This window comes from Streptomyces sp. NPDC041122 (genome assembly GCF_055592445.1).
In genome coordinates this window covers 1,267,271-1,382,613 of the sequence record NZ_JBVIYQ010000002.1, presented here as the reverse complement: position 1 = coordinate 1,382,613, position 115,343 = coordinate 1,267,271, and the positions used below count along the sequence as shown (strand labels likewise).

The 115,343-nt window shown below is 72.8% G+C and carries 86 protein-coding genes, 1 tRNA gene and 1 pseudogene (2 of these 88 running past the window's edge); 25 read left to right on the top strand and 63 right to left on the bottom strand.

The window, feature by feature from the left end; translation table 11 throughout:
• The 3 genes in view from ACZ6B8_RS12270 to ACZ6B8_RS12260 are tightly spaced (at most 51 nt apart) and all read right to left on the bottom strand, a layout consistent with a single transcriptional unit that may run on beyond the window.
• Window positions 1-4,780, bottom strand: partial view of an SDR family NAD(P)-dependent oxidoreductase gene (locus tag ACZ6B8_RS12270; RefSeq protein WP_471607156.1) — the 5' portion only. It extends 7,544 nt beyond the left edge of the window; the window shows 4,780 of its 12,324 coding nt (coding positions 1-4,780); its start codon is at window positions 4,778-4,780; the stop codon falls past the left edge of the window.
• Window positions 4,781-4,831: 51 nt separating this feature from the next.
• Window positions 4,832-11,488 carry an SDR family NAD(P)-dependent oxidoreductase gene (locus ACZ6B8_RS12265; protein WP_471607155.1) on the bottom strand — a complete coding sequence of 2,219 codons (6,657 nt, stop codon included), beginning with the start codon at window positions 11,486-11,488 and terminating at the stop codon, window positions 4,832-4,834.
• 6 nt (window positions 11,489-11,494) lie between these two features.
• Complete coding sequence (locus tag ACZ6B8_RS12260) at window positions 11,495-20,554, bottom strand: type I polyketide synthase (protein WP_471607154.1); 9,060 nt, start codon at window positions 20,552-20,554, stop codon at window positions 11,495-11,497.
• 254 nt (window positions 20,555-20,808) lie between these two features.
• On the opposite strand from ACZ6B8_RS12260, the gene ACZ6B8_RS12255 reads away from it, so the two are divergent.
• Window positions 20,809-21,600: a thioesterase II family protein gene (locus ACZ6B8_RS12255; protein ID WP_471607153.1), complete on the top strand. Its 792-nt coding sequence runs from the start codon at window positions 20,809-20,811 to the stop codon at window positions 21,598-21,600.
• A 267-nt stretch (window positions 21,601-21,867) separates the two neighbouring features.
• Here the strand turns inward: ACZ6B8_RS12255 and ACZ6B8_RS12250 are convergent, their stop codons facing one another.
• Both ACZ6B8_RS12250 and ACZ6B8_RS12245 read right to left on the bottom strand, forming a co-directional pair.
• Window positions 21,868-22,443: a TetR/AcrR family transcriptional regulator gene (locus ACZ6B8_RS12250; protein ID WP_358707263.1), complete on the bottom strand. Its 576-nt coding sequence runs from the start codon at window positions 22,441-22,443 to the stop codon at window positions 21,868-21,870.
• A gap of 13 nt (window positions 22,444-22,456) precedes the next feature.
• Entirely contained in the window at window positions 22,457-23,989 is a 1,533-nt protein-coding gene (locus tag ACZ6B8_RS12245) for a DHA2 family efflux MFS transporter permease subunit (RefSeq protein ID WP_471072327.1), read from the bottom strand.
• Between the two features lie 217 nt (window positions 23,990-24,206).
• On the opposite strand from ACZ6B8_RS12245, the gene ACZ6B8_RS12240 reads away from it, so the two are divergent.
• The 4 genes from ACZ6B8_RS12240 to ACZ6B8_RS12225 all read left to right on the top strand — a co-directional run bounded on the left by ACZ6B8_RS12240 (window position 24,207) and on the right by ACZ6B8_RS12225 (window position 28,900).
• Complete coding sequence (locus ACZ6B8_RS12240) at window positions 24,207-25,073, top strand: SAM-dependent methyltransferase (RefSeq protein WP_471072330.1); 867 nt, start codon at window positions 24,207-24,209, stop codon at window positions 25,071-25,073.
• A gap of 32 nt (window positions 25,074-25,105) precedes the next feature.
• A complete protein-coding gene (locus ACZ6B8_RS12235) occupies window positions 25,106-25,981 on the top strand; it encodes an alpha/beta fold hydrolase (RefSeq protein ID WP_471607152.1) in 876 nt (291 codons plus the stop codon).
• Window positions 25,982-26,138: 157 nt separating this feature from the next.
• Window positions 26,139-28,550, top strand: a complete 2,412-nt coding sequence (locus ACZ6B8_RS12230; protein WP_471607151.1) for a type I polyketide synthase — start codon at window positions 26,139-26,141, stop codon at window positions 28,548-28,550.
• A 32-nt stretch (window positions 28,551-28,582) separates the two neighbouring features.
• On the top strand, window positions 28,583-28,900 hold the full coding sequence (locus tag ACZ6B8_RS12225) for an acyl carrier protein (protein ID WP_471072339.1): 318 nt from the start codon (window positions 28,583-28,585) through the stop codon (window positions 28,898-28,900).
• Between the two features lie 74 nt (window positions 28,901-28,974).
• Here the strand turns inward: ACZ6B8_RS12225 and ACZ6B8_RS12220 are convergent, their stop codons facing one another.
• Window positions 28,975-29,358 carry a VOC family protein gene (locus ACZ6B8_RS12220; RefSeq protein WP_471072342.1) on the bottom strand — a complete coding sequence of 128 codons (384 nt, stop codon included), beginning with the start codon at window positions 29,356-29,358 and terminating at the stop codon, window positions 28,975-28,977.
• Window positions 29,359-29,472: 114 nt separating this feature from the next.
• Between ACZ6B8_RS12220 and ACZ6B8_RS12215 the strand changes: the two genes are divergently transcribed.
• On the top strand, window positions 29,473-30,105 hold the full coding sequence (locus ACZ6B8_RS12215) for a DUF6629 family protein (RefSeq protein ID WP_471607150.1): 633 nt from the start codon (window positions 29,473-29,475) through the stop codon (window positions 30,103-30,105).
• Between the two features lie 55 nt (window positions 30,106-30,160).
• Window positions 30,161-30,709, top strand: a complete 549-nt coding sequence (locus ACZ6B8_RS12210; protein ID WP_471607149.1) for a cupin domain-containing protein — start codon at window positions 30,161-30,163, stop codon at window positions 30,707-30,709.
• Window positions 30,710-30,740: 31 nt separating this feature from the next.
• Here the strand turns inward: ACZ6B8_RS12210 and ACZ6B8_RS12205 are convergent, their stop codons facing one another.
• From ACZ6B8_RS12205 to ACZ6B8_RS12130, 16 genes are all read right to left on the bottom strand, one after another.
• A complete protein-coding gene (locus tag ACZ6B8_RS12205) occupies window positions 30,741-33,230 on the bottom strand; it encodes a SpoIIE family protein phosphatase (RefSeq protein ID WP_471607148.1) in 2,490 nt (829 codons plus the stop codon).
• Window positions 33,231-33,443: 213 nt separating this feature from the next.
• Window positions 33,444-33,517, bottom strand: a tRNA-Pro gene (locus ACZ6B8_RS12200).
• A 100-nt stretch (window positions 33,518-33,617) separates the two neighbouring features.
• Complete coding sequence (locus ACZ6B8_RS12195) at window positions 33,618-33,830, bottom strand: hypothetical protein (protein WP_471072354.1); 213 nt, start codon at window positions 33,828-33,830, stop codon at window positions 33,618-33,620.
• Window positions 33,827-34,036 (bottom strand): hypothetical protein, encoded by a 210-nt coding sequence (locus tag ACZ6B8_RS12190; RefSeq protein ID WP_471607147.1) that lies wholly within the window; start codon window positions 34,034-34,036, stop codon window positions 33,827-33,829. Before ACZ6B8_RS12190 ends, ACZ6B8_RS12195 begins: the two co-directional genes overlap by 4 nt.
• Window positions 34,037-34,124: 88 nt before the next feature.
• Window positions 34,125-34,733 carry a disulfide bond formation protein B gene (locus ACZ6B8_RS12185; protein ID WP_471607146.1) on the bottom strand — a complete coding sequence of 203 codons (609 nt, stop codon included), beginning with the start codon at window positions 34,731-34,733 and terminating at the stop codon, window positions 34,125-34,127.
• An 11-nt stretch (window positions 34,734-34,744) separates the two neighbouring features.
• On the bottom strand, window positions 34,745-34,903 hold the full coding sequence (locus tag ACZ6B8_RS12180; protein WP_471072362.1) for a DUF5993 family protein: 159 nt from the start codon (window positions 34,901-34,903) through the stop codon (window positions 34,745-34,747).
• Between the two features lie 215 nt (window positions 34,904-35,118).
• Window positions 35,119-36,462: an MFS transporter gene (locus tag ACZ6B8_RS12175; protein WP_471607145.1), complete on the bottom strand. Its 1,344-nt coding sequence runs from the start codon at window positions 36,460-36,462 to the stop codon at window positions 35,119-35,121.
• Window positions 36,463-36,649: 187 nt separating this feature from the next.
• On the bottom strand, window positions 36,650-37,030 hold the full coding sequence (locus ACZ6B8_RS12170; protein WP_471607144.1) for an MmcQ/YjbR family DNA-binding protein: 381 nt from the start codon (window positions 37,028-37,030) through the stop codon (window positions 36,650-36,652).
• A 53-nt stretch (window positions 37,031-37,083) separates the two neighbouring features.
• On the bottom strand, window positions 37,084-38,064 hold the full coding sequence (locus ACZ6B8_RS12165) for an alpha/beta fold hydrolase (RefSeq protein WP_471607143.1): 981 nt from the start codon (window positions 38,062-38,064) through the stop codon (window positions 37,084-37,086).
• Window positions 38,065-38,370: 306 nt separating this feature from the next.
• A complete protein-coding gene (locus ACZ6B8_RS12160; RefSeq protein ID WP_471072374.1) occupies window positions 38,371-38,727 on the bottom strand; it encodes a beta/gamma crystallin domain-containing protein in 357 nt (118 codons plus the stop codon).
• Window positions 38,728-39,017: 290 nt separating this feature from the next.
• Window positions 39,018-39,917 carry a LysR family transcriptional regulator gene (locus ACZ6B8_RS12155; RefSeq protein ID WP_471072377.1) on the bottom strand — a complete coding sequence of 300 codons (900 nt, stop codon included), beginning with the start codon at window positions 39,915-39,917 and terminating at the stop codon, window positions 39,018-39,020.
• A gap of 40 nt (window positions 39,918-39,957) precedes the next feature.
• Window positions 39,958-41,169 (bottom strand): glycine C-acetyltransferase, encoded by a 1,212-nt coding sequence (locus ACZ6B8_RS12150; protein ID WP_471072380.1) that lies wholly within the window; start codon window positions 41,167-41,169, stop codon window positions 39,958-39,960.
• A 74-nt stretch (window positions 41,170-41,243) separates the two neighbouring features.
• Window positions 41,244-42,272 carry an L-threonine 3-dehydrogenase gene (tdh, locus tag ACZ6B8_RS12145; protein WP_471073506.1) on the bottom strand — a complete coding sequence of 343 codons (1,029 nt, stop codon included), beginning with the start codon at window positions 42,270-42,272 and terminating at the stop codon, window positions 41,244-41,246.
• Window positions 42,273-42,416: 144 nt separating this feature from the next.
• Complete coding sequence (locus ACZ6B8_RS12140; protein ID WP_471607142.1) at window positions 42,417-43,601, bottom strand: Gfo/Idh/MocA family protein; 1,185 nt, start codon at window positions 43,599-43,601, stop codon at window positions 42,417-42,419.
• A gap of 198 nt (window positions 43,602-43,799) precedes the next feature.
• Complete coding sequence (locus ACZ6B8_RS12135) at window positions 43,800-46,007, bottom strand: galactose-binding domain-containing protein (RefSeq protein WP_471607141.1); 2,208 nt, start codon at window positions 46,005-46,007, stop codon at window positions 43,800-43,802.
• A 20-nt stretch (window positions 46,008-46,027) separates the two neighbouring features.
• Window positions 46,028-47,455, bottom strand: a complete 1,428-nt coding sequence (locus tag ACZ6B8_RS12130) for a M1 family metallopeptidase (protein ID WP_471607140.1) — start codon at window positions 47,453-47,455, stop codon at window positions 46,028-46,030.
• A 265-nt stretch (window positions 47,456-47,720) separates the two neighbouring features.
• Here ACZ6B8_RS12130 and ACZ6B8_RS12125 point away from each other — a divergent pair, with 265 nt between their 5' ends.
• Both ACZ6B8_RS12125 and ACZ6B8_RS12120 read left to right on the top strand, forming a co-directional pair.
• Window positions 47,721-50,156 (top strand): polysaccharide lyase 8 family protein, encoded by a 2,436-nt coding sequence (locus ACZ6B8_RS12125; RefSeq protein WP_471607139.1) that lies wholly within the window; start codon window positions 47,721-47,723, stop codon window positions 50,154-50,156.
• A 34-nt stretch (window positions 50,157-50,190) separates the two neighbouring features.
• Window positions 50,191-52,071, top strand: coding sequence for a DUF2264 domain-containing protein (locus tag ACZ6B8_RS12120; RefSeq protein WP_471607138.1), 1,881 nt, complete (start codon window positions 50,191-50,193; stop codon window positions 52,069-52,071).
• A gap of 10 nt (window positions 52,072-52,081) precedes the next feature.
• Here the strand turns inward: ACZ6B8_RS12120 and ACZ6B8_RS12115 are convergent, their stop codons facing one another.
• From ACZ6B8_RS12115 to ACZ6B8_RS12095, 5 genes are all read right to left on the bottom strand, one after another.
• Window positions 52,082-52,663 carry a GAF domain-containing protein gene (locus ACZ6B8_RS12115; protein WP_471072398.1) on the bottom strand — a complete coding sequence of 194 codons (582 nt, stop codon included), beginning with the start codon at window positions 52,661-52,663 and terminating at the stop codon, window positions 52,082-52,084.
• Complete coding sequence (locus ACZ6B8_RS12110) at window positions 52,660-53,253, bottom strand: GTP-binding protein (protein ID WP_355814010.1); 594 nt, start codon at window positions 53,251-53,253, stop codon at window positions 52,660-52,662. The genes ACZ6B8_RS12115 and ACZ6B8_RS12110 overlap by 4 nt, the downstream gene beginning before the upstream one ends.
• Window positions 53,231-53,602 (bottom strand): DUF742 domain-containing protein, encoded by a 372-nt coding sequence (locus tag ACZ6B8_RS12105; RefSeq protein ID WP_471072402.1) that lies wholly within the window; start codon window positions 53,600-53,602, stop codon window positions 53,231-53,233. Before ACZ6B8_RS12105 ends, ACZ6B8_RS12110 begins: the two co-directional genes overlap by 23 nt.
• Window positions 53,603-53,604: 2 nt before the next feature.
• Window positions 53,605-54,039: a roadblock/LC7 domain-containing protein gene (locus ACZ6B8_RS12100; RefSeq protein WP_223778127.1), complete on the bottom strand. Its 435-nt coding sequence runs from the start codon at window positions 54,037-54,039 to the stop codon at window positions 53,605-53,607.
• An 81-nt stretch (window positions 54,040-54,120) separates the two neighbouring features.
• Window positions 54,121-56,103: a sensor histidine kinase gene (locus ACZ6B8_RS12095; protein WP_471607137.1), complete on the bottom strand. Its 1,983-nt coding sequence runs from the start codon at window positions 56,101-56,103 to the stop codon at window positions 54,121-54,123.
• A 321-nt stretch (window positions 56,104-56,424) separates the two neighbouring features.
• Between ACZ6B8_RS12095 and ACZ6B8_RS12090 the strand changes: the two genes are divergently transcribed.
• Window positions 56,425-56,943, top strand: coding sequence for a CGNR zinc finger domain-containing protein (locus ACZ6B8_RS12090; protein ID WP_471607136.1), 519 nt, complete (start codon window positions 56,425-56,427; stop codon window positions 56,941-56,943).
• Window positions 56,944-56,992: 49 nt separating this feature from the next.
• Here the strand turns inward: ACZ6B8_RS12090 and ACZ6B8_RS12085 are convergent, their stop codons facing one another.
• The 3 genes from ACZ6B8_RS12085 to ACZ6B8_RS12075 all read right to left on the bottom strand — a co-directional run bounded on the left by ACZ6B8_RS12085 (window position 56,993) and on the right by ACZ6B8_RS12075 (window position 60,608).
• Window positions 56,993-58,237, bottom strand: a complete 1,245-nt coding sequence (locus tag ACZ6B8_RS12085) for an MBL fold metallo-hydrolase (protein WP_471072412.1) — start codon at window positions 58,235-58,237, stop codon at window positions 56,993-56,995.
• A gap of 268 nt (window positions 58,238-58,505) precedes the next feature.
• Window positions 58,506-59,291, bottom strand: a complete 786-nt coding sequence (locus ACZ6B8_RS12080) for an SGNH/GDSL hydrolase family protein (RefSeq protein WP_471607205.1) — start codon at window positions 59,289-59,291, stop codon at window positions 58,506-58,508.
• A gap of 267 nt (window positions 59,292-59,558) precedes the next feature.
• On the bottom strand, window positions 59,559-60,608 hold the full coding sequence (locus ACZ6B8_RS12075) for an aldo/keto reductase (RefSeq protein WP_471607135.1): 1,050 nt from the start codon (window positions 60,606-60,608) through the stop codon (window positions 59,559-59,561).
• A gap of 232 nt (window positions 60,609-60,840) precedes the next feature.
• On the opposite strand from ACZ6B8_RS12075, the gene ACZ6B8_RS12070 reads away from it, so the two are divergent.
• The gene (locus tag ACZ6B8_RS12070) at window positions 60,841-61,647 is read left to right on the top strand and encodes a tyrosine-protein phosphatase (RefSeq protein ID WP_471607134.1); all 807 of its coding nucleotides are present in this window, start codon (window positions 60,841-60,843) and stop codon (window positions 61,645-61,647) included.
• Between the two features lie 10 nt (window positions 61,648-61,657).
• On the opposite strand, the gene ACZ6B8_RS12065 is transcribed toward ACZ6B8_RS12070, so the two are convergent.
• The 18 genes from ACZ6B8_RS12065 to ACZ6B8_RS11980 all read right to left on the bottom strand — a co-directional run bounded on the left by ACZ6B8_RS12065 (window position 61,658) and on the right by ACZ6B8_RS11980 (window position 81,761).
• Window positions 61,658-61,774, bottom strand: coding sequence for a DUF6126 family protein (locus ACZ6B8_RS12065; RefSeq protein WP_355814311.1), 117 nt, complete (start codon window positions 61,772-61,774; stop codon window positions 61,658-61,660).
• 50 nt (window positions 61,775-61,824) lie between these two features.
• Window positions 61,825-62,484 (bottom strand): helix-turn-helix domain-containing protein, encoded by a 660-nt coding sequence (locus ACZ6B8_RS12060; protein ID WP_471072421.1) that lies wholly within the window; start codon window positions 62,482-62,484, stop codon window positions 61,825-61,827.
• 96 nt (window positions 62,485-62,580) lie between these two features.
• Entirely contained in the window at window positions 62,581-64,011 is a 1,431-nt protein-coding gene (locus tag ACZ6B8_RS12055) for an aspartate aminotransferase family protein (RefSeq protein ID WP_471607133.1), read from the bottom strand.
• A complete protein-coding gene (gene dxs, locus ACZ6B8_RS12050; RefSeq protein ID WP_471607132.1) occupies window positions 64,008-65,918 on the bottom strand; it encodes a 1-deoxy-D-xylulose-5-phosphate synthase in 1,911 nt (636 codons plus the stop codon). Before dxs ends, ACZ6B8_RS12055 begins: the two co-directional genes overlap by 4 nt.
• 84 nt (window positions 65,919-66,002) lie before the next feature.
• Window positions 66,003-67,025, bottom strand: coding sequence for an adenosyl-hopene transferase HpnH (gene hpnH / locus ACZ6B8_RS12045; protein WP_471072430.1), 1,023 nt, complete (start codon window positions 67,023-67,025; stop codon window positions 66,003-66,005).
• 5 nt (window positions 67,026-67,030) lie between these two features.
• Window positions 67,031-67,684 carry a phosphorylase family protein gene (locus ACZ6B8_RS12040; RefSeq protein ID WP_471607131.1) on the bottom strand — a complete coding sequence of 218 codons (654 nt, stop codon included), beginning with the start codon at window positions 67,682-67,684 and terminating at the stop codon, window positions 67,031-67,033.
• Window positions 67,684-69,690, bottom strand: a complete 2,007-nt coding sequence (gene shc, locus ACZ6B8_RS12035) for a squalene--hopene cyclase (protein ID WP_471607130.1) — start codon at window positions 69,688-69,690, stop codon at window positions 67,684-67,686. The genes ACZ6B8_RS12040 and shc overlap by 1 nt, the downstream gene beginning before the upstream one ends.
• 132 nt (window positions 69,691-69,822) lie before the next feature.
• On the bottom strand, window positions 69,823-70,956 hold the full coding sequence (locus ACZ6B8_RS12030; RefSeq protein WP_471072439.1) for a polyprenyl synthetase family protein: 1,134 nt from the start codon (window positions 70,954-70,956) through the stop codon (window positions 69,823-69,825).
• Window positions 70,953-72,362, bottom strand: a complete 1,410-nt coding sequence (gene hpnE, locus ACZ6B8_RS12025) for a hydroxysqualene dehydroxylase HpnE (protein WP_471607204.1) — start codon at window positions 72,360-72,362, stop codon at window positions 70,953-70,955. Before hpnE ends, ACZ6B8_RS12030 begins: the two co-directional genes overlap by 4 nt.
• Before the next feature lie 124 nt (window positions 72,363-72,486).
• Window positions 72,487-73,437 carry a presqualene diphosphate synthase HpnD gene (gene hpnD / locus ACZ6B8_RS12020; RefSeq protein ID WP_471607129.1) on the bottom strand — a complete coding sequence of 317 codons (951 nt, stop codon included), beginning with the start codon at window positions 73,435-73,437 and terminating at the stop codon, window positions 72,487-72,489.
• Complete coding sequence (hpnC, locus tag ACZ6B8_RS12015) at window positions 73,434-74,333, bottom strand: squalene synthase HpnC (RefSeq protein WP_471607128.1); 900 nt, start codon at window positions 74,331-74,333, stop codon at window positions 73,434-73,436. The genes hpnD and hpnC overlap by 4 nt, the downstream gene beginning before the upstream one ends.
• Window positions 74,334-74,681: 348 nt before the next feature.
• Window positions 74,682-75,434, bottom strand: coding sequence for an ABC transporter ATP-binding protein (locus ACZ6B8_RS12010; protein ID WP_471073515.1), 753 nt, complete (start codon window positions 75,432-75,434; stop codon window positions 74,682-74,684).
• Between the two features lie 52 nt (window positions 75,435-75,486).
• On the bottom strand, window positions 75,487-76,425 hold the full coding sequence (locus ACZ6B8_RS12005) for an ABC transporter permease (protein WP_362361074.1): 939 nt from the start codon (window positions 76,423-76,425) through the stop codon (window positions 75,487-75,489).
• A gap of 94 nt (window positions 76,426-76,519) precedes the next feature.
• Window positions 76,520-77,392: a glycosyltransferase family 2 protein gene (locus tag ACZ6B8_RS12000; protein ID WP_471607203.1), complete on the bottom strand. Its 873-nt coding sequence runs from the start codon at window positions 77,390-77,392 to the stop codon at window positions 76,520-76,522.
• Window positions 77,393-77,418: 26 nt separating this feature from the next.
• Window positions 77,419-78,198 carry a CDP-alcohol phosphatidyltransferase family protein gene (locus tag ACZ6B8_RS11995; RefSeq protein WP_471072450.1) on the bottom strand — a complete coding sequence of 260 codons (780 nt, stop codon included), beginning with the start codon at window positions 78,196-78,198 and terminating at the stop codon, window positions 77,419-77,421.
• On the bottom strand, window positions 78,176-79,240 hold the full coding sequence (locus ACZ6B8_RS11990) for an iron-containing alcohol dehydrogenase family protein (RefSeq protein ID WP_471072453.1): 1,065 nt from the start codon (window positions 79,238-79,240) through the stop codon (window positions 78,176-78,178). The genes ACZ6B8_RS11995 and ACZ6B8_RS11990 overlap by 23 nt, the downstream gene beginning before the upstream one ends.
• The gene (locus tag ACZ6B8_RS11985; protein WP_471072456.1) at window positions 79,228-79,965 is read right to left on the bottom strand and encodes a phosphocholine cytidylyltransferase family protein; all 738 of its coding nucleotides are present in this window, start codon (window positions 79,963-79,965) and stop codon (window positions 79,228-79,230) included. The genes ACZ6B8_RS11990 and ACZ6B8_RS11985 overlap by 13 nt, the downstream gene beginning before the upstream one ends.
• Entirely contained in the window at window positions 79,962-81,761 is a 1,800-nt protein-coding gene (locus tag ACZ6B8_RS11980) for a DUF5941 domain-containing protein (protein ID WP_471607202.1), read from the bottom strand. Before ACZ6B8_RS11980 ends, ACZ6B8_RS11985 begins: the two co-directional genes overlap by 4 nt.
• Window positions 81,762-82,071: 310 nt before the next feature.
• Here ACZ6B8_RS11980 and galE point away from each other — a divergent pair, with 310 nt between their 5' ends.
• The 8 genes from galE (at window position 82,072) to ACZ6B8_RS11940 (ending at window position 91,170) form a co-directional block, all read left to right on the top strand.
• The gene (galE, locus tag ACZ6B8_RS11975) at window positions 82,072-83,055 is read left to right on the top strand and encodes a UDP-glucose 4-epimerase GalE (protein WP_471072459.1); all 984 of its coding nucleotides are present in this window, start codon (window positions 82,072-82,074) and stop codon (window positions 83,053-83,055) included.
• 177 nt (window positions 83,056-83,232) lie between these two features.
• Window positions 83,233-84,171: a cation diffusion facilitator family transporter gene (locus tag ACZ6B8_RS11970; RefSeq protein ID WP_471073524.1), complete on the top strand. Its 939-nt coding sequence runs from the start codon at window positions 83,233-83,235 to the stop codon at window positions 84,169-84,171.
• A 213-nt stretch (window positions 84,172-84,384) separates the two neighbouring features.
• Window positions 84,385-85,641: a GNAT family N-acetyltransferase gene (locus ACZ6B8_RS11965; protein WP_471607127.1), complete on the top strand. Its 1,257-nt coding sequence runs from the start codon at window positions 84,385-84,387 to the stop codon at window positions 85,639-85,641.
• A gap of 146 nt (window positions 85,642-85,787) precedes the next feature.
• Window positions 85,788-86,381, top strand: a complete 594-nt coding sequence (gene idi / locus ACZ6B8_RS11960) for an isopentenyl-diphosphate Delta-isomerase (protein ID WP_471072465.1) — start codon at window positions 85,788-85,790, stop codon at window positions 86,379-86,381.
• 276 nt (window positions 86,382-86,657) lie between these two features.
• Window positions 86,658-87,557, top strand: a complete 900-nt coding sequence (locus ACZ6B8_RS11955) for a glycoside hydrolase family 16 protein (protein WP_471607126.1) — start codon at window positions 86,658-86,660, stop codon at window positions 87,555-87,557.
• A gap of 95 nt (window positions 87,558-87,652) precedes the next feature.
• A complete protein-coding gene (gndA, locus tag ACZ6B8_RS11950; protein WP_471607125.1) occupies window positions 87,653-89,092 on the top strand; it encodes an NADP-dependent phosphogluconate dehydrogenase in 1,440 nt (479 codons plus the stop codon).
• 360 nt (window positions 89,093-89,452) lie between these two features.
• Complete coding sequence (locus tag ACZ6B8_RS11945; protein WP_471607124.1) at window positions 89,453-89,956, top strand: transglycosylase SLT domain-containing protein; 504 nt, start codon at window positions 89,453-89,455, stop codon at window positions 89,954-89,956.
• A gap of 128 nt (window positions 89,957-90,084) precedes the next feature.
• Window positions 90,085-91,170: an LCP family protein gene (locus tag ACZ6B8_RS11940; RefSeq protein WP_471607201.1), complete on the top strand. Its 1,086-nt coding sequence runs from the start codon at window positions 90,085-90,087 to the stop codon at window positions 91,168-91,170.
• Between the two features lie 7 nt (window positions 91,171-91,177).
• Here ACZ6B8_RS11940 and ACZ6B8_RS11935 read toward each other — a convergent pair whose 3' ends face one another.
• Window positions 91,178-91,666: an ATP-binding protein gene (locus ACZ6B8_RS11935; RefSeq protein ID WP_471607200.1), complete on the bottom strand. Its 489-nt coding sequence runs from the start codon at window positions 91,664-91,666 to the stop codon at window positions 91,178-91,180.
• Between the two features lie 129 nt (window positions 91,667-91,795).
• On the bottom strand, window positions 91,796-92,482 hold the full coding sequence (locus ACZ6B8_RS11930; RefSeq protein ID WP_471072477.1) for an HdeD family acid-resistance protein: 687 nt from the start codon (window positions 92,480-92,482) through the stop codon (window positions 91,796-91,798).
• A gap of 90 nt (window positions 92,483-92,572) precedes the next feature.
• Here ACZ6B8_RS11930 and ACZ6B8_RS11925 point away from each other — a divergent pair, with 90 nt between their 5' ends.
• Entirely contained in the window at window positions 92,573-93,325 is a 753-nt protein-coding gene (locus tag ACZ6B8_RS11925) for an enoyl-CoA hydratase/isomerase family protein (RefSeq protein ID WP_471072480.1), read from the top strand.
• Window positions 93,326-93,358: 33 nt separating this feature from the next.
• Here ACZ6B8_RS11925 and ACZ6B8_RS11920 read toward each other — a convergent pair whose 3' ends face one another.
• Window positions 93,359-94,015, bottom strand: a complete 657-nt coding sequence (locus tag ACZ6B8_RS11920) for a DJ-1/PfpI family protein (protein ID WP_471072483.1) — start codon at window positions 94,013-94,015, stop codon at window positions 93,359-93,361.
• A 7-nt stretch (window positions 94,016-94,022) separates the two neighbouring features.
• Complete coding sequence (locus tag ACZ6B8_RS11915) at window positions 94,023-95,015, bottom strand: GlxA family transcriptional regulator (RefSeq protein ID WP_471072486.1); 993 nt, start codon at window positions 95,013-95,015, stop codon at window positions 94,023-94,025.
• A gap of 158 nt (window positions 95,016-95,173) precedes the next feature.
• Here ACZ6B8_RS11915 and ACZ6B8_RS11910 point away from each other — a divergent pair, with 158 nt between their 5' ends.
• The 3 genes and pseudogenes from ACZ6B8_RS11910 (at window position 95,174) to ACZ6B8_RS11900 (ending at window position 98,874) form a co-directional block, all read left to right on the top strand.
• Window positions 95,174-96,064 (top strand): SCO6745 family protein, encoded by an 891-nt coding sequence (locus tag ACZ6B8_RS11910; protein ID WP_471072489.1) that lies wholly within the window; start codon window positions 95,174-95,176, stop codon window positions 96,062-96,064.
• Between the two features lie 134 nt (window positions 96,065-96,198).
• Window positions 96,199-96,327 (top strand): annotated as a pseudogene (locus tag ACZ6B8_RS11905) (LPFR motif small protein); the annotation flags it as partial.
• Window positions 96,328-96,450: 123 nt separating this feature from the next.
• On the top strand, window positions 96,451-98,874 hold the full coding sequence (locus tag ACZ6B8_RS11900; RefSeq protein ID WP_471607123.1) for a Tex family protein: 2,424 nt from the start codon (window positions 96,451-96,453) through the stop codon (window positions 98,872-98,874).
• 22 nt (window positions 98,875-98,896) lie between these two features.
• Here the strand turns inward: ACZ6B8_RS11900 and ACZ6B8_RS11895 are convergent, their stop codons facing one another.
• From ACZ6B8_RS11895 to ACZ6B8_RS11885, 3 genes are all read right to left on the bottom strand, one after another.
• On the bottom strand, window positions 98,897-100,540 hold the full coding sequence (locus ACZ6B8_RS11895; RefSeq protein WP_471072495.1) for an ABC-F family ATP-binding cassette domain-containing protein: 1,644 nt from the start codon (window positions 100,538-100,540) through the stop codon (window positions 98,897-98,899).
• A 25-nt stretch (window positions 100,541-100,565) separates the two neighbouring features.
• Window positions 100,566-101,801: an epoxide hydrolase family protein gene (locus ACZ6B8_RS11890; RefSeq protein ID WP_471607122.1), complete on the bottom strand. Its 1,236-nt coding sequence runs from the start codon at window positions 101,799-101,801 to the stop codon at window positions 100,566-100,568.
• A gap of 117 nt (window positions 101,802-101,918) precedes the next feature.
• Window positions 101,919-102,947, bottom strand: coding sequence for an oxidoreductase (locus ACZ6B8_RS11885; RefSeq protein ID WP_471607121.1), 1,029 nt, complete (start codon window positions 102,945-102,947; stop codon window positions 101,919-101,921).
• Window positions 102,948-103,013: 66 nt separating this feature from the next.
• Between ACZ6B8_RS11885 and ACZ6B8_RS11880 the strand changes: the two genes are divergently transcribed.
• The gene (locus ACZ6B8_RS11880; RefSeq protein WP_471072500.1) at window positions 103,014-103,967 is read left to right on the top strand and encodes an FAD-dependent oxidoreductase; all 954 of its coding nucleotides are present in this window, start codon (window positions 103,014-103,016) and stop codon (window positions 103,965-103,967) included.
• 9 nt (window positions 103,968-103,976) lie between these two features.
• Here ACZ6B8_RS11880 and ACZ6B8_RS11875 read toward each other — a convergent pair whose 3' ends face one another.
• From ACZ6B8_RS11875 to ACZ6B8_RS11865, 3 genes are all read right to left on the bottom strand, one after another.
• Window positions 103,977-105,656: a BCCT family transporter gene (locus ACZ6B8_RS11875; RefSeq protein ID WP_471072502.1), complete on the bottom strand. Its 1,680-nt coding sequence runs from the start codon at window positions 105,654-105,656 to the stop codon at window positions 103,977-103,979.
• Between the two features lie 134 nt (window positions 105,657-105,790).
• Window positions 105,791-107,113 (bottom strand): M14 family metallopeptidase, encoded by a 1,323-nt coding sequence (locus tag ACZ6B8_RS11870; RefSeq protein ID WP_471072504.1) that lies wholly within the window; start codon window positions 107,111-107,113, stop codon window positions 105,791-105,793.
• Entirely contained in the window at window positions 107,110-109,101 is a 1,992-nt protein-coding gene (locus ACZ6B8_RS11865) for a Xaa-Pro dipeptidyl-peptidase (protein WP_471072506.1), read from the bottom strand. Before ACZ6B8_RS11865 ends, ACZ6B8_RS11870 begins: the two co-directional genes overlap by 4 nt.
• 202 nt (window positions 109,102-109,303) lie before the next feature.
• Between ACZ6B8_RS11865 and ACZ6B8_RS11860 the strand changes: the two genes are divergently transcribed.
• Complete coding sequence (locus ACZ6B8_RS11860; RefSeq protein ID WP_471073533.1) at window positions 109,304-110,818, top strand: M1 family metallopeptidase; 1,515 nt, start codon at window positions 109,304-109,306, stop codon at window positions 110,816-110,818.
• A gap of 45 nt (window positions 110,819-110,863) precedes the next feature.
• On the opposite strand, the gene ACZ6B8_RS11855 is transcribed toward ACZ6B8_RS11860, so the two are convergent.
• From ACZ6B8_RS11855 to ACZ6B8_RS11835, 5 genes are all read right to left on the bottom strand, one after another.
• Complete coding sequence (locus ACZ6B8_RS11855; protein WP_471072508.1) at window positions 110,864-111,757, bottom strand: oxygenase MpaB family protein; 894 nt, start codon at window positions 111,755-111,757, stop codon at window positions 110,864-110,866.
• A 77-nt stretch (window positions 111,758-111,834) separates the two neighbouring features.
• Window positions 111,835-112,671, bottom strand: coding sequence for an alpha/beta fold hydrolase (locus ACZ6B8_RS11850; protein WP_471607120.1), 837 nt, complete (start codon window positions 112,669-112,671; stop codon window positions 111,835-111,837).
• 128 nt (window positions 112,672-112,799) lie between these two features.
• A complete protein-coding gene (locus ACZ6B8_RS11845) occupies window positions 112,800-113,312 on the bottom strand; it encodes a hypothetical protein (protein ID WP_471607119.1) in 513 nt (170 codons plus the stop codon).
• A 67-nt stretch (window positions 113,313-113,379) separates the two neighbouring features.
• Window positions 113,380-113,859, bottom strand: a complete 480-nt coding sequence (locus ACZ6B8_RS11840; RefSeq protein WP_471607118.1) for a macro domain-containing protein — start codon at window positions 113,857-113,859, stop codon at window positions 113,380-113,382.
• A 69-nt stretch (window positions 113,860-113,928) separates the two neighbouring features.
• On the bottom strand, window positions 113,929-115,343 hold the 3' portion of the coding sequence (locus ACZ6B8_RS11835; RefSeq protein ID WP_471607117.1) for an amino acid permease. Its footprint extends 55 nt past the window's final position; only the last 1,415 of its 1,470 coding nucleotides appear in the window; the start codon falls outside the window, past its right edge — the gene reads right to left on this strand; it ends in the stop codon at window positions 113,929-113,931.

The following is a 115,343-nucleotide window of genomic DNA, read 5'->3' as shown; positions in this document are numbered from 1 at the left end:
GTTCGGGGGTCATTCCCGCGATGAGGCTGTCGTCGATGACGCCCGCCGTGTGGATGACGGCGGTGAGCGGGTGCGCGGCGGGAATGCCGGCCAGGAGTCCGGTCAGCGCGTCGGGGTCGGTGACGTCGCAGGCGGCGACGCGTACGTCGACGCCGTCCGCGGCGAGTTCGGCGCGCAGGTCGGCGACGCCTTCGGCGGCCTCGCCCCGGCGGCCCGCGAGGAGCAGGTGGCGGGCGCCGTGCGCGGTGGCCAGGTGGCGGGCGACGGCGCGGCCGAGGCCGCCGGTTCCGCCGGTGATCAGGACGGTGCCCTCGGGGTCGATGCCGTGGGCGGCGGTCCCGGGCCCGGTGGCGTCGCAGTGGTGCGGGGTGACGGCGAGGCGCGGTACGAGCGGGGTGCCCGCGCGCAGGGCGAGTTCGTTCTCGGCATGGGTGACCGCCGCGGCCAGGGTGGCCGGCAGGGCGGTGCGGGAGGCCTTGTCTTGGTCGATGTCCACGAGCAGCACGCGGTCGGGCTGTTCGGCCTGGGCGGCGCGGACCAGGCCCCACAGAGGGGCGGTGGTCAGGTCCGCGGGGCCGTCCTCGGTGCGGGTGGCGACCGCGCCGCTGGTGACGATCACGAGCCGGGCCGCGGCGAGAGCGTCCGCCGCGAACCAGTCGCGCAGCAGACGCAGGGCCTGCCGGGCGTGCTCGTGGACGCGCGCGGGGATGTCCGCGAGCGGGTCGGCGTCCGTGGCCGGGTCCGGTGCGGGAAGGGGGAAGGGGACAAGAACGAGGTCCGGTACGGGTTCGCCCCCGGCAACCGCGGCGGTGAGTGCGGCCAGGTCCGGGTGGCGGGTGGCCGGGCCGAGCCCGGCGTCGTCGGCGCCGATCACGGCCCGGGTGCCGACGGCCGACGCGGTGTCGGTCAGCGGCAGTGGACGCCACTCCAGGTGGTGGAGGGGTGTCGGGGCGGGACGGGTGGAGCGCCAGCGGTCGGCAGTGATCAGCCGCAGGCGCAGGGTGTCCACGGTGGCGACGGGGGCGCCTTCGGGGTCGGTGAGGGTCAGCCGCAGCTGGTCGTCGCCGCGGGGGCTGAGGCGGGCCCGCAGCCGGGTCGCTCCGGTGGCGTGGTGGCGTATGTCGCTGAAGGAGAACGGCAGCCGTACCGGGGCCGCCGCGTCATCCGCGTCACCCTCGCCGCCGCGATAGAGCTCGTCGACGGCGTGCAGGGCGGCGTCGAGCAGTGCGGGGTGCAGGGCGAACGCCTGGGCGTCGGCGCGCTGTTCGTCGGCGAGGACGACGTCGGCGTACAGGTCGTCGCCGTGCCGCCAGGCGGCGTGGACGGCGCGGAAGGCGGGCCCGTAGCGGTAGCCCTGCGTGTCGAGCCGGTCGTACAGCGCGTCGACGTCGAGCGGGGCGGCGCCGGCGGGCGGCCAGTCCGGAGTCTCCCTGGAAGCCGGCGCGGGGACCGCGTCGATCGCCGGCTCGGCTCCCGGGGTGAGGGTGCCCGTGGCGTGGCGGCGCCACCCGTGGGCCCCCGCGTCGCCGCTGTCCTGGCCGAGGTCGGCGTCGTCGACGGGGCGGGTGTGGACGGTGAGCGTCCGGCGTCCGGCCTCGTCCGGTGCGGCGAGGGCGAGTTGGACGTGCACGCCGTCGGAACCGGCTCCGGGGCCCGCCTCGTCGAGCAGCAGCGGGCTCTCCAGGGTGAGGTCCTCGACCGTGTCGCAGTCGGCGTACCGCCCCGCGAGCAGGGCGAGTTCGACGAAGGCGGTGGCGGGCAGCGGTACGCCGCCGGCGATGGCGTGGTCGGCGAGCCACGGGTGCGTACGCAGGGAGAGGCGCCCGGCGAGCAGCAGGCCGCCGTCGGCCTGCCGGATGGCGGCGGGCAGCAGCGGGTGGCCGGTGTCGTGGACGTCGGCGGCGCGGGCGGGGGCGGTGGTGTCGGGGGCGGAGCGCCAGTACCGCCGGCGCTGGAACCGGTAGGTCGGCAGGGGCAGTTGACGCGTTTCGTCCGGGAACAGGGGCGTGAAGTCGGCGGTGTGACCGTCGGTGTGCAACGCGGCGACGGCGCTCAGGAGCGTGCGGGTCTCGTCGTGCCCGGCGCGCAGCACGGCGGTGACGGCCGGCGCCGCCTCCTCGCCCTCGGCGCCGTCCACCGCGCCCGGAAGGCAGTCCTGGACCATGGTGGTGAGGACCGGGTCGGGCCCCAACTCCAGGTATCGGGCCACACCTTGGCCGTCGAGCGTGCGGAGCCCGTCGTGGAAGCGCACGGGCCTGCGGACGTGCCGGACCCAGTACTCGGGGTCGGTCAGGAGCTCCTGTCCCGCCTGCTCGCCGGTGAGGTTGGAGACGACGGGCAGTTTCGGCGGGTGGCACGTCACGGTGCGGACCACGGACCGGAAGTCGTCGAGCATCGGCTCGATGAGCGGGGAGTGGAAGGCGTGGCTGACGTTGAGGCGCTTGGTCTTGAGCCCGCGACCGCGCAGGGTCCGCTCGACGTCGGCGACGGCGGCGGCCTCCCCGGAGAGGACGACGGCGGTGGGGCCGTTGACGGCGGCGAGCGACAGACGCTCCTCCCCCGCGAGTCGCGGCAGCACGTCCTCCTCGGCGGCCTGGACGGCGAGCATGGCGCCGCCGGAGGGCAGCGCCTGCATGAGCCGTCCGCGGGCGGCCACCAGCTTGCAGGCGTCCGGCAGCGTGAAGACCCCGGCCACGTGCGCGGCGGCGATCTCGCCGACGGAGTGCCCCGTGAGGTGCGTGGGAGTGATCCCGAAGGCGGTGACCTGGCGGTACAGGGCGACTTCGAGGGCGAACAGGGCGGCCTGGGTCATGCCGGTCCCGTGCAGCGCGGCTGCCTCCGCACTGCCCTCGGGTGCGAACAGGACGGGCCGCAGCGGTTGTTCGAGGAGCGGGTCCAGGTGCGCGCAGATCTCGTCGAGCGCCTGGGCGAAGATCTCGGACTCCGCGTACAACTGGGCGCCCATGCCCGGACGTTGGCTTCCTTGACCGGTGAAGAGGAAGGCGGTGCCGCCGGGCCTCGCCGGTCCCGCCGCGCGGGTCAGGGCGGGGTGGGAACGATCCGCCGCGAGCGCGGTCAGGGCGGCGGCGCGCTCGGCGCCGTCGGCGCCGAGGACCACGGCGCGGTGCTCGAAGAGGGTGCGGTGCAGCAGCGTCGCGCCGACGTCGGCCGTGGCGCTGTCGGGGTGGGCCGCGAGGTGCCCGGCCAGGGCGTCGGCCTGGGCGCGCAGCGCGGCGGGGGTGCGGGCGGACAGGACCCAGGGCAGGTGCGGCCGTGCGTCCCCGCCGTGCGGGACGGCGGCCTGTACGGAGCCCGCGTCCGGTGCGGCGCCGACCCGCACGGCAGGCCGCTGCTCCCCCTCGCCCCCGCCCGCCGCCTCCGCCGTCCCCTCGGCGTCGTCGGAGGGGGCCTCCTCGATGATGAGATGCGCGTTGGTCCCGGAGATCCCGAACGAGGAGACGCCCGCACGGCGCACCCTGCCGTCCCGGGGCCACTCCACCGGCCGGGTGAGCAGCCGTACCGCGCCCGACTCCCAGTCGGCGTGCGGGGTGGGCTCGTCGGCGTACAGAGTGGCGGGCAGCGTCCTGTGCCGCAGCGCCTGAACCATTTTGATCAGTCCGGCTGCGCCCGCCGCGCCCTGGGTGTGGCCGATGTTGGACTTCACCGAACCGAGCCACAGCGGCCGGCCCTCGTGCCGCTCCTGCCCGTAGGTGGCGAGCAGCGCGTCGGCCTCGATGGGGTCGCCGAGCCGCGTCCCGGTGCCGTGCGCCTCGACCGCGTCCACCTCCGCGGGCGAGAGCCGTGCCGCGGCGAGGGCGGCGCGGATGACGCGCTGCTGGGCGGGGCCGTTGGGGGCGGTCAGTCCGTTGCTGGCGCCGTCCTGGTTGACGGCGGAGCCGCGGATGACGGCGAGCACGCGGTGGCCGGCCCGGCGGGCGTCGGAGAGGCGTTCCAGTACGAGGAGTCCGGCGCCCTCGGAGAAGGCGGTGCCGTCGGCGGCGGCCGCGAACGGCTTGCAGCGGCCGTCGGCGGCGAGGCCTCGCTGGCGCGAGAACTCGGTGAACACGTACGGGTTGGTCATCACCGTGACGCCGCCGGCGAGCGCCAGGTCGCACTCCCGCTGCCGCAGCGCGTGGGCGGCGAGGTGCACGGCGACCAGCGACGACGAGCAGGCCGTGTCGATCGTCACGGCCGGGCCCTCGAGGCCGAAGGTGTAGGCGAGCCGGCCCGAGAGGACGCTGGGCGCGCTGCCGGTGACGAGGTGTCCCTCGGCGGCCGGGTCGATGTGCGGGGTGCCGAAGCCGGGCAGCGCGGCGCCCGCGTACACGCCGGTGCGGCTGCCCTGGAGGGAGTGCGGGTCGATGCCCGCGCGTTCCAGCGCCTCCCAGGCGCACTCCAGGAGAAGCCGCTGCTGCGGGTCGAGGACCGCGGCCTCGCGCGGGCTGATGCCGAAGAACTCGGGGTCGAACAGGTCGGCGTCGTGGAGGAAGCCGCCCTCGCGGGCGTAGCTCGTGCCCGGGTGGTCGGGGTCGGCGTGGAAGAGCCGGTCCAGGTCCCAGCCCCGGTTGTCGGGGAAGGGGCCCAGGGCGTGACCGCCGTCGGCGACGAGGTCCCACAGGTCTTCGGGGGTGCGGACACCGCCGGGGTAGCGGCAGGCCGTCTCGACCACGGCCACGGGTTCCTGGCCGCGTTCCTCGGCCTCGCGCAGCCGTTGCCGGGTGGCGTGCAGGTCCGCGGAGACACGCTTGAGGTAGTCGACCAGTTTCTCTTCGCTCACCATGTGCGCTCTAGCTCCCCGCCCGTGGTCGTGGGTGTCCGGCCGGCACGCGGCTCACACCCCGAGTTCGTTGTCGATGAAGTCCAGTACCTGTTCGGCGGTGGCCGTCTCCAGCTGGTCCGCCGCGTCGTCGCCGTCCGGGGTGGCGGTGTCGCCGGCCGCGGTGAAGCGGGCCAGCAGCGCCTCCAGGCGGGCCGCGACGGCCGCCTGGTCCAGCCCCTGTGCGACGGCGGCGGACAGCGCGTGCTCGACCCTCGCGACCTCCCGCAGGGCCTCCGCCGTCGCGTCCCGGGCCGGGGCCGGCGCCCCGTCGGGGGCGAGCCGTTCGACCAGGTGGGCGGCGAGCACGTGGGCCTGCGGGTAGTCGAAGACCAGGGCCGCGGGCAGCTTCAGGCCGGTCGCGGCGGCGAGCCGGTTGCGCAGCTCGACGGCGGTCAGCGAGTCGAGGCCGAGCTCCTTGAACGGCGTGTCGACCTGCACCGCGTCGGGGTCGGTGTGGCCGAGCACCCCGGCCGCGTGGGTCCGCACCACCCCGGTGAGGAGTGCTACGCGTTCCTCCGCGGTGAGGGCGGCGAGCCTGGCCGGCCAGTCCTGCGCCCCGCCGGCCGCCGCCGCGGTCGGCCGGGCCGCGGCGGGCGCGCCCGCGGCCGCCAGGGCGCGGAGTACGGCGGGGACGGCGGCGTCGGAGGCGGCCGGGACACGGGGGTCCAGGTCCAGGGCGAGCAGGTCGGGGCGGCCGTGGGTGCGGGCCGCCGTCAGCAGGGCGCAGCCGCGGGCCGCGCCGGTCGGCTTGATGCCGTACCGGTCGATGCGCGCCCGGTCGGCGGCCGACAGCGTTCCGGTCAGGCCGCTGGTGGCCTCCCACAGGCCCCACGCCACGGACAGACCGGCGTGGCCGCACGCCCGGCGCCGGGCGGCCAGTGCGTCGCAATAGGCGTTGGCAGCGGCGTAGTTGGCCTGGCCGGGGGTGCCGAGGGTGGAGGCGAAGGACGAGAACATCACGAACAGGCCGAGCCGGGTCTCCCGTGTCGCCTCGTCCAGGTGGCGCGCGGCGGCGGCCTTGGCCGCCCACACCCGGGCCAGCCGCTCGGGGCTCTGCGCGCCGATCAGGGCGTTGTCCAGTACGCCGGCCGCGTGCACGACGCCGGTGAGCGGATGCGCCGGGTCGATCCCCGCGACGAGGTCGGCGACCGCTCCGGGTGCGCTGACGTCGGCCGCCGCGAAGGTGACCTCCGCGCCCGACCCGGCCAGCCGCTCGGCCAGTTCGTCCGCTCCTTCGGCGTCGCGCCCGCGGCGGCTGACGATGAGCAGGTGCGCGCATTCCCCGGTGCGGGCCAGGTGTTCGGCCACGGCGGCGCCGATGGTGCCGGTGCCGCCGGTGACGAGGACGGTGCCCGCCGGGTCGAGCGGCGCGGGCACGTCGAGCACCAGCTTCCCGGTGTGCTTCGCCAGGCTCATGTACCGGAACGTCTCCCGGGCCCGTCCCAGGGGCCGTGCGGTGACGGGCAGCGGAGCCAGCGCCCCGTCCGCGAAGAGCTCGCCGAGCCGGTCGAGCAGCTGCCCGAGCCGTTCGGGCCCGGCGTCCGCGACCAAGTCGAAGGCCTGGTACGACACTCCGGGGTGCGCCGGCGTGAGGAGTTCGGGCTCGCGGAGATCGCTCTTGCCCATCTCCACGAACCGTCCACCGTCCCCGAGCAGCCGGAGGGAGGCGTCGACGAACTCACCGGCGAGGCTGTTGAGTACGACGTCCACGCCGCGCCCATCGGTGGCCCGGCGGATGGTCTCCTCGAAGTCGAGGTCACGGGACGAAGCACGGTGGGCGGCATCGACACCCATCTCGTCGAGGACGGCGTGCTTGGCGGGACTCGCGGTCGCGAAGACCTCCGCACCCAGATGCCGGGCGATCCGCACGGCCGCCATCCCGACGCCACCGGTGGCGGCGTGGATCAGCACCCGCTCCCCCGCCTTCAGCCCCGCCAGCTCCACCAACCCGTACCAAGCCGTGAGGTAGGCGGCGGGCGCGGCGGCGGCCTGACGCATGTCCCAGGCCGCCGGGACGGGAGCCAGCATCCGCGCGTCGGCGACGGCCCAGGGGCCGAAGGCGCCGTCGAGCATGCCCATCACACGGTCACCCACGGACACCCGGCTGACGCCCGGCCCGACCTCGGTCACCACCCCGGCGGCCTCGGTGCCCGGCACGGCGTCCGGGTCCGGATACATGCCCAACGCGATCAGCACGTCACGGAAGTTGACCCCGGCGGTGTGGACGGCGACGCGGACCTGCCCTCGCTCCAGCGGGCGCAGCACCTCCTCGCACGGCTGCGCGGTGACGGCGTCCAACGTCCCGGCCGCCCCGCCTACCAGCCGCCAGGCCCGAGCACCCGGCGGCGCGGCCAGCTCGACGGGCGCCTCGGCACGCGCCCACCGGGGGATGAGCACCTGCCCGTCCCGCACGGCGAGCTGGGGTTCCTGGGCGTCGACGGCGGCCCGCACGGCGTCCACCACGTCGGTACGGGACGACGCCGCACCGAGCGGTCCGTCGACGTCGACCAGCACGAAACGGTCGGGGTGCTCCGACTGCGCGCTGCGCACCAGGCCCCAGACGGCGGCGCCGGCCGGGTCCGGCGCCCGCACGGCCCCGGAGTCCTCGGCGGGCCCGGCGTCCACCGCTCCCCGGGTCACGAACACCAACTGGGTCCGGTCCAGGCTCGGCGCGTCGAGAAAGGCCTGGATGACCTCCAACACGCTTTCGGTGACGGCTAGTTCATGAGCATCGGCGCCGGTGGTGTCGGTGGGGACGAACACCAGGGAGGGCGGGGGGACGGCGGCGTCGACGAGCGCGGCCACATCCCGGAACCAGTCCGGATGCGGCGCCGGGTCCGGGTCGTCGTCCCCGAAGGGGCGGTCGAGCGCTCCGAGCACGGCACAGTCGGAGGCGTCGGGCGTGCCGACGCTGTCGGCGGCCGGTACGGGCAGCGGCGACCACCGAAGTTCGTAGAGCCCGTCCGTGCCCGGCGTCACGGCGGCCCGCACGGCCTGGGCGCTGGTCGACCGGAGCCGCAGCTCCGCGACGTCCACCACGGGGCCGCCGGTCGGGTCGGTCACCGTCAGGGACACGGTCTCCTCGTCGCCGCCGCCGAGTCCCGCAAGCCGGACCCGGACGGTGGTGGCCTCGGTCGCCCACAGTGAGACGCCGCTCCAGGTGAAGGGCAGGAGTACGTCACCGCCCGCCGAGGCTCCTCCCGCGCCCGCGCTCCGCTGCGCGAGCAGGGGGTGCAGGGCCGCGTCCAGCAACGCCGGATGCACCCCGAACCCCGCGGACGAGCCTGCCGCCTCGGGCAACTCCACGTCCGCGAGCAGCTCTTCGCCGTTCCGCCAGAGCGCCCGCAGCCCGCGGAAGGCGGACCCGTACGCGTATCCGGCGACGGCGGCGCCCTCGTAGAAGTCGCTCACGTCCACCGGCTCGGCTCCCGCCGGCGGCCACTGGCCGACCTCACGGGCCGGCCGGGACACCGCGTCACGCCCGAGCTCACCGACGGCGTGACACACCCACGTACCGGACGCGTCGGCCCCGGCCGCCTCCCGCTCAGGACGCGAGTACACGTGTACGTCACGCCGCCCCTGTTCGTCCGCCGCGCCCACGGCCACCTGGACCTGGACGCCCCCGGACTCGGGCAGCACCAGCGGGGCCTGCAACGTCAGCTCCTCCAGCGTGGCGCAGCCCGCCTCATCGGCGGCCCGCAGCACCCATTCGACCAACGCGGCACCCGGCACGAGCGCCGCCCCCGCCACCACATGCCCACCGAGCCAGCCCCCGCGCTCGGCCGAGACGCGTCCGTGGAGCACCACTCCCCCGTCGGCGAGAGCCACCACGCCGGTCAACTGCGGGTGCCCGGAGCCGGCGTCGCGCGTTCCCGCCTCACGCGTCACGGAGTCGGCCAGCCAGTAACGCCGACGTTGGAAGGCGTAGGTGGGGAGGTCGACGGTACGGGGAGCGGGATCGGCCGGGAACCACCGCCGCCAGTCGACGTCCGCTCCCGCAGTGAAGGCGAGGGCGGCGGCGCGGGCCAGCTGGGTGGGGTCGCCGTGATGACGGCGGAGGGTGGGGACGACGGTGGCGGGCACGTCCGCCCGCTCGATGGTCTCCTCCATGCCGAGACCGAGCACCGGGTGAGCACTGGCCTCGATGAAGAGGCGGTAGCCGTCGGCGAGGAGGGCCTCGATCGTGTCGGCGAAACGAACCTGCTGGCGGAGATTGGTGACCCAGTACACCGTATCCAGGGCCGTGGTGTCCGACAGCCTCTCCGCCGTCACCGTCGAGTAGAACGCGATATCCGTACGTGTCGGCGCGATGTCGGCCAGGCGCTCGGTGAGCAGGTCGTGGAGCTCGTCGATCTGCGGCCCGTGAGAGGCGTATCCCACATCGATGACACGGGCCCGCAGGCCCTGGGATTCCGCCTCCGTGACCACGGCGGCAACATGCTCGGGTGGTCCCGAAATGACCGTAGAGGATGGCCCGTTGACGGCAGCGACACACACACCCGGCCGGTCACCGATCAGCTCGGCAGCCCTCTCCGGGCCCGTACCGAGGGATGCCATGTCTCCGTGCCCCTGCAACTGCCGCAGAGCGTCACTGCGTACGGCGACGATCCGCGCCGCATCCTCCAACGACAACGCACCCGCCACACACGCCGCAGCCATCTCACCCTGCGAATGCCCCACCACAGCAGCCGGAACAACCCCGCAGTCCGCCCACACAGCAGCCAGCGACACCATCACCGCCCACAACACCGGCTGCACGACCTCAACGCGAGACAACTCAGCCCCGTCCCCACGCAAAACATCCGTCAGGGACCAGTCCACGTACGCCGAGAGCGCCTGCTCGCACTCCGCGATACGCGCCGCGAACACCGGCGATTCATCGAGGAGTTCGGCACCCATCCCCACCCACTGCGACCCCTGACCCGGAAACACCAACACCGGCCCAGGACCCACATCACCAGCCACACCGGACACCACATCCGCCGACACCTCACCCGACGCCAACGCACCGAGCCCCGCCGTCAATGCCTCCCGGTCGCGGCCCACCACCACAGCCCGGTGCTCCAGCACCGACCGCGTCGTGGCCAGAGACCAGCCGACCTCCACCGGCAGCGCCGCCGGATCGCCCGCGACGAAGTCGCCGAGCCTCCGGGCCTGGGCGCGCAGAGCGTCTTCGGTCCGGCCGGAGACCACCCACGGCACCACCCCGCCCACCGGAGCGTGCTCGGGCTGTCGCCCTTCAGATGCGTCCACGCCCTCCGGCTCCGCCTGCGCCTCGACCGGTGCCTCCTCCTGCGCCTGCTCCAGGATGAGGTGCGCGTTCGTGCCCGAGATGCCGAACGCGGAGACCCCGGCGCGCCGGGGGCGGCCGGTCTCCGGCCACGGGGTGGGCTCCGTGACGACCTCGACCGCTCCCGCGTCCCAGTCGACGTGCGGGCTGAGTTCCTCGACGTGGAGCGTGGCGGGCACCAGGCCGTTGCGGAGGGCCATCACCGTCTTGATGACGCCCGCGACGCCGGCGGTGGCGTGGGTGTGGCCGATGTTGGACTTGAGGGAGCCGAGCAGCAGAGGGCGCGCGCGGTGCTGCCCGTAGGTGGCGAGGAGTGCCCCGGCCTCGATGGGGTCGCCCAGCTTCGTGCCGGTGCCGTGCGCCTCGACGGCGTCGACGTCGGCGGGCGTGAGACGGGCGCTGTCGAGGGCGGCGCGGATCACCTGTTCCTGGGCAGCGTCGTTGGGGGCGGTCAGGCCGTTGCTCGCGCCGTCCTGGTTGACGGCCGAACCACGGATGACGGCAAGGACGTCGTGGCCGTTGCGGCGGGCGTCGGAGAGCCGTTCCAGGAGGATCAGGCCGATGCCTTCGGAGAAACCGGTGCCGTCCGCCGCCGCGGCGAACGGCTTGCACCGGCCGTCGGGTGCCAGGCCCCGCTGGCGGCAGAACTCGGTGAACATCAGCGGGCTCGACAGGACGAGCACGCCGCCCGCGAGGGCCAGGTCGCACTCGCGCTGGCGCAGCGCCTGGCTCGCCAGGTGGATGGCGACGAGGGAGGCGGAGCAGGCCGTGTCGACGGTGACGGCCGGTCCTTCCAGACCGTAGGTGTAGGCCACCCGCCCCGAGATGACGCTGGTGAGGCTGCCGGTGGTGGCGTGCCCCTCGAACCCCTCGGGAATACGCGGGAGTTGGGACATGTAGTCCTCGCTGGACACCCCGGCGTAGACGCCGGTGCGGCTGCCCTTGAGCGAGACCGGGTCGATCCCGGCACGCTCGAACAGTTCCCAGGACGTCTCCAGCATCAGCCTCTGCTGCGGGTCCATCGCCAGCGCCTCGCGCGGGCTGATGCCGAAGAAGTCGGCGTCGAAGGAGCCCGCGTCGTCCACGAACCCGCCGTGCCGCACATAGCTGGTGCCGTAGTGGGCCGGGTCCGGGTGGTACAGCGCCGCCAGGTCCCAGCCGCGGTCGGTGGGGAAGTCCTCGATGGCGTCCTTGCCGGCGGCCACGAGGTCCCACAGGTCCTCCGGGGACGCCACGCCGCCGGGGAACCGACAGGCCATGCCGACCAGGGCCACCGGCTCCTGCCTGCGGTCCTCCTCCTGCACGAGGCGACGACGCGTGTCGTGGAGCTCGGTGGTCACCCTGCGCAGATACTCGACCAGTTGCTCTTCACTCGCCATGTGGGGTCACCCGGCCTTCGGAGTGGGGGTCGCGCGCGAGGTGTCGTGCCCGACACCCAGCTCGTTGTCGATGAAGTCGAAGATCTGGTCGGCGGACGCGCCCTTGAGGCGGTCGGCGGCGCCGTCGTCCTCGTCCGCGGTGGCGTTCGTCCTCCTCCACCGGGTGAGCAGCGCCTCGAGCCGCGTCGTGATCTCGTCCGTCTCGCCGTGGGACAGCTCGTCGGCGAGCGCGGCCAGGGCGTTCTCCATGCGGGTCAGGTCGCTCAGCACCGAACCGGCGCCGGGCGGCGAGTCGGCCGTCACCCGCGCGGGCGCGCCGGCCGCGCGCTCCTCGCCCTGTCCGGTCAGCCGCTCGCGCAGGTGGCCGGCGATGGCCGCCGGGGTCGGGTGCCGGAAGACGAGGGCGGTGGGCAGGCGGAGCCCGGTGTCCTCCACGAGCCGGTTGCGCAGTTCGACGGAGGTCAGCGAGTCCAGGCCGAGCTGTTTGAAGGTGGCGTCGCCCCGCAGCGCCTCCGGGTCGGTGCGCCCGAGGACCGCGGCGGCGTGGGTACGCACGGCGTCGACGAGAAGCCGGAGCTGTTCGGCCGCGGAGAGGCCGGCCAGGCGGGCGGGCCAGTCCGTGGGGGGCCGGCGGTCGGCGGCGGTGCGGCGGGCCGGGGGCCGCGCCGCCGCCAGGGCGCGCAGGGCGGCGGGCAGCGCGGCGACGTCGTCGTCGTCCAGGGCGCCGACGGCCGGGCGGACCCCGAAGAGGGGGCGGCCGCCGTGTGCGCGTGCGGCGTCGAGGAGGGCGGGGAGGCGGCCGGGGGGTGTGCTCTTGATACGGGGGCCGGAACCCCGGCCGGGGACGGCGACGGAGGCAGGGGTGGAGGCGGGGGCGCTCGGGGGGCCGTACGTCAGGGCCACACCCGTCGTGCCGGCGGAGTGCCGCCCCAGGGCGAGGGCCTCGCGGAACGCGTCGGCAGCGGCGTCCGCCGCGGACCGGTGGACTCCCACGGAGGCACCGGCCGGGGAGAGGACGGCGAAGAGGGCCAGCGGCCGGTGGGCGGTGGCGTTCGCGGCCGCGCGGTGCAGGGCGGCCGTGACGCCGGCGCTCGCGGCCCAGGTCTCGGCGAAGGTGGCGGCCGGAGGGCTACCGGCGGGGGCTGCCGTGGCGGGGGCGGCGGTGACGTGGATGACGCCGGTGAGGGGGCGGTCGGGGTCCACCGCGGCGAGGGCCTCGGTGAGGGCGGCCGGGTCCGTCAGGTCCGCCTCGATCAAGCGGACGGTGGCGCCACCGGACCTCAACTCCTTTGCCATCGCGTGCAGTTCGGGCACGCCGGGCGCTTCCGCACCGGAGTCAGTGAGCAGCAACAGGTGCCTGCACTCCCCGGTCCGTACGGCATGTTCCGCGATGGCGGCGACCGACACCTCGGCCGGCCCCGCCGACCCGGCGATCAGCAAGGTGCCGTCCGGGTCGAGGCCCCGCCCTTCACCGTCCGTGACACCCGTGGGGGCAAGGCGCGGTACGAGGACGTTCCCCGCGCTCAGGGCGAGTTGTGGCTCGTCGGCGGCGAGAGCCATGCCCACGGCGCGCTCCAGGTCGGATCCCGGGCCGCCCTCCCCCGCCCGCGCGCCGTCGACGCCGGTGTCGACGAGGAGGAAGCGCCGGGGGTACGTCGATCGGGCGGCCTCCACGACCCCTCGTACGGCGGCGACCGCCGGAACGGGAAGCCGACCGTCGCCCACCGCGAGCGCGCCACGCGTCACGAAGACCAGCGGGACGTCGGCGAACCGTGCGTCGCCGAGCCACTGCTCGACGAGGTCGTCGGCCCACCGCGCCGCAGCCAACCCGGCCCGGGCCTCCCCCACACCACCGACCGCACCGGCTTCATCGACCCCATCGACCAAAGAGCCCGCTTCGGCCCCGGGAACATCGACCAGGACCGCGGAGGGCACGGGCGCCCCACCCTCGACCGCCGCGACGAGCGCGCCCAGAGACTCGTGTCCGCCCTCCCCCAAGACCGCCCAGCCGGACGCGACACCCGCCCTCGCGCCCTCCGCTCCGGCCGCCGTCACCGTCGGCCCCGGCACCCACTGAAGCGCGTAGAGGTCGGACACGCGTCCACCCGCGGCCCGTATCTCGCGGGCGCCCGCCGCCACGAGGACCAGGCCCTCGCAGGTCAGCACCTCCGCGCCGGTCGGGTCGTTCACAGCGACCCGCCAGGTCCGCCCGCTCTCGCCCGGCGTCCCGGCCGGCCCGTCGTCGTCCAGCGGGGTGAGACGGACCCGTACGGACGTGGCGCCCGTCGCCCACAGGGACACCCCCGTCAGGGCGAACGGCATCCATACCCGGCCGTCGTCCCCGCCCTCGCTGTCGGCCGGGCGGTCCCCGAGCAGCGCCGGATGCAGTGCGGCATCGAGCAGTGCCGGATGGATCCCGAACCCGGCCGCGTTCGGGGCCTCCTGGGTCAGCACCGCCTCCGCGAACAGCTCGGTGCCCCGTCGCCACACCACACGTACCCCCGTGTAGGCGGGCCCGTAGCCGACGCCGGCATCCGCCGCCCGCTCGTAGAAACCGGTCAGGTCGACGGGCTCGGCGCCGGGCGGCGGCCACGCCTCGTCCGCCGTGCCCTCACCGGCCGAACCCGTGCCGCCTCCGGTCGGCGTCCGGACGGGCTCCACCACCAGCTGACCGTCCGCGTGGCAGGTCCACGGCGCACCGCCCCCGTCGGGTCCGGTCTCGTCCTCGGCACGGGCGTAGACGTGCAGCTCACGGTGGCCGTCGCGGGTGTCCGCGGGCCCCATCACGATCTGCACCTGCACGCCCGTGTCCTCGGGCAACGTCAGCGGGGCCCGGAGCGTGAGGTCCTCGACGCCCGCGCACCCGACCTCGTCGGCGGCGCGCAGCGCCCACTCCGTGAGCACCGACGCGGGCACGACGGGCGTGCCGAACAGGGTGTGCTGGGCGAGCCAGGGGTGGCTGTGGCGGCTGATACGGCCAGTGAGCAACCGGACGTCTCCGTCGGCGAGTTCGGCGGTCGCGCCGAGCAGCGGATGCCCGGCCGGGCCGAGGCCGAGCCCGGCGGCGTCCTGGCCGCCCGTGGGCGCCTCCAACCAGTAGCGGCGCCGCTGGAAGGCGTACGTGGGGAGCTCGATGCCGGACGTCCCTGCGCCCGGGAACCAGTCCTCCCACCTGACCGCGCACCCGGCGCCGAAGGCCTGCGCCAGCGAGAGGACCAGCCGGTCCAGGCCGCCGTCGTCGCGTCGCAGCGTCGGCACGGTGACCGCGTCGGTCCCGGCCTCCTCGAAGGTCTCCTGCAGGCCCAGGGTGAGGGCCGGGTGGCTGCTCGACTCGACGAAGACCCGGTGCCCGTCCGCGAGGAGCGCGCCGACGGCGTCGGCGAAACGGACCGGCTGCCGCAGATTGGTGATCCAGTAGTCGGTGTCGAGACCCGTGGTGTCGACGCGGGTGCCGGTCACGGCCGAGTAGAACGCCACGGGTGCGGCGACGGGGCGGACGCCCGCCAGCGTGCGGGTCAGTTCGTCGGCGATGGCGTCCACCTGAGGGCTGTGCGAGGCATAGTCGACGTCGATGACACGGCCCCGCAGACCGCGCGTCTCGGCCTCGGCGACGACGGCGGCGACCTGGTCCGGGGGGCCCGAAATGACGGTGGAGGAAGGCCCGTTGACGGCGGCGACACCGACACCGTCCTGGCCCGCGATGAGCTCGGCGGCCTGCGCCTGCCCCACTCCGAGCGAGGCCATGGCGCCCGCGCCCGAGAGCTGCCGCAGCGCCTGGCTGCGCAGGGCCACGATCTTCGCCCCGTCCTCCAGGGTGAGCGCCCCGGCGACGACGGCCGCCGCGATCTCGCCCTGGGAGTGGCCGACGACCGCGGCGGGGACGACGCCGTGTTCGGCCCACACGGCGGCGAGGGACACCATCACGGCCCACAGCACCGGCTGCACGACCTCGACCCGGGACAGCTCACTCCCATCCCCACGCAACACATCCGTCAACGACCAGTCCACGTAAGCCGACAGCGCCCGCTCACACTCACCGATCCGCGCCGCGAACACCGCCGACTCATCCAGGAGCCGGGCACCCATCCCCACCCACTGCGACCCCTGCCCCGGAAACACCAGCACCGGCCCAGGACCCACATCACCGGCCACACCGGACACCACATCCGGCGACGCCTCACCCGACGCGAGGGCGCCCAGGGCCGCGGTCAACGCCTTATGGTCGCGCCCCACCACCACGGCCCGGTGCTCGAAGACCGCCCGCGTGGCCACGAGCGCCCGCCCCACCTGTGCCGCCGTCGCGGTCGGGTGAGCGGTCACGAACGCATGCAGCCGGTGCGCCTGTTCGCGCAGTGCTGTCGCGGAGCGCCCGGAAACCACCCACGGCAGCACGGGACGATCCGCCGCGCCCCGGCCCGGCTCCTGCTGCGGTCGGTGGGCCTCCCCAGACACTTCCTCGGGGACTTCCTCAAGGACCAGGTGTGCGTTCGTGCCCGAGATGCCGAAGGAGGACACCGCCGCCCGGCGGGGTCGTTCGCCGCGCGGCCACGCCACCGGCTCGGTCAGCAGCCGGACCGCGCCCGTCGACCAGTCGACATGACCGCTCGGCTCGTCGACGTGCAGCGTGGCCGGCAACTCCCCGTGGCGCAGGGCCATCACCATCTTGATGACGCCCGCCACACCCGCGGCCGCCTGCGTGTGACCGATGTTCGACTTCACCGAACCCAGCCACAACGGCCGGTCCCCGGCCCGGCCCTGCCCGTACGTCGCCAGCAGCGCCTGCGCCTCGATCGGGTCGCCCAGCGTCGTGCCCGTACCGTGCGCCTCCACCACGTCGACCTCGTCCGCCGTGAGGCGGGCGTCGGCGAGAGCGGCGCGGATGACGCGTTGCTGGGAGGGGCCGTTGGGGGCGGTCAGGCCGTTGCTCGCGCCGTCCTGGTTGATCGCGGAACCCCGCACCGCCGCCAGCACACGATGGCCGTTGCGCCGCGCGGTCGAGAGCCGTTCGAGCAGCACGAGGCCCACGCCCTCGGCCCACCCCGTGCCGTCGGCGCCCGCGGCGAACGGCTTGCAGCGGCCGTCGGCCGCCAGACCGCGCTGGCGCGAGAACTCGGTGAACATGCCGGGTGTGGCCAGCACGGTGACGCCGCCGGCCAGCGCCAGCTCGCACTCGCCGCTGCGCAGCGCCCGCGCCGCCAAGTGGAGCGTGACCAGCGACGACGAGCAGGCGGTGTCCACCGTCAGGGCGGGCCCCTCCAGGCCGAAGCTGAACGCGAGGCGGCCGGAGGCGACGCTCGGCGTGCTGCCGGTCAGCAGATGGCCGTCGGTGGACTGGGACGGCTCGTGGAGCCGGGGCCCGTAGTCCTGTCCCGTCATGCCGACGAAGACGCCGGTGGGGCTGCCCTTGAGCGTCCGCGGGTCCAGGCCCGCCCGCTCGAAAGCCTCCCAGGCGCATTCGAGGAGCAGTCGTTGCTGCGGGTCGACGGCCAGCGCCTCGCGCGGGCTGATGTCGAAGAACTCGGCGTCGAAGTCGGCGGCGTCGTAGAGGAATCCGCCCTGGCGCGTACTGCTCGTGCCCGACCGGTCGGCGTCGGGGTGGAACAGGCGCTCCAGGTCCCAGCCGCGGTCGGTGGGGAACTCCCCGACGGCGTCGGTGCCGTCGGCCACCAGCCGCCACAGGTCCTCCGGTGACGTGGCGTCGCCCGGGTATCGGCAGCTCATGGCCACGATGACGACCGGGTCCTCGTCGGCGGCATCACTGCCGGTGAGGGCCGGCGGGACGGTTGCCGCGGCGGCGTCGGCGGGTGTGCCGGTGACCTCGGCGCGCAGGTGTGCGGCCACGGCCGCGGGGGTCGGGTGGTCGAAGGTCAGCGTCGCGGGCAGGGGCAGGCCGGTCGCCGCGCCGAGCCGCTCGCTCAGCTCGGCGGCGGCCATCGAGTCGAAGCCCAACTGCTTGAAGGTACGGGCGGTTTCGACCGTGCCCGAGGCCGAGCCGAGCACGGCGGCCACATGTTGGGCGACGAGGCCGAGCAGGGTGCGCTCCTGGTCGGCGACCGTGAGCGCGGCGAGCCGCCCGGCGAGCTCGGTCCGCGCCCCGCCCGTCGCCGGCGCACGGTCCCCGGACTCCGTCCCGTCCGTCGACGCCCACGCCGACGCCGACGTCCCGCCCGCGTGCCCCAGGTCCTGTCCGGCAGGCATGACGGCGCCCTGCGGGGCCGCGGCCGGGATCGGCTTCGGCCAGTAGCGCTCGCGCTGGAAGGCGTACGTGGGAAGGCTCAGCCGGCCGCCGGCCTCGGCGCGGCCCCCGGACGCGGAAGCGCGGTCGACGGACGCGGAATCGAGCTCCCCGTACGCGGGAGTGAAGTCGACATCGGCACCGCGTACGTACGCCTGCGCCAGGGCCGTCATAAACGTGGTCGCCTCGTCGCGCCCGCGGCGGCACACGGCGATCGCCGCGGGGCGGGGGCGGCTCGGATCCTGGGACGGTACGGGGAAGCACGCGCGGGCCATCGCGGAGAGGGGCGCGTCCGGGCCGAGTTCGACGAAGGTGGTCGCGCCGAGCTCGCACAACTCCCTTATACCGGCCAGGAACTGAACGGGTTCGCGCGCGTGCCGTGCCCAGTAATCGGGGTCGCCGTACTCGGCTCCGGAGACGGGCCGCCCCGTGAGGTTGGAGAGCACGGGGAGGGTGGGGGCGCGGAAGGTGAGGCGGGCGGCGACGGCGCGCAGTTCGTCGAGGACCGGGTCCATGTGCGGCGAATGGAAGGCGTGGCTGACCTTCAGGCGGTGGGCCTTGCGGCCGCGCGCCCGCCAGGTGGCGGTCAGTTCGTCGACGGTGTCGCGGTCGCCGGAGACCACGACGGAGTCGGGGCCGTTGACGGCGGCGAGGGTGACGCGCTCCTCCCGCCCGGCGAGCAGTTCCGCCACCTCGTCCGGGGTCCCCTGCCAGGCGGCCATCGCGCCGGGCGCCCGCACCGTCTGCATCAGCCGGCCGCGCGCCGCGACCAGGGCGCTCGCGTCGGACAGGGAGAGGGCGCCGGCGACGTGGGCGGCGGTGATCTCGCCGACCGAATGGCCGAGGACGTAGGCGGGCCGCAGCCCGAAGGACTCCGCCAGGCGGTACAGGCTCGTCTCGATCGCGAAGAGCGCGGGCTGGGTGCAGGCGGTCCGGTCGAGGAGGGAGAGGTGTGCGGGGTCCTCGCCGAGGACGGTCTCGCGCAGGGGGCGGTCCAGATGGCCGTCGAGCGCGGCGAAGGCCTCGTCGAGGGCGTCGGCGAACACGGGGAAGGCCGCGTACAACTCGCGGCCCATTCCGGCCCGTTGGGCACCCTGCCCGCTGAACAGGAAGGCGACCTTGTCGTTCCCGTCCCGGTCCCCGTCCGCCTCGCCCCGGACGACGGACGGGGTGTCCGTCCCCTCGGCGAGCGCGTCGAGGGAGCCGAGCAGTCCGTCGGTGTCACCGCCGAGCAGGACGGCGCGGTGAGTGAGGGGCGCACGGGTGCGGGCCAGCGCGTGCCCGACCCGCGACGGATCGGGCACGGCGGGGAGGCCGCGCAGGTGGTCGCGCAGCCGCCCGGCCTGGGCCCGCAGCGCGTCGGCGCTGTGACCGCTCACGGGCCAGGGGGTGGGCGGTGCCGTCGCGGTGGCGCGGGGGTTTCCGGGGGCCGGGGCGGATGCCGCGCCCCCGGCCGCAACGGACCCCACGCCCTCAGCCGGGGCGGACGTCGCCGCGAGAGCCGCCGCGGCAGTCCCCCCACCCTCACCCACCCCAGGCGCCCCTGCCAGCACCACATGGCAGTTCGTGCCGCCCATGCCGAACGAGGACACCCCTGCCGTCAGGGGCTCTTCGGGGTGCGGCCAGTCCGTCAGGTCCTGCTGGACCCTCAGGCCGAGGTCGGTCAGCGGGATGGCCGGATGAGGCGCGGTGAAGTTCAGGCTCGGCGCGAGCTGCCGGTGGTGGATGCTCAGCGCGGTCTTGAGCAGCCCGACGACGCCGGCGGCGGCTTCGAGGTGACCGACGTTCGTCTTGGCGGAGCCGACCGCGAGCGGCGCCGTGCGTGCCCCGTCCTGTCCGAGCGCGGCGCCGAGCGCGGCGGCCTCGACGGGGTCCCCGACGGGCGTGCCGGTGCCGTGCAGTTCCACGTACTGGATTCGGTCCGGCGTCAGCCCGGCCCTGCGGCAGGCCAGCCGCACCACGTCGCGCTGCGCCCGCCCGCTGGGCCGGGTGAGTCCGTCGGTCGCGCCGTCGCTGTTGACGGCGCTCCCCCGGATCACGCAGTACACGGTGTCGCCGTCGCGGCGGGCCGCCGCCAGCGACTTGAGCACCACGAGTCCGCCGCCCTCGCCCCGTACGAAGCCGTCGGCACGGGCGTCGAACGTGTGGCAGCGCCCCGTGGCGGAGAGCCCGCCGAAGCGGGCCTCGGCCAGCTCGGTGGAGCGCGGCGAGCAGATGAGGCTGACGCCGCCGGCGAGCGCCGTCTCGCTCTCGCCGCCGCGGATGCTCTCGCAGGCCAGGTGCACCGCGACGAGTGAGGAGGACTGCGCGGTGTCGACGGTCAGGCTCGGCCCGGCCAAGCCGTACGTGTACGAGACGCGGTTGGCCAGAATGCTGCGGTGCACGCCCGTCATGGTGTGCCGGGTGACGGCGGCTTCGGCCCCGCGGTCCAGGAGGTGCGCGTAGTCGTCCCAGAAGGCGCCGACGAAGACCCCGGTGCGGCTCCGCGCCAGTCGGTCCGGCCGGATCCCCGCGTCTTCCAGGGCCTCCCAGCTCAGTTCGAGGAGCAGCCGCTGCTGGGGGTCCATCGCCACGGCCTCGTGGGGGCTGACGCGGAAGAACGCCGCGTCGAAGCCGTCGATCCGGTCCAGGTAGCCGCCGGGCCCCCGGAGTGGGGAGTCGGCCATTCGGCGCTCGGGCGGCGCGTCGCGCACGGCGTCACGCCCCTCGCTCAACAGCCGCCAGAACGCCGCCGGACCGGCCGCGCCGGGCAGCCGGCAGGCCATTCCGACCACCGCGACCGGCTCGGGTCCGACACCCTCACCGGCCCCGGACGCGGTTCCCGACGCCATCACGTCAGCCGCGGTCGACGTCGGAACAACTGGCTGCCACAAGACATCAACGGCGCTCCCGGTCCGAAATCGGAGATCGCTACGAGTACCGGGCTCATCGTGGGCGGGCTCTCTAAAGGCGAACCAAACCGCCGCTAGCCGCCTGCCGCTTTAGACCCGCGCTATGCGCCGCGGCCAGCATCGGGGGCGGGCGGCGCGCGTTCGCCCGGGGCCGCGCGGCCCGACGGCGGCGGAGCGGGACGAGAGGGAGTGCGATGGACAGGGGCACGGCGCAGGCGGCGCGGAAGACCGGGGCCGGGGTGTGGCTGCGGCGGTACCACGGCTCCGCGACGGCACCGGTGAGGCTGGTCTGTCTTCCGTTCGCGGGCGGTTCGGCGAGCTACTACTTCGGGCTGTCCGCCCTGCTCTCGCCGGGCATCGAGGTCCTGTCCGTGCAGTATCCGGGGCGGCAGGACCGGCACAGGGAGCCGTGCCTGGACTCGGTGGCCGCACTCGCCGACGGTGTGACGGACCAACTCCCGCGCGACGGGAAGCCGTTCGCGCTGTTCGGGCACAGCCTGGGCGCCATCGTGGCCTTCGAGGTGACGCGACGGCTCCAGCACGGGCCGGGCCCCGGCCTGCCGGGGCTGCCCACGCACCTGTTCGTCTCCGGTGGACTCGCGCGCCCCTACCGGCCGGAGGACGGGTCGGCGGTCTTCGGTGACGCGGACCTCCTGGCGCACCTGCGGGCGATGGGCGGAACCGACGAGCGGTTCTTCGGCAGCCCCGAGCTGCAGGAGCTGATCCTGCCCGCGCTGCGCGCCGACTACCGCGCCGTGGGCTCGTACGAGGCGCCCGGACCCGAGCGACTCGACTGCCCGATCACGGCGCTGATCGGTGACGCCGACGAACGGACCACACCGGAGGAGGCCGCCACCTGGCGGGAGCGGACCACCGCGGACTTCGCCCTCCACGTGCTGCCCGGCGGGCACTTCTACTTGAACGGCTGCCAGGACGAGGTGGCCGCCATCGTCACGACGTCGCTGGCGACGGTCACCGGGACCTGACGCCGCACCGCGCGGACGCCGCGACCCACGGACGGCGGACAGACCCCTGGCGTGCTCCGCCGAGGGAAGTCGGAGCACGCCAGGTTGGACCGTACGCGGCAGCCGGGGGGACCGTAGCCACGCGCGGTCGTTCTTGCCCCCTTGAGCCCCGCGCCCCTGCGGGGGAATTGAGGGGCGCGGGGGTCGCACCCGGCAGCCGGTGGCCGCCGCGTACGACGTCTGGTCGAGGGGCGGAAGGTCATCCGCTCCTCCGGGTGTGCGGCCGCATCACGGCCGCAGGTCTTCGAGGCAGTACAGCGCCTCGTCCAGCGTGGCCGCGAAGTCCATCTCCGGATCGTTCGCCCAGTCCATGGAGATCTGCAGCATCACCCCGAACACGGCCCCGGTGTAGGCCCGCACCGCGGGGTCCCGCGGGTCGCGGCCGGCCCGCTTGGCCACCTGTTCGCTCATCAGCTGCATGGTCTGGCCGATGTTGCCCAGGCTGGCCCCCCAGAGCTCCGGCTCGTTGAGGATGAGCACGAACCGCTCGCGCTGCAGGGCCAGTTCCTGTTCGGGGATGTCCTTCAGCATCGACCGGATGGCCTGTCGTTCGGCCTGGATCGGCGTCAGGTCGGGCGACTGTGCCTGGAACATCATCGCGAAGGGCAGATCGTAGTCGTGCGAGAAGACCAGGTCCTGCTTGGTCGCGAAGTAGCGGAAGACGGTGCTGGGAGCGACCTCGGCGGCTTCGGCGATCTGCTCGATGGTCGTGGCGGAGTACCCCTGTTCCCTGAACAGGCGCACCGCCTCCCGCTGGATTGCGGCCTTCGTGCGGGCCTTCTTGCGTTCTCTCAGTCCAGGCACGGCTTTGCCCTGGTCAGACTGCGTCTGCGGCTTCATGCTCAGATTCTGCTGTCTTGGTGGTGCTCTGACCAACATGGCGTGGCAGCCACACCACGGCCAGCAGCACCCCGAGCAGGCCCAGGCCTCCGGAGACCACGAGGACCACGTCCAGGGCGTGGACGTACGCCGCGCGCACCGAGTCGACGAGCGCGGAGGACTTGATCGCCTTGGCGACCGCGAGGCCTCCGAACACGGAGTCCTTGACCGCGCCCTGCGCCTGCTCGGGCACCCCGTCGAGGTCGAGCTTGCTGCGGTAGCCGGAGTTGAGGACGGAACCGAGGATGGCCGCGCCGAAGCTGCCGCCGAGGGTACGGATCGACTGGTTGACGCCGGATCCGACACCCGCGGAGTCCTCCGACAGCGCGCCGAGGGCCGCGTCCATGGCGGTCGGCAGGGCGATGCCGAGGCCGAGTCCGTAGGCCGCCGTCCACGCGGCGGCCAGACCGGTGCCGCTGTCGGTGCCGGTGGTCGCGCCGTAGAAGAGTCCGGCGGCCAGCAGCGCGAAGCCGAGGCCGACGGCGGTCTTCGGACCGAGCCCCTTGGCGATCTTGTTGGCGACCGTCACACCCACGAGCAGACCGCCGACCATCGGCAGGAGCCGGAAGCCGCTGCCCATCGCGTCGGTGCCGAGGACCGCCTGGTAGTACTGCGGCATCGTGAACAGCACGCCGAACATGGTGAAGTTGATCACCGTGCCGAGCACGGTGCCCGAGGTGAAGCGGGCGGAGCGGAACAGCGAGAGGTCGACCAGCGGGTCGGCCACCCGCTTCTCCCAGTACACGAAGAGCACCAGGGCGAGCAGACCGCCGACGCAGGGCGCCAGGGTGGTGATGTCCGTCCAGCCCTTCTCGCCGCCCTGGATCACGCCGTACGTCAGCGCGGCCAGACCCACGCTGGAGAAGACCAGGCCGCCCACGTCGAAGGGCTTGGCCTCCTTGGCCTTGGACTCCGGGAGCCAGGCCGAGACCGCGAGGAAGGCGAGGATCACGACCGGCACGTTGATCAGGAAGACCGAGCCCCACCAGAAGTGGTTGAGCAGATAGCCGCCCAGGATCGGGCCGAGCGGATAGGCCAGCATCGCCGCGCCGGCCACCGCGCCGATGGCCTTCGGCCGCTCCTCGTCGGAGAACATGACCGGCAGCAGCGACAGCGTGGTCGGCATGATCAGCGCGGCACCGAGGCCGAGCACCGCACGCGCGCCGATGAATGTGCCGGACGCCGTGGCGTAGGCACAGGCCAGCGAGCTGATGCCGAAGATCACCAGGGCGGCGAGCAGCACCTTCTTGCGTCCGAACCGGTCGCCGAGCATGCCCGCCGGGATCATGCCGGCCGCGAAGACCAGCGTGTACGACGTCACGAACCACTGCAGTTCGACGTTGTTCGCACCCAGATCGTCGGCCATGGCCGGCAGCGCCAGGCTCAGGATCGTCACGTCGAAGCCCACGACCATCGACGCGAGGACGAGAGCTCCGACGGCCCACCACCGCCGCGCACCCACATCTGACACGAGAGTCGACCTCCTAAAGAGAGCTCAATATCTAGTCGGAGCGTACTCTCATTTTTTTCGTCTGTGTACCACCCGGGGCGTATGGCCCCCGTCAAGGACGCGTCAAAGGAGCGGTCCGTAGGGGTGGGACTAGGGGTGGGCGGCCTTCGGCCTTAGGGGCTGTTCAGGGGCCGGGGTGGGGTTGTGACGCCGTGCGGCGCGCCGCGACGCTGAGGTCGTGACGAAGAACGCGACGACCAAGAAGCCCCCGACGGTGAACAAGACCGTCGCCCCCGAGCCCAGCGACATCGGCCACTACTACGACCACAAGGTCTTCGATCTGATGACTCAGCTCGGAGACGGCAATCTGCACTACGGCTACTGGTTCGACGGCGGCGCCCAGGACGCCACGTTCGACGAGGCCATGATCCAGATGACGGACGAGATGATCCGGCGCCTCGACCCCGCCCCCGGTGACCGGATCCTCGACATCGGCTGCGGCAACGGCACCCCGGCCATGCAGCTGGCCCGCGCCCGCGACGTCGAGGTGGTCGGCATCTCCGTCAGCGCCCGCCAGGTCGAGCGCGGCAACCGCCGGGCGCGCGAGGCCGGCCTCGCCGACCGGGTCCGCTTCCAGCAGGTGGACGCCATGAACCTGCCGTTCGACGACCGGTCCTTCGACCACTGCTGGGCCCTGGAGTCGATGCTCCACATGCCCGACAAGCAGCGGGTGCTCAGCGAGGCCCTGCGCGTGGTGAAGCCCGGCGCGCGGATGCCGATCGCCGACATGGTCTACCTCAACCCCGACCCGGCCAAGGCACGGACCGCCACCGTCAGCGACACCACCATCTACGCCGCGCTCACCGACATCGGGGACTACCCCGACATCTTCCGCGCGGCCGGCTGGACGGTCCTCGAACTGACCGACATCACCGCCGAGACCGCCAAGACGTACGACGGGTACGTCGAGTGGATCCGCGCCCACCGGGACGAGTACGTCGACATCATCGGCGTCGAGGGCTACGAACTCTTCCTGCACAACCAGGCGGCCCTCGGCAAGATGCCCGAGCTCGGGTACATCTTCGCCACCGCACAGCGCCCCTGACCCGCGCCCGATCCCACCCCGAGGGTCCGCCTGTGAAGAACCTCCGCATCCCCGTGTCGCACACCGTCTCCCTCAACGTCCGGCACCGGCCCGCGGGCGGCTCCGGGCCCACGGGCCGCCCGTACCTGCTGCTGCACGGCATGCTCTCGAACGCCCGGATGTGGGACGAGGTCGCCGAGCGGGTCGCCGCCGCCGGGCATCCGGTCTACGCCGTCGACCACCGCGGTCACGGCGAGTCGGACGCGCCGCCGGACGGCTACGAGAACGCGGCCGTCGTCATGGACCTGGCCGAGGCGGTCACCGCCCTCGACCTGGCGGGCGCGCTGGTCGCCGGCCACTCCTGGGGCGCGCACCTCGCGCTGCGCCTGACGGCCGAGCGGCCCGACCTGGTCGCGGGCCTGGTCCTGATCGACGGCGGCTGGTACGAGTTCGACGGGCCGGTGATGCGCGCCTTCTGGGAGCGCACCGCCGAAGTCGTACGGGGAGCGCAGCAGGGCACGACCAGCGCGGCCGACATGCGCGCCTACCTCAGGGCCACCCACCCCGAGTGGTCGGACGCCTCCGTCGAGGCGCGCCTCGCCGACTACCGCGTCGGGCCGGACGGGCTGCTCATCCCCCGCCTCACCTCGGAGCAGGTCATGTCGATCGTCGGGAGCCTGCAGCGGGAGGCCCCCGCGGACTGGTACCCGAAGATCGGTGTGCCGGTCCGGCTGCTGCCCATCATCCCGGCGATTCCCCGGCTCTCCGATCAGGTGCGCGCCTGGGTGGCCGCCGCCGAGGAGTCCCTGGAGCGGGTGACCGTGCGCTGGTACCCCGGCTCCGACCACGATCTGCACGCCGGGGCGCCCGACGAGATCGCCGCCGACCTTCTGGCGCTGGCCCGCGACGCGGCGCCGCCGGTGACGTGAGCGCGCCGCGCGGCCGGTCGGCAAGGCAGGGGTTAGACCCGCTTAAGCAGCCGCGGCGACCCTGGCAGCGACAAGGTGCGGTCCACTCCTGCCCACCCGGTCCCACTCGGTCCCGCCTGAGGCTTCACGCGCGAGAACAGGAAGGCTGACCATTCCCGTGGCGAACGAAGAGAAGCTCGTCGAATACCTCAAGTGGACGACCGCCGAGCTGCACCGGACCCAGCAGCGGCTGCGCGAGTCCGAGGCCGCGCGGCACGAGCCCGTCGCCGTGGTCTCCATGGCCTGCCGGCTGCCGGGCAAGACCCGCACCCCGGACGACCTGTGGGACCTGGTCTCCGAGGGGCGCGACGCCGTCACGGGGTTCCCCGACGACCGCGCCTGGGAGCTCCCCGACGAGCCCCCGTACGCCGCGCTCGGCGGCTTCCTGGACGACGCGGCGGGCTTCGACGCGGGCTTCTTCGACATCGGCGAGAACGAGGCCGTGGCCACCGAGCCGCTGCAGCGCCTCATGCTCCATCTCGCCTGGGAGACCGTCGAACGGGGCCGCATCGCCCCGCACGCGCTGCGCTCCACCCTCACCGGCGTCTACGTCGGCGCCACCGGACACGACTACGCGACCCGTCTGGACACCGCGCCCGACGAGCTGCTGCCCTATCTCGGCGGCGGCACGTCCGGCAGCCTCGTCTCCGGACGCATCGCCTACGCCCTCGGCCTGGAGGGCCCCGCGATCAGCGTGGACACCGCCTGCTCGTCGTCGCTGGTCGCGATCCACCTGGCCTGTCAGGCGCTGCGCCGCGGGGAGTGCCGGCTCGCGCTGGCCGGCGGCGGCACCGTCATGTCGACACCGCACACCTTCCACGCCTTCGCGCACCAGAAGTCCCTCTCCGCGGACGGCCGTTGCAAGCCGTTCGCCGCCGCGGCGGACGGCATGGGCCTGGGCGAGGGGGTCGGGCTCGTGCTCCTCGAACGGCTCAGCGACGCGCAGCGCGAAGGGCATCCCGTGCTCGCCGTCATCCGCGGCTCCGCGGTGAACCAGGACGGCGCCGGATACGGCCTCGCCGCCCCCAACGGCCCCTCCCAGCAGCAGGTGATCCGCGCCGCGCTCGCCGACGCCCGGCTCGCGCCCGACCAGGTCGACGCCGTCGAGGCGCACGGCACGGGCACACCCATCGGCGACGCCATCGAGGTGCAGGCCCTGCTCGCCACGTACGGGGCCGGCCGGCCCGCGGACCGGCCGCTGTGGCTCGGCTCCGTCAAGTCGAACACGGGGCACACACAAGGCGCCGCCGGTACCGCCGCCGTCATCAAGATGGTCCAGGCCCTGCGGCACGGCACCCTGCCGCCCACGCTCCACGTGGACCGCCCCACCCCGCTCGCGGCCTGGAAGAAGGGCGGGGTCCGCCTGCTCACGGAGGCGGTCGGGTGGCCGCGCCGCGAGGAGCCCCGCCGGGTCGGCATCTCGGCGTTCGCCACCTCAGGGACGAACGCCCACCTGATCCTGGAGGAGCCGCCGCTCCCCGAACCGGCGGCCGGTGCTTCCCCCGAACCGCCGGTGGTGGCCTGGGCGTTGTCGGCGCGCACCCCCGAGGCGCTGCGGACCGTGGCGGAGTCCCTGGTCACCCATCTGACGGCGGCCGACCCCGAACCGTCCCCCGGCGAGGTGGCGTACGCGCTCGCGACCACCCGCACTCCGCTGGCGCACCGCGCCGTCCTCATCGGCGCGGACCGGGCGGAGCTGCTCGCCGCCACCCGCGCGCTCGCCACCGGCGACGACCACCCGGCGGTGGTCCGCGGCGCACCGGACGACGACGGAGCCACGAACCCGCGGAAGCTGTTCTGGCACTTCGCCGGCGCTCCCCCGGCGGACGCGACGCGCGCCGCCGAACTGCACGCCGCCTTCCCGCACTTCGCCGCCGCCTTCGACAAGGCGTACGGCTCGCTGAGCGCGCGCCTGGCCGACCCGTTGCCCGCCGCCCCCTTCGCATCCCCGCACCCGGACCGGGCCGAGGCCGTGCACTTCGCGGTCCTGGCAGCGCTCGCGCGGCTGCTGCGGGAGGCCGGGGTCCATCCGCACGGCCTCACGGGGGACGGAACCGGCCACATCGCGGCCGCGTACGCCGCGGGGATCCTGGACCTCGACGACGCGTGCCGCCTCGCCGCGGCGCACGTCACGGCCACGGACCCCGGGTCGGCTGCTCCCGACACCTACGAACCCGTGCTGAAGCAGCTGACGTTCCAGTCCCCCACGCTCACCCTCACGAGCACGGCCCCTGCCGACACCCCCGTCGCCTCCCCCGCCTACTGGCACCACCACCTGACGTCACCGGCCGCCGACTCCGCCGCCCCGGACACCCGTACCCTCCTCCTCGCGAACGCCGGGCCCCCCGAACTGCCCGCCGCGCGAGCCCTGTTGACGGCGCTGGCGGAGCTCCACACGACCGGCGGCACCGTCGACTGGACGCCGCTCGTCGGGGGCACCCCCGCCCCGCGGGCCGTCGACCTCCCGACCTACCCCTTCCAGGCCACGCGTTACTGGCTGCACGACCACACCGCGCGCCCCGCGGTGTGACACGCCGACCACCCACTCACACAGGAGCCTTCATGACCACCAACGGCAACACCCCCGGCCAGGACGCCACCGACCTGGAGAAGCAGCTCGCCGCGGCCACCCCCGAGGAGCGCGAGCAGCTCCTCACCGACACCATCCGCGTCCAGGCCGGGAAGCTCCTCAACACCGACCTGTCCGACGACAGCAACTTCCTGGAGAACGGGCTCAACTCCCTCACCGCGCTCGAACTCACCAAGACCCTGATGACGTTGACCGGCATGGAGATCGCGATGGTGGCCATCGTCGAGAACCCCACACCCGCGCAACTGGCCCACCACCTGAGCCAGGAGCTGACGCACACCACCGCGTGACCCGAGCGGACCTCTCGCCCCCGCCCCCGGACCCGCGCGGCCCCGGGGGCGCGAAGCGGTCGCCCCCCGCCCGGTCAGGGGAGGGGGAGACGGGCGCGCAGGAGGCAGAAGACGTTGCCCTCGGGGTCGCTCAGGACGTGCCAGCCCTCGTCACCGGTCTGGCCGACGTCGGCCGGCTTCGCGCCGAGCGCGAGCAGCCGCTCCAGCTCGGCGTCCTGGTCGCGGTCGGTGGCGCTGACGTCGATGTGCAGCGGGAGCTTCCCGGGCCGTGGGTCGGCCGCAGGGCTCAGGACCAGGGTGGGCTGGAGCCCGCCGAAGCCGACGCCCGGCGGGCCGATCTCGATGCTTCCGTCGTCCTCCCTGCCGACTTCCACGTAACCGAGGACCTCGCTCCAGAACGCGGCGAGCCGCTCGGGGTCGGCGACGTCGAGGACCAGTTCGCTGATGCGGCATGCCATGGCGGCCAGTTTACGTAGCCGACCCGCGAGTTGGCATGCGCGCGAACCGTCCGGCACGGCTGCCCGCACACACCCGCCGCGCCGCCCCGCGGACGCGGCCGTAACGTTGCTGCCATGTGCTGGAGTGCGACGGCCGATCTCGCGGCGGGTACGGGCATCGCGGCGGTCGGGGTCGTGTCGGTGTCCCTGGCCGCCCGGCGCCCCCGCGACCTGCCCCTGGCGGCGCTGCCACTCCTCCTGGGGGCCCACCAGATCATCGAGGCCGCGGTCTGGCACCAGGGCGGCGGCAGCGGGCCCGCCACGCTCGCCTGGGCCGTCGTCGCCCTGCCCCTGCTGGCGGTCTGGGTACCGGCGGCCGTGCTGTGCGCCGCGCCGCCGCACGCCCGGCGCCGACTGCTCGTCCCGCTCGCGCTCGGAGCCACGACGGCGGCGGTGCTCGCGTACGCGCTGGCCACCCGCACCGTCACGGCCGACATCCGCGGGCACACCGTCGGGTACTCCCTGGGGCTGCCGCGGTCCGAGCTGATCGTCGTCGGCTACCTCCTCGCCACCATCGGCTCCCTCCTGCTCTCCGGCGACCGGGGTCTCGTCCTGTTCGGCGTCCTGGTCGCCGTGGGCGCCGCGGTCTCCGCCGCGCTGTGGCGGCAGGAGTACATCTCGACGTGGTGCGCGTGCGCCGCGGTGAGCTCGGTGGTCCTCGCGCTCTGGGTCGCAAGGCGCCGGGAGCACGGCCCGAGTCCCGCTTGAGGTAAGGGTCATAGCGTGACTGCGATCGCTACCGTCCACGCAAGGAGTTGATCGCATGAGCGACCTCGTACGCCTGCCGGGTGAGGGGCACAAGCTGGTCACGAAGGCGCAGGAAGTGACCTTCAAGGCCACGGGGGCGCAGGGCTCCTCCGCGTCCATCTTCGAGGTGGTCGTGCCGCCCGGGTTCGACACGGGCGGTCACTTCCACGAGCACGCGGAGGAGTTCTTCTACATCCTGGAGGGCGAGTTGGAGCTGCTCGCGTTCGAGCCCGCCGAGCGTACCGACGACTGGCTCGACTGGGAGTCAGCCGACGGCGACCGGGTCGTGCGGGCCGCCGCGGGCAGCAGCATGTTCGTACCGCCCAACACCCCGCACGCCTTCAGGAACGCCACGGACAAGCCGGTGCGCATGCTGTTCCAGAGCTCGCCGTCGCCCGACCACGAGCTCTACTTCGAGGAGATCGCGGAGATCTGGTCCGCCGGCGACTCGGTGGACCCCGAGGCGGTGAAGCGCATGCGCAGCCGGTACGACGTCCAGCAGATCACGCCGATGCGGTTCGAGCCGCCGACGGCCCGGACCGCGACGGCGAGCACGCCGTCCTGACCGCCCGGCCGGGCGGCGCCCGCCCGCGCCCTCAGCCGGGGGCGGCGGCGCGGGCGGACGCCGCCGGGAACGCCTGTTCCGTCCAGATGGTCTTGCCGGAGCGCGTGTAGCGCGTGCCCCACCTCTGGACGAGTTGCGCGACGATGAACAGGCCGCGGCCCCCCTCGTCCTCCTCGCCGCTGTGGCGCAGGTGCGGCGAGGTGTGGCCGGTGTCCGCCACCTCGCACAGGAGCGTGCGGTCACGGATGAGGCGCACCTGGATCGGCCCTTCGGCGTACCGGACCGCGTTCGTCACCAGCTCGCTGACGACGAGCTCCGTCGCGAACGACAGTTCGTCCAGCCCCCAGTCGTACAGCTGCCGGGTGGCCAGCTCCCGGGCCTGACCGGCCGCGACCGGTTCGGCGGGCAGCTGCCACTCGGCGACCTGGGAGGCGTCGAGTTCACGGGTGCGGACGAGCAGCAGGGCGGTGTCGTCGGCCGTCGAACCGCCCGGCAGCAGCCGCGCGACGGCGCGGTCGCACAGCTCCTCGAGCGAGGCGTGCCGGTCGCTGAGGACCCGCCCCAGGGTGTCGAGGCCCTGGTCGATGTCGCTGTCGCGTGCCTCGACCAGGCCGTCGGTGAAGAGCGCGAGCAGGCTGCCCACGGGGAGCTCGATCTCCATCGACTCGAACGGCAGGCCGCCCAGGCCGAGCGGCGGGCCCGCCGGCAGGTCGAGGAAGGACGGCGTGCCGTCCGGGTCGACGACAGCGGGCGGCAGGTGCCCGGCCCTGGCCATGACACAGCGCCGGGACACCGGGTCGTAGACCGCGTAGAGGCAGGTCGCCCCGGTGGTGACATCGGTGTACGCAGCGTCGGGTGCGCCGAGCTCGCTCCGCTGCTCCTCCGCCGACTGCGCCACCAGGTCGTCGAGTCGGGAGAGGAGTTCGACGGGGTCCATGTCCAGCTGGGCGAACGCGCGCACGCTCGTGCGCAGCCGCCCCATGGTCGCCGCCGCCTGCAGGCCGTGCCCGACGACGTCGCCGACCACGAGGCCCACCCGGGTGCCGGACAGCGGGATGACGTCGAACCAGTCGCCGCCGACGCCCGTCACGTCGTCCGTGGGCAGATAGCGGTAGGCGAGGTCGACGGCGGACTGCTCCGGGACGTGCCGCGGCAGCAGCTGCCGCTGCAGGGCGAGGGAGGCGGTGCGCTCGCGGGTGAAGCGGCGGGCGTTGTCCATGGAGACCGCCGTACGGGCGACCAGCTCGTCGGCGAGCGCCACCTCGCCGCTGTCGAAGGTCGCGATGTCCGTGTCGCGCCCGAAGGTGACGAGCCCCAGCGTGCTGTCGCCGGCCCGCAGCGGCACGACCAGGTCCGGGCCGTCGAGCACGAGCCCGCCCGAGGCCAGACAGCGGTCCTGCGGCGAACCCGCGGGGTACTCCACGGGCGACGGGTCCGCGTCGGAGCCGGCCTCGCCGCGGGAGCCCGCCGTGGCGTCGGAGTCCGCCGGGGGAATCACCGGCGGAGCCGGGGCCTGCCGCTGCGCCCCGTCACCAGCCCCGACCCCCGTCCCGGTCGACCGGTGGGCGACCCGCACCAGCGACATCGCCGCCGAGCTCCCCGTGGCCGGCGTCTCACCTTCGAGCACCGCCCGCGCGAGGTCGACCGTGACCGTGGCGGCGAACTCCGGCACCGCGACCTCGGCGATGTTCTCCGCCACGACCGAGACGTCGAGAGTGGTTCCGATGCCCCGGCCCGCCTCGACGAGCAGGGCGAGGCGCCGCTGGGCCCGGTACCGGTCGGTGATGTCGAAGGCGTCCTCGCACACCCCGAACACGTGCCCGTCGGCGTCTTCGAGCCGGTAGTAGGCGCAGGACCAGAGGTGGTCGGTTTCGGGGTCGCTGGGCGGCCGGCCCTGGAAGTGCAGGTCCAGGAACGACTGACCGGTCTCCAGTACGTGGCGCATGACCGCGTCGAGCGTGGGCGGATGCCCTCGGGACACGAACTTCCCGTCGGAGTACAGCTCATCGGCCCGCATGCCGCGGAACTCCGCGAGCGGTCGCCCCATCTCCTGTTCGTACGCGGTGTTGCACCAGGTCAGTCGCATGTCGGCGTCGTAGATGGCGAGGCCGACGGGTGACTGGGTGGTCAGCCCGTGCAGCAGGGCGAGCCGGGACTCCCACTGCCGCAGGTCCTCCAGCTCCGCCGCGACGAGGACGCGCCCCGCGGGTCCCGCGCCCGGCAGCGTGCAGACCGCGGCGGCCACGATCAGCTCGCGCCCGTCCCGGTGCCGGGCGACGCGGATCTCGTTCCCGTGGAATTCGGGAGGCAGGGAGAGGGCGGGCGGCGCCGCGGCGGGCGGGGACAGGAAGGAGGTCAGCGGGCGGCCGATCATCTCGTCCGGCCGGTACCCGAGGAGCCGCTCCGCGGCGCGGCTCCATCCGACGACCGTGTCCTGGGCGTCGACCACCGCCGTGGCCGCCCTGGTGACGTCTAGGGGACTACGAAAGTCAGCGCTCTGCTCCGTGTTCCATGCCGTCATGCCGCCGCACCAGCCCCGTTCATCCCCTACAGAATCCGCCGTCCCGGGGGCGGGCACAACTGCGGTACCGCCACCCGAATCCCGGACCGACCGACCCGTACTCCGCCCGAACGGACCGGAAAGAGCCCGAAGTCCTCCGGACGCACCCCGAAACGACCGGAGGGCCGCACCAGATTTCTCTGGTACGACCCTCTGATCTGCGACTCCTTCGAGTCGGGACGACAGGATTTGAACCTGCGACCCCTTGACCCCCAGTCAAGTGCGCTACCAAGCTGCGCCACGTCCCGGTGCCCGTGTGACCTGGGGTTTCCCCCGGCCGAACGCGCACCGAAACAATACCGCACTCCGAGCGGTGATCGCTCACCCCTTTCCCGGCGGCCGGAGCACTCAGGCCCTCGCGTAGTCGTGCGCGCCGCCGCCGCGCCAGCGGATGAGCGGCGCGTCCCCCAGCACCAGCCCCTCGGCATCGTCCAGACCGGCCCGCCTCAGGAACTCGATCAGGTCGCGGTCGTCGTGGGCCAGCCCCAGGTCCGCCGAGCCGGCCGTGACGCGGCGTCCGCCGCCCGGGGACGCGGGATGGACGACCACCTCGGGCGTCATGAGCCCGGCATGCCGCGCCGCGCCACGCGACGCAGCTCCGTGCGGGCGGCGGGGTCGCGCAGCCGTGGATGGAAGTGCAGCCGGGCGGTGAGCCGGATCAGACGGCGGCGCAGGGCGGTGCGGCCGGGCTGGGCGGCCAGCTTCTCGTAGGTGCGGGTCCACTCCCGCTGGGTGCGGACGAGGTCGTGGGGGATGGTGTGACGCATACCCCGATGGGATCACACGTTCGATTTCCCGGGCAAGCGTGCCGCTGCCCGACGCTGACGGGCGCGCCGCCAAGCCCCTGGGGTGGGCTCAGGCGAACAGCTCGTAGCGACGGGGGTCGTCGGGAAGCGTGAGGTGGAAGCCCTCCTCGGCGAAGGTCAGCACGGTGATGACGACCGCGATGGCAATCAGCAGCCCGACCACGGCCTTGGACCCCATGCCGTACGACGCTCCCTTCGGGATCAGCTGCGGGGCGAAGACGAAGCTGAGGGCGCAGAAGACGATCACGACGACGAAGGTGACCAGGGCCCAGGTGTACATGTGCAGGCCGAGCACGGCGGGCCCGTAGCCCTTCGGGTCGGTCAGGTGCAGCAGCACTTGGCGGGCGGCCATGCCTGCCCCGGCGACCGCGGCGATCGTCGCCAGGCCGTATCCGGCCATGTAGTCGACCGTGCTGACCTCTCCCGCGCGGGCCCGCACGATGATGTGGGCGGGGCCCGCGGCACAGAGCAGCATCGCCATGCGCTGCACCACGCACAGCGGACACGGCATGTCGCCGTCGAAGACCTGGAAGGCGAGGCTGGTCAGCAGGACGGCGCAGTACGCGAGGACGAAGGCGTGCGCGAGGAGGAAGCCGAGCCGGTTGCCGGGCCGGGCGCCCGTGCGGTCGCCGAGGTGGCCGGCGCGTGTGGAGTTCATGGGACGCCCCGTCAGTAGTGGTAGCCGAGTGGATCGGTGACGTGGTGGTCGAACATGAGCAGCGAGGCCACGGTCGAGGCGAGCAGCAGGCCGACGACCCAGGGCCGCGGCTTGTCGAGGGCCACCGCGAGCAGGGCGGCGAGGATCAGCAGGAAGATGAGGGTGTCCACGCCGGCACGCTAGGCGCCGCCCGACAGGGGGAACCGACGACACGCGTACGTGCCGCCACTCACGCCGCGCCGTTCACACATGGGCCGGGAGGGGGGTGATGGGCCGGCCCGGACGGGACGGCACCTGCGGTCGCCGACCGAGCCTTGCCCCGCCCCGGCCGGTTTCGGCGGAGACCGGCCGCCCCCCTCCTCCGATCCGACGCGAACGGCCGTCCTCACCCTTCCGGCGCGGAGGGTGCGGACCGCGCGCCCTGCGTCGGGTACGGCAGCGTTCCGGCGCCCGGCACTCCCTCCGCCGCGCTCGGCGCGGCATTCACCGTGCGGTCCGGGGCCGGGGCCCCGCCCTCCGGCACCCGCCCCGCCGTCGCCCCCGCGTCCGCCCGCACCAGGCCTCGGATCGCCGGTACGGAGAACAGACCCGCGCACACCACCAGCGTCATCACGCCACCCGTGAGCAGGACCTTCTCGGCGCCGAAGGTGTGCGCGGCGGGGCCCGCCAGGGCCTGGCCCACCGGCAGCATGGCGAGCGAACCCGCCACGTCGTAGGCGTGGATGCGGTTCAGGACGTCCGGCGGGACCTGGGTCTGCACGCTCGTCGCCCACATCACGCCCCAGAAGGAGACGCCCGCCCCCGCGACGGCCGCGCCCGCCGCCATCAGCGGGACGCCGAGGCCCGCGCCGACCGTGGCGGGGAACGCGGAGTAGACGATCAGCGCGATGGTCCCCGCGCGGAGCATCCGGTGGGGGCGCAGCCGCAGGGCGAGCAGGCCGCCGATGACGGTGCCCGCGCCCAGGGCGGAGTTCACCAGGCCGTACGAGCCGGAGCCGTGTTCCTGGACGACCAGCGTCGCCACCAGAGGCACGGCGGGGCCGGTGACCGTGATCATCAGCAGGCTGTAGACGGCGATGACGCCCCACAGCCACGTGCGGGACCTGAACTCCCGCCAACCCTGGACGAGTTCGGCCCGGAAGCCGTCACCGGCCGGCCGGGACCCCGGGCGCGCGGGCGGCAGCCGCAGCAGGACGAGGCAGAGCGCGCTCAGCGCGTACGTACCCGCGTGCGCGGCGAAGACCGCGCCGGGAGAGGCGAGTCCGACCAGGACACCGGCCGCGGCCGGCCCCGCGAGGGAAGCCGTCGACTCGGCCACCCGGATCGTGCCGTTCGCCTTCTGCACGTCGGCCGCGAGCCGTGGCACCGTACTGGCCACGCCTGGCTGGAACACGGCCGCGGCCGTGCCGTTGACCGCGCCGATCGCGCAGATCTGCCAGAGGACGACGTGCCCGGTGAAGAAGAACGCCGCGGCGAGCGACTGCGTGCCGAGCCGGACGAGATCGGCGCCGATCATCAGGAGGCGGGTGCTGAAGCGGTCGGCGAAGACGCCGCCGAAGATCACCAAGCCGGCGAAGCAGACGGTGGTGGCGGCCATCGCCAGACCGACCGCCCCGGCGCCGTGCCCCTCCCGCAGCAGGCCCGCGGCGAGCGCGACCGGCAGCATCGTGTCCCCGAGCTTGGCGACCGCGCGGGCCGCGAAGAAGAAGCCGAAGTCGCGCGACCACATGCCCGGAGACCCGGCCTCCACCCGGCCCCGGCCCCGTCTCCCCGACTCCGTTTCCGCCCCTGGACCTGTCGGCGCGCTCACCCGCCCCACCCCTCCCTGCCGGCCTGCTCCCTACCGTTTCGGTGGGATCATGCCACGCGGGACAGACAGCGCTCTCTATAAAGGGGCGGCGGGGCCGCGGGACCGCTCAGTCCGTGGACACGACCCCCAACTCCGGGTGTTCTTCGAGGAGTCGGGGCGGCGCCGCCTGGCGCCAGGAGTCGGCGAGAATGTCCGTGAGCTCGTCCGCGTCCAGCGCCGCGAGGCGCACCCGCACCCAGGCGGAGCCCGCCTCGTGCGGCGCCACCCAGAACTTGTCCGGCTCGGCGAGGACCAGTTCGTCCCGCTCGACCTTCGGACAGCGCACGGCGAAGGACGTCTCGTCGTCGGGCACCGTCACGAACATCTTCCCGGCCACCCGGAACGTGGGCATGCTCCACGCGATCTTCTCCACCGTCTCCGGCAGGGCGAGGGCGATACGGCGCACGTCGTCGGAGGTGACGCGGGAACGGGATCTGGACTTCGACATGCCACGAACCGTAACCAACGCCACTGACAGTCACCCCCCGACGGCCCCGCGCCTCACAGCACCCGTTCGTCCAGCCAGGACGTCAGGTCCCGCTGCACCTCGTCGCGATCGGTCTCGTTGAGGATCTCGTGGCGCGCGCCCGGGTAGCCCTTCCAGGTCAGGTCCTCGACCCCCACGTACCGCAAGTCCTCCAGGAGTTCATGCACCAGCGTCATCCCCGCGTGGCAGGGGTCCTGGTCGCCGACCGCGACGTGGACCGGCAGATCGGCGGGCACCCGCGCGAGGTTGCGGGGATCGTTGATCTTCCGTACGGCCCGCACCCAGTCCAGCGTGAGCCCCGCCGAGAAGGTGAACCCGCACCGCTCGTCGGCCACGTACGCGTCCACCTCCGCCTCGTCCCGGGAGAGCCACTCGAAGCCCGTGCGGTGGGGGAACCGCTCGTTGAACGAGGCGAAGAGGTCGGCGATGTACGAGGACGGCGCGGACCGGCCCCCCTCGGCGATCTCCCGTTCGAGGCGCGTGATCGACCCCTCGATGTCGGCGCCGGGCAGCGAGCGGAACGTGCCCGACAGGATCACGCCCGCGAGCCCGTCGGCGTACTCCTGCGCGTAGTCCCGCGCGAGCAGCGAGCCCAGGCTGTGCCCGAAGAGGAAGAAGGGCAGACCGGGGTGAAGCGTGCGGACCTGGTCGCCGATGGCCTTGAGGTCGTCGACGATCGCCCGCCAGCTGTCGGCGTCCTCGCCGCCCGCCACCTCCGATGTGACCCCGAAGCCGCCGGTGGCCTGTGCGGTGGCGCCGTGACCTCGGTGATCGGAGGCGACCACGCCGTAGCCGTGCTCGGTCAGATGGCGGGCGAAGCGGTCGTAGCGCAGGGCGTGCTCGCCGGCGCCGTGCGCGATCTGCACATAGGCGCGGGGCCGGCCGTCGGCGGGCAGCCAGGTGTACGTGGCGACGGGCACGCCGTCCGCCGCGTTCAGCAGGCCCGCGGTGTACGCGGCGGGGGCGGAGGTGGGGGCATCGGCACGGTCGGACATCTTCGCGGGCTCCTTGAGCGCTCATTCGTTCCGGGGACTGTTCGTCGGGGTGGCCGACTCTCTTCGGTGCAGCCTCCCCCGCGCGCGGGACCTCATGCGGACGACCTGCCCGGCCGGCCCCGTACGGCCCATTGCCCCTCCGCGGAACGGTGGACGGTTTCGCGGTCCAGAAATGCCGATAACCGGCCACGCCCGAATAGGGCGTGGCCGGCTCAATGTGTCATCCGGAAATGGCCACGGTGCGGAGGCGGCCACCGGAGTTCCCTTGCCGAATTATGGCCCGTATTCAGCCGAGCCAATGTTTCGTCAGAGGATTTCGATGTCCTTGACCTTCGGCGGACGGTTCGGGAAGGTGATGTCGGTCCACCGGTTGACGCGTACCGAGTCACCGTTGGCGTCGTAGTAGATCAGGTCGTTGTTGCCCGTGGAGATCCGGTCGACCCACCAGGAGCCGAAGCCGGTCCGGCCCTTGTTGGCGTAGCAGTCCACACTGTGCCGGCCGTCACTGCTGTGCGACCAGATCTTCAAGAAGTTCTCGCCGCCGCGGCATTCGACGTGGTCGATGGCGAAAGCGTTACTGCTGGGCATCACGACGGTGAACGCGGCGGCGGCGGCAACCGCCACGCCTGCGGAGCGTGCGATCTTCTTCGTTTTCGACAGCACAGATACTCCCTGATTCCAGCCCGTATGTGACCGCAATGCACGGCCATTTCCGGGAAGCGGTTTCTCGCTTGCACGACGACGATCCAGCAGGGAACCTGTACATGGCAATCTTTCAATTGATGCACGGCCGAAATGTATCGCCCAATGTCCTGATCAGTTCTGTATGGGCGTTTTAGTGGTCCTAAGGGACAAGATTTCGGGCAATGGGGACGGCACGAGCGGACACGGAAGCGGGGACCGGAGCGAGCCGGGTCGGGGCGAGCGGGCAGGGTGGGCCGGTCGCGTGGCGGTCAGCCCGCCGCGTCGCCGAGGGCGTCGAGGACCGGGCGGATCAGCGGGTGGTCCTCCGCCCCGCACCGTACGGCCGCGAACACCCGACGCGTGGGGGCGGCGCCCTCCACCGGGCGGACCACCACGCCCGACACCTCCATGCCGCGCAGCGCAGAGCGCGGTACGAGGGCGACTCCCGCGCCCGCCGAGGCGAGCGCGACCACGGCCCGGAAATCGTCCGACCAGTGTTCCAACAACGGCTGGAATCCGGCCTGTTCGCAGGCGAGGACGACCACGTCGTGGCAGGGGTTGCCGGCGAAGGGGCCGATCCAGGCGTCCTTGGCGAGCTCGGCCAGGGCCACCCGCTCCGCGTCCGCGAGCCGGTGGCCGACCGGGAGCACCGCGTCGAAGGGCTCCGCGTAGAGCGGGACGCGGGTGAGCCGGGGGTCGTCCGCGCCGGGCGCTCCCCGGTACTCGACCGCGACGGCCACGTCCACCTGCCGGTCGAGGACCATCGGCAGGCTCGCGTCGCCCTCCGCGTCCTGGACGCGGACCCGGATGCCGGGCGCGGACGCGGCCAGGCGGGCCAGCGCGGGGGCGACGACCAGGCCGATGCCGGTGGCGAAGGCGGCCACGGTCACCGTGCCCGCCTCGCCGGAGCCGTACGCCGCGAGTTCGGCCTCGGCGCGCTCCAGCTGGGCCAGCACCGCGTTGGTGTGCGTGAGCAGGATCTCGCCGGCCGCCGTCAGCCGTACGCCGCGCGCGGAGCGCTCGACCAGGCGGTGGCCGGTCTCCTGTTCCAGGGCGGCGAGCTGCTGGGACACGGCCGACGGGGTGAGGTACAGCGCGGCGGCAGCGGCGGTGACCGTGCGATGGTCCGCCACCGCACGGAGGATGTGCAGCCGCCGCGCTTCGATCATGCCGTCGATTCTCCCACGGCAGGTCACACGGCCGGAGCCGTCAGGCCTCGCCCGACTCCGTGAGCTCGGCGCGCGCGGCGACGAACGCGTCGACCGCGCGGTTCACGTCCTCGGTCGAGTGCGCTGCCGACAGCTGGACGCGGATGCGCGCCTTGCCCTGCGGCACCACCGGGTAGGAGAAGCCGATCACGTACACGCCGCGCTCCAGGAGCAGCTCGGCCATCCGTCCCGCCACCGCCGCGTCGCCGATCATGACCGGGGCGATGGCGTGGTCGCCGGGCAGTACGTCGAAGCCCTCCTCGGTCATCCGCGAGCGGAAGAGGGCCGTGTTGGCGGCGAGGTGTTCACGCAGGTCACCGGCGGACTCAAGGAGGTCGAGGACCTTCAGGGAGGCCGCCGCGATGACCGGGGCGAGGGTGTTGGAGAAGAGGTACGGACGCGAGCGCTGGCGGAGCAGGGCGACGATCTCGGCGCGGGCGGCGACGTAACCGCCGGAGGCGCCGCCGAGGGCCTTGCCGAGGGTGCCGGTGATGATGTCGACGCGGTCCATGACGCCGTGCAGCTCGGGGGTGCCTCGGCCGCCGGGGCCCACGAAGCCGACGGCGTGCGAGTCGTCGACCATGACCATGGCGTCGTAGCGCTCGGCGAGGTCGCAGATCTCCGACAGCGGGGCGACGTAGCCGTCCATGGAGAAGACGCCGTCGGTGACGATCAGCTTGCGCCGGGCGCCGCCCTCCGTGGCCTCCTTGAGCTGCTGCTCCAGGTCGGCCATGTCGCGGTTGGCGTAGCGGAAGCGGCGCGCCTTGGACAGCCGGATGCCGTCGATGATCGACGCGTGGTTGAGGGCGTCGGAGATGACCGCGTCCTCGGCGCCGAGCAGCGTCTCGAAGACGCCGCCGTTGGCGTCGAAGCACGAGGAGTAGAGGATCGTGTCCTCCTGGCCGAGGAAGGCCGACAGGCGCGCCTCCAGCTCCTTGTGCACCTCCTGGGTGCCGCAGATGAAGCGGACGGAGGCCATGCCGTAGCCCCAGCGGTCCAGCGCCTCGTGCGCGGCGGCGACCACGTCGGGGTGGTCGGCGAGGCCGAGGTAGTTGTTGGCGCAGAAGTTGAGGACCTCACCGGGGCGCCCGCCCGCGGTGACGGCGACCGTCGCGGACTGCGGGGTGCCGATGACGCGCTCGGGCTTGTGCAGGCCGGCGGCGCGGATCTCGTCGAGGGTGGCCTGGAGGTCTTCGCGTACGGAGTCGAACATGCGGGGTTCCTTCGGGGTGAGCGCCGTCAAGAGGGGGCGGCCGGGGCGGGCCGGCCGGGGGCTGCCGTGGAGGGTCAGGAGGTCCAGTCGAGGATGACCTTGCCGCCGCGGCCGCTCGCCGCGTCGTCGAAGGCGGCCTCGAAGTCTCGGTGGCCGTACCGGCCGGTGATGACGGGGGCCAGATCGAGACCGCCTTCGAGCAGCACCGACATCGCGTACCAGGTCTCGAACATCTCGCGGCCGTAGATGCCCTTGATGGTGATCATCGAGGTGACGACGCGCGCCCAGTCGACGGCGAAGTCCTCGGCGGGCAGGCCCAGCATGGCGATCTTGCCGCCGTGGGTCATGTTGGCGACCATGTCGCGCAGGGCGCGGGGGTTGCCGGACATCTCCAGGCCGACGTCGAAGCCCTCGCGCAGGCCGAGGTCGCGCTGGCCGTCGGCGATCGTCGAGCCGGCCACGTTCAGGGCGAGGCTGACGCCGACCTTGCGGGCCAGTTCGAGGCGCTCCTCGCTGACGTCGGTGATGACGACGTTGCGGGCGCCCGCGTGCCGGGCGACGGCCGCCGCCATCAGGCCGATCGGCCCGGCCCCGGTGATCAGCACGTCCTCGCCGACCAGCGGGAAGGACAGGGCCGTGTGCACGGCGTTGCCGAACGGGTCGAAGATCGCGGCCACGTCGAGGTCGACCGGGACGCGGTGGACCCAGACGTTGCCCGCGGGCAGCGCCACGTACTCGGCGAACGCGCCGTCCCGTCCGACGCCGAGGCCGACGGTGGCGCGGCACAGGTGCCGCCGTCCGGCCAGGCAGTTGCGGCACTTGCCGCAGACCAGGTGGCCCTCGCCGCTGACCAGGTCGCCGGCCTTGATGTCGGCGACGTCGCGGCCGGTCTCGACGACCTCGCCGACGAACTCGTGCCCGACGACCAGCGGCGCGCTGACCGCCTGCTGCGCCCAGCCGTCCCAGGCCCTGATGTGCAGGTCGGTCCCGCAGATCCCGGTGCGAAGCACCTTGATCAGGACATCGCCGTGGCCGATGACCGGCTCCGGTACTTCCTTGAGGCGGAGACCCGGCTCCGCCTTCTCCTTGACCAGCGCCTTCAACGCCACGGCTCCTGTCGTACGTCGCTTCTTCCCCCGACGACACAGGAATCTTCCCTACGGCGGCGCCCCGGTCCATCGAGACTTTCTTAAGCGCCGCCGCAGCTTTCCTTCAGGCCCCGCCGGAACCCCGGCGCCGGGCGGCCGTCAGCGGGTCTGGCCCCGCTCGAAGTAGGCGATCAGCTCCGGGTCCAGGTCCGGCACTTCGCGCGGCGTCCCGCCGTCCCGCAGCGACTGCGTGGCCCGTACGCCCGCCGCGACCGCCATGCGCGCCGCGACGGGCGAGGTGTCGGTGCGCCCTCCCTCGCGGGCGAAACGCACGAACTCGTCCACGAGCAAGGGGTCCGCGCCGCCGTGCCCGCCGTCGTCCTGCGCGTCCGGCACCGGGTACTCCGCGTCCGCCTCGGCCCGGTGGCCGGACCGGCGGGAGTTCCACACCTTGACCGCTCCCCCGGGCCCGTCACCGAAGTTCTCCAGCCGGCCGGCGTCGCCGATCACGGTGTAGTTGCGCCAGTAGTCGGGCGTGAAGTGGCACTGCTGGTACGCGGCGAGGACGCCGTTGTCGAGGCGCATGTTGACCAGGGAGACGTCCTCGACGTCGATCACGGGGTTGAGGTCGCGCTGGGTGTGCGGCGGCCAGTGGCCGTCCTTCGTGTACCAGTCGGCCGACTTCGGCTCGCCCGGCTCGCGCCGGTGCGGGTTGTCCCCGTAGACCATGAGGTCGCCGAGCGCCTGCACCCGGCGCGTGTAGCCGCCCGCGAGCCAGTGCAGGACGTCGATGTCGTGGGCGGCCTTCTGCAGCAACAGGCCGGTGGTGTACTGCCGTTCGGCGTGCCAGTCCTTGAAGTACCAGTCGCCTCCGTAGCCGACGAAGTGGCGCACCCAGATGGTCTTGACGGTGCCGATCTCGCCGCGCTCGATGATGTCGCGCATCAGCCGGACGACCGGCATGTGACGCATGTTGTGCCCCACGTAGAGCCGCGTGCCCGTCTCGTAGGCGGTCCGCAGGATCTCGTCGCACCCCTCGATGCCGGTCTCCAGGGGCTTCTCCACGAAGACGGGCTTGCCCTCGCGCAATGCCTCGCAGGCGAGCGTCGCGTGGGTGTGGTCGGGGGTGAGGACGACGACCGCGTCGACGTCCGGGTCCTCGACGACCTTGCGGTGGTCGCCCGATATCAGCGCGCCGGGGAAGGCCGTGGCCGCCTCGGCGCGGGCCGCGGGGTCGGGATCGGCCAGCGCGGTGACACGGGAGCCCGCGTCCGGCCGGTGGGCGGTGCGGGCGAGCGAGCCGCGCAGTCCGAAGCCGAGGACGCCGAGACGGAGGTCGGTCATGGAACTTCCTTACCTTGAGCCGGTGTTGCGGGTGCCGACCCGGCCACAGGGGTGCGCCGCACGGGTGCGGGTGAGGGAGCGGCGGCGCCGGCGTGGACGGGCTTGATCCTTATCTATCCGGCCGCGCCCGCTCGTGTCGAGGCGTGTGCACGCACCAACCAACTCCGCCCGGGCGTCGCCTGTCCGGCCGGCGCGACGTCACGGGTGGACGAGTACATGGGCGAGCGCGACGCGTCCCGTCCCCGTGAGCCTGATCCGCACGTACCGCGCCGGCGTGCGGTCGCCGAACTCCAGGAGGGTCGGACGCAGCGCGGCGCCGTCGACGTGCCGGGTCGTGGCGTGGCTGAAGTCCGCGGTCCTGGACAGCTGTACGTCGAAGTCCGCGGTGGCGGTCGCCGCGCCGTTCCACACCTCGACCTGCCCGACACGCCGCACCTCGCCGAGGTCGAGCCGCCACCAGGCACCCGGGTCGGCCGACGTCCCGGTGTCGGTGGTGGTGTCGCCGTCGAGGGCGTACGCGGCCGGGGCCTCGCCGTCCGTCGAGGACTGGGTCGCCGTGCCGGAGCGGGCCAGGTCGGGGCGGAGCCGTTCGGCGGACTGCCGGTGGGCGCCCGCGCGCTCGGCGACGGCGAGCGCCTCGGCGGGCAGCCGGTCGAGTCCGGTGTGGTTGTCCCGCATCGTCGAGCCGGTGCCCGCGAGGGCGGGCGCGGCGGTGTCGGTCCAGTTGCCGACGGCCCGGTTCTCGATGCCGTAGTCGGCCCAGTTCGAGACCCACTTGTAGCCGAGCCGGGTGAGGACGTTGCCCTCCACGGTGATGTGGGAGGACTGTTCGTCGAGGTAGACGCCGTTGCCGTCGCGCTCGGTGTTTCCGTGGGCGGAGCGGTTGATGTAGTTCCGGGCGATGACCGTGCCCGGCTGGGCGCCCTGGGTGTAGACGGCGCCGCCGTCGTGCTGGCCGTGCTCGACGCGCATGACGTCCGTGATGCGGTTGGCGGTGATCCGGTTGTCGCGCAGCACCGAGGTGCGGGCCTCGGGCTGGTTCCAGCCCCAGCCGACGGAGATCCCCGAGTACGGCAGGTCGTCGAGGGTGTTGTGGTCCACGCTCAGCTCGGCCTCGTACCCGGCCCAGATGCCGACGGCGTCCGTGTACTCGACGCCGGCGCGGCGCACGGTGTTGTACGCGACGGTGTTGCGCTCCCCCGCGAGCTCGGGCCGCGGGTTCGGTTCGGTGTCGCCGATGTAGGCCGCGCCCGAGGAGAGGTCGGTGAAGCGGGAGCGGGTGACGGAGGAGTCCTTGGTGCCCGCTTCGAGGACGACGCCCGCGCCGCCGAGGTGGGAGAACTCGGCACCGGTGACGGCCACATGGCGGCCGCCGCGCACGGTGAGGGCCGCGGCCGGCTTCGTGTAGTACCGGCCCGCGTGGTCGACGGGGCCGGTGGCGCCGGTGAGGGTGAGGCCCGCCTGGGTGCCCGCGTACCCCTCGTCGGTGGCCGGCTGCCGGTAGGCGGCGTGGGCGAAGCCGATGCGGTCGACGCGGACGTCGTGGGCGCCGTCGAGGAGCATCAGGTGTTCGGTGGCCGGGGTGACCACGTGGGCGTGGCGCGGGTCCTCGCCCGGCCGCGGGAGGTAGGTGACGGTGCGGTCCTCGGCGTCCCACACGAACTCGCCCGGCCTGTCCAGGAGTTCGCGGGCGTTCTCGAAGGAGGAGACGCCCTGGTAGCGGGCGGAGTCCACGGTGGTGGAGTCCCAGGCGGGGCCCGTGCGGCCGGTGCCGCTCGCGGAGTTGGTCCAGCAGGGCCGGGCGAAGGTGAGGGTGTCGCCCTCGACGCCGGTGATGCGGCAGCGGTAGGTACGCCAGCGGACCTTGATGACCGCCTCGGCGCCGGTCGGACGCCGCCACGAGGCGATCCCGGTGGCCCGCGCGCCTGTCATGCCGCCCTTCGTGGCGTCACAGGTGACGGCCGGGCAGGCCGCGCCCCGGGCGCGGACGGCACGCCGTCCGTCGACGAAGAGCTGGCGCGGGGCGGCCCCCTCGGGGGCGTCGGCCGACCAGGTGCCGTCCGGGTTCCTGGCCCAGCCCCGTACCGCACGGCCGCCGGAGAGCACGGGGTGCGCGCCGGGTGCGGCCGTCCAGGTGACGGTGTGCCCGTCGCGCCCGGAGTCGGCCGGGCCGAGCTTCAGGGGCGCGGTCACCTCATAGGTGCCGTCGGCCAGTTCGACGCGGACGTCGCGACCGGTGACCGTGCGGGCGGCGTCCCGGGCGCCGACGGGCGAGCAGGGGCGGGTGGCGCTGCAGGTGTCGCCGCTGCCGTGCGGGGCGGCGTGCAGGACGCGTGGACCGGCGTCCGCGGCGGCCTGCGGGGCGAGAGGGGCCGCGACGGCCAGGACGGAGACGACGGCGGCCACGAGGGCGCACGGTCGGCGCCTCACTGCGCGACGCCCCAGTCCGGGTGCCCGGGCATGGGCGGGTTGTCCAGGTCGAAGAGCCAGTGGCGCAGGAAGCTCCCGACGGACGCGTCGCCGGTCACCTTCACCGCGTCGTCGACGAAGTCCTCCGTGGAGGCGTTGGCGTGCCGGTGCCCGGTGAGCCAGGCCTTCATGACGGCGTCGTACTCGTCCTGCCCGATCTGCTGCCGCAGGGCGTAGAGGGTGACGGCGGCGCCGTCGTAGATGTTGAAGCCGCCGAGGCCGGTCGGCTTTCCGGGCGGGCCGTCGGTCTTGCGGACCTCGTCGAGCTTCTCGTACGCCGTCCGCATCTTCTCCTCGATCGGCTGGAAGCCCTTTTGGTCCGCCCACACGGCCGCGTAGTACACGGCGGGGCCCTCGTTGAGCCAGGCGTCCTGCCAGGTGGTGGGGGTGACGGAGTCGCCGAACCACTGGTGGGTCAGCTCGTGGACCATCGTCGTGGAGTAGGTGGGGCGCTCGAACCAGCCGGGCCCGAACAGGGAGAGCGTCTGGTTCTCCAGGGCGTCGCCGTAACCGTCGCGCACGATCTGCACGCCGTAGGTGTCGAAGGGGTAGCGCACCCCGAGTGTCCGTTCCAGCCAGGCGAGTTGGCCGCCGGTCTCCTCGACGATCGGCCGGTATCTGTCCACTTGGCCCTCGGGTACGAGGTGGCGCAGCCGTACGCCGTGCGGACCGCGCCCGTACAGGTAGCGCTGCTTGTTCACGGAGATACCCAACAGCTCCGGTGCCATGGGTGAGTTGAGGGCGAAGTCCCAGGTGCGCCCGGCGCCGGGGGCGTCGCGCCGGCCGGTGAGGGTGCCGCCTGCGGCCGGGGTCCACCCCTTCGGCGCGGTGAGGTGGAAGGTCCAGGTCGCCTTGTCGGAGGGGTGGTCGTTGACGGGGGCGAAGGTGTCGGCGCGTGACGCCTGGGCGGCCGAGGCGAAGCCTCCGTCGGACATGAGGCGCCAGCCGGGGAGGCCGGCGGGCTTCGTCTTCCCGTTGCCGTGGTAGGTGACGTCGACGTCGAAGGTGCGGTGGTCGCGCAGCGGGTGGGCCGGGGTGACGGTGAGTTCCTGGCCGGTCTGTCCGGGGGCGGTGGTCCAGGTCGCCCGCGCGCCGTCGACCTCGACCGCGTCGACGGTGAGCGCGTCGACGTCGAGGTTGAAGGAGGACAGGTCCTGGGTGGCTCTGGCCCGGATCTTCATGGTGGCGCGGAAGTCGTAGGTCACGGGGGTGAAGTCGAAGGACAGGTCGTAGTGGCGGACGTCGTAACCGCCGTTGCCGAGCGTCGGGTAGAGCGGGTCACCCACGCCGTCCGCGCCGGGGGTGGGGGTGAAGGGGGCCGCGTGGGCGGGGGCGGCGAGCGCGAGGGTGGCGGCCGCGGCCGCCGTCGCGATGGCGGCACGCACGGTTCGGGTCCTTTTCTCAGCCATGGGGCGGCAACGTAGTAATCGCTTACTGTCGGAGTCAAGGAGTGCGCCCGATGACCGAAGGGGCGACCCAAGGGCCCGCGCCGACACCACCCCTCGCGGTGGCACAGAAAGAACGTAGAAAGATCCCGGCCCTCTTGCGCCGCCATAGCAACCGCTTACATGCTGGCGCGCAATCGCATCGCGTACCGCCGTGCCGCCCCTCCTCGCCGCCCCATGTGCCCCGACACCCCTGGGAGTTCGCATGCCCACGACCGTCCCCGGCTCCACCGGCCCCCGCCGCCGCACGCTCCTGGCGGCCGGGGCCGCGTCCCTCGTCGTCCCGTCGGTGGCGGGCGGCACCGCGTGGGGCGCCGCCCGGGAGGACGGTTTCGCGCCGCTGCTCGCGCGCGCCGCGGACCAGCTCACCGGCGGCGACTTCGACGCCGCCGACCCGGACTTCGCCGGCGCCCTGAAGACCCTGGACACCCAAGCCACGAACTGGTGGGGCACATTGGACCGCTCCGCCGGGCGGACCGCGCTCTGGCCCGACCTGGCGCCCGCCGCCGACCCCGGCAACTTCGGCCAGAGCTACACCCGTCTCCGTACCCTCGCGACGGCCTGGGCCACACCCGGCACCTCGCTCACCGACGACGCGGACACCCTCGACGCCCTGCTCGGCGCGCTGCGCTTCCTGCACTCCGCCGCCTACCGCCCCGGCCGCCCCGAGTCCGGCAACTGGTGGTTCTGGGAGATCGGCGCGCCCCGCGCGCTCATGGACACCTGCGTGCTGCTGCGGGAACACCTGCCCGCCGACGACCTGGCCGCGTACAGGGCGACGGTCGCGGCGTTCTGCCCCGACCCCGACCGCCGCACCAGCACGCCCTCGCTGGCCGAGACCGGCGCCAACCGTGCCGACAAGGCCGTCGTCGTGGCCCTGCGCGGGCTGCTCGCCCGGGACGCGGCGACCGTCGCCCTCGCCCGGGACGGTCTGTCCGACGTGCGGGACGGCGGCCGGAACAGCCTTTTCGCGTACGTCACTTCGGGCGACGGCTTCTACGAGGACGGCTCGTTCGTGCAGCACGGCTCAGTCGCGTACACGGGGACGTACGGGAGCGTGCTCCTGGGCGGCGCGGGGCAGTTGATCGCGCTGCTCGCGGACTCGCCGTGGGCGGTCACCGACCCGAAGACGTCGGTGCTGTACGAGGCGGTGGACCGGACGTTCACGCCGGTGCTCTTCGACGGGCTGATGATGGACGCGGTGCGCGGCCGGGCGATCTCGCGGGAGAAGGCCAGGGACCACACCGACGGGGCGGTCACGCTCTCGCACATCCTGCAGCTGGCGTCCGGCGCCCCGGCCGCGTACGCGCGACGCTGGCGGGCCATGGTCAAGGGGTGCATCCTGCGCAACAAGACCACGCCCTACGCGGGGTTGGTGGGCATCCCCGCGTTGGCCCGCGCCAAGGCCGTCCTCGACGACGCGTCGGTGCCGGCCGCCGACCGGACCACCGGGCACGTCGTCTTCGCCGACATGGACCGGGTGGTGCACCGGCGGCCCGGCTGGGCGCTCGCGCTGTCCCTCTCCTCCCGCCGCATCGCCGCCTACGAGGCGGGCAACGGCGAGAACCTGCACGGCTGGTACACCGGTGACGGCATGAGCTACCTGTACGACGCCGACAATCTGGGGCAGTTCGGCGACGGCTTCTGGGCGACCGTCGATCCGTACCGGCTGCCGGGGACGACCGTGGACACGCGCGCGCGTGCCGACATCGGCTCGGGCGGCGGCACCAGCACATACCGCCCGAGGAACGCCGTGGCGGGCGGCGCGGTCCTCGGCGACCGGTACGGCACCGCGGCCATGGAACTGCTCGCCGACGGCAGCACGCTGCGGGCCCGCAAGGCCTGGTTCTGCCTCGACGACGTCGTCGTGGCGCTCGGCGCGGACATCGCCGCGCGCGACGGGCGCACCATCGAGACGGTGGTCGAGAACCGCGTCCTGCCCGGCGCAGGCCCCGCGCGGCGCCTGCTCGTCGACGGCCTCCCGCAGCCCGGCCACGACGGCTGGTCCGCGCGGCTGCGGAGCACCCGGTGGGCGCACCTGGAGGGCACTGGCGGCTATGTCTTCCCCGACTTCCCCGGCCGGGCCCGCGACCTCGGGCTGCGCGCCCTGCGCGAGGAACGCGCCGGCGCCTGGCGGGACATCAACACCGGCGCCGACACGGGCGGCAGCACCACCGAGGTGCGGCGCCGATATCTGACCCTGTGGCTCGACCACGGCGTCTCCCCCGACGCGGCGTCGTACGCCTACGCCCTGCTGCCCGGCGCGAGCGCGACCGCGACCGCCCTGTGGGCGCTGGCCCGGCCCGTGCGGATCGTGGCCAACGACGCCACCGCGCAGGCCGTCGAGGCCCGCCGCGAGGGGCTGTTCGCGGCGCACTTCTGGGCGCCGGGCCGTGCCGGGGGGCTCGCCGCCTCCGGTCCGGGCACGGTGCTGCTGCGCCGCGACCACCGGGGCGGCGTGACGCTGGCGGTCGCCGACCCCGGCCGCACCGGCACGACGCTCACCGTCGAACTCCCCTTTCCCGTAAGAAAGGTGGTGCGCGCCGACGACACGGTGACGCTCACGCCGGGACGCCGGCCGGTGGTCACCGTCCAGGTGGCGGGTTCACGCGGCCACACGCACGGCGCCGAACTCGCGTGATCACCCGCATCGTCCACCGAGGAGTGACGGACCCATGCCCGCACCGCATCTGACCCTGCCGCCCACCGACCGCGTCCTGTCGCCGCTCACCGGCTGGACCCGGGCGCACTGGGAGGCCCTCGCCGACCGGCAGTTGGCGGCGCTCGTCCCGTACGCGACACCGGGGTGCGCGCAGTACCGGTTGCCGGGACGCGCCAGTTGGTCGGGCGTGGTGTCGGACGGCCTGGAGGGGTACGCGCGCTCCTTCCTGCTCGCCGCGTTCCGGATCGCGGGAGCGGGCGGCGCCGTGGACCCCGGGCTCGTCGAGCGGTACACACGCGGGCTGGCGGCGGGCACCGACCCGGACAGCGGCGAGGCCTGGCCCCGGCTCACCGACTGCTCGCAGCAGATGGTGGAGGCCGCGTCCGTCGCGATCGGCCTGCACGAGACCCGCCCGTGGATCTGGGACACGCTCGACGCCCGGGTCCAGGAGCGGGTGGTCGACTGGTTCTCCGGCTTCGTGGGCGCCAGGACCTGGGACAACAACTGGCGGCTCTTCCAGGTGGTGTCCGAGCAGTTCCTCGCCTCGGTCGGCGCCCCGTACAGCAGGGCGGACATCGAGGGCGGCCTGGACCGCATCGAGGACTGGTACCGCGGCGACGGCTGGTACAGCGACGGCGACGGGCGCAACTTCGACTATTACATCGGCTGGGCCCTGCACCTGTACCCGCTGCTGTGGGCCCGGATGGCCGGCGCGGAGGACGGTGGCCGCGCCAAGGCCTACCGCGAGCGCCTCGCCCAGTACCTCGCCGTCTACCCGCACTTCTTCGGCGGCGACGGCGCCCCCGTCCATCAGGGCCGCTCCCTCACCTACCGTTTCGCGGCCGCCGCGCCCGTGTGGATGGGCGCGCTCGCCGACTGCACCCCCCTCGCGCCGGGCCTGACCCGGCGCCTCGCCTCCGGCACGGCGCGGCACTTCGTGGAGCGCGGGGTGCCCGACGAGCGGGGGCTGCTGCCCCTCGGCTGGTACGAGACGTTCCTGCCCGCGACGCAGCCCTACTCGGGGCCCGCGTCGCCGTACTGGGCCAGCAAGGGATTCCTCGGCCTGCTGCTGCCCGCCGACCACCCGGTGTGGACGCGGCGCGAACTGCCGCTGCCGGTCGAGGAATCCGACCAGTACACGGCACTCCCCCACCCGGGCTGGCTGCTGCACGGCACCCGGCACGACGGCATCGTCCGCCTGGTCAACCACGGCAGCGACCACAACCCGCTCGAAGGACCCGCCGAGGACGACCCGCACTACGCCAAGTTCGGCTACTCGACGGCGACCGCCCCGGAGACCGCCCCGCGCGCCTGGGAACGCGCCGTCGACGGCCATCTGGCGCTGCTCGCCCCGGACGGCACCGCCACGCGCCGCCGCCGCATCCACCCGCTGGCCTGCGCGGGCCGGGTGGCCTCCTCCCGGTACGAGGCCCAACTCCCGGACGACGAACGGGAGTACCCGATCGAGACCACCAGCGCGCTGCACGGCCCGTGGGAGGTCCGCGTCCACCGGGTGCAGGGCCCCGCGGGGGCGACGGTCCGCGAGGGCGGCCACGCGGTGGCGGACGAGACACGGCCGCACGCCGAGCGGGGCCCCGGCTGGGCCCTCGTACGGACCGCGACCGGGCTGACGAGCGCCGTCGTCGGCCTGTACGGCTGGGACGAGGAGGCGGGCGTCGCCCGCGAGGTGGCGGCGAACGCGTACGGCCCGCACTCCGCCACCCCGTTCCTGACCTCCTCCGCCCACCCGGGCGGCGCCTCCGTGCACGTCACCCTGGTCGCCCTGTCCCGGGACACGGTCCGGCCGCGGGCCCTGCGCGAGGCCGTCACCTGCGCCGTGGACGCCGGCCGCGTCCGGGTCCGCTTCCCCGACGGGACCGTGCTCGACCTGTGAGCCCGACCGGTCAGATCCCGCCGTCCTCCCGCCGGTGGATCTGGTCGACCAGCTCCGCGGCCATGCGTTTGATGGTGTCGAGCCCCGCCCTGCCCCAGCGGCGCGGCTCGACGTCCACCACACAGACCGTGCCGAGCGCGATGCCCGTACGGTCGATCAGGGGCGCGCCCAGATACGAGCGGACGCCGCTCTCGTCGACCAGGGGGTTGCCCGCGAAGCGCGGGTAGTCGCGGACGTCCTCCAGGACGAGGGCCTTGCGGCGCACCACGACGTGCGGGCAGTACCCGTGGTCGCGGGGCAGATAGCGGCGCGCGTCGCCGCTCCCGGCGGGGGCGACGGATGCGGCGGACGGGTCGGCGACGGCGAGGGCGCCGTCCGGGGCGTGCAGTCCGGCGAAGAACTGCCGGTGCTCGTCGATGAAGTTGACCATCGAGCAGGGCGCGCCGGTCAGGCCGGCGAGCCGGGCGGCGAAGACGTCGAAGGCCGGTTCGGGGTACTGCCCGATGCCGAGCCCGCGCAGCCGCCGCACCCGCGCGGGCGCCTCCGTGTCGACGGGGGTGAGCAGGAGGTGCCCGGTCGGGTCGTACGTCACGTGTGGGCTCCGTAGCTGGGCTCCGGGGCGTGGTTGAGGAGGTGCTTGACGAGGATGAGGAGGGTCTGGATGCCGGAGCTGGAGATGCGGGCGTCGCAGCGCACGACGGGCACCCGGGGGTCGAGGTCGATCGCGGAGCGCACCTCCTCGGGTTCGTAGCGGTAGGCGCCGTCGAATTCGTTGATCGCCACGATGAAGCCCATGCCCCGCTGCTCGAAGAAGTCGACGGCGGCGAAGCAGTCCTCCAGCCGCCGGGTGTCGGCGAGCACCACGGCGCCGAGCGCCCCTTCGGACAGCTCGTCCCACATGAACCAGAAGCGTTCCTGGCCCGGGGTGCCGAAGAGGTACAGGACGTGCTCCGGGTCGAGCGTGATGCGGCCGAAGTCCATGGCGACGGTGGTCGTGGTCTTGTTCTCCACGCCGGACAGGTCGTCGGTGGCCTCGCTGACCGTGGTGAGCAGTTCCTCGGTGCTCAGCGGGGCGATCTCGCTGACCGCTCCCGTGAAGGTGGTCTTGCCGACCCCGAAGCCACCGGCGATCAGGATCTTGAGTGCGGTGGGGAAGGGGTCAGAGCTGTCGTCGTAATCCATCGAGCACTGCCTCCAACAGGGACCGGTCGGTGGGGTTGTGGTAGAAGTCCGGGGCCTTCTGGGTGAGGGACCCGCAGTCGAGGAGATCGCAGAGGATCACTTTGGCCACGACCGCGGGCAGCTTGAGCTGGGCCGCGATCTCGGCGACGGAGGTGGGCGCCTCGCACAGGCCGAGCGCCGTGGAGTGCTCGGGCCCGAGATAGCCGAGCGGGGTGTTGCCGGTCGCCATCACCTGGGAGAGCAGGTCGAGTTGGCTGGTCGGTCTGGTCCGGCCGTTGCTGACGGTGTAGGGGCGGACCAGCCGGCCCGCCGCGTCGTCGAGCCAGGGCCCGTCGTGCGGGGCCGCCATGCTCAACGCCTCATCGGCGCGGGTTCGCCGGCGGGCTGCCGGGGCGCGGTGATCAGGTACGGGCGGACGCTCTTGACCAGCATCGCCATCTCGTAGCCGAGGACGGCCGCGTCCGCGTCGCGCCCGGCGAGCACGGCCAGACAGGTGCCCGAGCCTGCGGTGGAGACGAACAGGAGGGTGGAGTCCAGTTCCACGACGACCTGGCGGACGTCGCCGCCGTCGCCGAAGCGGATGCCCGCGCTGCGCCCGAGGGAGTAGAGCCCCGAGGCGAGGGCCGCCATGTGGTCGGCGCTGTCCGGGTCGAGGCCGTGCACCGACTTCACGAGTCCGTCGGAGGAGAGCAGGACGGCGCTCCGGGTGTGCGGCACTCGCTGCACGAGGCCGCTCATCAGCCAGTCGAGATCGGATACATGGCCGGTCGGCGCATCGCTCGCCATGGTGGATCGACTCCTTGAGGTACGAACGTACGGAGGTCTGCCGGGGCAGAGGTGGTGGGGGGCCGGGCCTGCCGGTGCGAGTCAGCCGCCTGGTCCGCGCCCCTCGTGGGGGGCGCCGACCTCGTGTTCCCGCAGGGTGGGATCGCGGGCCTCCTGGGCCTGCGCGAGGCCGATGCCGCGCTGGAACGCGGCCATCAGGCCGGGGTCGTGGCCGACGGGGTCGCCCCCGTCGGGCCGCGGCGCCGGGGAGTCGCGCAGCTGGGGTGCGATGTGTTCCTGGGCGCGCCGCTTGGGGAGCTGGGGTCTGCCGACCCGGCCGCGCACCGCGCCGCCCAGCGGGGTCGGCGGTGCCGCGGTGTGCTCGGCGACGGCCTGCCGGTCCTCCGGGCGGATGCCGGGGGTGGCGTCGGCGGGCGTCGGACGGTCCTGCCGGGAGCCGCGCACCGGGAGCGGGGCGGGCGGGGCGCCGTTCACCGTGCGCGGGCGGTACGGGCCGGCGCCGGGGTCCGGGGCGGGCGCCGGGTGGGGCGCGGAGTGCGGGGCGGGGCCGGGCGCGGGGGGTGCGGCGCTCGGCCACTCCGGAGTGGCGGCGCCCAGGTCGTCCCGTACGCCTGCGGTCTCGCGCGAGCCTGGGGAATCCGGTCCGGCGCCGGAATCCTGGGCGCCCGCGGTGTCGAGCACGGTGCCGGAATCCTGGAGGACCGCGGTGTCGGGCACGGCGCCGGCGTCACGTACGCCTCCGGCGTCTCGTACGTCCCCGGGCTCCCCGGAACCCGTGCCGTCGTCCGCGGCTCCCGTGGCGCCCCGCGACGCCACCTCGGCCGCCGGGCGGCGCCGGGTGACCGGCTCCGCCTGCTGGTCGGCGCCCAGCAGCTCCTGCGGCAGGATCAGGACGGCCTGGACGCCCCCGTAGATGTTGGTCTGCAGCCGCACCGCGACACCGTGCCGGCGGGCCAGCGCGGAGACCACGAAGAGCCCGATGCGGCCGTCCTGGAGGAGGCTCGCGACGTTGACCTGGTCCGGGTCGGTGAGCAGCCGGTTCATCTTGTTCTGCTCGGTCAGGGGCATGCCGAGGCCGCGGTCCTCCACCTCGACGGCGAGCCCGGCGGTCACCGAGTTGGCGCGCAGCAGGACCTGGGTGTGCGGCGCGGAGAACACCGTGGCGTTCTCGACGAGTTCGGCGAGCAGGTGGATGACGTCGGCGACCGCGTGGCCGCGCAGGGTGCCGTCGATCGGCGGCACGAGTTTGACGCGCGAGTACTGCTCGACCTCGGCGATGGCGGAGCGCATCACCTCGGTCATGGAGACCGGGTTGCTCCACTGGCGGCGCGAGACGGCGCCGCCGAGCACCGCGAGGTTCTCGGCGTGCCGGCGGATGCGAGTCGCGAGGTGGTCGACGTGGAAGAGGCCCTTCAGCAGTTCGGGGTCCTCAACCTCGTTCTCCAACTCGTCGAGCAGGGAGATCTCGCGGTGGACGAGCGACTGCAGCCGTCGGGCGAGGTTCACGAAGACCTCGACCTTCTGCTCGCTGCCCGCGTGGCTGGAGAGCTGGGAGGCCTGGACGACGGCGCCGACGGCGACGTCGTGCGCACGGCTCAGCTCGTCGGCGAGCTGGTCGAACTCGTCGCCGCCGGTGCGCGCGCGGGCCGGTGTGCCGGGCGTGGGCGGCTGGTCGCCGCGGCGCAGCTGCTCCACGACGCCGCGGAGTTCGGCCTGGCCCCGCGCGGCGGTCCGGCGCAGCGCGCCGAGGCGGTCGTGCACGGTCTTGGCGGCGCGTTCGGCGGCGACGGCGGCCGTCACGATCCCGGCCAGGGCGACCAGGGCGGCCGCGGTGAGGACGGCGACCAGGGCCGTCCCCGGCCGGGCGCCGGTCGAGCGCAGGGTGAACAGCACGGCGGCGCAGGCGCTCAGGCCCACGGCGACGGCCGGCAGCACCGCGATGCGCAGGAGCTGCGGCCGTATGTGGGTTTCGGGCAGCGCGGCGGCACTGCGGCTGCCGGGCCTGCCGTGCCGGCCGCCCTCACGGCGGTCTGGACGGGCGGCCGGTGCGCGTAGGTGAGACATCTGCGTCCTCGGTGTGTGGCGACGAGGGTCCGGCGCTCGGCCCGACTCCTCTTTGCGGCGTGGTGGGGGCATCGCCGTGCCGGCCGGCAGGTCGCGACGTCAGCACTGCGTCGTGATCCCTGCGTCGCCCGACGGCCACACACGGTAGTCGGCAACGCATCATGTGCGATGGGCAGTTGACAAAGTCAGCGGGCAGCGTCCCGCTCTGGTATGACACCTCGCACGGGGGTCCGAATCGGCTCGCACACGGGCCCGATTCCCCTCCGTACGGCGACCCGCGTCCGCGCCCCGGCGCGGCCCCGCCGCTGCTGTAATGGCCGCATGCACCTCAACCCTTACGGCGAGGACGCCGTGAACCTGGCCGCCGATCTCGCCAACCGCCGTCCCACCGGCCCCGAGGAGCTCGCCGACCGCTGCCGCGCCGCGGGGCTGGCCCTCGAACAACCCGTATCGGCCGACGACTTGGCGCGCGCCCAGGAGGCCCTGGACGCCTGGGTGAAGGTCGTGGACGCCACCGAGGAGCACGAGCGCGCCGAACGGGTCAACGACATGCTCGCAGCAGCCGCCGCCCACCCCCGGCTGACCGACCACGCGGGCAGCGGCTGGCACCTGCACTACCGCGACGCCCGCCAGCCGCTCGGCGCCCTGCTGTTCTCGCTGATCTCGGTGGGCACGGCGCTGCACCTCGCGGGCCGGGGCATGCACCGGCTGCGGCGGTGCGCCGTCACCGAGTGCACCACGATCTTCGCCGACACCTCGCGCACCGGACGGCAGCGCTACTGCTCGCAGCGGTGCGCCAACCGCGACGCGGTCCGCAGACACCGCGCCCGCGCGGCGTGAGCGTCACACCCGCCGCGCCTCGGGGCGCCCCGCTCCCGGCGGGCGCACGTCAGCCGACGGGCGTCGTCTCGTGCTCCCCGTTGTCCGTGGTGCCCGTGGCGTCCGTCGCGCTGTCCGCGGCGTCGCCCTTCGGCCCCGCGACGCTCCGTACGACCAGGGTGGACGCCCCGAGCCAGCCGCCCTCCGGCACGACCGCCACGTCGCGCCACCACAGCCGCCCCGGCACGGCCTCCGCCCCGGGCTCGAAGGGCTCCCCTGGGCAGGGCAGGGCGAGCGTGACGCCCTCACGGCGAGCGGCGGTGACGGTGCCCTCGCCCGGCTCCGACCAGGCGTGCGGGGCGAGGTTGAAGGTGCCCCAGTGGATCGGCAGCAGGACGCCGCTCGGCGCGCCGCCCTGGAGGTCCAGGTGGGCCCGCAGCCCCTCCTCGGGCGTCATGTGGATGTCCGGCCACCACTCCGAGTAGGCACCGATCTGGATCATCGTCACGTCGAACGGACCGTGCTCGGCGCCGATGTCGCGGAAGCCGGCGAAATAGCCGGTGTCGCCGCTGTGGTAGACGCGGTGCTCCGGCCCCGCCACCGCCCAGGACGCCCACAGCGTGTGCTGCTGGTTGCGCAGTCCCCGGCCGCAGAAGTGCCGGGCGGGGGTCGCGGTCAGGGTCAGCCCCGCCACCTTCGCGGTCTCGTTCCAGTCCAGCTCCCGGAGCCGGTCGGCCGGCACGCCCCAGCGCTCCAGGTGGGCCCCGACGCCGAGCGGCACCGCGAACACCGTGTCGGTGCCGGCCAGGGCCTTGATCGTGGGCATGTCCAGGTGGTCGTAGTGGTCGTGCGAGATCACCACGGCGTCCACCGGTCCCAGCGCCGCGAGGGGCACCGGCACGGGGTGCAGCCGCTTGGGTCCGGCGAAGGAGAACGGCGAGCACCGCTCGCCCCACACCGGGTCGAAGAGCACCCGGCGCCCGTCGATCTCCACCAGGACGCTGGAATGCCCCATCCAGGTGACCCGCAGTCCGTCGGCCGGCGGCTGGGCGAGGTCGGCGAGGGTGGTGGGGTGCACCGGGACCGTACCGGCCGGGCCGCGGCGCAGCCGCTCCTCCCTGCGGAAGTAGATCTTCGCGAACTCCAGGCTCGACCCGGACGGGCGGGTCCTCGCGCCCACGGGGTTCTGGAAGGAACCCTCGGCGACGGAGAAGTTCGGTGATCTGCGGATCCGGGCCAGCCGGGCACCCGCGGGATCCGCGCCGAAGGGAGCGGACCGCAGCGAGCGGAGCCCGGGGATCAGGGACCGGGACACGGGACCTCCTGAGGGGGGTGGATAGGCCCTTCCATTATGTCCACCGGCCCCCGACGAGTCCTGCGCGGCATCCGAGACCCCCGCCACGTCGCCGGCGGGGCGCCGCGGGCCCGGTCGGCCCCCCGTGGCACGTCCCGTCCGGCACGTCCCGTCGACCGAGCGCAGCCGGGAACCGTACCGGGCCGGGCGCGCGGAAGGCGCCCCGCGATACGGGGCGCCCTCGTCCGGTCGCGCGGTCGGCCACTCCTGACGGCCCGGTGCCGGGCCGTCAGGAGGCTGCCTCTATCTGCATCTTGATGGTGTGCGGGTTGCGGAAGCCCTTGGCCACCACGTGGTCCCCGGAGCTCTCGCCCCGGATGCGCCGGCCGATCCACGGCACCAGGTACTCGCGCGCCCAGTGGATGTCGTCGCGCCGCACCTCCAGCGTGCCGCGCGGCGGCAGCGGCGGCCACGCCTGGTCCGGGTCCGCGGGCACGTCGAGCCCCAGGACCTGACCGGCGCGCAGCGCCACACGGGTGTGCCCCTCGGCGGACAGGTGCAGCCGGTCGCCGTCCCAGGCCCGCCGGTCCTGCACGGTCTTGAGGGACCACAGGTCGAGCACGGGGCAGCCGTACCGGTCGGCGATGGCCCGCACGTGCATGTTGTACGTGGCGATCTTGCCGCGCAGGTGCCTGAGCACCGCCACACTGCGGGTGTCGAAGCCAGTGGTCACCATGACCGTGCCGACCGCCGAGGAGAGGTCGGCGACGGCCCGCTCGAACCGTTCGGCGACCTCGTCGGGGTCGGTGCCGGGGCGGATGATGTCGTTGCCCCCGGCGCAGAACGTCACCAGGTCGGGGGCGAGCTCCTTCGCGCGCGGCAGCTGGTCCTCGACGATCTGGTCGAGGAGCTTGCCGCGGACGGCGAGGTTGGCGTACCGGAAGGTGTGCTCGGGCACCCGGTCGTCGAGCAGGACGGCGAGCCGGTCGGCCCAGCCGACGAAGGTGCCGTCGGGTCCCGGGTCCCCCACGCCCTCGGTGAAGCTGTCGCCGAGCGCTGCGTAGGAGTTGAACACGCGGTTGTTGATGGGGTGCTGGATGAAGGATGTCGACTCTGCGCTCACGAGGTAACATCCTTCACCTCCCTAAGTGACCTACGCCACCGTAGGGAGGGGTTGACGGTGCGTGAGATAAGCCACCGGTCAAGATTCGTCCAACTCGGAATAAGTGCACACTCCACCTTTTGACGTGCACATCGCCAGCTTCTCCATCACTTCACCGGAGCCGTACCGGCATCCCATGCGGCCCGGCCGTCCATCAGGGACCCGGCGATCCGGTGGGCGTCAGGCGGCCGACCTCGAACCGGCCGTGCGGCGGCGGAGGGCCGGCGTGGTGAGCGACGGCGGCGTCCACGCCCCGTCCGGCGGGTAGACGTCCGTGCCGGGCGACACGATCTCGTCGATCCGGTCGAGGGTCGCGTCGTCGAGCGCCACGGAGGCGCCCTTGAGCGTCTTCCGCAGGTGCTCCATCGTGCGGGGGCCGATGATCACGGACGTGACGGCCGGGTGGGCGAGCGGGAAGGCGGTCGCCAGCTCCGGCAGGGAACAGCCCACCTCCTCCGCGAGGGCCACGAACCCCTCGACGGCCTCCAGCTTCGCCAGGGTGCGCGGCGCCGTGGGGTCGAAGCGGTCCGGGAAGACGGTGGGCCGCCCGGTGCTCAGATCGGCGGTCCGCCCCTTGCGGTAGCGGCCGGTCAGGAACCCCGAGGCCAGCGGGGACCAGGTCAGCACCCCCATGCCCAGGCGCTCCGCCACCGGCAGCGCGTCCCGCTCGGCCCCCCGGGCCAGCAGCGAGTACGGCGGCTGCTCGGTGCGGAAGCGCCGCAGCCCCCGGCGCTCGGCGACGTGGTACGCCTCGACGACCTCGTGCGGCGGGAACGTGGAGCAGCCGAACGCCCTGATCTTGCCCTGGCTCACCAGGTCGGTCAGGGCGGAGAGCGTCTCCTCGATGTCGGTGGTGTGGTCCGGCCGGTGCACCTGGTAGAGGTCGATCCAGTCCGTGTCCAGACGCCGCAGGCTCTCCTCCACCTCCTGGATGATCCAGCGCCGCGAGTTGCCGCCCCGGTTGGGGCCCTCCCCCATCGGGAAGTGGACCTTGGTCGCGAGGACGACGTCGTCGCGGCGGCCCTTGAGCGCCTTGCCGACGATGGTCTCCGACTCCCCGGCCGAGTACATGTCGGCGGTGTCGACGAAGTTGATCCCCGCGTCCAGGGCGGCGTGGGTGATCCGCACGCAGTCGTCGTGGTCGGGGTTGCCGATGGCGCCGAACATCATGGTGCCGAGGCAGTAGGGGCTGACCTGTATGCCGGTCCCGCCCAGTACGCGATGGCGCATGCAACTCTCCTTGGCAGCGGTGCTCTTGAAGATGTTCTTGAGTTGTCCCAAGGCCGGCGACTGTACGAGTTGGAGCATGCTCCAAGGCAAGCCGTTTTCCGCTCCGGGACAGAGTTCGCCCGGCCCGGCGGACGGGAGCGGAGCAGGGGTGATTGCCCCAGGTACCCGTGTCGTATCGTCGAAGACGCACCCGCCGGCGAGCCGCGCCGGACGCAGAGCCCGAGGAGAGCCCGTGACGCAGCAGGTCCCGCCGACAGAGGTGTCGGAGCCCCAGCTCTCCGGAGTGCGCAACTTCCGTGACGTGGGCGGGCTGCCGACGGTCGACGGCCGCCACGTCCGCCGCGGCGTGCTGTTCCGCAGCGGTCACCTGGCGCACGCCACCGCCTCCGACGCCGCCTTCCTCGCCTCGCTGGGCCTGCACACGGTCTTCGACTTCCGCAACGCCGCCGACCAGCGCCTGGAGGGGCCCGACATCGCGCTGCCGGGCGTGCGCAACGTGAATCTGCCGCTGACCGACCCGGCCGACGGCGCCGAGTTCTGGAAGATGGTCCGCGACGGCGACCTCGACCAGCTGCGCGGGCTGCTCTCGGACGGCAAGGCCGCGGGCCGGATGGAGACCGCGTACCGCACGATCATCAAGGAGCGCACCGCCGAGCACGGCAAGGTACTGCACGCGCTCGCCGAGGACAGCGTGCCCGCGCTGATGCACTGCGCGGCGGGCAAGGACCGTGCCGGCCTCTCCATAGCCGTGACGCTGCTCGCCGTCGGCGTCGAGCGCGACGCCATCGAGGCCGACTACCTCGAGTCGAGCGCGTCCCACCGCCGGTACAAGGTGCACCGCACCGACAGCTCCCCGAACGCGATGGCCCCCGAGGTCCTGGAGCTCCTCGACCCGCTCTTCGACGCCCGCAGCGAGTACCTGGCGGCGGCGTTCGAGACGATCGAGCAGACCTGGGGCGACGTGGACACGTACTTCGCCGAGGGCCTCCGGGTGAGCGACGCCACCCGGGAACGGCTCCGCGAGCGCCTCCTCGACTGAGCCGGGCCGCCTACTGGTTCTTCGCGCCCAGCTCGAAGAGCAGATAGATGAAGGCCGCGAAGAGGTGGCCCACCGCCACGTAGATGATCAGGCGGACCCAGAGCGCCCGGGGGAACTTCTCCTCCATGGTGTTGCGGGCGGGCTCCGGCCGGAGGGGCTGCTGCTGGTCCGGTTCCGTCATGTCGGTTCTCCCTGGGTCGGGCCGCCGAGGCACAGCGCGGTGGCGGGGCTCTGCAGCAAGGTGTGGACGAAGAGCAGATCGGCGCCGCCCCGGTCGGCGGCGGCGATCCGGTGCGGGGTCAGCGAGTCGAAGTGCGCGCTGTCCCCCGGGTCGAGCGCGTGCGCGGTGTCCCCGAGGTGCAACCGCAGCCGCCCCTTCAGGACGTACAGCCACTCCTCGCCGGGATGGACGCGCACGATGTCGCCCTGCGCGCCGTGCGGCACGTGCACCCGCAGCGCCTGCATCCCGCGGCCGGACGCGCCCGCCTTGAAGTACGTCCAGCCGCCCGCCCGGGTCGGCTCCATGTCCGCGGCACGGACGACCGCGTCCCGGTCGGCGACCGTCTCACCGAGGAGCTCCGAGACCGTCGTACCGTAGACGCGTGCGAGCGTGAGCAGCATCGGCAGCGAGGGCTGGCGCTGTCCGGTCTCCAGGCGGGACAGGTGGGCGGGTGAGAGCCCGGCGTTGCGGGCCGCGGCCTCCAGGGTGAGGGAGGCGCGGCGGCGCAGTTCGCGCAGCTGGGGCGCCACGACGGGCAGCGCGTCGGCCGCGCGGGACGGCTCGGCGGCCGCTCGGGACGCGGGCTCCGTGGGGTCCGTGGGCTCGGCAGGGCTCATACCCTTGATTGAGCCAGAGCGTTGCCTCTCGGGCAACTTTCTTGCCCGAGAGGCAAAATCTTCGCTTCGTCGCCCTCGAACGGGCCGTTCCCGACGTCAGCGGTTCGCGACCGCCTGCTTCACCAGCGTCTTGCCGAAGTCCCACATCAGCCCGCCGCCGCTGTGCGCGTCGTCCATCACCTCGGTGAACGCCGCCACGAAGCGGTCCACCTCCCGCTCCCCCACGGTCAGCGGCGGGATGAGCTTGATGACCTCCAGATGGTCCCCGGAGACCTGGGTGAGGATGCGGTGCTTCTGCAGCAGCGGCACGACGACCATCTGCGCGAAGAGACCCTTGCGGGCGGCCTGCAGCATCGTCCAACGCCCGCGCAGCTTCAGCGACTTGGGCCGCCCGAACTCGATGCCCACCATCAGCCCGCGACCGCGCACCTCGCTCAGCAGCTCGTAGCGGTCCACGAGGGCGGCCAGCCGCGACCTGAGCAGTTCGCCCGTGACCCGGGCGTTCTCGACGATCTTCTCGTCCTCCATGACGGACAGGACCGCGAGCCCGGCCGCCATGGCCTGCGCGTTCGAGCCGAAGCTCGCCGAGTGCACCAGGACCCGGTCCATGGACGAGTAGACCTTCTTGAAGATCCAGTCCTTGCCGAGCGTGGCGCCCACCGGCACATAGCCGCCCGAGAGCGCCTTGGCGACACAGACCAGATCGGGCTCGACCCCGGCCTCGTGCTGGTACGCGTAGAAGTCGCCGGTCCTGCCGAGCCCCGTCTGCACCTCGTCGGCGATCAGCAGCGCCTTGTGGCGGCGCAGCAACTCCTGGGCGGCGAGCAGGTATCCGGGCGGCGTCCCGTGGACGCCCTTGCCCTGGATCGGCTCGACGATCAGTCCGGCGACGTCACCCTTCTTCAACTCCCGGCGCAGCGCGTCGAGATCGCCGAGCGGAATCGCGGTGTCGGGCAGCAGCGGCGCGAAGCCGTCCCGGAACCCGTCCTCGCCGTTGACGGAGAGGGATCCGGTGGTCAGCCCGTGGAAGGCGTGGCCGCAGTAGAGCACCCGCGGCTTCCCGGTCGCGTACCGCGCGAACTTCAGCGCCGTCTCGACGGCCTCCGTGCCGCTGTTGCCGAAGAACACCCGGTCCAGGTGCGGGCTGTGCGTGAGCAGCCGCTCGGCGAGCAGGCCGGGCAGCGGCTGGCAGTCGAAGCGGGTCAGGTCGGCGAGCGAGGCGTCGAGGACGTCGTGCAGCGCCTTGCGGACGACGGGGTGGTGCCGGCCGAGGCCCATCACGCCGAAGCCCGCGAGCATGTCGAGGTAGTCGTTGCCCTCCGCGTCCCAGAAGTACGCGCCCTCGGCCCGTTCGTAGACCTTGTCGAAGCCGATGGTGTGCAGCATGCGCGGCAGCTGGTGGTTGAGGTGCCGGGCGTGCAGCTCGTACCGCTCGGCGCCACGCTCGGCGAGGAGCCTGCCGAGGTCGAACCCCTTGCCGCCGGATGTCTTCGCGCGGGCGGGCGCGTCGTCGAACTCCGTGGTCATACGCTGTGCTCCTTGCCTGAACCCTGCTCCGGTAGGCCCTCCTTGGCCGCGAGCGTGGCGCCGATCCGCCCGGCGATCTCCACCGGGGTGAGCCCGAGATCGGCGAGGACCTCGCCCCGCTTGGCGTGCGCGAGGAACTGCTCGGGGATCCCGAACCGCCGTACCGGCACGTCCACTTCGGCGTCGCCGAGGGCCAGCGCGACCGCCGAGCCGACCCCGCCGGAGCGGCTGTTGTCCTCGACGACCGCCACCACCCGGTGCCGGGCGGCGAGCCCGGGCAGCTCGGCGTCGACCGGCTTGACCCAACGCGGGTCGACGACGGTGCAGCGCAGCCCGCGTGCCCGCAGGAGCTCGGCGGCCTGCAGACAGACCGGCGCCATCACCCCGACGGCGACGAACAGCACGTCCGGATCGGCGTCCTGACTCAGGACGTCCATGCCGCCCAGCCGGTCCACGGCCGGGATCGAGGGCCCCACCGACTCCTTGGGGAACCGCAGCAGCGTCGGCGCGTCGTCGACGGCCACCGCCTCCCGCAGCTGCACCCGCAGCTGGTCGGCGTCGCGCGGCGCGGCGATCCGCAGCCCCGGCACGACCTGCAGGATCGACATGTCCCACATGCCGTTGTGCGAGGCCCCGTCGACGCCGGTGACCCCGGCCCGGTCGAGCACGAAGGTGACCCCGCACCGGTGCAGCGCCACGTCCATCAGGAGCTGGTCGAAGGCGCGGTTGAGGAAGGTGGCGTAGACGGCGACCACGGGGTGGAGGCCGCCCGTGGCGAGTCCGGCGGCGGAGACCGCGGCGTGCTGCTCGGCGATGCCGACGTCCCAGACCCGGTCGGGGTGGGCCGCGGCGAACTTCGTCAGGCCGACCGGACCCAGCATGGCGGCCGTGATGGCGACGATGTCCTCGCGCTCGGCCCCGATGCGGGCGATCTCGTCCCCGAACACCGAGGTCCACGAGGGCGCGTCGGCCGGCGTGAGCGGCTCGCAGGTGAGCGGGTTCATGATGCCGACGGTGTGGAAGCGGTCCGCCTCGTCGGCGAGCGCGGGTTCGTAGCCCCGGCCCTTCTCGGTCAGACAGTGGACGAGCACAGGACCGTGGAAGCGTTTCGCACGGCGCAGCGCCGACTCGACGGCGCCGATGTCGTGCCCGTCGATCGGCCCGACGTACTTGAGTCCCAGGTCCTCGAACATGCCCTGCGGCGCGAAAGCGTCCTTGAACCCCTTCTTGGCGCCGTGCAGCGACTCGTACAGCGGCCGCCCGATGACCGGGGTGCGCTGGAGGACGTCCTTGCCCCAGGCGAGCACCTGCTCGTAGCCGTCCGTCGTCCTGAGGGTGGCCAAGTGGTTGGCGAGGCCGCCGATGGTCGGGGCGTAGGAGCGCTCGTTGTCGTTCACCACGATGATCAGCGGCCGGTCCTTCGCCGCCGCGATGTTGTTGAGCGCCTCCCAGGCCATGCCCCCGGTGAGGGCGCCGTCCCCGATGACCGCGACGACGTGCCCCCGCTCGCCGAGCACCTGACGCGCCTTGGCGAGGCCGTCCGCCCAGCCGAGCGCCGTGGAGGCGTGGCTGTTCTCGACGACGTCGTGCTCGGACTCCGCGCGCGAGGGGTAGCCCGAGAGGCCGCCCTTGCCGCGCAGCTTGGAGAAGTCCTGCCGCCCGGTGAGCAGCTTGTGCACATAGCTCTGGTGGCCGGTGTCCCACACGATGCGGTCGACGGGCGACTCGAAGACCCGGTGGAGGGCGACGGAGAGTTCCACCACCCCCAGATTGGGCCCGAGGTGGCCGCCCGTCCTGGCGACCGCGTGCACCAGGAACTCCCGGACCTCCCCCGCCAGTTCGCCCAGTTCGGTCCCGGAAAGCTTCTTCAGGTCCCGCGGCCCCCGGATGGTTTCGAGAATGGTCATGCTCGGGCCCCCTCTCTGGTTCTCTCAGCTCACGGTGATGGGGGGCACCCCTCACGGGGTGCCCGCCTCCGCCCGTTCATGACGTCATCCGCGGTTCCCCGAGACCGTTTCGCGGGCCGCTCGGATGGACTCCTTGAGGGAGCCCATGGTGGCGAGGACGGCGGTCGGTTCGTAACCGCAGTGCGCCATGCAGTTGGCGCAGCGCGGGTCCTTGCCGCGGCCGTACTTGCTCCAGTCGGTCTCCTCGATGAGCTGGCGGTACGTGGGGACGTAGCCGTCGCTCATCAGGTAGCAGGGGCGCTGCCAGCCGAAGAGCGAGTAGTTGGGGATCGCCCACGCCGTGCACGGGAAGTCCGCCTTGCCCTCCAGGAAGTCCAGGAAGAGCGGCGAGTGGTTGAGCCGCCAGCGGCGCCGGTTGCCGCCCGCGAAGGCCTTCTTGAAGAGTTCTCGGGTCTGGTCGACGCCGAGGAAGTGCTCCTGGTCGGGCGCCTTCTCGTAGGCGTAGGCGGGCGAGAGCATCATCTCGTCGACCTGGAGGTCGTCGTTGAGGAAGTTCAGGACCTCGATGATGGTCTGCGGGGTGTCGGTGTTGAAGAAGGTCGAGTTGGTGGTGACCCGGAAGCCGCGCCGCTTGGCCTCCTTGATCGCTTCCACCGCCTCGTCGAACACGCCCTCCTTCGCGACCGACTCGTCGTGCCGCTCACGCATGCCGTCGATGTGCACGGCGAACGCGAAGTACGGCGAGGGCGTGAACTTCTCGATCTTCTTGCGCAACAGCATGGCGTTGGTGCAGAGGAAGACGTACTTCTTCTTCGCCACCAACTGCCGGACGATCTCATCGATCTGAGGGTGCATCAGTGGCTCGCCGCCGGCGATGGACACCATCGGGGCACCTGATTCGAGGACGGCGCCCACTGCCTGGGCCACCGGCATGCGCTGCTTGAGCACACCGGCCGGGTGCTGGATCTTTCCGCAGCCCTCGCACGCGAGATTGCACGCGAAGAGCGGCTCCAACTCGACGATCAGTGGAAACTTGTCACGCTTGCGGAGCTTCTGTTCAAAGAGATACGTCGCGACCTTGATGGTCTGGCGCAGCGGCATGGCCATCTGGCTCACCTCCGGGGGAGCAAAGAAGAACGGTGCCATTCGAAAAATGCGGGGAGCACGGCACGAAGAACGCGGAAGGCTGATATTCCACCGCGGACCGTGCCGATGCGGACGAGTTCGTGCTGAGGGGCATCCACGACCACCCGGACGGCCGCAACGGGCCGCTGCCCGGCGCGTACGGCGCTGTGCAGGGTCGCCGCGGACTCCATGTCCACCGCGACCGCGCCGGTGGCCAGGAGGTCGCCGCGCTCCTGGCCCCGGACGACGTGGTCGGAACCGGTGAGCGGGCCGGTGTGCACGGCGCGTCCGGGCAGGGCCCGCACCAGCTCATCGACCAGCAGCCCGGTTCCCGTACAGGGCGTGCTGCCGCGCGCGTCCCTGGTCTCCTCGGCGACGACCAGGTCGCCGGGGTGCATACCGGGGGCGAGTCCGGCGCAGAAGCCGGTGGCCAGGACGGCCGCGTCGCGCAGGGTTTCCTTGCCGAGCGCGCCGCTGACGGCCCGCTCGGCGTTCTTGGGGCCCATGCCGGTGCGCAGCACCGACATGGTCGCGGGCGCGCCGCTGCGGTCGCCGGTGCGCAGGGCGATGCGTTCGATGCCGAGCGCGCAGGCGATCAGCAGCGGCACGGGGCCCGGCCGCGTGGCCGGGGTCCGGTCCATCAGCTGCCCTTGCCGGCGGGTGCGCCGGAGCCCGGTGCGAAGGGCTCTCCGTTGACGTACCTGCCGAGGGCGGTGAGCGGGAACACCTGCCGGTACAGGTGGTAGTTGATCGAGAAGTCCCACGGGAAGCCGGTGCCGGTGAAGTACGGCTCGTCCCAGGAGCCGTCCGCCCGCTGTTCCTCGGCGAGCCAGGCGACGCCCCGCTCCACCGACGTGGCCTCCCGCTCGCCCGCGGAGAGCAGCGCGAGCAGCGCCCACGCGGTCTGCGACGCCGTCGACGTGCCGTGCCCGACCCAGCCCCGCTCACGGTAGGAGCGCAGGTCCTCGCCCCAGCCGCCGTCGTCGTTCTGCACCGACTTCACCCAGCTCACCGCGCGCCGGATCGCCGGGTGCGAGGCGGGCAGGCCGGCCGTGACGAGGGCGGGCACCACCGACCCCGTGCCGTAGATGTAGTTGACGCCCCAGCGCCCGAACCAGGCGCCGCAGGGCTCCTGTTCGGCCAGCAGCCACTCGATGCCGCGCCGGGTGCGCGGGTCGTGGGACCTGCCCTCGACGGCGAGCATCTCCACCACGTGCCCGGTGACGTCGGCCGACGGCGGGTCGATGACCTCACCGAAGTCGCAGAACGGCAGCCGGTTGGGGAAGGGGCTGGTGTTGTCGACGTCGAAGGCGCCCCAGGCACCGTTCTTCGACTGCATGCCGAGGTTCCAGCGCACCCCGCGCTCGATGGCGTTCTCCAGGCGGGCCTTGTCCGGGTGCGCGACCCGGCGCAGCGCGAGGGCCACCTCGGCGGTGTCGTCGATGTCGGGGTAGTTGTCGTTGTGGAACTCGAACGCCCAGCCGCCCGGCGTCAGCCCGGGCCTGCGCACCGACCAGTCCCCCGGCCGCACGATCTGCTCGCCGAGCATCCAGTCCGCGGCCTTGACCAACTGCGGGTGGTCCGGGGGCACTCCGGCGTCCGCGAGCGCGATGGTCGCCAGGCAGGTGTCCCACACCGGCGACTGACAGGCCTCGATCATGCGGGCGCCGTCCTCGCGCCACACGGCGAACCGGTCGAGCGAGGCGAGGCCCGCCTTCAGGACGGGGTGGTCCAGGTCGTAGCCGAGCAGGTGCAGCGCGATGACGGAGTAGACGGCGGGCGGCTGGATCCCGCCCCAGCAGCCGTCGTTCTCCTGCCGCTCGATGATCCAGCGCGCGGCGCTGTTCATCGCTGCCTTGCGCAGCCGGCGCGGCGCGACCTTGTGGTAGACGTGCAGCGCCTTGTCGAGCCGCTGGAAGACGCCGTCCCAACTGGCCACGGGAGCGAGGGGCTTGGCGGGGTTCGGGTCGCGCGCGTCGGTGTGCAGCTCGTCCAGCGCGAAGGGCGCGGGGCGCACCGGCCGCTTCGCGGAGACGATGGTGAGAGGCACTATCGTCTGCCGGGCCCAGCAGCCGAAGTCGTAGATGTTGAGCGGGACCCACGTGGGGAAGTAGATGAGCTCCGGCGGGAGTTCGGGCAGGTCGTCCCACTTCCACCAGCCGAAGAGCGCGAGCCAGATCCGGGTGAAGACCCGGGCGGAGGCGATGCCGCCCTGTTCCCGGACCCATGCGGAGGCCTTCGCCATGTGCGGCTCGTCGGGCCGGTCGCCGGCCAGGCGCAGCGCGACGTACGCCTCGATGGTGGTGGAGAGTTCACCGGGCCCGCCGAAGAAGGTGGCCCAGGTGCCGTCGTCGCGCTGCTCGCCGCGGATGAAGAGCGCGGCGGCGCGCGTGGTCGGCTCGTCCCTGATGCCGAGGAACTGGCGGAGCAGGAGATCCTCGGCGTCCATGGTCACATTGGTCTCGAGGTCGCCCTTCCACCAACCCTCGGCGTCCTGCCGGGAGAGCAGGAACTGGGTGGATCGGTGCATGGCGCGCACGGCGGCCTCGTGGGGGCCCGTCGTCGTGGCCGTGGCGTCGGCGGGCCGGCTGGCCGAGGCTGCGCGGGGCGTGGCCGCTCCGGTGCTTCCGTCGGTCGTCGCTGTCATGGCTTCCCCTTCGTGCAGTGCGGTGGCTACGTCTGCTGTGGGTCCGCCGTCGGCCGGCGCTGGGCGCCGGCCGGCGACTGCCTGGGTCCGGGGGTCACCCCCCGGAGGTCCCGGATATCCGCGCAATAATGATCATCTCTCTCGTACGACGACGAAGTCGGCGAGCGCGACGAGCTGGGCCCGCACCCGCTCCGGCATCCGCACGCCGTCGAGCGCCTCGATGGCGATGGCGTGCTGACGCCGGGCCTCCTTGGCGGTCCACTCGCGGCCGCCGGCCTCCTCGATCAGCGCGGCGCGCGCGGCGAACTCCTCCTCGGAGAAGTTCTCGAACTCGCTGCTCTTGGCGTCGGCGGCGAGCAGTTCGCCGAGCCGCTCGGACGCGGGGCCGCCCTCGGCGAGCGCGGCCACCACGGGCAGCGACTTCTTGCGCTGCCGCAGGTCGCTCCAGGTCTGCTTGCCGGTGGCCTCCGGGTCGCCCCAGATGCCGAGCAGGTCGTCCACGGCCTGGAAGGCGAGGCCGAGGTGGTAGCCGTACTTCTCCAGGGTGTCCGCGGTGTGGTCGTCCGCCCCGCCGAGGACGGCGCCGATGGAGACCGCGCAGGCGAGCAGGGCGCCGGTCTTCTTGCCCTCCATCTCCAGGCACTCCTCGACGGTGACCCGGTCGCGGTGCTCGTAGCTGATGTCCTGCGCCTGGCCGTCGATCAGGGCGCGGGTGGCGGTGGTCAGGCGGCGGGTGGCGCGGCCCGCCTCGACGGTGCCGAGCTCCAGGAGGATCTCGTTGGCGAGCGCGAAGAGGGCGTCGCCGACGAGGATGGCCTGCGCGGGGCCGTGCACCTTCCACACGGTGTCGCGGTGGCGGCGCTGCTCGTCGCCGTCCATGAGGTCGTCGTGCAGCAGCGAGAAGTTGTGCACGAGCTCGACGGCGACCGCTCCGGGGACGCCGACCTCGGGACGCGCGCCGGCGGCCTCGGCGGAGAGCAGGGCGAGCGCGGGACGCACGGCCTTGCCGCCGTCGCCGTCGGAGGGGTTGCCCTCGGCGTCGATCCAGCCGAAGTGGTAGGCGGCGACGGTGTCCATGGGCGGCGCGAGACGGTCCACCGCGGCCCGCAGCACCGGGGTGGCCAGCGTCCTTCCTTGTTCGAGGGTTGAGGTCACGTCCACCGTGTCGGCAGCCGTTTTCTCGGCCGAGGGCACAGTCGGCACAGTTTCTCCTCTTGTTCCGGTGCTGGTTCTCTGGGGACCTGACCCCAGAAGGTCGAGCTTCACGCCGCCGCCTCCTCGAACGCGAAGAGATGGTCACGGGGGCGGTCGAGGGTGGAGAGGGCGGCCCCGGCCGCGCTGACGCCGCTGCGTACGGCGCTCTCCATGGTCGCGGGCCACCCGGTGGCGGTCCACGCGCCCGCGAGGTACAGGCCGCGGGCCTTGGTGCGGGCACCGGGGCGGAGCCTGCCGACGCCGGGGGTGGGCGCGAACGTCGCCGTGCGCTCGCGGGTGACGAAGAAGTCCCGCACCTCGGCGCCGTGCGCGGCGGGCAGCAGCCGCTCCAGCTCCGGCAGATAGCGCTCGCGCAGGGCGGCGACGGGCGCGTCGATCTCGTCGTGGGCGACCGACTGGGAGAGCGCCAGATACTGCCCCTCGGTCAGGCCGGACGCCTCCGTCCGGTCGAAGACCCACTGGACGGGGGTGCCGAGCGCGGCGAAGAACGGCCGCTTCAGCACCTTCCGGTCGTACACGACGTGGATGTTGAGGATCGGCGCGGTGTCGATGTCGAGCAGCCGGTCGGGCTGGTCGAGCGCGCCGTCCGGCAGGAGGTCGTGCGTCTCGGCCTGCGGCACGGCGAGCACGACGGTGTCGGCCTCGATGCTCTCGCCGGGAACCTCGACGCGCCAACCGCCGTTGTCCGTACGGGAGATGGAGGTGACGCGTGTCCTCAGTTCGGTACGGACTCCCGCGCCGTCGAGCGCCTTGCGGGCCAGCTTGTCGTGCAGATCACCGAGGGGCACCCGGGCCCAGCCGATGTCGGCGGCGCCCGGTTCGGAGAGCAGCCCGGTCTTGAACACCATCGCGGCGAGCCCGAGCGAGGCGTCGCCCGCGACGGCGTTGAGCGTCGCGACACCGACGAGGTCCCACAGGGCCTCGATGGCGCGCGGCGACTGACCGTGCCGGGCCAGCCAGCTGCCGAAGTCCTGGCCGTCGAGGACGGGATCGGCCGGGTCGAGCCCCTTGAGGGCGAGCGCCGCGCGGCCCACCTGGGCGCGCTCGGCGAGCGACAGATGCGGATACGTGGCGAGGCTCGCCGCCAGATGCAGCGGCACCGGCAGCGCGGTGCGCCGCAGCCGCCCGAGGCGGTTGTGGTCGGCATCGAGCACGGGCACGTCGAGACGTTCCTGCAGCGGTGCGAGGCGCGCGCCCTCGATGCGGTCGAGGAACCACCGGTAGGCGGTGCAGCAGCGCAGGTAGACGTGCTGGCCGTTGTCGACGGTCAGCGCGCCGCGCTGGAAGGAGAACGCGAGCCCGCCGAGCCGCGGCCGCCCTTCGAGCAGCGTCACGCGCAGGCCCGCGTCGGCGAGCGCGAGCGCGGCGGTGATGCCGGCGAGCCCGCCGCCGACCACTACGGCGGCCGCCCCTCCGGGGCGGCCTTCGACGTCTTTCTCTCGCCCTTCGGGCTGCATGTCCTCGCTCTTCACGCACCCACCCCTTCGGCCGTTTCAGTCTGGGACGCGGCCCCGGAGCGGAGGGTTGCCCGCCGCTTTGCGAACGTTGTCCCAGCCGCCCCACGATCACTCCGGACGCGCATCACACACGCCTCCGGACGGTCTGCCGTGACACGTTCCGCGCGTCGAGCCCGGACAGTCCGCGCACGGCGACGTACGCCTTCTCGTGGCCCGGCAGCGAGACCCGGCCGCGCAGGACCGCCTCGGGATCCCGCTCGATGCGGTCGAGCAGCCTGCGGTAGATGCCGGCCATGGCCGCGACACAGGCGCCGCTGCGCCGGTCCAGCATGGGCAGCAGCCGGTAGCCCTCGGCGAACAGGGCCCGCGCGCGCCGCACCTCGAAGTGGACCAGGCCGGCGAAGTCGGATCCGGCGGGCGGCTCGGAGCCGGAGAACCCGGCGGAGCAGCCGAACTTGGCGAGGTCGTCGGCGGGCAGATAGGTCCGCCCGTCCTGGGCGTCCTCGCGAACGTCCCGGAGAATGTTGGTGAGTTGGAGCGCGAGACCGAGCGTGTCGGCGTACTCGGGCGCGCGCTCGGCGTGGAGCGCCCCGCGCTCGGTGCCGAACACGCCGAGCGAGAGCCGTCCGATGGCCCCCGCCACACAGCGGCAGTAGACCTTCAGGTCCTCCCACGTCTCGTACGTCCCGCCGCGCACGTCCATGAGGACGCCGTCGATGAGTTCGTCGAGCCCGTCCATCGGGATGGGGAAGTGGGTGGCCGCGTGCGCGAGGGCGACCGCCACCGGGTCGGTGTCGTCCTCCTGCACGTCGCCCGCGCGGATCCGGGCGACCAGGGCCCGGGTGTCGTCGAGCCGGTCCGCCTTGACCTCCGGCGCGAGCGCGCCGTCGCCGATGTCGTCCACCCGCCGCGAGAGGGCGTAGAGCGCGGACATGGCCCGCCGCTTCGGCGTCGGCAGCAGCCTGATGCCGTACGCGAAGTTGCGCGCCTGCTGTCCGGTCACGGCCTCGCAGTAGCTGTACGCGGCGAGCACCGACGCGGACACGCGCGGATCCGACTCCACGGCCCGGCTCACCCCTCTCCTCGCAGCACTGCACCCGCCTCGCGCAGCATGCGCGGCTTGGTGGGTCTGGGCGGTCCTGGCAGTACGTCGTACCCCGCGGCGACGATCGCCCGGACCGCCGCCCTCCCCCCGGCCACGAACCCGGCCAGCAGCAGCTTCAGCCTGCCGTGGACGCTACCCACCAGGGGGGTGCCTTCATTCAGGAGATCGCGGGCGCGTTCCGCCTCGTACGCGACCAGGGCGCGCACCGACGCGCCCGCCGTCGGCCGGGACAGATCTGACTCACTCACGTGGAACCGCTTCATGTCCTCAACCGGCAGATAGATGCGGCCGCGCCGCAGGTCTTCGGCGACGTCCTGGATGTGTTCGACGATCTGCAGTCCGGTGCAGACGGCGTCCGAGCGGCGGACGCGCTCGGGGGTCTCGGTGCCGGTGACGGCCAGGACGAGACGGCCGATCGGGTTGGCGGAGAGCGCGCAGTACGCCACGAGGTCGTCGAAGGTCTCGTAGCGCGTGACGACCTGGTCCTGGCGGTTGGCCTCGATCAGGCCGAGGAACGGCGTGATCGTCAGGGTCCCGCGCTCGACGGCCGGCCGCAGCGCCGCCACCAGGGGGTGGCCGGCGCCGGCGCCGGCGAAGACCTGGTTCAGGTCGGCCTCGACGGCGTCCAGGAGGGTGCCCGGGTCGCGGGCGCCGGCGTCGTCGAGGCCGAGGTGGCGAGCGTGCGCGGAGCCGGGTGCGAGGTCACCGTCGCCGATGTCGTCGATGAGCCGGACGACTCCGTAGACGGCCATCAGGTCCTCGCGCCAGGCCCGGGGCAGGAAGAAGGGAGCCACCGGGAAGTTCTCGTCCGCGGCCTTGTCGAGGACGGCGGATGCATCGCGGAGCCGGAGATCATCCGTAGCCATTGCCGTCACATCTCCCGTTCTACACTGCCGACCCAATACATCCTATTTCGGACACGCCGCCCAGCACTCTCCGTGGCGGACCGTGCTCCGGGCCGGGGCGCCCGAGCGATATCGCCCCACTTGCCGCGAATCAGCACCGCTACAGCTTACGTTGTACAACCCCTCCCGCATCGTCGGGGTGTTCCGCGCATCACAACAACACACCGATTGGCGTCAATCTTCCCTGGGTGCCCATGAGTTGAGTGACCGGGGTGGCGCAGGGGACACCATGTCACGACAGTGCCCCGCCGGATCGCTCCTGGCGGGGCACTGCTGCCGAACGGGTGCACGCCCGATGGCGCAAACGGACTACTTGCCCGTGAACTTCTCGTACTCCTTTATGACCTCGTCGGTCGGGCCGTCCATGCGCAGCTCGCCGCGCTCCAGCCACAGCACGCGGTCACAGGTGTCGCGGATCGACTTGTTGTTGTGGCTGACCAGGAAGACCGTGCCGGCCTCCTTGCGCAGCTCGCGGATGCGGGCCTCGGAGCGCTTCTGGAACTTGCGGTCACCGGTGGCCAGCGCCTCGTCGATCATCAGGACGTCGTGGTCCTTGGCGGCCGCGATGGAGAACCGCAGACGGGCCGCCATGCCGGACGAGTAGGTGCGCATCGGAAGGGTGATGAAGTCACCCTTCTCGTTGATGCCGGAGAAGTCGACGATGTCCTGGTAGCGCTCCCGGATCTGCTCGCGCGACATGCCCATGGCGAGACCGCCGAGGATGACGTTGCGCTCACCCGTCAGGTCGTTCATCAGGGCCGCGTTGACGCCGAGCAGCGAGGGCTGGCCGTCGGTGTAGACCTTGCCCTGCTCGGCGGGGAGCAGCCCGGCGATGGCGCGCAGCAGGGTGGACTTGCCGGAGCCGTTGGACCCGATGAGGCCGATGGCCTCGCCGCGGTAGGCGGTGAAGCTGACGCCGCGCACGGCGTGCACCTTGCGCACGCCGCGCTCCTCGCCGCGCCGGAGGATCCGGCTCAGCGCGGAGGTGGCGCTGCCCTTGCCCGTCTTCGCGCCGTTGACGCGGTAGACGATGTGCAGCTCGTCGGCGATGACGGTGGGGATGTGCCCCTTGCCGGCGTTCTTGCCGAGCTCCTGCCGAGTTCCCGTGTTGTCGTCAGCCACGGCCGTAGCGCTCCTCAGCCTTCCAGAAGTACACGAAACCGACCGCGCCGAGCAGCACGGCCCAGCCGACGGCGAACGCCCACACGTGCGGCGGCAGGTAGGAGGATCCGTAGTCGTCGATCATGGCGAACCGGATGAGGTCCATGTAGATCGAGGCGGGGTTCCACTGGAGCACGTCGCCGACCCAGCCGGGCACGCTCTCCTTGTCCGCGAGCATCGCGGGGATGCTGAACATGACGCCCGACGCGTACATCCAGGTGCGCATCACGAACGGCATCAGCTGGGCGAGGTCGGGGGTCTTGCTGCCCATCCGCGCGAAGATCAGCGCGAGACCGGTGTTGAAGACGAACTGCAGGACCAGCGCCGGCAGCACCAGGAGCCAGGACAGGGCCGGCAGGATCCCGAACGCCAGCATGATCACGACGAGCACGATCATCGAGAAGAGCAGCTGCTGGAGCTGTTGCAGCGCGAAGGAGATCGGCAGCGAGGCCCGCGGGAAGTGCAGCGCCCTGACCAGGCCGAGGTTTCCGGAGATCGCCCGCACGCCCGCCATCACCGAGCTCTGCGTGAACGTGAAGACGAAGACACCCGTCACCAGGAACGGCACGTAGATCTCGTGCGGGATGCCCCTCCTGGCGCCGAGGAGCAGTCCGAAGATGAAGAAGTAGACGGCCGCGTTCAGCAGCGGCGTCGCCACCTGCCAGAGCTGCCCCAGCTTGGCCTGGCTGTACTGGGCGGTCAGCTTCGCCTGGGAGAAGGCGAGGATGAAGTGGCGCCGTCCCCAGAGCTGGCGGACGTACTCGAAAAGTCCGGGCCGGGCGCCGCTGACGGTCAGACCGTACTTGGCGGCGAGGTCGGCCCGGGAGAGCCCGTCATCGGGCGACGGGGTCGCGGTCACCGCGACCCCGCCGTCATGCGTTGTCTCACTCACGAGTGGAAACTTTCGTCTTCAGATGCGCAGCCGGTCGGGCGTAGGCGTGGGCCAGGGACCGGGGTATGGCCCGATGCTCTCAGACCCGAGCTTGTCAGATGACAGGAGGTCGGCCCAGTCGGGTCAGCCGCCACACGGTACGCCACCTCATGGGTGTGCGAGGCCCGCAGGGCGTCGTCCAGCCCTCCTTGAAGCCGCCGAACCAAGCCTTCAGGGCCGGGCCCGAGGGGCGCCGGGCGAGGGTGAGCAGCATCCAGACGCCGAGGTAGACCGGGACCAGCGGCGCGGGGAGGTTGCGACGGGCCAGCCAGACGCGGTTGCGGGCCACCATGCGGTGGTAGACCGCGTGCCGCGAGGGGGCCGTCGTCGGGTGGAAGAGGACCATGTCGGAGCGGTAGTCGATCATCCAGCCGGCGTTCAGCGCGCGCCAGGCGAGGTCGGTCTCCTCGTGCGCGTAGAAGAACTCGCCGGGCAGGCCGCCGACCTCGGCGAGGACCTTCGTACGGACGGCGTTGGCGCCGCCGAGGAAGGTCGTCACGCGCGAGGAGCGCATCGGGTCCGAGGCCCGCAGCCGCGGCACATGCCGCCGCTGGGTCTCCCCCGTGTCCGGGTCCGCGATGCGGAAGCTGATGATGCCGAGCTCCGGGTCGGCGGCGAACGCCGCACGGCACAGCTGCGCCGTGTCCATGTTCGCCAGCAGGCCGTCGTCGTCCAGGAAGAGCAGGATGTCGACGTCGGTGCCGCCGGGGCCGAAGGCCTCGATGCCGACGTTGCGGCCGCCGGGGATGCCGAGGTTCTCGGGCAGTTCGACGGTGCGGACGCCGGCGGGGACCTCGGGCACGGGGGCGCCGTTGCCGACCACGACCACCTCGACCGGGTCGCCGTCCTGCTTGGCGACCGAGTCGAGGAGGGCGCGCAGTTCCTGCGGCCGGTTGCCCATCGTGATGATGACGGCGCCGACCTTCAGCTGCTCTGCCGGGGTGCTCGGGGTGCTCACTTCAACCTGCTCGATACGAGGATGGACACGAGGTGGAGCAGGGTCTGCAGCAGCGCGATGCCCGCGAGCACGGCGACGCCCAGACGCGAGAAGAACAGGTCGCCCCTGGCCTGGTCGACGACGGCGATGACGAGGATCAGCAGGGACGCCTCGACACCGAGGATCAGCCGGTGGAACTTGAGCGCGGCGGCGGCCCGGCGGGCCAGCGCCATGCCCGAGGAGCGCGGCTCGGCCGCGGACTCCTTCACCGGCTCCTTGCCCGTCTGGTGCCGGGCGACGCCGACGAGGTCGGTCTCGGCCTTGATCAGGATCGCGCCGAGCGCGGCCAGCGTACCGAGGAAGGCCCACAGCCAGTCGATGCGGCCCGAGCCCCAGATGTCGGCGGCGCGCAGCCCGAAGCCGACCAGGACCGCGGCGTCGCACAGATAGGCGGCGACCCGGTCCAGGTAGACCCCGGCCATCGAGTACTGCTTCTTCCAGCGGGCGATCTCACCGTCGACGCAGTCGAGCAGCAGATAGAGCTGGACCGCGAGCACGCCGAGCACGGCGCCCGTGATCCCCGGCACCAGGAGGGCCGGGGCGGCGAGGGCGCCGGCCACGGTCATCACGTAGGTCAGCTGGTTGGGCGTGACCTTCGTGTTCACCAGGTGCCGGTCGATGCGCAGGGAGACCTCGCGCATGTAGAGCCGGCCGGCCCAGTGTTCGCCGCTCCGCCGGTCCTTCACCCCCGGGGGGTGAACAACCGGGCGGAGCTCAGCTACCGATGGCTTTTGCATAGTCGGCGTATGCGTCCCTGATCTGGTCGGTGGACAGGTCGAGGTGTTCGAGGATCGTGTAGCGGCCCGGGCGGGTCTGCGGAGCGAACTCCACGACCTTCACGAACTCCTCCACGGTGAAGCCGATCTCCTCCGGCAGCACGGGCAGGCCGTGGCGGCGCAGCACCGAGGCCATGAACACCGACTCCTCGTGCGCACCGCGCAGGTGCATCGCGAAGGCCGCGCCCAGGCCGCACTGCTCGCCGTGGCTCGCGGCGCGCTTGGGGTAGAGGAGGTCGAAGGCGTGGTTGATCTCGTGGCAGGCGCCGGACGCCGGGCGGGAGTCGCCCGACACGGACATCGCGATGCCGGTGAGGACCAGCCCCTCGGCCAGGACCTGGAGGAACGCGTCGTCGCCGACACCGCCGGGGTGGCGGAGCACGGCCTCGCCGGCCTGGCGGGCCATGGCGGCCGCGAGGCCGTCGATGTCCTCGCCGCGCTCGCGGGCGGCGAGCTCCCAGTCCCGGATCGCGGAGATGTTGGACAGGGCGTCGCCGATGCCGGAGCGGACGAAGCGGACGGGCGCCTCACGGATCACATCGAGGTCGATGACGACCGCGATGGGGTTCGGCACACCGTACGAGCCGCGTCCCGCGTCGTTGTCGAGCGTCGCGACCGGCGAGCAGAGGCCGTCGTGCGACAGGTTCGTCGCGACGGCGACCAGCGGCAGGCCGACGCGCGCCGCGGCGAACTTGGCGCAGTCGATGATCTTGCCGCCGCCGAGGCCGACGACGGCGTCGTAGCGGCCCTTCTTCATGGCGTCGGCGAGCTTGATGGCGTCGTCGAGGGTGCCGCCGCCCACCTCGAACCATTCGGCGCCGGGCAGCGACGGCATCAGCCGGTCCCGCAGGACCGCGCCGGAGCCGCCGCTGATGGCGATGGCGAGCTTGCCGGTCGACGAGCAGATCCGCTGGTCGGCGAGGACCCCGGCCAGGTCGTTGAGCGCCCCCGGCCGGATGTCGACGACGACCGGCGAGGGGATGAGCCTCGTCAGTACTGGCACGCGATCTCCCGGCCCTTGGCGAGGTCGTCGTGGTTGTCGATCTCGACCCACTTGACGTCGCCGATCGGGGCCACGTCCACCGTGAAGCCGCGGTTGACGAGCTCCTGGTAGCCGTCCTCGTAGTAGAGGTCGGGGTCGCGCTCGAAGGTGGTCTTCAGCGCGTCGGCGAGCTCGTCGGCGGCCGAGCCCTCGATGAGGGTGACGCCGATGTACTCGCCGGTGGCCTCGGAGGGGTCCATCAGCTTGGTGATGCGCTGCACGCCCTTGGCGTCGTCGACGATGACCTTCATCTCCTCGTCGGCGAGCTGCTTCACCGTGTCGAGGGCGAGGATGATCTTCTGGCCGTTGCCGCGGGCGGCGAGCAGCGTCTTCTCGACGGAGACCGGGTGCACGGTGTCGCCGTTGGCGAGGATCACGTCGTGCTTGATGGCGTCACGGCCGCACCACAGGGAGTAGGCGTTGTTCCACTCCTCGGCCTTGTCGTTGTCGATCAGGGTCAGCTTGAGGCCGTACTTCGCCTCGAGCGCCGCCTTGCGCTCGTAGACGGCCTCCTTCTTGTAACCGACGATGATCGCGACCTCGGTCAGACCGATCTCGGCGAAGTTGCCCAGCGTCAGGTCGAGGATGGTGGTCTCACCGTCGACCGGCACCAGGGCCTTCGGCAGGGTGTCGGTGTAGGGGCGAAGACGCCGTCCGGCGCCGGCCGCCAGCACGAGGCCGATCATGCGGGTTCTCCTTCATCGTGTACGGCGGGTGCGCCGACTTTGTGGGCGGTCACCCAGAAGCGGATGCTCTCGACGAGCACCACGAGTGCCACGGCCACGGCGAGTGCCGTGAGCGCGACGGTGAAATCTGTGGCGGGCAGCAGGGCCGCGGCCAGCGCGACCACGAGGGTCCTGCCGTCCTGGCCGCCGATCGTGCGCACCAGCCAGCGCGGGGGCGCGCCGGTGCCGCCCTTGATGCGGTACACCGTGTCGTAGTGATGGTAGGCGACCGCGGCCACGAGCCCGAAAGCTGCCGGAAGCGCTCCGTTCACATCGGCGTCGGCCGCGAGGACCAGGATCGTGCCGTACTCGGCCGCGCGGAAGAACGGCGGGACCAGCCAGTCGAGGGGGGCCTTGAGGGGCCGGGACAGCGCGAGGCCGCTCAGGACGACGTGGAGCACGGCCGCGACGACGACCCACGGGCTGCCGTAAGAGGTGAAGGCGCTCACCGCCACGACCGCGGCACCGCCGACGAAGGCGATGACGGGTGCGGGGAGCGGCCATCCGCGCTTCAGGGCGGCGAAGGAGCCGGCCAGCGGGCCGTTGTCGGCGAGGTCGGCGAGGGCGAGCGCGGCCCGGTCGGTGCGGGTGGCCTTGCGGGTCACCGAGCGCAGGACGCGTCCCGCGGTGGTGTAGCAGGCGGCGAGCGCACAGCCGACGATCAGGACAACGAGCGTGATGCGGGGGGTGGTGACGGCGGTGAGCACCGCGATCATCGCCCAGCGCTCGCCGATCGGCAGCACGATCATCCGGCGCAGCCAGACCGTCCACCCGACGCTGTCGAGCTTGTCGGAGAGGGCGGCGGTGGGGCTGGTGTTGGCGGTGGCGTCGTGATTCGCCTCGTTGAAGGAGAAGTCGACGACGTGCCGGCAGGTCTGGAGCACCATCGCGCCGAGCGCGAGCGCCCAGACGTCGTCGCCGCCGCGGGCCGCGCCGAGGGCGAGGCCGGCGTAGTACGCGTACTCCTTGGCCCGGTCGAAGGTCGCGTCGAGCCAGGCGCCGAGCGTCGAGTACTGCAGGGAGTAGCGGGCGAGCTGCCCGTCCGTGCAGTCCAGGACGAAGGAGACGAGGAGCAGCACGCCGGCCGCGACGAAGCCGACGCGGGTGCCGGTCGCCGCGCAGCCCGCCGCGATCAGCGCGGTGAGCAGCGAGGCGGTGGTGACCTGGTTCGGGGTCAGCCCCCGGCGGGCGCACCAGCGGGCGATGTAGCGCGAGTAGGGGGAGATGCAGTACGTGGTGAAGAAGCCGTCCCGCGACTTGACCGCGGTGCGCAGGCGGACCGCCTCGTCGTCGACGGCGGCGACGGCCTGGCGGGCCTCGTTCCTGGACTGCGGGTCGCTCGGCACGGTGGCGACGAGGGTGCCGAGGTCGGGGCGGTGCACGTCGGTGGCGCCGGACTCCATGGCGGCGGCGATGTCGTCCGGGAGCGCGTCGAGCGTGACGACGGTACCCGCGGTGCCGGCGCTCGCGCGCAGGGCGCGGGTCAGCTCGGAGCGGGCCTCCGGCTTGGCCGTGACGGCGCCGGGCACGGCGCAGGCGGCGAAGCGGGGATCGGTGAGGGCCAGGCGCAGCGCGTGGACGTGGCCGACGAAGCGCGCGTCGACGAGGGCGACCCGCTGGTCACCGGGGACGGCGGCGAGCAGCGTCTCGGCGTCCGCCGCGTCGGAGGCGACCCGCACGTCGAAGCCCAGGGACCGCAGATCACCTTCGAGCGGCGACCCGGGGACCGGCTGACCGGTGAGGATGGCGGTCGACAGACGAACTCACTCCTTGAGTACCGGCGCGGCTCGCGCCGGGCACATGCGTAAGGGGAGCGCCCCTGGCCACAGCGGCCGGGCGGCACGTCGGCAGAGGCTATCGGATGATGGGAAGCGGGCGTTCATCACCCGTTCACGCCCCGCTCAGAGCGGCCTGCGAGGGCCTCGGCCTTCGCGATCATCATGGTGGATGGGGGGCCGCGGCCACAAACCGCGCCCGTACGGTGCCCGGCTTGCCCGCATAGCGCCCGTCTGTACCGGCACACCGGGCCCGCCGGGTCGGGCGGGGGTTCGCTTAGGGTGGGCGCCCATGACATGGCTGATCACAGGCGGAGCGGGTTACATCGGGGCACATGTGGCGCGGGTCATGGCCGGTGCCGGGGAGGACGTCGTCGTCCTGGACGACATCTCGTCGGGGGTGCCGCAGCGGCTGCCCGCGGACGTGCCCCTGGTGAAGGGCTCCGCACTGGACGGGGAACTGCTGCGCCGGGTCTTCGCCGAATACGGCGTCTCCGGGGTGGTGCATCTCGCGGCCCGCAAGCAGGTCGGGGAGTCGGTGGAGCAGCCGCTGCGCTACTACCGGGAGAACGTGGGCGGCCTGACGACGCTCCTCGAGGCGGTCGCCGAGGCGGGCATCAAGCGGTTCGTCTTCTCCTCGTCGGCCGCGGTGTACGGCGACCCGCCGGACGCGGAGCTCGTGCCGGAGGACGCCCCCTGCGTCCCGGTCAGCCCGTACGGCGAGACGAAGCTCGCCGGTGAGTGGCTGGTGCGGGCGGCCGGGCGGGCGCACGGCATCGGGACGGTGTGCCTGCGCTACTTCAACGTGGCGGGCGCCGCGTCGCCGGAGCTCGCGGACACCGGGGTCTTCAACGTGATCCCGATGGTCTTCGACCGGCTGCGGCGCGGCGAGGCACCGCGCATCTTCGGCGACACCCACCCGACGCCGGACGGGACCTGCGTGCGTGACTACGTCCATGTATCCGACCTGGCCGAGGCCCACTTGGCTGCGGCGCGCCGGCTCGCGGGCGGCGCCGAGGGCGATCTGACGGTGAACATCGGCCGGGGGCGCGGCGTTTCCGTACGCGAACTCGTCACCCTCATCGGCGAGGTGAGCGGGGACACCCGTCCCGCACGCGTCGAACCGGCCCGGGCCGGCGACTCCCCGCGCGCGGTGGCCGACGCCCGGCTGGCCGCCGAGGAGCTCGGCTGGACGGCCCGGCGCGGGGTGCGCGAGATGGTCGAGTCGGCCTGGCGGGGATGGTGCCTGCACCACCCCGACGCGCGCCGCGGCTGATCGTCCGGGCGCCCTGACCTGCACCCCTCCCCTTCCCGGCAATCATTGCCATTTTCGCAGGTCAGGGGAATGACAACGGTGTTCAGTGCCGCGTTGCCAGATACCCCCCGCCCGTAGTTCACTGTGGTCCGCGACCAGCGGACGGCAGAACCGATGACCGACTCGGGAGGCGGCTCCATGGGGGCTGGGCACGATCACGGACACACGCACGGGCCACCGGCCACGGGGACGGCGGCCCACGCCTACAAGGGGCGGCTGCGCATCGCCCTCGCCATCACGATCACGGTCATGCTGGCCCAGATCGTGGGCGGTGTCCTCGCGGACTCACTGGCGCTCGTCGCGGACGCGACACACATGGCCACGGACGCTCTGGGGCTCGGCATGGCCCTGCTCGCGATCCACTTCGCCAACCGGCCGCCCACCGAGAACCGCACCTTCGGCTACGCCCGCGCCGAGATCCTCGCGGCGCTCGCCAACTGTCTGCTGCTGCTCGGCGTCGGCGGCTACGTGCTGTACGAGGCGGTGCAGCGGTTCATCACGCCCGCGCAGACGGAGGGCAGCCTCGCCGTCTACTTCGGCGTCTTCGGTCTCGTCGCCAACATGATCTCGCTGTCGCTGCTGATGCGCGGGCAGCAGGACAGCCTCAATGTGCGTGGTGCCTTCCTGGAGGTCGTCGCGGACACCCTCGGCTCCGTCACCGTCATCATCGCGGCGGGCGTGATCATGCTCACCGGGTGGCAGGCCGCGGACCCGATCGCCTCGCTGGTCATCGGCTTCATGATCGTCCCGCGTACGGTCAAGCTCCTCAAGGAGACGTTGAACGTACTCCTGGAGTCGGCGCCCAAGGGGGTCGACATGGCGGAGGTACGGGCCCACATACTCGACCTGCCGGGCGTCGAGGAGGTCCACGACCTGCACGCCTGGACCATCACCTCGGGCATGCCGGTGCTCTCCGCGCACGTCGTGGTGAGCTCCTCCACCCTCGACTCGATCGGCCACGAGAAGATGCTCCACGAGTTGCAGGGCTGCCTCGGCGACCACTTCGACGTCGAGCACTGCACCTTCCAGCTCGAACCGAGCGGCCACGCGGAGCACGAGGCCAGGCTCTGTCACTGACGGTGTTATCGTGGCCCGAGTTCCTGAGTCCTGTGGAGGTGGGTTGATGACTGTCGCGAGCGGTGCCGTACTGCGCGGCGACACGTGCATCCCCACTCTCCGGGCGCGCGTCTGACCTCTCGTTCAGCTCACGTACAACGCGTACACCACACGTACACCGCGTACATCACGCGTACGACGGGTCCGCGGGTCCTTCACTCAAGGATTTCCACGGTGACCGACCACACCTCGCTCCACCACGCCTTCTTCGCCCTGCACCACGGGCTGCCCCGGCAGGGGCCCGGCTCCGACGCCACCTCGCGGCGGCTGCTCTCCCTCGCGAGCCCGCTGCCCGAGCGGCCCCGCGTCCTCGACCTGGGCTGCGGCCCCGGCAGGTCCGCGCTCCTCCTCGACGCCGAGGCCGGCGCCGAGGTGACGGCCGTCGATCTGCACGAGCCGTTCCTCGACGAACTCCGATCCGGCGCGCAGGCCCGCGGGCTCGCCGGATCGATCACCGCCGTCCACGCCGACATGGCCCAACTCCCCTACCAGGACGGCTCGTTCGACCTGATCTGGGCCGAGAGCTCGGCCTACGCCATCGGCTTCGACACCGCGCTGCGCGGCTGGCGACGGCTGCTCGCACCCGGCGGCGCGCTCGTCCTCACCGAGTGCGAGTGGACCGCCGCCGAGCCGTCCGCGCCGGCCCGCGCCTTCTGGGACCGGCACTACACGCTGCGGACCGGTGCGGAGAACATCCGGGCCGCCACGGCCGCCGGGTACTCCGTGCTCGGCACGTACCGGCAGCCCGAGTCCGACTGGGACGAGTACTACGGACCGCTGGGTGCCCGCGCGGACGCGGCGGACCCGGACACCCCCGGCATGGCCGAGGCGCTGGCCGCCACCCGCGAGGAGATCGCGATGCGGCGCGCGCACGGCACGGAGTACGGCTACACCGGCTATGTGCTGCGGCCTGCGGACTCCTGGCCGACCCGGCCGGAGACCGACTCCGACGTCGCCGCGGTGCACGCCGTGCACGCCGCCGCCTTCGGGAAGGAGGCGGAGGCCGACCTCGTCGACGCGTTGCGCGCGGACCCCGGAGCCTGGCTGCCGGGCCTGTCGTTCGTCGCCGAGGCGCCCGACGGTTCGGTGGCCGCGCACGCGCTGCTCACCCGCTGCCGGGTGGGCGGTGCGCCCGCGCTGGCGCTCGCGCCCGTCGCCGTGCTCCCCGCCCATCAGCGCACCGGGGCGGGCTCGGCGGTCGTGCGCGCGCTGCTCGACGCGGCGCGGGCGCGGGGCGAGCGGCTCGTCGTGGTGCTCGGGCACCCCTCGTACTATCCGCGCTTCGGTTTCGAGCCCGCTTCCGTGTACGGGATCCGACCGGCTTTCGAGGTGCCCGACGAGGCGATGATGGCGCTCGCACTGAACGGATCCGACGATTCCGCCGGGTTGCCGCGGGGCACGATCAAGTATCCGGCCGCCTTCGGCGTCTGAACGCTTGACCGGGCGCTCGCGTGCGAGCGCCCGGCGCGTGTCCCGTCCGCGCCCCGACGCGGCGGGACATGCGGGTCCCCGAAGTGCCGGGGGCGTCCGGAACGTACGGCAGACTTGGCACTCGAAGACCGAAGCGAAGGATGGGTATGCCGATCACACCTGCCACCGCGGCGAACAGCTCGTCGAACGGCACCGGAGAAGCGATCTTGCTGGAACTCGTCGACGAGGACGGCAGGACGATCGGCACAGCGGAGAAACTCTCCGCGCATCAGGCGCCCGGGCAGCTGCACCGGGCGTTCTCCGTCTTCCTCTTCGACGAACAGGGGCGGCTGCTGCTCCAGCAGCGCGCCCTCGGCAAGTACCACTCCCCCGGCGTCTGGTCGAACACCTGCTGCGGCCACCCCTACCCGGGCGAGGCACCGTTCGCGGCGGCCGCCCGGCGCACCTACGAGGAGCTGGGGGTCTCGCCCTCGCTGCTCGCCGAGGCGGGCACGGTGCGCTACAACCACCCCGACCCGGAGTCGGGGCTCGTGGAGCAGGAGTACAACCACCTGTTCGTCGGCATGGTGCAGTCCCCGCTGAGCCCGGACCCGGCCGAGATCGGCGGCACCGCGTTCGTGACGGCGGCGGAGCTGGCCGAGCGGCACGACCGGGACCCGTTCTCCGCGTGGTTCATGACCGTGCTCGACGCGGCGCGCCCCGCGATCAAGGAGCTGACCGGCCCGGCGGCGGGCTGGTAGCCCACCGCCCGCCGGACCGCTGCACGGGACGACCCGAGGCCGGCCCCGCTCCGTCGTCGACGGGGCGGGGCCGGCCTCTGCCGTGCGTGCCCCGCACGCGGCCGGAGTTGGTCCGCACCAACTCCTTGACGGGTCATGGGAGTCGGCCTTAAATCAAGTACTGAACGAAGTGGGCGCGGCCGATCACGGCAGCGTTCAGCTTCTGATCGTTACTTGTCATGCGCATGCCCCATTCCGCATGCCCCATCCGCCACCGCCCCCACGCGAAGCGATGTGATGACCGTGCACTTCTCCCCCCACCGCCGCACCAAGCTCTGCGCGCTCGCCCTGGCCTGCGGCGCCGCCAGCCTGGCCGTGCTGCCCTCCGCGTCGGCCGAGCCCGCGCCCCGCTCCGCCGCCGCCACGGCCGCGGCCGCCACGTTCACCGACGACTTCAACGGGCCCGCCGGGTCCGCGGTCGACGGCGGGAAGTGGCAGATCGAGACGGGCGACAACGTCAACAACCACGAGCGGCAGTACTACACCTCCGGCAACAAGAACGCCGCGCTCGACGGCCAGGGCAACCTGGTCATCACCGCGCGCAGGGAGAACCCCGGCAACTACCAGTGCTGGTACGGCCGGTGCGAGTACACCTCGGCCCGGCTGAACACCGCGGGCAAGTTCACCCAGACCTACGGGCACGTCGAGACCCGGATGAAGATCCCGCGCGGCCAGGGCATGTGGCCCGCGTTCTGGATGCTCGGCGCCGACATCGGCAGTGTGGGCTGGCCGCAGAGCGGCGAGATCGACGTGATGGAGAACGTCGGCTTCGAACCGGGCACGGTGCACGGCACCCTGCACGGGCCCGGCTACTCCGGCTCCGGCGGGATCGGCGCGGGGTACACGCTGCCCGGCGGCGAGGCGTTCGCGGACAAGTTCCACACCTTCGCCGTCGACTGGTCGCCGAACAAGGTCACCTGGTCCGTGGACGGCACTGTCTACCAGACCCGCACCCCGGCCGACCTGGGCGGCAAGCAGTGGGTCTTCGACAAGCCCTTCTTCGTCATCCTCAACCTCGCGGTCGGCGGCTACTGGCCCGGCGACCCCGACGGCGGCACGAGCTTCCCCCAGCAGCTCGTCGTCGACTACGTCCATGTGACGACCGGCAACCAGACGGTGCCCGCCGGCAAGGGCTGAGGCCGGGGACACGCCGTTCGGGAAGCGGGCACCCTGTGCGGGAGCCGGCGCGCTGAACAATGGCGTACCCACCCCTCTTCCCAGGAGCGACAGGCATGAGCACTACAGCCCAGATCGGGGTCACGGGCCTCGCTGTCATGGGGCGCAACCTCGCCCGCAACTTCGCCCGCAACGGATACGCGGTCGCCCTGCACAACCGCACCGCGGCCCGCACCCACGACCTGGTGAAGGAGTTCGGCGAGGAGGGCATCTTCGTCCCCGCCGAGACCGCCGAGGAGTTCGTGGCCGCCCTCGAACGCCCTCGGCGGCTCGTGCTCATGGTGAAGGCGGGCGAGCCCACGGACGCGGTGATCAAGGAGTTCGCGCCGCTCCTGGAGCCCGGCGACATGATCGTCGACGGCGGCAACGCCCACTTCGCCGACACCCGGCGCCGCGAGAAGGAACTGCGCGAGCGGGGCATCCACTACGTCGGTGCCGGGGTCTCCGGCGGCGAGGAGGGCGCCCTGCACGGGCCGAGCATCATGCCGGGCGGCAGCACGGAGTCCTACGACGCGCTCGGCCCGATGCTGGCGAAGATCTCCGCGAAGGCGAAGGACGGCGCCCCGTGCGTGACGCACGTCGGCCCGGACGGCGCGGGTCACTTCGTGAAGATGGTGCACAACGGCATCGAGTACGCGGACATGCAGCTGATCGGCGAGGCCTACCAGCTGCTGCGCGACGTGGCCGGTTACTCCCCCGCACAGATCGCCGACATCTTCCGCACCTGGAACACGGGCCGTCTCGACTCGTATCTGATCGAGATCACCGCGGAGGTCCTCTCCCACGTGGACGCCGCCACCGGCAAACCCTTCGTGGACGTCGTCCAGGACCAGGCCGAGCAGAAGGGCACCGGCCGCTGGACGGTGCAGATCGCGCTCGACCTGGGCGTACCGGTGTCCGGCATCGCGGAGGCGGTGTTTGCCCGCTCGCTGTCGGGCCACGCCGACCTGCGCGCCGCCTCCCGGGAGCTGGCGGGCCCGACGGCACGGCCGCTGGACGAGACGGAGGCCGGAGCCTTTGCCGACCGGGTCGAGCAGGCGCTGTACGCGTCGAAGATCGTCTCGTACACGCAGGGCTTCCACGAGATCGCGGCCGGCAGCCGGACCTACGACTGGGACATCGACCTGGGCGCGGTGGCGCGCATCTGGCGGGGCGGCTGCATCATCCGGGCGGCCTTCCTGGACCGGATCACCGCCGCCTACGAGGCCCGGCCCGGCCTGGTCTCGCTCCTGTCGGACCAGGGGTTCGCGGACGAGATCGCGGCCGCGCAGGACGACTGGCGGGCCGTACTGGTCGCCGCGACCACCCAGGGCGTGCCCACGCCGGGCTTCGCGGCGGCGCTGGCGTACTACGACGCGCTGCGCGCCGAGCGGCTGCCCGCCGCGCTCACCCAGGGGCAGCGGGACTTCTTCGGGGCGCACACCTACCGGCGGGTCGACCGCGAGGGCGCCTTCCACACGCTCTGGGGCGGTGACCGCTCCGAGACCGGCGTGTAGGCGCACGGGAGTCCCACGGGCCGACGGCCCGGGCCGGCCGCGGGTCGCCCGGGCCGTCCTCATGCGGTGACCCACGCCACCCCGAGGGGTCCTGGGCTGTGAGGCCACTCATAGGGGTCAGATCACATGCGAAGGGAAATAGTAGACACTTCGGGGCAGCTGCCCCGGGGGTTCGGGGCACTTCGGGACGGTTCCTGCCGGCACGACTGCGTACCGGGGTAGTACGTCACACCATTGCGTCCGCCGGGGGCGATCGCTGACTCTGGCTGACGTCGCCGGAGCTCGGGGACACCGCAGGGCACAGTCGCCCGCTTCGGACCGAGCTCCCTCTACGTCCCCCCCCTGAGGAGTCAATCCCCCATGGCCACGACCAAGACGCTCAACCGTGCCGCTCGCTTCCGCAAGATCTCCATCGCCGGCATCGCCACCACCGGTGCGATGGCCGCCGCCCTGACGGTGGCGCCCTCCGCCGCCCACGCCGCGGAGCCCACCAAGGCGAGCACCGCGGTGACGCAGGCGGCCAAGGCCGACAAGAAGTCCTACGCCAACAACCTCGACGGCTGGATCCGCCAGTCCCTCGACATCATGAAGTCGAAGGGCATCCCCGGTTCCTACGAGGGCCTGCACCGCAACATCATGCGCGAGTCCGCCGGTGACCCGAACGCCCAGAACGGCTGGGACGTCAACGCGCAGAACGGCACCCCGTCCAAGGGCCTGCTCCAGGTCATCCAGCCGACCTTCGAGGCCTACCACGTCTCCGGCACCGCGAACTCGCTGACCGACCCGGTCGCCAACATCACCGCAGCCGCGAACTACGCCGCCGACAAGTACGGCTCGATCGACAACGTCGACTCCGCCTACTGAGCAGTCGGACGACACCCCGGGTGACCTGGACCGTTCGGTCACCCAGACCCCCCGGTCACTAGGAGAGTCAGCGCATGCCGCACGAGAGCGGGAACGAGCACCCGGCGCCTTCGGCCGACGGCCCCGCGATGCCCGACTACGGGCCCGCGCGGGTACGGCGCTCCCGGCGCAAGCCCCGGAAGAAGGCCCTGCGCTATGCCGCGTGGGGCGCCCTGGGCCTGGTGCTCGTCGGTGGCGGAGGCGTCGCCTACGCCTGGCAGCACCTCAACGGCAACATCCAGGGCACGGACGTCGACGCCGCCCTCGGTCACGACCGGCCCGCGGAGCAGCGGGACGGCTCGATGAACATCCTCCTGCTCGGGTCCGACTCCCGGGCGGGGACGCACGGCGAGTACGGCCGCGGCGTCAGCGGGGCGCGCGCCGACACGGCGATGGTCCTGCACGTCGACAAGACCCACAAGAAGGCATCGGTCGTCAGCATCCCGCGCGACACCATGGTGCAGCGACCCACCTGCGCACCGTCCCACGGCGGCGGCGACGCGGCGGGCGCGCAGCAGGCCATGTTCAACTCGTCGTACCAGGTCGGCGGGCCCGCCTGCACTGTCAAGACGGTGGAGAAGATGTCCGGCGTCCGCATGGACCACTACCTCGAAGTCGACTTCAAGGGGTTCCAGAAGCTCATCGACGAGCTCGGCGGCGTGGACATCACCACCCACAAGGCCATCAAGGACCCCAACAGCGGACTCTCGCTCACCGCGGGCAAGCACACGCTGAAGGGCAAGCAGGCGCTGGAGCTCGTCCGCACCCGGCACGGCGTCGGGGACGGCAGTGACCTCGGCCGCATCCAGCTTCAGCAGGCCTTCATCAAGGCCCTGATCCACCGCGCCGACACCGTCGACCCGCTCAGCGACCCCGCGAAGTCCTACGACCTGGCGGACACCGCCACCAAGACCGTGAGCGCCGACTCCGGTCTGGCCTCCGCGGACAAGCTGCTCGGCCTGGCCAAGGAGCTGAAGGGCATCAGCCCGGACCGCACGAACATGGTGACGATGCCGGTCACCTACGACGCGCAGGACTCCGGCCGGGTCAAGCCGCTGGACAAGGCGTCGCACCAGGTCTGGGACGCGCTGCGGCAGGACCGGCCGATACCGGAGGCCGCCACCCAGGACTCGGTGGGCGACCGCGGCGACTCGCCGGTCTCGGCGGGCTCCTGACCCCGGTCTAGCCGCCGCGCTGCGCGCCACCGGGCTTGAGGGGCAGCGCCGCCCAGATGACCTTGCCCCCGCTCGCGGTGTGCTCGACGTCGCAGGCGCCGCCCGCCTCCTGAGTGATCTCCCGTACGAGAAGCAGTCCCCTGCCGCCCGTCTGGCCGTGGTCCGCCACCAGCGCCGTCGGGCGGTAGGGGTGGTTGTCCTCGACGGAGACCCGGACCCACTCGGTGCCGACGGCCACCTCCACGGCGAGCATCGGCGAGAGCAGGGCCGCGTGGCGCACCGCGTTGGTGACCAGCTCGGAGACGATCAGGAGCAGGCCCTGTACGAGATCGTCCGGGGCGGGTACGCCCTGCCGGGCCAGCAGGTCGCGCACCGCGTGCCGGGCCTGGGGGACCGAGGCGTCGACGGCGGGTGCGGTGAAGCGCCATACGCCCTCGTACGGCATCGGCCCGGCACCGCTCGGGAGCGGGCCGGGAACCCTCCCGCCGTTCTCCATCGTCCGGTCGCCGTCCTTGCGCTCGATTGTCGCCACACATCGAGTGTTGGGACTGCTCTGGTCCGGACCGCTCCACTGACCAGAAGTCAGCGACTATCGACGGGATTTGACCGGTGCCGTATGACGTCGTCAGGTGTGCGACTGTTCCTGCCCCGGTTGTTCTTTCTTCAAGTGCTGTTCAGGTTGTACGAGACTCACGATGCGGCGCCCGCCGATGCCCGTCGCGATCAGGCCCAGGCCGTCGAAGAGCAGGGCCAGCGAGAAGAAGCACCCGATGACGTACTTGCTGCTGCTCGGCCAGTCGGCGAGGACGAGGATGCCGATGAGCAGCCCGAAGGCGCCCTGCAGGAGCGTCAGGGCGAACTGCGGACCCCGTACCACCAGGCTGCCGACCAGCCGGAACACCCCGCCGGTGAGGAAAAGCAGGGCCGCGAACATCGTCAGCGCCTCCGCCGCGACGTCGGGTTTGCGGATGATCACGACGCCGGCCGCGAGGTTCAGCGCGGCGACCACCACGCCGAGCCAGAAGAAGCTGCTGCCCCGGGACTGGACCGCGTGCAGCAGGCCGACGATGCCGCCGACGAGCAGCAGCCACCCGAACAGGATCATCGAGGTCAGCGTGGCGACGCCGGTGTAGACGAGGCCGACGAGCCCGGCCAGGGCCAGGATCACGCCCAGGGCGGCGAGCCAGCCGAAACTACGGCTGAGCCGGGCGCCCTGACCACCGGAGCCGCCGGTCCCGGCGGCTCGGTCGGTTCTGGCGGTCCCGGCGGTCGTGGTGCCCTTGTCGGTTCCGGCGTCTCTGCGTCCGAGCATCAGCGTCTCCATCCGCTTGCCCTGTATGCGCCTTTCGTCCTCCACTCCTCCTTGATCGTACGTTCGAGGGGACCGGATAGCATCCGGCGCATGGAGCCGCAGCTGAGGCATGCCGTCACGGACGGCGTCGCCACCGTCGTCATCGACCATCCGGCCAAGCGCAACGCCATGACCGCCGCCATGTGGCGTCAGGTGCCGCCGCTGTTCGGTGCGCTCGCCGCCGATCCCGCGGTGCGCGCGGTCGTCCTGACCGGCGCGGGCGACACCTTCTGCGCGGGGGCGGACATCTCCACGCTGCGCGAGTCCGCGGGCACGGCGCAGGAGCTCGCGGTGCGGGCCGAGGAAGCCCTCGCCGCCTGTCCCAAGCCGACGCTCGCGATGGTGCGCGGGTACTGCGTGGGCGGGGGTGCCCAGCTCGCGGGCGCGTGCGACCTGCGGTTCGCGGACGAGGGTTCGCTGTTCGGCGTCACCCCGGCGAAGCTGGGCATCGTCTATCCGGCCTCGTCCACCCGGCGGCTCGTGTCCCTCGTGGGTCCCGCGACCGCCAAATACCTGCTGTTCTCCGGCGAGTTGATCGAAGCGGAGCGGGCGCTGCGCACCGGTCTGGTGGACGAGGTGCTGCCGTCCGGGGGCCTGGAGAAGCGGGTCGCGGAGTTCACCCGGGTCCTCGCCGCGCGTTCCCAGCTGACCCAGGCGGCGGCCAAGGAGTTCGCGACCGGGCGCACGGACCGGGACGCGTACTGGACGGAGCAGGCGGGCGGCAGCGGCGACACCGCCGAGGGCGTCGCCGCCTTCCTGGAGCGCAGGCAGCCGCGCTTCACATGGAGCGCGGCCACCGACTGAGCTCGGCTGGTGTGCGCGAGTGGACCGACGCGTCTACCGGGCCGCCCGCTCCTGGGCCCACTGCTCGAAGCGGCTGCCGTCGCGGAACGCCTCGACGAGGTGCGCGGGCGCCTTCTCGGGGGATCCCGCGTCGTACGGCGGCTGCGGGTCGTATTCGGTGAGCAGCTGTACGGTCTGCGCGTGCTCGTCGCCCGCGATCCGGCCGGCCAGGGCGAGGCCCATGTCGATGCCCGCGGAGACGCCGGCCCCGGTGACGTACTTGCCGTCGAAGACGACCCGCTCCCCCGTCGCCTCGGCGCCGAGCCGGGCCAGTTCGGGCAGGCCGAGCCAGTGCGAGGTGGCGCGGCGCCCCTTCAGGAGACCGGCCGCGGCGAGGGCCAGCGAGCCCGTGCACACCGAGGTGGTCCAGGTGGATGTGGCGTCGACCGTGCGGAGCCAGTCCAGGAGCTCCTGGTTCTCCATCTGGTCGCTCTGGCCCGGGCCGCCGGGCACCACCACGATGTCGGGGCTTCGCACCTCGGCGAAGGACGTGTCGGCGACCAGAGCGAGCGTGCCGTTGTCGTCGCGTACCGGGCCCGCCTGCTCGGCCACGAAGACGGTCTCGTAGCCGGGCAGGGAGCTCAGCATCTGGTAGGGGCCGATGGCGTCCAGGACGGTGAAGCGCTCGTACAGGGCGATCGCGATCTGCATGGTGTCCCTATCGGTGGGAGTGACGGATGGCCGGTGCGGCCGGTGCGGGATGGAAGCGACGGCGGTACTCGGCCGGCGCCGTGCCGAGCGTCTTGACGAAGGCGCGCCGCATGGCCTCCGGCGTGCCGTAGCCGCTGGCGCGCGAGACCTGTTCGACGCCGTCGTCGGTGTCCTCCAGGAGGCGGCGGGCGTGTTCGACGCGGACGCGCTCGACGTACTTGCCCGGAGTGAGCCCGGTGTCCGCCTGGAAGGCGCGCGCGAAGTGCCGGGGCGAGAGCCGGGCGCGCGCGGCCAGCGCCTCCACGCCGAGGTCCGCCGCCGGGTGTTCGCTGATCCACCGCTGGAGCTCGCGCAGCGGTTCGCGCCGCGCGGTCTGCGCGGCGAGCTGGACGCTGAACTGTGCCTGATTGCCCGGGCGGCGCAGGAAGACCACCAGGTGACGGGCGATGGTGAGGGCCACCTCGCGGCCGAAGTCCTCCTCGACGAGGGCCAGGGCCAGGTCGATGCCCGCGGTCACCCCGGCGGACGTCGACACAGGGCCGTCGCGCACATAGATGGGATCCGGGTCGACCTCGATGCCCGGGTGGTCCCTGGCCAGCTTGGCGCAGTACGCCCAGTGCGTCGTCGCGCGGCGCCCCTCCAGCAGGCCCGCCTCGGCGAGCCGGATGGCGCCGGTGCAGACCGACACGAGGCGTTCCGCCCGCGGGCCGTGCGCGCGCAGCCAGTTCACCAGCCCCGGATCGCCGCCCCGGGTCCCCCTGCCCCCGGGGACCAGCAGGATGTGCGGCACCGGGGCGTCGGCGAGCGCCGAGTCCGGGGTCAGGGTGAGGCCGCTGGACGTGCGGACCGGGCCGCCGTCCAGGGAGGCGGTGCGGACGCGGTAGCCGCCCCCGGGGTCGCCGAGGCAGTGTCCGACGCCCGCGAAGACCTCCACGGGGCCCGTGACGTCGAGGCTCTGGACGTCGTCGAAGAGGACGACCAGGACGGTTCGCTGCTCCATGCCTCGATTCTTGGCGCCCGCGGCGATGGCCGCAATGACAAGGACCCCTCCTTTCCTGCCATCCGCGCCGGCGTGCGGCCCCCTTCCGGTCCCGCTCGGCTCGCCCTTCTGTGGGACTCCCCACGGACGACATACCAACCAGTAGGTACCGTGCCCCCATGACCTCTTCGACGACCTCCCCCGCCGGCCCCGCCCTGCCCCCGCGCGCCGGCCGCCGCTGTCACAACGTGCTCAACTCCCTGCACTCCACGCACTACTTCTCGCCCGACTCCGCCCAGGAGCTGAAGGAGTACGGGATCACCCACCCCGCGGCGGTCAACTTCGCGCTGCGCGCGGCGGCGATGGGCCCCGTCGGCCCCGGGACCGTGACGGCCACCTTCTACAACTACAAGTACGAGTTCGTCGCCGCGCACGTGCCCGCGGTGTGGCGCTCGGCCACGCCCGAGCAGGCGGGCGCGGCCCGGCTGCGCGCCGTCGACACGACGCTGCGACGGCTCCTCGGCGAGGAGCTCATCGCCTCGCCCGAGATGGCGGAGGCCGCCGCGCTCGCGCTGCGCGCCACCGAGGCCTGCGATCGCGGCGCCCGCCCGCTGTACGCCGCCCACGCCGACCTGCCCGTCCCCGACGCCCCGCACCTCGCCTACTGGCACGCGGCGACCCTGCTCCGCGAGCACCGGGGCGACGGACACGTGGCCGTGCTGCTCGACGCCGGACTCGACGGCGTCGAGGCCCTGGTGAGCCACACCGCCACCGGCAAGGGCATGACGCCCAAGTGGGTCTTCGCCACCCGCGGCTGGAACCAGGAGGAGTGGAACGGCGCGGGCGAGCGGCTGCGCGGGCGCGGACTCCTCGACGGCGAGGGCGAGTTGACCGAGGCGGGCGTGGCGCTGCGCCGGGACATCGAGGAGGAGACGGACCGCCTCGACCGCGCGCCGTACGAGCACCTGGGCGCCGAGGGCGTCGAACGGCTCACGGAGCTCGGCACCCTCTTCATCGGCACCGCGCTGCAGGCCGGGGCGTTCCCGGCCAACCTGCTCGGCAAGGGCTGAGCCCTCACCGGCGAACCAGCCCGGCAACGGTGACCCCTTTTCCCGGCATGGTCGCGCCGCTGCGCGGTACCCGGTCGTCTCCTGGCCGCCACCCCGGCCACCCCGGCCCCGCCGGGAGACGAGAGGGGAAAGCCATGTTCCGTGCGATAGCGGACGTTCTGCGCCGGATCGGGGGCGCCATCGCCACCGTCGTGACCCTGCCGTTCCGTGCCGTGGCGAGCCTGTTCGGCGGAGCCTCCCGTTCCGCCGGGCGGGGCGGGAGGGGCGGCCGGGGCGCGGGCCGACGGTCGGGACGGATGGGGCGCGGCCGACGGGTCTGATCACCCTCTGTCGGCGCCACCTGCCACAATTGCCCGGCAACCTCAGCGAGAAGGCGGTACCGGAACGTGGCAGCTTTGAAGACGTCCACCCCTGCGTCCATCGAGAGCAGGATCGCCGAGGAGCTCGGCGTACGGGAGCGGCAGGTGAAGGCCGCCGTCGACCTGCTCGACGGCGGGTCCACGGTGCCCTTCATCGCGCGCTACCGCAAGGAAGCGACCGAGATGCTCGACGACACGCAGCTGCGCACGCTCGAGGAGCGGCTGCGCTATCTGCGCGAGCTGGAGGACCGGCGCGCCGCGATCCTGGACTCGGTGCGTGAGCAGGGCAAGCTCACGGACGAGCTGGAGGCGCGGATCCGCGAGGCGGACACCAAGGCGCGGCTCGAGGACATCTACCTGCCCCACAAGCCGAAGCGGCGCACGAAGGCGCAGATCGCCCGTGAGGCGGGCCTGGAGCCGCTGGCCGACGGGCTGCTGAGCGACCCCGGCGTGGAACCGCAGGCGGCCGCCGCCGCGTTCGTGGACGCCGACAAGGGCGTCGCCGACGCCCAGGCCGCGCTCGACGGGGCCCGGGCGATCCTCGCCGAGCGGTTCTCGGAGGACGCCGACCTGATCGGCGAGTTGCGCGAGCGCATGTGGGTGCGCGGCCGGCTCGCCGCGAAGGTCCGCGAGGGCAAGGAGGAGGCGGGCGCCAAGTTCGCCGACTACTTCGACTTCGCCGAGCCGTTCGCCGAACTCCCCTCGCACCGCGTCCTCGCCATGCTGCGCGGCGAGAAGGAAGAGGTCCTCGACCTGGTCCTGGAGCCGGAGGAGCCGCCCGCCACGCCGGGCACCCCGTCCACGTACGAGGGGATCGTCGCCCAGCGGTTCGGCGTCGTCGACCAGGGCAGGCCGGGCGACAAGTGGCTTCAGGACACGGTGCGTTGGTCCTGGCGCACCCGGATCCTCGTGCACCTCGGGATCGATCTGCGGCTGCGGCTGCGGACCGCCGCCGAGGACGAGGCGGTGCGGGTCTTCGCGTCGAACCTCCGCGACCTGCTGCTCGCGGCGCCCGCGGGCACGCGCGCCACGCTGGGCCTCGACCCCGGGTTCCGTACGGGCGTGAAGGTCGCCGTCGTCGACGCCACCGGCAAGGTCGTCGCGACCGACACGATCCACCCGCACGTCCCGGCGAACAAGTGGGACCAGTCCCTGGCCACGCTGGCGAAGCTCGCCGAGGAGCACCAGGTCGACCTGATCGCCGTCGGCAACGGCACCGCGTCCCGCGAGACCGACAAGCTCGCGGGCGAACTCATCACCAGGCACCCGGAGTTGAACCTCACCAAGGTGATGGTCTCCGAGGCGGGCGCCTCCGTGTACTCGGCGTCGGCCTTCGCCTCGCAGGAGCTGCCGGACCTCGACGTCTCGATCCGCGGCGCGGTCTCCATCGCCCGGCGTCTGCAGGATCCGCTGGCCGAGCTGGTGAAGATCGACCCGAAGTCGATCGGCGTCGGCCAGTACCAGCACGACCTGTCGGAGGTGAAGCTCTCGCGCTCGCTGGACGCGGTCGTCGAGGACTGTGTGAACGGCGTCGGCGTGGACGTGAACACCGCGTCCGCCCCGCTCCTCGCCCGGGTATCCGGCATCGGCGCGGGCCTCGCGGAGAACATCGTGGCGCACCGCGACGCCAACGGCCCCTTCAAGAGCCGCAAGGGTCTCAAGGACGTGGCCCGGCTCGGTCCCAAGGCGTACGAGCAGTGCGCGGGCTTCCTCCGCATCCGCGGCGGCGACGACCCGCTGGACGCGTCCAGCGTGCACCCGGAGGCATATCCGGTGGTGCGCAAGATGGTGAAGTCGGCCGGTGGCGAGGTCGGTTCGCTGATCGGCAATACCGGGGCGCTGCGCTCGCTCAGGCCGGACGAGTTCGTGGACGAGGTGTTCGGTCTGCCGACCGTCACGGACATCCTCAAGGAACTGGAGAAGCCCGGGCGCGACCCGCGTCCGGCCTTCAAGACGGCGACCTTCAAGGAGGGCGTCGAGAAGCTCTCCGACCTGGCCTCGGGGATGGTCCTGGAGGGCGTGGTCACCAACGTCGCCGCGTTCGGCGCCTTCGTCGACGTCGGCGTGCACCAGGACGGCCTGGTGCACGTGTCCGCCATGTCGAAGACCTTCGTCAAGGACCCGCGGGACGTCGTCAAGCCCGGCGACATCGTCAAGGTGAAGGTCATGGACGTCGACATCCCGCGCAAGCGGATCTCGCTGACGCTGCGCCTGGACGACGAGGCGGAAGCCGGGGCGGGTGACGCCGGCGGGGAGCAGCCGAAGCGGGGCGGGAGCCGTCCGCCGCAGCAGCGGCAGGGCCAGCGCCAGCAGCAGGGGCAGGGCTCGCGCGACGGCGGGCGGGGCGCCCGGCGCGGCCAGAAGCCGCAGCGGCAGGGTCCGCCGCCCGCCAACGACGCGATGGCCGACGCGCTGCGCCGGGCGGGCCTGGTGGACCCCAAGCGCCGCTGACGCCCGGAGGCACCGGCGGGGGTCAGGGTGACAGCTCGGTCACCTTGCCCTCCGCCACCTCCAACCGGCGCGTCACGCTGACCGCGTCGAGCATCCTGCGGTCGTGCGTGACCAGCAGCAGCGTGCCCTCGTAGGACTCCAGGGCCGACTCCAGCTGCTCGATGGCGGGCAGGTCGAGGTGGTTCGTCGGCTCGTCGAGGACGAGGAGGTTGACGCCGCGGCCCTGGAGCAGCGCGAGGGCCGCGCGCGTGCGCTCGCCCGGCGAGAGCGTGGCCGCCGAGCGCAGCACGTGGTCGGCCTTGAGGCCGAACTTGGCGAGCAGCGTGCGCACTTCGGCCGGCTCGGTGTCCGGGACGGCCGCGCAGAACGCGTCGAGCAGCGACTCCTCGCCGTGGAACAGCGCGCGGGCCTGGTCGACCTCGCCGACCAGGACGCCCGAGCCGAGGGCCGCGTGGCCCGCGTCCGGCGGGATGCGCCCCAGGAGGGCGCCGAGCAGCGTCGACTTGCCCGAGCCGTTCGCCCCGGTGATCGCCACCCGGTCCGCCCAGTCGATCTGCAGCGTGACCGGGCCGAGCGTGAAGCCGCCCCGGCGCACCTCGGCGTCGCGCAGGCTCGCGACGACCGTGCCGGAGCGCGGGGCCGCCGCGATCTCCATGCGCAGCTCCCACTCCTTGCGGGGTTCCTCGACGACGTCGAGGCGCTCCAGCATGCGCTGCGTCTGGCGGGCCTTGGCGGCCTGCTTCTCGCTGGCCTCGCTGCGGAACTTGCGGCCGAGCTTGTCGCTGTCGGTGGCCTTGCGGCGGGCGTTCTTGACCCCCTTCTCCATCCAGGAGCGCTGCATCTGGGCCCGGCCCTGGAGCGCGGACCGCTTGTCGGCGTACTCCTCGTACTCGTCCCGGGCGTGCCGGCGGGCGGTCTCCCGCTCCTCCAGGTACGCGTCGTAGCCGCCGCCGTAGAGGTTGATCTCCTGCTGCGCGAGGTCGAGTTCGAGGACCTTGGTGACGGTGCGGGCGAGGAACTCCCGGTCGTGGCTGACGACGACCGTGCCGGCGCGCAGGCCCCGTACGAAGCTCTCCAGGCGTTCCAGGCCCGCGAGGTCGAGGTCGTTGGTCGGCTCGTCCAGGAGGAACACGTCGTACCGGGAGAGGAGCAGGGAGGCGAGGCCCGCGCGGGCCGCCTGCCCGCCGGAGAGCGAGGTCATCGGCTGGTCCAGGCTCACGGCGAGGCCGAGGGAGGCGGCGACCTCCTCGGCGCGCTCGTCGAGGTCCGCGCCGCCGAGGGCCAGCCAGCGCTCCAGGCTGGTGGCGTAGGCGTCGTCCGCGCCGGGGGCGCCGTCGACGAGGGCCTGGGTGGCCTCGTCCATGACGCGCTGGGCCTCGGTGACGCCGGTGCGGCGGGCCAGGAAGGCGCGGATCGACTCGCCGGGGCGGCGGTCCGGCTCCTGGGGCAGGTGGCCGACGGAGGCGGTGGGCGGCGAGAGCCTGAGCTCACCCTCCTCGGGGCTGTCCAGGCCCGCGAGCAGCCTGAGGAGGGTGGACTTGCCCGCTCCGTTGGCCCCGACCAGGCCGATGACGTCGCCGGGGGCGACGACCAGCTCAAGCCCGGAGAAGAGGGTGCGGTCGCCGTGGCCGGCGGCGAGTTCTTTGGCGACGAGGGTTGCGGTCATCAGGGGGTGATTGTAGGACGGGCGGTCAGGGCCTGCGGCCCCGGAAGGTGCGGCGCAGGTCGCTCACCCAGGCGTCGGGGTTCTCCCACGGGATGAAGTGACCGCCGTGCTCATGGGCGGTGACGTTGACGTGGTGGAACCACTCGGTCTGCGGGCCGTTCCGGAACGCCCGGACGCGCTCCTCGGCGGTGTGGATCCCGGGCGGGTTCTCGTACGTGACGAGGGTGAGGCCGGTCGGGGCCTGCACGACGGGGGTGCGGTCGTGGGAGGGGGTCCAGGGGTAGCGGTTGGCGTTGGCGTAGTACCGCATCGACGTGGCGATGGAGTTGTTCACCCAGTAGATGGTGGCGTGGGTGAGCAGGTCGTCCTTGGTGAAGACCGACTCGACGTCGCCGCCGTCGTCGCTCCAGGCGTGCCAGCGCTCCAGGAGCCAGGCGAGCAGTCCGGCGGGCGAGTCGCTCAGGCCGTGGGCCAGCGTGGCGCCGTCGAGCATGTGCACGGTGAGGTGCGAGGCCGAGCGGCGGTCCAGCTCGACGATGCGGGCGCGGACGTCGGCGGGCTGGTCGTCGGTGAGGGGCCGGTTGCGGGCGAAGTCCCAGGCGCGGGGGCCGGTGAAGAAGTCCAGGGGCAGGCCGGAGCCGATGTGGATGCCGTACAGCTCGTCGGCGTACTTGTGGCCCAGCTGGCTGGTGACGATCCCGCCGATGTCGCAGCCCCCTGCGGCGTACTTCTCGTGTCCGAGGGTCTCGGTCATCAGGGTGTGCCAGAGGTCGGAGACCTTCCAGAAGTTGACGTCCGGGAAGCCGGTGAGCGGGCCGGGGAAGCCGAAGCCGGGCAGCGACGGCACGATGACGTCGAACGCGTCGGCCGGGTCGCCGCCGTGCGCGGCCGGGTCGGCGAGCGGGCCGATCACCTTCGACCAGTGCCAGAACGTCCACGGCCAGCCGTGGGTGAGGATCAGCGGGATCGGGCGCGGGCCGCGGCCGGGCTCGCGCAGGAAGTGCACCGGGACCCCTGCGACGCCGACCCGGTAGTGCTCGTGGGCGTTGAGGGCGGCCTCGGCCTTGCGCCAGTCGTAGGCGTCACGCCAGTGGGCGACCAGCTCGCTCAGGTAGCTCGCCGGTACGCCGTAGGACCAGTCCTCGTTGCCCTCGTCCACGGGCGGCCGGGTCAGGGCCAGCCGGGTGCGCAGGTCGTCGAGGACCTCGTCGGGCACGTGGATCGGGGTGGGCTCCAGGGGGAAGGCGTGCGCGGTGGTCATGGCGGGGTTCCTCACGGGGTCGGGCGGTGAGCCGGGCCGGTTCGGGGACGCGGGCGCCCTTGCCCTGCCCCCCATCCTGCCCCGGACCGCGCCGCCACCGCACCGGAACGCGCGGGGTCACCGCGACACCGGTGCGACCAGCACGCTCGTGGAGGTCCTGGCCACCACGTACGCGTCGCCCTTCGTGGCCCTGGCCGGCAGGGTCACCCGGTGCTCCCCGGGTGCGAGCACCTCGTCGAGGACCTCGTGGGCGTGTGTCCGCATGAGACGGTCCATGCGGTACGCCGTCACGCGGACGCGGCAGGCCGACGTGACCTCCAGCTCCGCCTCCGAGCCGGCCGCGAGCCGGGTGAGCCGGCGCCGCTCCCGCGGAGCGTGGTCCAGGGCGCCCTCTATCTGGGCGACCAGGAGCGGGACGATCGGGGCGAGGCCGTCGACGTAGGAGACCGGGACCTCCGCCCGGTCGAAGGCTGCGCGGACGGACCGGCGGGTCTCCTCGGGGACGGCGCGGCCGAAGGCGACCGCGCCGTACGTGCGCAGCTCCTCCGGGGCGACGCCCATCACGTCCCCGGCGATCTCGGCGCCGATGCCGATGGTGCGCAGCGCCGCCGCCAGCTTGGCGAGCAGCGCCACCCTGGCGCCGATCAGCAGGACCCGGCGCCGCGCCTGCGACTCGCCGTCGGCGAGCAACTGGCCCAGTGCCGCGCGGTATTCGTCGCCGCGGAAGCGGAACGGCCCTATGCCGTGGTAGCCGTTGAGCGTCAGATCGGCGGGTTCGGCCGTCTGCCAGGCGAAGTCGCGCCAGACGAAGTCGTCCCGGCCGTCGGTGCTCTTCTCGATCACGGCCGTGACCGCGCCGCACTCCAGGCCCTCGCACTCGGGACAGCCGTATATGACGTACCGCCCGTCGCCCAGCGGCGCGTGCGCCTCCAGGAGCAGCCGGCGCACATGCGCCGTGAAGATGGCCGGCGGGATGTCGGCGGCCAGCGGCGACACCGCGTCGAGGTCGGAGAGCTGGAAGAGCAGGGGCCGGCCGTTGACGATGAAGTCGACGAAATCACGGTGCACTTGGTAGTCACCGTTGGCGAGAACTCCACCGGCGCGGATGGCCGGTGCCAGACCGAAGGTCGCGTACTCGGCAGACATGCTGTGAGTATCCCCATCTGTCATGTGATGTGAGCACGGCACGGCACATTTCGCTACCGTCCTGGGATGAGCGATGACGCTGTGATCGTGGTGGGCAGTGGGGTGGTCGGACTCACCACCGCCGTGGTGCTCGCGGAGCTCGGGCGCCCCGTGCGGGTGTGGAGCGAGGAGCCCGCCGAGCGGACCACCTCGGCCGTTGCCGGCGCGCTGTGGTGGCCCTACCGCATCGAGCCGGTGGAGCGGGCGGGCGAGTGGGCGGTGAGCTCCCTGGCCGTGTACGAGGAGCTGGCGGGCCTCGGCGGGCTCGGCGGCGTACGCATGGTCGAGGGCGTACACGCGGAGACCGGGCTGGACGAACTGGGGCCCTGGGCCGCGCGGGTGGCGGGGCTGCGGGCCGCCCGGCGCGAGGAGTACGCGGGGCGGGGGCTGTGGGCGCGGCTGCCGCTGATCGACATGCCGGTCCATCTCGCCTGGCTGCGGGAGCGGTTGCGGGCGGCGGGCGGCACCGTGGAGGAGCGCAAGGTGGCGCGGCTCGCGGAGCCGCTGGCCGAGGCGCCTGCCGTGGTCAACTGCTCGGGCCTCGGGGCGCGCCGGCTGGTGCCGGACGAGGCGGTGCACCCGGTGCGGGGCCAGCTCGTCCTCGTGGAGAACCCGGGGATCGGGACATGGTTCACGGCGGCCGATCCGGTGGCGCGGGCGACCACGTACTTCTTTCCCCAGCCGGGCGGGCTGCTGCTCGGCGGCACCGCCGACGAGGGCGACTGGTCCACGGAGCCGGACCTCGCGGCGGCCGAGGCGATCGTCGCGCGGTGCGCTGCCGTGCGGCCGGAGATCGCGTGGGCCCGGGTGCTCGGGCACCGGGTGGGGCTGCGGCCGGCCCGGCACCGGGTGCGCCTGGAGCGGGAGAGGACCGCGCGGGGCCGGGTCCTGGTGCACAACTACGGGCACGGCGGCGCGGGGGTCACGGTCGCCTGGGGCTGCGCCCGGGAGGCGGCGCGTCTGGTCGGCGCCGCCTCCTGAGACGGGCGGTCAGCTCTTGTCGACCGCGGTGCTGCCCGACTCCCGGGCGTCGTCCTCGTCGTCCTGGGCGGGGCCGATACGGATCTCGAACTCACCGTCGTACTGCTCGTGGCCGGCGATCACGGCCTTCTCGACGGCTTCCGTGCCGTGCTCGCCGCGCACGATCAGCGGGTCGTGGCGCAGGTCCCGCATCAGGGCGACGCACATGCCGATCATCACGATGGTGAACGGGGCGGCCACCAGGATCGTGAGGTTGCGCAGACCGGTGAGCGCGTCGTCCGAGCCGTCGCCGATCAGCAGCATGACCGCGCCGACGGCGCCGGTCACGATGCCCCAGAAGACCACGACGAACCGGCCCGGTTCGAGGGCGCCCTTCTGGGAGAGCGTGCCCATCACGATGGACGCGGCGTCGGCACCGGAGACGAAGAAGATGCCGACGAGGATCATCACGAGCAGGCTGGTGACCGTGGCGATCGGGTACTCGTGGAGCAGGCCGAAGAGCTGCGCCTCCTGGGTCGTGTCCCCCTTGAGGCCGCCCCGTTCGGCGACGGTCATCGCGCTGCCGCCGAACACGGCGAACCAGATCAGGCTGACCGTGCTCGGCACCAGGATGACGCCGCCGACGAACTGACGGATCGTACGGCCGCGGCTGATCCGCGCGATGAACATGCCGACGAAGGGCGTCCAGGAGATCCACCAGGCCCAGTAGAAGACAGTCCAGCTGCTCAGCCAGTCGGCGACGCCCTTGCCGCTGGACGCCTCGGTCCGGCCGATCAGCTGGGGCAGGTCGTCGAGGTAGGCGCCGAGCGACGTCGGGACCATGTCGAGGATGATGACGGTCGGCCCCGCGACGAAGACGAACACCACGAGCAGGGCCGCGAGCACCATGTTGATGTTCGACAGCCACTGCACGCCCTTCTCCACACCGGAGATGGCGGACGCCACGAACGCCAGGGTCAGCACGGCGATGATGACGACGAGCAGCCCGGTGCCCGCGTTCTCCATCCAGTCGAGCACCTCGATGCCGCTGCCGATCTGCAGGGCGCCGAGGCCGAGGGAGGCGGCCGAGCCGAAGAGCGTGGCGAAGATGGCCAGGATGTCGATGACCCGGCCCCAGGTGCCGTGTGCGTGCTTCGCGCCGATGAGCGGCTCGAAGACGGCGCTGATGGTCTGCCGCCGGTTGCGCCGGAAGGTGCTGTACGCGATGGCGAGGCCCACGACCGCGTAGATCGCCCACGGGTGGAGCGTCCAGTGGAAGAGGGTGGTGGCCATCGCGGTCTCCATCGCCGCGGGCGCGTCGGCCGGGTCGGTGCCCGGCGGCGGCGAGGTGAAGTGGGCCAGCGGCTCGCTCACTCCGTAGAACATCAGGCCGATGCCCATGCCGGCGCTGAACATCATGGCGACCCAGGAGACGGTACGGAACTCCGGCTCCTCGCCCTCCCGGCCGAGCGTGATCTTCCCGTACCGGCTGACCGCCAGCCAGAGCGCGAAGACCACGAACCCGGTGGCCGTCAGCATGAAGAACCAACCGCCGTTGTGCATCAGGCCGTTGAGCATGTCCGTGGAGATGTCCTGGAGCGAGTCCGTCGACACCGCGCCCCAGACCACGAACGCCAGGGTGAGCACGGCGGTGACGCCGAACACCACCCGGTCCGTCTGTGCGGAGCGACCGCCGTGGGCGGGTGCCATATTGTCCGGCGACCCTCCCCCGTCGTCCGCTTTGTGCTGATCCTGCGTCACAAGTGACACCTTTCGAGGGGTCGATTGGGCCGAGACTTCGTTCTTCGCTACCCCCTACCACATGTGACGCACATCTCTCCTCCTCAACAGACCATGTCGGGTCGAGCTGTGACCAAGTGATACGGCGCGCGTTCGTCGAGCAGGAGCGGGACGAGCGCCCGCGCGGACTGCCGCAGCGGGACGTACGCGCCCGAGGACGGCGACCGCTTCACGGTGACGCCGTGCAGGGCCAGTTCGTCCTTGATGTCGCGGTACTGGGCGGCGTCCAGACGGTAGCCGCAGGGCGGGTCCTGGATGATCTCGGCGGGTTCGGCGGGGTCGTTGTCGGCGCCCCCGACGTAGACCGGGCCCCGGTCGCGGAGCCCCTCGACGCGGGCCGCGTCGGTGGCCGCCTCCAGCCGGCCGCGGCGTTCGTCCGTGAAGGCGACCAGCCCGCCGAGCGCAGAGCGTTGGGACGCCACGCGGCGCCGGTTGTTCAGCGCCTCGTCCTCTTTCTCCGCGTCGGTATTGGGGCCTCCCCTGCTCGAACGCAGTTGAGAGCTTGGGGAAGGGTCGACGCGGCTCTCGATCAGCAGTCCCGCGGCGTGCTTGATGCCGGACATGTTGCGCAGGATGCGCTCCTGGCCGTCGCCCGCGGTCTGCTTGACCGGGTCGCCGGTGACCGGGTCGGTCCAGATGCCGTAGGTGCCCGTGGAGTAGCCGTCGTGCCCGGCGGCCGGCCGCACATAGTCCTGCGACAGGGTCCTGGCCTCCTCGTGCACGGCCTCGTCGGTGTTGAGGTTGCGCGGCCAGAGGTCGAAGAGGTCCTTGTCGTAGTACTTGGGGGTGGCCCCGTACTCGTGCAGGTCGTAGATGACGTCGGGCTCACGGTCGCGGATCACGGCGGCCATGGCGCGGGCCTCCGCGGTCTTCAGGGCGAGGTGGTCGCGGTTGATGTCGACGCCGTCGGAGTTGCCGCGGGTGTCGGCGGCGCGGCCGTCCGGGTTGGCGGTGGGTACGACGAGGAGCGTGGTGCGGGAGAGGAAGCGCCGGGTCTTCTTGTCCTTGGCGTACGCCAGGTCGCGGATGGTGGACAGACAGGCCTCGCGGCCCGACGGCTCGTCGCCGTGCTGACTGCAGATCAGCAACACGGTGTTCCTGGCGGGGCGGTCGCCGATCCGGACGAGTTGGAGGGGCCGGTTCTGCTCGGTCGTTCCGATGCGGGTGACGGAGACCCTCTTGGCGGCCCGGTCCACGGCGGCGAGCAGTTCCTGCTCCTCGGGCCCGCTGGTCCAGCGCGCCCCGTCGCTCTCCTCGAATCCGGTACGGGGCGGGGTCGACGTCGCCTGCGCGGGCGCCGTCAGGAGCGGCGCGGCCAGCGCGACGGTGGCGCAGGCGAGGGCCAGGGTGCGGCTGCGGGGTGTCATGAAGTGCTGCCTCCGGGACGGGGGTCGAGCGGACGGGGCGGGGCCACGCCGTCGAGCCGGGCGGCTCGGTGCGTGCCGGGCGCGGAGGTGGTGAAGGCACCGGATCCGCCGGCCAGCGGCAGCTTCGCCGAGGTGCGGGCCAGGTCGAGGGTGAGCGTGGGGCGGTCGGCGGGCGGTTCGATGAGGTTCTTGTCGGTGCCCGCGATGATCAGGGCGAGGCGGTGGCCCCGGGGGACGACGTGGTCGCTCGCGGCGAGGTCGAGGGTGATGGTGTGCGGCCTGCCCGGGGTGAGCGGGCGGCCGTGTCCGGCGTCGGCCCAGTTGCCGAGGTCGGCCCAACCGCGGCTGAAGACGGTGTAGTCGACGTCGGCGGTCCTGGCGCGCGTCTCCTTGAAACAGGAGCTGTCGCCGGTGGTGCTCGCGCCCCAGCAGGTGCGTTCGGGGAGCGTGGTGATGCCCTCGCCGGCGGCCGCGTAGTCGCGGATCGTGTCGGGGCCGACGTCGACGAGGACCGCGGAGAGGTGGGCGGTGCGGGTCGTCGGGGTCGCGGTGACGGTCACCGTGGAGGATCCGGACAGGCGCAGGTCACGGGCGAGGGGCCGGCTGACGAAGCCCGCCTTGGCCGGTGTCGATGTGTCGATCCGCGCGGCCCACTCCGTCTCGCTCAGCCCCGGGTCGTCGGTGAAGGTCTCGGTGCCCTTGCCGGGCCGCGTGCCGAGGGTGCCGACGCCGGGTGCGGTGCCCTTGGCGGGGTGGAGTTCAACGGTGCGCGTGCCGCGCGGGGGCCAGACGCGGTCGGTGGTCCAGTGGTTCGGGGAGCGCTCGATGTCGGCCATCGGCTCGCGGTCGATGCCGTTGTCGTAGCCGAGGAGTTCGTGGTCGAACCAGCGGTGCAGCGTGCGCACCCAGTCGGCCCTGCGCAGGTCGAACGGGTCGACGTGGCCCGCCTGGCTGAGCCAGATCTTCCGCTGGACGCCGTGCTCGGCGAGGGCGTCCCACCACTGGCCGAAGTGCTTGGTGCGGACGTTGAGGTCCTGCATGCCGTGCACGACGAAGACGCTCGCGCGCACCTTGCCGGCGTCCGGCACGTGGTCGCGCTCGCTCCACAGGCGGGTCCAGTCGCCGGTGCGCGGCGCCCCGTCGATCAGGCGCTGCTGCACGGCGCCGCAGCGGGCGCGGGCCTCGGGGCTCTCCACGCCGTCCGACAGCCATTCGGGGCCGCTGTCGTAGAGCGGGGCGCCCTTGGCGAAGTAGTAGTCGTACCAGGAGGAGATCGCGCCGATCGGAACGATGGTCTTGAGGCCGCGGACGCCGGTGGCCGAGACGCCCTGCGCGATGGTCCCGTCGTAGCTCTTGCCGATCATCCCGGTGGCGCCGTTGGACCAGCCGGCCTTCGCGCGTTCGCCTCCGGTGCGGCTGGTGTAGCCGCGGGCGCGGCCGTTCAGCCAGTCGACGACCGCCTTGGCGGACTGCACGTCGGAGCGGCCGCCGACGTCGACGCACCCGTCGGAGCGGTTGGTGCCCGCGAGGTCCACGGCGACGTAGCCGTAGCCGCGGGGCACGAAGTAGTTGTCGTAGTACAGCGGGAACTGCACGGGCTTCCCGGCCGCGTCGTACGTCTTCTTCTGGCTCTCGTTGCCGCGCCCGCAGCAGGAGTAGTACGGGCTGGCGTCCATGATCACGGGTATCCGGCGGCCCGTGCGGTCGAGTTCGCGGGGCCGGACGATGTCGACGGCGACCCGGTCGGTCCTGCCGTCCGCGTCGCCGTCGATCCTGGTGTCGACCCAGACGGATTCGCGTATCGCGTCGTCGTACGAGTAGACGGGCCTGCTCTCACCCCGGGGGTGGGCGGCGTGGTCCGGCGTGCGCGGGGCCGGTGCGGCCCCCTGCGCTGCGCCCGGGGACATGAGGGTGGCGATCAGGGCGGCCAGGGCCGCCGCGAGAAGCGTTCTCCACAGGAGGCGGGTGCGTCGCGCACGTATCGGCATGGCGCGGAAGGTACACCGGTGAACTGCCGTGCGACAGAGGGCCGTACGCCACCGCGTCAGGAGCGTGGGACATTGAGGCACATGTCGGCCGAATGGCGATCGTGTGACGTCTGGGGCCATGGACATGACGTGTGCGGGAGAGGCTGAATAGGGTCGTCGACAAGACGAACCGATCTTGAGCCCCTACAACTTGGAGCTTGACGTGCACCGCAGACTCATCGCCCCGGGCGCGCTCGCGGCCTCTCTTCTGCTGGCGATCCCGGCGTCGGCCGCGGACTTCACCCCCGGGGCGCCGGGCATCGGCGACCCCTACTACCCGGCCAGCGGCAACGGCGGCTACGACGTCTCGCACTACGACCTGAGGCTGAAGTACCAGCCCGCGACCGACCTCCTGGAGGGCACGGCGACGATCAACGCCCGCGCCACACAGGACCTCTCACGCTTCAACCTCGACTTCGGCCTCAAGGTGTCCGAGGTGCGGGTCAACGGCAAGAAGGCGAAGTTCGCGAAGACCGGCGACCAGGAGCTGGAGATCACGCCGCCGGCCGGGCTGCCCAAGGGCACGCCCGTCACGGTCGTCGTGCGCTACGCCGGCAAGCCGTCCGAGCTGAAGATAAACGGCTACACGGCCTGGCACCGGACGCCGGACGGCGGCGTCGCGGCTCAGGAGCCGGAGTCCGCCGTGTGGTGGTTCCCCTCCAACGACCACCCGCTGGACAAGGCCACGTACGACGTGTCGGTCTCGGTACCGGACGGCACCCAGGCGATCTCCAACGGCGTGCTCCAGTCGCAGAGTTCGAAGCTGGGCTGGACGCGTTACAACTGGCGCTCCAACAAGCCGCAGGCGAGCTATCTCGCCACGCTCGCCGTCGGCAAGTTCGACATCACGACCGACAGGACCGAGAGCGGCCTGCCGGTCCTCAACGCCTACAGCAAGGACCTCGGCGACAACGCGGGCGCCGCGCGGGCCAGCATCGAGCGGACCACCGAGGTCGCCGAGTGGCTGGAGACGGTCTTCGGCAAGTATCCGTTCAACGCGCTCGGCGGCTACGTCCCGAACGTCAAGAGCAGCTACGCCCTGGAGACCCAGACGCGGCCCTTCTACAGCCCCTCCGCGTTCGCGAACGGCTCCAACGCGTCCATCGTCGTCCACGAACTGGCCCACCAGTGGTACGGCGACAGCGTCTCCGTCGACGGCTGGAAGGACATCTGGGTCAACGAGGGCTTCGCCCGCTACAGCCAGTGGCTGTGGTCGGAGAAGGAGGGCGAGGGCACCGCGCAGGAGCTGGCGGACTACGTGTACGCCCAGCACCCGGCCGACGACCCGTTCTGGCAGGTCAAGCCGGGTGACCCGGGTCCGGACAACCAGTTCCACGGCGCGGTCTACGACCGGGGCGCCATCGCCCTGCAGGCGCTGCGCAACGAGGTCGGGGACAAGACGTTCTTCTCGATCCTGAAGAAGTGGCCGCAGCAGCACGCGTACGGCAACGCCAAGGTGAACGACTTCGTGAAGTTCGCCGAGAAGGTGTCGGGCAAGCCGCTCGCGGAGCTCTTCGACACCTGGCTCTACCAGCCGTCGCGTCCGGCGGCTCCGGCCGTGCGGGACGCCGGGATCGCCCGGTCGGCCGCCGCGCCGGCCAAGCCGAAGTCGTGGAAGCAGATCGCCGCGACGAACGGGGTGCACGAGCACGGTCACGGCCACAGCCGCGGCCACTGAGGACCGTCGGCGTCCTGACGTCCGGTGGTGCCGCGCCGTACGGGCTCAGCGCCCGGCGGCGCGGTGCCGCGCCCGCGCACGGCGCGCCTGCGGCAGGTAGCGCAGCCGCTCCGGCAGCAGCGGCACCACCGTGCGGACCACCCGGCCGAAGCGGCGGAGCCTGCGCTCCTGCGCGGCCGTCCAGGGCAGGCCGATCGCCGTACGGGCCTCCGGCGGCATCAGACCGATGGTGACGAACCGGCGGAAGCGGGCCAGCGGTGGCAGCAGCAGCGGCCACAGGAGGCGCAGCGGGACGCGCACCAGGAGCGGGCCGCGGTCCGGCGGCGGTACGGGGCTGTCGGCGGCGGTGAGCTCCGCGGCGACCGCCGTCAGCTCGATCTCCTCGGCGAGGACCTTGCGGTAGTGCGGCCAGAACTCCTCGACCGTCTGCGGCATGTCCCGGTCGTGGATGCCCAGAAGGCGCCCGACCTGGAGCCACTCCGCGTACAGCTGCCGTTCCTGCGCCTCGGTGAAGGGGCGGCCCAGGTACTGCTGCGCATGCCGGTAGACGGGGAAGCCGGTGGTGTGGACCCAGGCGTAGTTCGCGGGCGTCAGCGCGTGGTAGCGGCGGCCGTGGGCGTCCGTGCCCTGGATGGTGCGGTGCAGCGCGCGCAGCCTGCGGCCCTCGGCGGCGGCCTCGTCCCCGCCGTACACCCATGTCAGGAGGGAACGCACCGAGCGTTCGCCCCGTCCCCACGGGTCGGTACGGAAGACCGAGTAGTCGTCGACGCCCGCGCCGACCGCCGGGTGGGCCACCTGCAGGGTGAGCGCGGGCGGCAGCATCAGGAGGGCGCGGATGTCGCCCGCGATGCTCCAGAGGATGCCGCCGGGCGGGGGTGGGGCGGGATCGCGGTCCTCGGCACGATCGGCACGGTGGTCGCGGTGGGTGGTGTGGTTCATGCGACGTGCTCCTCGGCGGCGCGCGGGGCTTGCGCGTTCCAGTATGGGACCGCCGGGGCCAGCGCCGTCGAGGGAGGTCACCGCGCCCCGGCGCACGCCTCCAGGATGATGTCGGCGACCGCGTCCGGCTCCCGTACGGTCGGGAAGTGGTCGCTGTGCGCGAGGCGCACCAGACGGCAGCCGGGGATGCGCCGCGCCATCGTCTCGTTCACGCGGACCACCTCGGGCTGGTCGAGCTCGCCGAGGGCGAGGACGCACGGCACGTCGAGCTCGCCGAGGCGGTCGTAGGCGGGCGGGTCGGGCACGTTGTGGGGGTAGTTGGCGAACCACGCCGGGATCACCGCCCTGAGGTGCGCCTCGACCTCCGGGTCGGGTCCGGTGACCGCCGCGCCCGAGGTACGGCGCAGCAGGGCCACGAGCCCCTCCCTGTCCCCCGCCTCGGCGAGCCGGCCCATCTCGGCCATGAACTCCACGGGGACGAGGTCGTCGGCGCCGGTGACGCCCGGCACCACCAGGACGAGGCCGGCCGCGCGGGCGGGCTCGCACAGCGCGAGGCTGACGGCTGTGGCCCCGCCCATGCTCGACCCGGCGAGGACGGCGCGGGCCACCCCGAAGTGGTCGAGGACCGCGGTCAGGTCCTCGACCAGGGAGAACGCGGCGGTCGGCGCCGGTGACCTGCCGTATCCCCGGGCGTCGTAGCGGATCACGCGGTGCCGTCCGGTGAGGCGGTCCAGGATGCCGTCCCAGATACGGGAGTCGCCGACACCGGGGTGCAGCAGGACCAGCGGCAAGCCTGCGCCGCCGTCCGCGCCGCTCGGGTCGCCCGAGTCGTGCGCCCACAGCTCGCCGCCCTTGACCGGAACCGTGGCGTCACCGCTGCCCGTGCCGCTCGCCGTGCTGCCCATGCAGTCCATGTGCCGAGTCTCGGTCGGCGGGGGCGGGGCCGCCAGGGGTGCGGGCGGCCGGGGGCGCGAATGCGTACGGCGGGCGACCGGATCCCGTCGGGCCGGGGCCCGGCCCGACGGGATCCGGGCGAAAGGCGCTAGGCCTCGGGCCGGGTCTCCGTCTCGCCGGGCGGCCGTGCCACTGCCTCGCCGGTGTCCGGCACGACGGGCGGCCCGATGAGCGGCTCGGAGGCGATGCGGTTCGCCAGCTCGGACGCCCACTCGGAGACCCGGCCGCGCAGCTCGGCCTCCGCGGCGGCGCGCTCGGCCTCTCCCTTGGCCTGCCCGGTGGCCGGAGCGCCGGCGCTCTCGCCGTCGCGCTCCCCCGCACCCTCCGGCTCATCACGCTCCCCGCCACCGTCGTGCCGGGCCGGCCGCCAGGAGGCCCGAGGGCCCTCGCCCCGGACCCCGTCCCGGACCTCGTCCCGGCCCTCGGAGAACACCGTCCCCCGAACCGGCGGGGCCGCGGAGGCAGGGCCGACGCCGGCACGGTGCAGGAAGCGTCCGGCGAGAAGGCACAGGGCGCCGCACAGGACGGCGGCGAGCGCCAGAGCCTGCGCCTTCGGCCCGACCGACCCGATCGGCCCGAGTTCCATGGGGAGGAGCTGCATGCCGGTGCTCTACCCGCTCATCCGTGCACAACAACGCACACCTGCGGACCAGTTGTCCGCCAGCGGGTCAGTCCCCGAAGTCGTAGACCGTCACCGCGATCCCCCGCGCCACCAGGCGCTCGGCTATCAGCGGCTCGACACGGGACCAGGTGCCACCGGCCAGCCCACAGCCGATGCGCGGCATGTGCACACCGGCACCGAGCGCCTCGGCCTTGTCGGCCACCTTCGCGAGGGCGGTGTCGATCGCCTCGTACCGCACGGGGACGCCTTTGCTGCCCGTGCGCATCCCCCGCTGCCCCACCATGTTGGCGACCCAGACGCGACGGCCCACGTCGACGAACTGGACGGCGCCCAGACCGAAGTCGTTCTTGGCCCGCTCCCGGTGCCAGGCGCGGTACGCCCGCTCCGGCTCCGGCCAGCGGCGGGAGACCGCGAGCACGAAACCCTTCCCCCAGCCCCCGAGGTCGTTGCAGACGTGGGCGATCAGTTTGACGCCCTTGCCGAACGGCGCGGTGGCGTCACCCCGGACATACGTGATCTCCGACATGACGCCACCGTACGGGCCACCACTGACAGTGCCCCTGCTACCGGCCTCCCCCGCTACCGGTCCCCGCCGCTACAGATCCTTCGGCCCCGTGAGGCCCTGTGCCTCGCGGCCCACCCTGCGGCGGACGCCGAACCAGCCCGCGACCAGGGCCAGGCCCACGACCGGGATGAGGAACAGCGTCTTGCGGCCGACCTCGGCGTCCTTCCACATCAGACCGAGCACGACCAGCAGGAACGCGATGGTCACGTACTCGGTGACGCCGCTGAACGGGAGCTGGAACTTCGGCCGGGTGATCTCGCCGCGCTTCGCGCTGCGCACGAAGGCGAGGTGGCACACCATGATCGTGATCCAGGTGCCGATGATGCCGAGCGACGCCACGTTCAGGACGATCTCGAAGGCCTTGCCCGGGACCACCCGGTTGAGGCCGACGCCGACGACGCCGAGGGAGGCGGTGAGCAGGATGCCGCCGTAGGGCACCTGGTTGCGGTTCATCTTGGCGGTGAACTTCGGCGCGGAGCCCGCCATCGCCATCGAGCGCAGGATGCGGCCGGTGGAGTACAGGCCGGAGTTGAGCGAGGACATGGCCGCGGTGAGGACGACGAAGTTCATCACGTCGCCGGCGGCCGGGATGCCGATCTTGGAGAGCACCGTCACGAACGGGCTCTGGTCGGCCGAGTACATCGAGCCGGGCAGCAGCAGCGCGAGCAGCACCACGGAGCCGACGTAGAAGACGCCGACGCGCCACATGATCGAGTTCACCGCGCGCGGGACGACCTTCTGCGGCTCGGCGGTCTCGCCCGCCGCGACGCCGACCAGCTCCAGCGAGGCGTACGCGAAGACGACGCCCTGCATCACGATCACGACCGGCATCAGGCCGTTCGGCATGAGGCCGCCGTGGTCGGTGATCATGTTGAGGCCCGGCGCCTCGCCGCCCACCTTGTGCTGGCTGGCCAGCAGCCAGATACCGATGATCATGAAGGCGCTCAGCGCGGCCACCTTGATGATCGAGAACCAGAACTCCATCTCGCCGAAGTACTTCACCGAGATGAGGTTCACCGAGAGCACGACCGCGAGGGCGATCAGCGCGAGGACCCACTGGGGTATGTCGGTGAAGAAGCTCCAGTAATGGGTGTAGAGCGCGATCGCCGTGATGTCGGCGATACAGGTGGTCGACCAGTTGAGGAAGTACATCCAACCGGCGAAGAACGCGCCCTTCTCCCCGAGGAACTCACGCGCGTACGAGACGAACGAACCGGACGAGGGACGGTAGAGAACCATCTCGCCGAGCGCCCGGACCACGAAGAACGCGAAGATTCCGCAGACGAGGTACGCGAGGGCGAGCGCGGGGCCCGCCGAGTGGAGGCGGCCGCCCGCCCCCAGGAAGAGGCCGGTGCCGATCGCTCCACCGATCGCGATCATGTTGACGTGGCGGGCCTTGAGGTCCTTGCTGTAACCGGCGTCGCCCGCGTCCGCGGGGGCCTGCG

Bases quoted from the DNA above. Each gene is read 5' to 3' on its own strand.
- ACZ6B8_RS11870 (WP_471072504.1), bottom strand. From the start codon at position 107,113: ATGACACCCCGCAGCCGCACCCTGGCCCTCGCCTGCGCCACCGTCGCG.
- ACZ6B8_RS12110 (WP_355814010.1), bottom strand. From the start codon at position 53,253: ATGGATTACGACGACAGCTCTGACCCCTTCCCCACCGCACTCAAGATC.
- ACZ6B8_RS12105 (WP_471072402.1), bottom strand. From the start codon at position 53,602: ATGGCGGCCCCGCACGACGGGCCCTGGCTCGACGACGCGGCGGGCCGG.
- ACZ6B8_RS11840 (WP_471607118.1), bottom strand. From the start codon at position 113,859: ATGTCGGAGATCACGTATGTCCGGGGTGACGCCACCGCGCCGTTCGGC.
- ACZ6B8_RS11935 (WP_471607200.1), bottom strand. From the start codon at position 91,666: ATGGAGAACGGCGGGAGGGTTCCCGGCCCGCTCCCGAGCGGTGCCGGG.
- ACZ6B8_RS12140 (WP_471607142.1), bottom strand. From the start codon at position 43,601: ATGACCGACCTCCGTCTCGGCGTCCTCGGCTTCGGACTGCGCGGCTCG.
- ACZ6B8_RS11890 (WP_471607122.1), bottom strand. From the start codon at position 101,801: ATGACCACCGCGCACGCCTTCCCCCTGGAGCCCACCCCGATCCACGTG.
- gndA (WP_471607125.1), top strand. From the start codon at position 87,653: ATGAGCACTACAGCCCAGATCGGGGTCACGGGCCTCGCTGTCATGGGG.
- idi (WP_471072465.1), top strand. From the start codon at position 85,788: ATGCCGATCACACCTGCCACCGCGGCGAACAGCTCGTCGAACGGCACC.
- ACZ6B8_RS12150 (WP_471072380.1), bottom strand. From the start codon at position 41,169: ATGTTCGACTCCGTACGCGAAGACCTCCAGGCCACCCTCGACGAGATC.
- ACZ6B8_RS12100 (WP_223778127.1), bottom strand. From the start codon at position 54,039: ATGGCGAGCGATGCGCCGACCGGCCATGTATCCGATCTCGACTGGCTG.
- ACZ6B8_RS11845 (WP_471607119.1), bottom strand. From the start codon at position 113,312: ATGCAGCTCCTCCCCATGGAACTCGGGCCGATCGGGTCGGTCGGGCCG.
- hpnE (WP_471607204.1), bottom strand. From the start codon at position 72,362: ATGCAGCCCGAAGGGCGAGAGAAAGACGTCGAAGGCCGCCCCGGAGGG.
- ACZ6B8_RS12195 (WP_471072354.1), bottom strand. From the start codon at position 33,830: ATGACGCCCGAGGTGGTCGTCCATCCCGCGTCCCCGGGCGGCGGACGC.
- ACZ6B8_RS12075 (WP_471607135.1), bottom strand. From the start codon at position 60,608: ATGCGCCATCGCGTACTGGGCGGGACCGGCATACAGGTCAGCCCCTAC.
- ACZ6B8_RS11915 (WP_471072486.1), bottom strand. From the start codon at position 95,015: ATGGAGCAGCGAACCGTCCTGGTCGTCCTCTTCGACGACGTCCAGAGC.
- ACZ6B8_RS12060 (WP_471072421.1), bottom strand. From the start codon at position 62,484: ATGAGCCCTGCCGAGCCCACGGACCCCACGGAGCCCGCGTCCCGAGCG.
- ACZ6B8_RS11875 (WP_471072502.1), bottom strand. From the start codon at position 105,656: ATGGCACCCGCCCACGGCGGTCGCTCCGCACAGACGGACCGGGTGGTG.
- ACZ6B8_RS11925 (WP_471072480.1), top strand. From the start codon at position 92,573: ATGGAGCCGCAGCTGAGGCATGCCGTCACGGACGGCGTCGCCACCGTC.
- ACZ6B8_RS11850 (WP_471607120.1), bottom strand. From the start codon at position 112,671: ATGGACTGCATGGGCAGCACGGCGAGCGGCACGGGCAGCGGTGACGCC.
- ACZ6B8_RS11930 (WP_471072477.1), bottom strand. From the start codon at position 92,482: ATGCTCGGACGCAGAGACGCCGGAACCGACAAGGGCACCACGACCGCC.
- ACZ6B8_RS12260 (WP_471607154.1), bottom strand. From the start codon at position 20,554: ATGGCGTCGGGAACCGCGTCCGGGGCCGGTGAGGGTGTCGGACCCGAG.
- hpnC (WP_471607128.1), bottom strand. From the start codon at position 74,333: ATGGCTACGGATGATCTCCGGCTCCGCGATGCATCCGCCGTCCTCGAC.
- galE (WP_471072459.1), top strand. From the start codon at position 82,072: ATGACATGGCTGATCACAGGCGGAGCGGGTTACATCGGGGCACATGTG.
- dxs (WP_471607132.1), bottom strand. From the start codon at position 65,918: ATGACCATTCTCGAAACCATCCGGGGGCCGCGGGACCTGAAGAAGCTT.
- ACZ6B8_RS12215 (WP_471607150.1), top strand. From the start codon at position 29,473: ATGTGCTGGAGTGCGACGGCCGATCTCGCGGCGGGTACGGGCATCGCG.
- ACZ6B8_RS12165 (WP_471607143.1), bottom strand. From the start codon at position 38,064: ATGTCCGACCGTGCCGATGCCCCCACCTCCGCCCCCGCCGCGTACACC.
- ACZ6B8_RS12090 (WP_471607136.1), top strand. From the start codon at position 56,425: ATGCACCTCAACCCTTACGGCGAGGACGCCGTGAACCTGGCCGCCGAT.
- ACZ6B8_RS11910 (WP_471072489.1), top strand. From the start codon at position 95,174: ATGACCTCTTCGACGACCTCCCCCGCCGGCCCCGCCCTGCCCCCGCGC.
- ACZ6B8_RS12095 (WP_471607137.1), bottom strand. From the start codon at position 56,103: ATGTCTCACCTACGCGCACCGGCCGCCCGTCCAGACCGCCGTGAGGGC.
- ACZ6B8_RS12225 (WP_471072339.1), top strand. From the start codon at position 28,583: ATGACCACCAACGGCAACACCCCCGGCCAGGACGCCACCGACCTGGAG.
- ACZ6B8_RS11885 (WP_471607121.1), bottom strand. From the start codon at position 102,947: ATGTCTGCCGAGTACGCGACCTTCGGTCTGGCACCGGCCATCCGCGCC.
- ACZ6B8_RS11945 (WP_471607124.1), top strand. From the start codon at position 89,453: ATGGCCACGACCAAGACGCTCAACCGTGCCGCTCGCTTCCGCAAGATC.
- ACZ6B8_RS11920 (WP_471072483.1), bottom strand. From the start codon at position 94,015: ATGCAGATCGCGATCGCCCTGTACGAGCGCTTCACCGTCCTGGACGCC.
- ACZ6B8_RS12055 (WP_471607133.1), bottom strand. From the start codon at position 64,011: ATGACCACGGAGTTCGACGACGCGCCCGCCCGCGCGAAGACATCCGGC.
- ACZ6B8_RS11940 (WP_471607201.1), top strand. From the start codon at position 90,085: ATGCCCGACTACGGGCCCGCGCGGGTACGGCGCTCCCGGCGCAAGCCC.
- ACZ6B8_RS12120 (WP_471607138.1), top strand. From the start codon at position 50,191: ATGCCCGCACCGCATCTGACCCTGCCGCCCACCGACCGCGTCCTGTCG.
- ACZ6B8_RS12185 (WP_471607146.1), bottom strand. From the start codon at position 34,733: ATGAACTCCACACGCGCCGGCCACCTCGGCGACCGCACGGGCGCCCGG.
- ACZ6B8_RS11865 (WP_471072506.1), bottom strand. From the start codon at position 109,101: ATGCCGATACGTGCGCGACGCACCCGCCTCCTGTGGAGAACGCTTCTC.
- ACZ6B8_RS12040 (WP_471607131.1), bottom strand. From the start codon at position 67,684: ATGGACCGGACCCCGGCCACGCGGCCGGGCCCCGTGCCGCTGCTGATC.
- hpnH (WP_471072430.1), bottom strand. From the start codon at position 67,025: ATGGCCATGCCGCTGCGCCAGACCATCAAGGTCGCGACGTATCTCTTT.
- ACZ6B8_RS12255 (WP_471607153.1), top strand. From the start codon at position 20,809: ATGGACAGGGGCACGGCGCAGGCGGCGCGGAAGACCGGGGCCGGGGTG.
- ACZ6B8_RS12210 (WP_471607149.1), top strand. From the start codon at position 30,161: ATGAGCGACCTCGTACGCCTGCCGGGTGAGGGGCACAAGCTGGTCACG.
- ACZ6B8_RS12220 (WP_471072342.1), bottom strand. From the start codon at position 29,358: ATGGCATGCCGCATCAGCGAACTGGTCCTCGACGTCGCCGACCCCGAG.
- ACZ6B8_RS12125 (WP_471607139.1), top strand. From the start codon at position 47,721: ATGCCCACGACCGTCCCCGGCTCCACCGGCCCCCGCCGCCGCACGCTC.
- ACZ6B8_RS12170 (WP_471607144.1), bottom strand. From the start codon at position 37,030: ATGTCGAAGTCCAGATCCCGTTCCCGCGTCACCTCCGACGACGTGCGC.
- ACZ6B8_RS12205 (WP_471607148.1), bottom strand. From the start codon at position 33,230: ATGACGGCATGGAACACGGAGCAGAGCGCTGACTTTCGTAGTCCCCTA.
- ACZ6B8_RS11855 (WP_471072508.1), bottom strand. From the start codon at position 111,757: ATGAACCACACCACCCACCGCGACCACCGTGCCGATCGTGCCGAGGAC.
- ACZ6B8_RS12265 (WP_471607155.1), bottom strand. From the start codon at position 11,488: ATGGCGAGTGAAGAGCAACTGGTCGAGTATCTGCGCAGGGTGACCACC.
- ACZ6B8_RS11955 (WP_471607126.1), top strand. From the start codon at position 86,658: ATGACCGTGCACTTCTCCCCCCACCGCCGCACCAAGCTCTGCGCGCTC.
- ACZ6B8_RS11880 (WP_471072500.1), top strand. From the start codon at position 103,014: ATGAGCGATGACGCTGTGATCGTGGTGGGCAGTGGGGTGGTCGGACTC.
- shc (WP_471607130.1), bottom strand. From the start codon at position 69,690: ATGACAGCGACGACCGACGGAAGCACCGGAGCGGCCACGCCCCGCGCA.
- ACZ6B8_RS12155 (WP_471072377.1), bottom strand. From the start codon at position 39,917: ATGATCGAAGCGCGGCGGCTGCACATCCTCCGTGCGGTGGCGGACCAT.
- ACZ6B8_RS11970 (WP_471073524.1), top strand. From the start codon at position 83,233: ATGGGGGCTGGGCACGATCACGGACACACGCACGGGCCACCGGCCACG.
- ACZ6B8_RS11995 (WP_471072450.1), bottom strand. From the start codon at position 78,198: ATGCAAAAGCCATCGGTAGCTGAGCTCCGCCCGGTTGTTCACCCCCCG.
- ACZ6B8_RS12175 (WP_471607145.1), bottom strand. From the start codon at position 36,462: ATGTGGTCGCGCGACTTCGGCTTCTTCTTCGCGGCCCGCGCGGTCGCC.
- ACZ6B8_RS12065 (WP_355814311.1), bottom strand. From the start codon at position 61,774: ATGGAGGAGAAGTTCCCCCGGGCGCTCTGGGTCCGCCTGATCATCTAC.
- ACZ6B8_RS11985 (WP_471072456.1), bottom strand. From the start codon at position 79,965: ATGATCGGCCTCGTGCTGGCGGCCGGCGCCGGACGGCGTCTTCGCCCC.
- ACZ6B8_RS12190 (WP_471607147.1), bottom strand. From the start codon at position 34,036: ATGCGTCACACCATCCCCCACGACCTCGTCCGCACCCAGCGGGAGTGG.
- ACZ6B8_RS11895 (WP_471072495.1), bottom strand. From the start codon at position 100,540: ATGACCGCAACCCTCGTCGCCAAAGAACTCGCCGCCGGCCACGGCGAC.